Origin of the sequence: Serratia sp. Ag1 (assembly GCF_000743355.1) — a bacterium.
Taxonomy (GTDB): Bacteria; Pseudomonadota; Gammaproteobacteria; order Enterobacterales; family Enterobacteriaceae; genus Chania.
This window is the reverse complement of record NZ_JQEI01000002.1, coordinates 1-115,343: the sequence shown is the minus strand read 5'-3', so window position 1 is coordinate 115,343 and position 115,343 is coordinate 1. Positions and strand designations below refer to the sequence as shown.

Genomic DNA, 115,343 nt, shown 5'->3' with positions numbered 1-115,343 from the left:
GCGGCCTTCACGCTGCAACACCGGCAGCGAAGCGTACGGTACCACCAGTTGCTGTACTGAACCGTCCGATTCACGGATGGTCACTTGCAGGTCACCGCTACCGCCGGTCGGGAACATATCGGTAATTTCAAAGGCCCCAGGAGCCACAAAGGTCTGGTAAATCACATAGCCGTTCTGGCGGATAGTCACCTGAGCATTAGTCCGTGCAATACCACGCACGGCGGGGGCATAACCTTTCAGACTGTCTGGCACCATGTCATCGTCCGACGCCATCTGTGCGCCACGGAACGGCACGCTGTCAAACACATCACTCGGTGAAGTGCTGTCACCCAGCAACAGTTGGCTCCTGAGTGAAACGATGCTGCGTGCTGCATAGGTATACACCGTGTTCCATTGGCTTTCGCTCTGGCTGTCACGGTTCCAGGTAGTGTAGTTGCGCAACCGCCACGGACCTAGGTTGATACCGGGCCGCAGGTTGGCAAACTGGCTGTTACTGTCACTGCTATTATTGTCACGGGCAACGTTGTTGGCTCCGCTCAGGCTGTAATTCAGCAAAAGAGACGGGATACCGTTGTCCCACTGGCTCTCTGGCACGTAGCCCTGTGCCTGTTGCGACAACGCCGCCTGGGGAATGCTCAACAACAGTTGCTGGGTACTGAAGCGCAACTCGGCGCTGGCCTGCGGGATGGCGCTCAAGTTGGCACACTGCCCCTTGGCATTCCCCAAACCAGGAAACAGATCGGTTTTAACACCCATTTCATTCAGTTGGGCGACCGTTAGGCAAGGCTGCAGGCTGTCTTTGCCTGCCGCATCTTTCCCCATTTTGAACTCAACATTACGGGTGTCTTTCTGCTCATTATTAAGGTAGATATCCACCCGGTAAGTGCCAGGCCCTTGCGAAGTCCCCTCTTCAAACACCGAGAGATCGGTTTTGCCCTGCTGTGGATTGTCCGTTTCCAGAAAAGCGGGGTTAAAAAATTCACGCGCCTGTGCGTTAAAGGAAACGCCCCCTAACAGGGTCAGGTGTGCAGCAATAAAATACGCAAGTGGGGTGACACATAGTGAAGACTGACTTTTTTTCGCATTATTAGGCATTATAATTAATCTGTCCTTTGTCATTACTCATCCCTTTTTCTGCGGCCTACAGAAGAATACTTTCTCTCTCTATGCCTTTTACGCTCGAGGTTTTTTCTGAGCTTTGGTGTTTATCCGTACCCTTTATGACTTACAGCGTGCCAATATGCTCTTTGCCTGTCCCGCCAAAATCATTGATGATGGACCAGCTCACGCTCCCGCTACTCACTCCGGCAGGTAAAGCGAAATGGGCGGTCGTACCTGGGGCAACAAACGTTGCCTCTTTCACGTCCTTACCCGCTACCTTCACCTTCTGGAAATTCATGTAGAACGGGGTTGGGTTGGTCACCTGTAGCTCATTCCCCATACGTTGCCAGGTGAGTTTATCGGCCATGTCTTCTGGCATCCCTTTCAGTCCCTCGGGACGATAGATCAGCTTGATGCGTGCCTTGATGGCAATTTGCAGCGTATTGCGATCGCTCTCTTTCTCCGCCGACGGAATGGCTTTGATGTTCATCCAGAACAGCGACTCCTTGTCTGATGGCAGGTTGCCGCCCGCTCGCACCACACGCAGCAGGTTATCTTGCCCACCATCCAGGCGAAACAGTGGTGGAGTCACAACAAAGGGGGGGGGCTCAGTACCATCAATGCTTTCAACCCAGGTTTGGACCAAATAGGCTTTTTTATCCGGGTTACTGACGCTCAGTGAGGATTCTTTCTTATTACCGTCATAAATCAGCCGGGTTCCGCCCACAATAACGCCCGCCTGGGCCACATGGGCAGCAAATAACAGGGCTAACATCAACCCAAGTGAAGATTTCATACTTTAATTCTCCAAATCATAAAAAATAACGGGGTCATAGCCCCGTTATTGATAATTATCGGCTACTAGTTATTCTTAGTTATAAATAATAGAGAAGTTGGCAATTGCGTTAGCCGGGCCAGCGGTTACGGTTGCTGCCGTTGAAATATAACGCGCAACGAAATCAAGGTTAGCGGCACCTGCTGTCAGCGGGTAATTGATTGACGCAGTATTCAACGGCAGTACGTTTTGTGATGCATCAGACAATTGGATACCTACACCAGTTGCTACGCCAGTACCCTGAGTCAGTGCCAAAACGCTGTTGTCACCGGCAACGGTGGTTCCATCAAACTTCACGCCAACGCTGCTTACGCTATCAGGGCAGTTGCTCACCTGCAGAGTGAATTTGGTCGGTGCTGCTTTAGTACCCGCTGCGGTAAACGCACTTTTTGATACCTGACCCAAGACAACATTCAACGAACCACTGGTGGCGTTAGTCACATTACAAGACGCATCGATCACCGAACCGGAAAAATTAACCTGACCATCAGCAGCAAAAGTTGAAGCAGTCGTCATAGCGGCAGCAGCAACCAGGGTAGCAACGATAATATTCTTTTTCATGTAACACTTTCCTTTAAAATGCGGCTAATCCGCATTTATTATTTCAATATGATGCCGAAGCATCGTTCCATGTAATACTATTGAATGTGGTTGAATAACCACCCAGTCAACAGTCGCTGGTAATGCTTTCGTGAAGAAAATATTCACAAAAACATGATCCTTAATAGAAAAAACTAAAGGCGCCCAGAGTTTTTGAATGGTTTTAATATTTCTTGGTTAGCCCAAAAAAATAGGGGATACCTCATGCCCTTTTAAAAAGTACCCAACACCATGCGCGTTAGATATAAAGCTTTCTGACATACCAATGGAAGCAAGTTTACTTCTTAGTACCTTAATTAAATACCAGAGTCGCTGATCGGAAGGGTGAGTCAGACTTTCCTCCCATATGCTATTAATGATATCATTCTTTGATATAACATCACCTGGTTCGCTGCCTAACAAAAGTAGGAGCAAGCGCAGTTGAATATCATTAAGTGTGACAACCTTGAAATACATAGCGTCTTCAGACGTTTCCGCCCTATAACACACCAGCCTTTTATTGGCAATATCAAGTTGGATATCTTCATCAAGTAAAAATCCGAAAAGTTTACTTTCCATAATGTGTCTCGGTTTATTGTTTCGCGTTGAGCAAAAAAACACCAAGCCTCCGTTTATGGGCCTATTATATAATTCACTATCGCTTTGACAATGCGTTGTAAATTAATGTAATAAGGTGCCATAATATAGCTTGACTGGTTTTTTATTCTGTAAAATAAATTAAATTTAGAATATAAATTCAAAATGTAATGGAATTTTGGTATTAGGAAAATTCCTTGGTTATTCTTACATTTAAACTTGATTCATAGTCATATATGTCGAAAATCAACAACATTTAGATAACATCACCATGTTTCACTAATTTTCTTTTATTATCATATGGATATGAAATAGTGGTTGGTGTAATCTTTTTTTATACATAAATGAATCTACTTTATCTGGGGCCGGCCCCCACCGGGATAAGGCTGGACACTGTCTCTTACCGTGCATTCCATCTCGTTGCTGCGGTATGTAAATCGTAAGGTAAGATCGGATTTTTAATTAATTAATTAATTTTATTCATTGATTTAAGCGTGGTTTTTGTGCTAAGTGTTTGTTGTTGCTATGTTACAAGGTGTAAATAAGAGCACTCTTAACGGATGGGTACTGTAGAAATAAGCAATTTTAGATAAAACTGTAACATTATGATTTTATTATTAGCTTTTTTTTTAAGTTAGACTGCTGAGTTATTACTATACTTAATTGATAACTAACAGTAGCTAAGAGTTAACGGTAAGTGGCTGAAAATGATAGAAAAATTTATTATCAATGATACGGTTGCCTATCATCATGAGCAACATCGGTTGACACCCTTAAGCGTAAGGGGAAGAGAGACTGTGTTAAACATTCCCGCCAGTCGATGCCTGCTTTTAATGCTGCAACATCCTGGCATTAACATTAAACGGGAGGATTTTTTCAGTGAGGTCTGGGAAAAACATGGACAATACGTTACCTCTAACACCTTTTACCAGAATATCAGTCTAATAAGAAAAGGGCTCCGCAATGCGGGGCTCAAAACTCAAGTCATCAAAACGGTACCTAGAGTTGGAATATGCTTTACAGGAACTGTGCAAATTATCAGCAGCGAAGATAATGAACATCACCATTCTGTTATCTCGGAAGAAGTTAATGCGGGTGACATGCTCAACGGCATAGAAAAACGTGAAGACACAAAAACTGAGTTATCTGCAAGTAAAAGGCCAATCCGTACTTTCATAAAAAAACTCTGTACTACCAACATCCTTAATTTATTACTTTTTCTTTTTACCAGTTTGATTTTTTTAGCGTTCCTTCAATCCAAAAATAGTTGGTTATCAGAAAAGTCTGTTGAAATTGCAGATATTAATCAATGTTCTGTTTATGTTAGTGTCGATGTATCAAAGGAGAGTTATGATGAGTATATTAGAATTTTAAGAGCCAAGGATGTGTTCTGTGGCCCGGACGAATTTATCCGCATAGTCAATGGATTTCCCAAAAAGGATATACTAGTGCTTTTTTGTAAGAACAATGGTGTAGAGGAGCTACAATGTTCGACACGCTTTAAATTGTCAGGGCTTAAAGAGCACAAGGCGACTTGACCAAGCCTGATGACAAGATTGGAATAGATTTACCGCTAAGCTGTGTCCCTTCATTTGGTAGTCCCCCCAATTAAATGCGGCTTTTTGAGGTTTACTTATGGCCAGCGTCATTGTTCATTGTCCCCGTTGTTGTCAGCCAGCTCTGGTTTATCGGCATGGTCAGAACCCGAGAGGTTCTGACAGGTTTCGCTGTCGTGATTGCCGTCGGGTATTTCAGCTGAAGCCCATAAACCTGGTGTGAAAGAACAGATTGTTGAGATGGCAGCGCTAATCATTGAGAAGTTTTATGAGAGATTAATAGAGGAGAGTGTTCGTATGCTAAATAGCCTGTAATCAGTAACGGAATGCCTGAGCGCACTGCGAAATTTTCAGGGCATCTGGATCTTGTATGGACGTTTTATGGACACTCATTGCTGAGTACACAAAAAGCCACCGTGAAAGGTGGCTTAGTTATATGATTTTAAAGCTAAAATTTGGTGGCCCCTGCTGGGTTTGAACCAGCGACCAAGCGATTATGAGTCGCCTGCTCTAACCACTGAGCTAAGGGGCCAAGCGGCGTGATTATACGGTAATCACGGGACGCAGGTCTACTCTCTTCAAACCATATGTTGCTTTTATGTTCAGTTATAGCCTGTTGTAATTGCAGGTAGATTTTGCGATAACGGCTGTAAATTTCTTCAACGGACTCCAGATACTTATGGAACTCTTGGCACCTAACCTGCAAGTCGTGTTCTGTGGCATCAATCCTGGCCTTTCTTCTGCCCATCAGGGCTATCCTTTCGCCAACGGCAGTAATCGTTTCTGGAAGGTGATTCATCAGGCTGGTTTCACTCAACATCAGCTAGCGCCCGAACAGTGGCTGCAATTGCAAGAGTACGGTTGCGGCATTACTGCTCTTGTGGCACGACCAACGGTCGCGGCCAGTGAGCTGACCCGTGGTGAGTTACGTGCGGGTGGTGATGCACTAAAAGAAAAGATCCTGCAATACCAGCCACAGGCGCTGGCGATCCTTGGCAAACAGGCCTTCAGCTGCGCGTTTGGTATCCGCCAGGTAACTTGGGGGCAGCAGGAGATGACGATTGGCAAAACGGAAATATGGGTGTTGCCTAATCCGAGTGGGCTGAACCGGGCCACGCTGGAGCAGCTAGTGGCGAGTTATCGTGAACTGTTTTTAGCACTGAAATAAAAGCAATAAAAAACCCCGGCAAGCCGGGGTCTCAAGAGTGTCAGCAAACCTTAGTCATCCAAGAAGCTGCGCAACACTTCTGAACGGCTTGGGTGGCGCAGTTTACGCAACGCTTTAGCTTCGATCTGGCGGATACGCTCACGGGTAACGTCGAACTGTTTGCCCACTTCTTCCAGCGTGTGGTCAGTGTTCATATCGATACCGAAACGCATACGCAGCACTTTCGCTTCACGTGCGGTCAGGCCAGCCAGAACGTCGTGCGTTGCAGAACGCAGGCTTTCAGAGGTGGCAGAATCCAGCGGCAGCTCAAGGGTGGTATCCTCGATAAAATCGCCCAGATGTGAATCTTCATCATCACCAATCGGCGTTTCCATGGAGATCGGCTCTTTGGCGATCTTCAGCACTTTGCGGATCTTGTCTTCCGGCATCAGCATACGTTCAGCCAGTTCTTCCGGCGTTGGCTCGCGGCCCATCTCTTGCAGCATCTGGCGCGAAATACGGTTGAGCTTGTTGATGGTCTCAATCATATGCACCGGAATACGGATGGTGCGCGCCTGGTCGGCGATAGAACGGGTGATCGCCTGACGGATCCACCAGGTGGCATAAGTCGAGAACTTATAACCACGACGATATTCAAACTTATCTACCGCTTTCATCAGGCCGATGTTGCCTTCCTGAATCAGATCCAGGAACTGCAGACCACGGTTGGTGTACTTCTTGGCGATCGAGATAACCAGACGCAGGTTGGCTTCAACCATCTCTTTCTTCGCACGGCGGGCTTTCGCTTCACCGATCGACATACGACGGTTGATGTCTTTTACCTGCTCAATGGTCAGGCCGGTTTCTTCTTCGATCTGACGCAGTTTCTGCAGGCTGCGCTGCACATCGTCACTGACTTCTTTCAGCTTTTCTGACCATGGCTTAGCCATTGCCAATGCGGCTTCGAACCAGGTGGTGCTGGTTTCGTTACCGGCGAACAGAGTGACGAAGTTTTTCTTCGGCATTTTGCACTGTTCAACACATAACTTCATGATGAGGCGTTCTTGAGTACGAACGCGATCCATCATGGTACGCATGCTGTTGACCAGGAAGTCGAACTGTTTTGGCACCAGGCGGAACTGCTTGAACACTTCAGACAGCTTCAGGATCTCTTCTGCTGCACTGGCGTGGCTGCGGCCATTCTTTTTGATCATCTGGCGAGTTGCTTCGTACTGATCGCGCAGTTCGGCAAATTTCTGGCGTGCCAGTTCCGGATCGATGCTGTTGTCGTCTTCAGCATCTTCGTCTTCATCTTCGTCTTCGTCGTCGTCATTCTGCTCTTCGGTCGTTAATTCTGAACCGATGTGCGTAGCGGTTGGAGCGATCTCCTCTTCCGCGTTGGGATCAACGAAGCCAGTGATCAAGTCGGACAGGCGAGCTTCACCCGCTTCGACGCGATCGTATTGTTCCAGCAGATAAGTGATGGCCTCCGGATACTCAGCCACGGAGCACTGAACCTGGTTAATACCGTCTTCGATACGCTTGGCGATGTCGATCTCGCCTTCGCGCGTCAGCAGTTCAACGGTACCCATTTCACGCATATACATGCGCACCGGGTCGGTAGTACGGCCAATCTCGGATTCAACGCTGGAGAGCACCTGAGCTGCGGCTTCTTCTGCGTCTTCGTCTGTACTGTTTGAGTTTTCAGCAAGTAATAGGTCATCGGCATCCGGTGCCTCTTCCATCACCTGGATGCCCATGTCATTAATCATCTGGATGATGTCTTCGATCTGGTCGGAGTCGACGATATCTTCCGGCAGATGGTCATTGACCTCAGCATAGGTCAGATAGCCTTGCTCCTTACCACGGGTGACAAGTAGCTTTAGCTGTGACTGCGGGTTTTGCTCCATAAGACGGTATCCACACTTCAGAGTATTTGGGTTGGTGTCGGTCGGCGAAACTGCCAACAATAGCATTTGGGGCGTTTTAGTTGTTGCCGCGGCCCACTATGGCGGCATATTGCAGGGTTGAACCCTCGCATTTATCGGCACTTAAGCCGTTGGTATTCAGTTTTTTTTCGCTAACACCTGATTCAGTGAGCGAACTTCTTCACGCTCTTCAGGACTCAGGCCGTGTGTTCTGGCTTGGGCGATAAGTGTTTCCAGCCGCTGCTCTAGCACTGAGTCATACAGGCTGGCCAGCGTATCCAAAAATGTCTGTTCAACCATATCCTCAACGATCATATGGTTCCAGGTTGCCAAGGTTTCAAGCTGTTGGCTGAATTTGTTGTCGCGATACAACTCCAGCAATTGGCCGGTGGTCAGGCCAGGCTGTGCCAAGCAGGTTTGCACCAGTTCAACAAACAGCGGCAACCCAGCCTGTTTGGTCTGCTCCAACCCTTCCAGTGAGGGTATAAGTGTAGCCAAACGCGGATTTTGTACCAGTAATCCTATCAGTATACGCATGGTTGTGCGTTTTAGCTGCGGCACTTGATAAGTATTCGCATTTTCAGCCTGCTTGGGCATCAGCTTGTCGAGCTGGCTATCGTCCAACAGGCCCAGTTTACTGCCGAGTTGCTGGCGCAGATACAGACGCAGGGTTTCACCCGGCACCTGAGTAATCAGCGGCAGTGCCAGCGTGCTCAGCTTGGCGCGGCCATCCGGGCTGCTCAGATCAACCTGTGGCATCAGGGTTTCGAACAGGAAAGTGGAAAGTGGCTGTGCCAGTTCCATACGCTGTTCAAACGCCTCTTTACCTTCTTTCCGGACCAACGTGTCCGGGTCTTCGCCATCGGGCAAAAACATAAACCGCAATTGCCGCCCGTCGTTGAGGTAGGGCAACGCAGTTTCCAGCGCGCGCCAGGCGGCTTCTCGGCCAGCTCTGTCGCCGTCATAGCAGCAGATAACGTTATCGGTGGCGCGGAACAGTAGCTGAATATGTTCAGCCGTTGTCGAGGTTCCGAGTGAGGCGACGGCATAGTCGATGCCGTATTGCGCAAGCGCCACCACGTCCATGTAGCCTTCTACCACCAGCAAACGTTGCAGGGTAGGGTGGCTCTGCTGTGCTTCATACAGGCCGTACAACTGGCGGCCCTTGTGGAATACTTCGGTTTCCGGCGAGTTCAGGTATTTCGGCATACCATCGCCTAATACACGGCCACCAAAGGCGATCACCCGCCCACGTTTATCGCGGATAGGGAACATGACACGTTCGCGGAAACGATCGTAGGTGCGCCCCTGATCGTTAGTCACCAACATTCCGGCATCGTTCAATGCTGCACGATTATCCGCATCGCGACCAAAGCGTTTTAACGCGTTATCCCAACCGGCAGGTGCAAAACCGATAGCAAAATGCTGGATCACCTGCTCGCTGAGCCCACGCCGCAGCAGGTAATCACGCGCCTGCGCACCGTTGGCTTGATACAATGACTGCTGATAAAACGCGTTAAGCTGTTCCATCAGTTGATAAAGACTTTGGCGCTGATGGCGTTCAATCTGTGTCGGCCCGGTACCTGCCTCATAAGGCACTTCCAGCCCGTTCATGGTGGCCAGTTCCTCAATGGTTTCGACAAACTCAAGCCTGTCGTAATTCATCAGGAAATCAACGGCGTTGCCGTGCGCACCACAACCAAAACAGTGATAAAACTGCTTTTCGCCATTAACGGTAAATGAAGGCGTTTTTTCGTGGTGGAACGGACAGCACGCGTGATAATTCTTGCCTTGCTTCTTGAGCTTTACCCGGGCGTCGATCAGATCGACGATGTCGGTGCGCGCCAGCAAGTCATTGATAAATACACGCGGAATTCGTCCAGCCATAAGCCCTTATTCGATTGCTTATAAACGAGAACAAGCCGCGCATTCCTTACGGAAAGCACGGCCTTCGTATGCAACTACTCAGTCTGCGTGTTCTTGGAAAAGAAAAAATCACGCGGTGGGGTTACCCCCGAAGGATTAATACAGACGAGTGCGGCGTGCGTTTTCGCGAGCCAATTTCTTCGCGTGACGTTTTACAGCAGAAGCTTTAGCGCGTTTACGTTCGGTAGTTGGTTTTTCATAAAACTCACGACGACGAACTTCAGCTAAAACACCCGCTTTTTCGCAAGAGCGTTTGAAACGACGCAGAGCAACGTCAAATGGCTCGTTTTCACGTACTTTAATTACCGGCATGTGCCTCTCACCTCAATAGAATTCGGTTTGCTGCTGGCCAAGCGCCAGCCTTTTCAAAATGGTGCGGAATTTTACTTCAATGGATGCTGCTTTGTAAAGCACCATAGCAAATTGAAACATGCCGCGTTTCGGCAAACTCGCGCAATTATGCATCGGCCACGGATTATAGACTAATCGGGGAGAATTGCTCGTTTTTAATCGCCTTGGCTGCTGCTTTGCGCATCATCAACTTAGCGTACAGTGGCGGTAAATGGCCGTAATTATGCTAGACTGGCGGCCGCATGTGAATGATGGGAAATGTAATGCGAGTACTGGGTATAGAAACCTCCTGCGATGAAACCGGGATTGCAGTGTATGACGAACAAGCCGGTTTATTGGCCAATCAGCTTTACAGCCAGGTGAAACTGCACGCCGATTACGGTGGCGTGGTGCCGGAGTTGGCTTCTCGCGATCACGTGCGTAAAACCGTGCCGCTGATTCAGGCAGCCTTGAAAGAAGCAAACCTGACCGCCGCAGACATCGACGGTGTGGCCTATACCGCCGGCCCAGGCCTGGTAGGGGCTTTGCTGGTGGGGGCCACCATTGGCCGTGCGCTGGCGTTTGCCTGGAACGTGCCAGCGGTGCCGGTGCATCATATGGAAGGCCATTTGTTGGCACCTATGCTGGAAGATAACCCACCGGCATTTCCGTTTGTGGCGCTGCTGGTGTCTGGCGGTCATACCCAGCTCATCAGCGTTACCGGTATTGGTGAATACGAATTATTGGGCGAATCAATCGATGATGCTGCCGGTGAGGCTTTCGATAAAACCGCCAAGCTGCTGGGGTTGGATTATCCCGGTGGCCCGATGTTGTCTAAAATGGCGCAGCAGGGCACCGAAGGGCGGTTTATCTTCCCACGCCCGATGACCGATCGCCCAGGCCTGGACTTCAGCTTTTCCGGCTTGAAGACTTTTGCTGCCAATACTATCCGCTCCAACGGTAACGACGATCAGACGCGTGCCGATATCGCGCGGGCTTTTGAAGACGCGGTGGTGGATACGCTGGCGATCAAATGCAAACGCGCGCTGGAGCAGACCGGGTTTAAGCGCCTGGTGATGGCCGGCGGCGTTAGCGCCAACCGCACATTGCGCGCCAAGCTGGCGGAAATGATGAAAAAACGTGGTGGTGAAGTCTTTTATGCCCGCCCGGAATTCTGTACCGATAACGGGGCAATGATCGCTTACGCAGGGCTGATACGGTTGAAAAGCGCTGCCAATCCAGAGTTGGGCGTGTCTGTGCGCCCACGTTGGCCGCTGGCGGAATTACCTGCGGTATAAAAGCTAAGGGCCGGAATCCCCGGCCCTCGATTATTCTTCTCTATTCTCTTGTTGTTCTGCGGTAGTGGTTGGTTTTTTGCGGGATTTCCCCCAGATTTTATCTTCTTGTCCACGCCACAGACGCTGGATGTTGTCGTGATGGCGCATCAGGATCAGGCACGAAAGCATCGCCACCGGGAAAGTAAACTGAGGCTTAAACCACCAGACGTAGAAGGGAGCTATCAGCGCACTGACAATGGCACCCAATGAGGAATAGCCGCTCAGCAGCACGCTCAGTAGCCAGGTGCCGGTCATCAGGCCGGTGAGATCCCAGCCAATCGGGGCGATCGCACCAAACGCCGTGGCAACGCCTTTGCCGCCGCGAAAGTGAAAGAACACCGGATAAATGTGGCCGAGGCAAGCGGCGATCGCCGTCAGGCCAAGGTAGAGCGGTGGGACATTCAGCGCATAGGCCAGCCAGACCGGTAGCATCCCTTTCAAAATATCAAAGACCAGCACGGTTGCTGCGGCTAGCTTGCCACCAATGCGCAGAACGTTAGTCGCACCGGGGTTTCCCGACCCATGTTGACGCGGATCCGGTAGCCTGGCGATCCGGCAAACCAGGATCGCGCTGGAAATTGAGCCACACAGATACGCGAAGATAATCATGCCAAGCGCGGTAGCACTCATAACGCGGTTCCGTTTAATAATGGTCGTTTTACTCGCAATATCTATGGATAATACGCACATTCCGCTGGAAGTGGTATCCGGCAGGGCCAAAAACTGAGAATGACGTGATGGATATCGTATTTATCGAAGAGCTGACCGTGATCACCACGATTGGCGTTTATGATTGGGAACAGACCATACAGCAGAAACTGGTGTTCGATATCGAAATGGCTTGGGATAACCGCCAGGCAGCGGCCAGTGATGATGTGAACCACTGCCTGAGCTATGCGGATGTCAGCGATGCGATCATTCAGCATGTGCAGCCGCAGCGTTTTGCGCTGGTGGAGCGGGTGGCAGAGGAGGTATCCGAAATTTTACTGCAGCGCTTTAAATCCCCGTGGGTCCGTATTAAGGTCAGCAAGCCGGGAGCGGTTGCACAGGCCAGCCGGGTTGGTGTGATCATTGAGCGTGGCACGCGAGGTGGCTGATTGTCATCTGGGTGCAATTCAGAGACGTTATTCTGAGCGGCAATGTACTGAACACTGCCGCTTTTTACGTTTATACCCTTTATTTTCAACGGTTAGCTGAGCAGTAGGGTATAGAGCCTTAAATTTGACATGGGGTAAAACCGGATCATGGCTGACATGCATTCACTGTTTGTTGCGTTTGTTCTTGGGGTGGTTGAAGGGTTAACCGAATTTTTGCCGGTTTCCTCTACTGGGCATATGATCATCGTGGGTGAGTGGTTGGGGTTTACCGGTGACACGGCTAAAACCTTCGAAGTGATCATCCAACTGGGGTCGATTCTGGCGGTGGTCGTGGTGTTTTGGCGTCGTTTGTTTGGCCTGATTGGCATTCATTTCGGTGGTAAACCGGTTGAGCATGACGGTAAAACGGCGGGGCATCTGAAATTGGGCCATATTTTGCTGGCGATGTTCCCGGCGGTGGTGATAGGGCTGATCTTTCACGACCTGATAAAATCGCTGTTTGAACCGAAGAACGTGATGTACGCGTTGATCGTTGGCGGTGTACTGTTGCTGGTGGCTGAATGGCTGAAACCGAAGAATCCATCGGCTGTCGGGCTGGACGACATCACGTATCGTCAGGCATTTGCTATCGGTTGTTTCCAGTGCTTGGCGCTGTGGCCGGGCTTTTCCCGTTCCGGCTCTACGATTTCTGGCGGTATGCTGGTGGGCGTGAACCGTTATGCGGCGTCCGAATTCTCCTTTATTCTGGCCGTGCCGATGATGATGGGAGCCAGCGCGCTGGATCTCTACAAAAGCCTGCATTTCCTGACGCTGGGCGACTTGCCGATGTTCGCCGTCGGTTTTATCACTGCTTTCATCGTGGCGCTGATCGCCATTAAAACCTTCCTGCAACTCATCAAGCGTATTTCATTTGTGCCGTTTGCCATTTATCGCTTTATTGTCGCGGGTGTGGTGTACATGGTGTTTATGTAACAGCAAGAGATGCCCTCTTCTTGAATAGTGGGTTCTGCCCACTATTCTCAGATTCCCCCCTTATCTTCTCGCCATTTGGTCCTACCAATCAATAAAAAATGTGAATCCTCAACACAGAACGGCAAAAAAGGCGTACAGAGATATTGCATGTCATTAACAACGAATTAACTATTGCATATCAATTATATTACCCGGCATGATTGGTCAGACCAAAATGGTGGGGTAAAGGCGAAAATCGTTGGAGATACCTGCATGCAAGCCTGGCAACAAGTTTATGATCCTATTGGCAATATCTGGCTGTCGAGTCTGATCGCCGCGCTGCCTATTCTGTTTTTCTTTTTTGCCCTGATTAAACTGAAACTTAAGGGACACATTGCCGCAACGCTCACCGTGGGGATTGCTCTGCTGGTGGCGTTATTCCTCTACCAAATGCCCGCTGACCGTGCGATTGCGGCGGTAGTGTATGGCTTTTTCTATGGTTTATGGCCGATTGCGTGGATCATTGTCGCGGCGGTGTTCGTGTATAAAATCTCGGTCAAAACCGGGCAATTTGACATCATCCGCTCTTCGATTCTTTCGATCACTCCCGATCAACGCTTACAGATGCTGATCGTTGGCTTCTGTTTTGGCGCATTTCAGGAAGGGGCCGCCGGGTTTGGCGCGCCAGTGGCGATTACCGCCGCATTGCTGGTTGGGCTGGGGTTTAATCCGCTGTATGCGGCTGGGCTTTGCCTGATTGTTAACACCGCGCCAGTGGCTTTTGGTGCTATGGGGATCCCCATTATCGTCGCTGGCCAAGTCACGGGGCTAGATAGCTTCGAAATCGGCCAGATGGTGGGGCGTCAATTGCCATTCCTGACGATCATCGTGCTGTTCTGGATTATGGCGATTATGGACGGTTGGCGCGGTATTAAGGAAACCTGGCCTGCGGTAGTGGTGGCTGGGGGGAGCTTTGCCCTTGCGCAGTACCTCAGCTCCAACTTTCTTGGGCCAGAACTGCCAGATATCATCTCCTCGCTGGTTTCACTGGTGTGCCTGACGCTGTTTCTGCGAGTCTGGCAGCCTAAACGCATCTTCCGCTTTGAGAACGTTGAAAGCTCAGTTACCGATCAACCACTGGTACAGCATCACTATCGGTTAGGGCAGATTATTCGCGCCTGGATGCCGTTTATTTTCCTGACCGCGACGGTTACCCTGTGGAGCATCCCACCGTTTAAGGCATTGTTTGCTAAAGGTGGGGTATTGCAGGATTGGGTGCTCAACTTCCCTGTCCCCTTCCTGGATAAACTGGTAGCGAAAATGCCGCCAGTTGTGGCAGACATCACGCCTTATGCTGCGGTGTTCAAGCTCGACTGGTTCTCTGCTACCGGTACTGCGATTATGGTGGCGGCGATTGCCTCAGTGATTTATCTGCGGATGAAGCCCAAAGACGCGGTCACTACCTTTGCAGAAACGTTAAAAGCCTTGATGCTGCCTATCTATTCGATCGGCATGGTGCTGGCGTTTGCCTTTATTTCTAACTATTCCGGCCTGTCGGCCACGCTGGCGTTGGCACTGGCACATACTGGCAAAGCCTTCACCTTTTTCTCCCCATTCCTGGGTTGGTTAGGGGTGTTTCTCACCGGTTCAGATACCTCGTCCAACGCGTTGTTCGCCGCCCTGCAGGCGACTACCGCACAGCAGATTGGCGTCTCTGATGTATTGCTGGTGGCGGCAAATACCACTGGTGGGGTCACCGGGAAAATGATTTCGCCGCAGTCTATTGCCATCGCTTGTGCCGCCGTTGGCCTGGTGGGCAAAGAGTCAGACCTGTTCCGCTTTACAGTAAAACACAGCCTGATCTTCACCTGCATGGTGGGCGTTATCACTACGCTGCAGGCGTATTGGCTGACATGGATGATCCCATGACCAGGCTTCATCCTCTGCGTTTGGCCGATCGTTTGGTTGAGCACCTTAAAGCGATGATTCAGGAACGTAAACTGGAAGCGGGCATGCGTTTGCCCGCTGAACGTCAGTTGGCTAGCGAGCTAGGCGTTTCGCGTTCTTCTTTGCGTGAAGCGATTCAAAAGCTGATCAGCGAAAAAGTGCTGATTAGCCGACGCGGCGGTGGAACCTATGTTTATGACGAGCTTTCCCCTTGGTCGGAGCAAAGCATCGTGGAGCCATTAAGAACCTTGGTGGCTGACGATCCTGACTATCGCTACGACATTCTGGAGGCCCGCCACGCTATTGAGGCCAGCACCGCCTGGCATGCGGCGATGCGGGCGACAGCAGCAGATAAAGAGAAGCTGCAGGCTTGCTTCGACGCCACGTTAGAATTTAAGGACAGCGACAACCCTGACTTGGCAGCGCAGGCGGATGTGCGTTTCCACCTGGCGATTGCCGAAGCCTCGCACAACGTGGTTTTACTGCAAACCATGCGCGGTTTCTTCGATTTAATGCAGTCCTCCGTAATGCATAGCCGCCAGCGCATGTATACCGTGCCGAGCATTTTTATGCGGCTGACCGAACAGCATGAGGAAATGCTGCAGGCTATTTTGGCCGGTGACCCCGAGCGCGCTGGCAAGGCGGCGAAATCCCACCTGGGGTTTGTGCATACCACCATTAAAAGCCTGCATGAAGATGAGGCAAGGTTGGCGCGTATTACCCGTTTGCCAGATGAAAATTCACTGTAATAAGGGAGATTGATCCATGATTATCTCAGCAGCCACCGACTATCGCGCTGCGGCGCAACGTAAACTGCCCCCGTTTCTGTTTCACTATATTGATGGTGGTGCTTACGCCGAGCACACCTTGCGGCGCAATGTCGAAGATCTGGCGCAGGTCGCGCTGCGCCAGCGTGTGCTGAACAATATGTCGGCGCTCAGTTTGGAAACCAAGCTCTTCGATGAAATGTTATCCATGCCTGTTGCCCTTGGCCCTGTCGGGCTGTGCGGTATGTACGCCCGGCGCGGTGAGGTGCAGGCTGCGCGGGCCGCAGAGCAAAAAGGTATCCCTTTCACGCTTTCTACCGTCTCGGTGTGCCCGATAGAAGAGGTCACGCCTGCAATCAAGCGCCCGATGTGGTTTCAACTGTATGTGTTAAAAGATCGCGGATTTATGCGCAATGCTTTGGAGCGCGCGAAAGCGGCGGGCTGTACTACCCTGGTATTCACCGTGGATATGCCGACGCCTGGCGCGCGTTACCGCGATGCACATTCGGGCATGAGTGGCCCACATGCGGCGCTGCGGCGTTACTGGCAATCGGTGACCCGCCCCGCTTGGGCATGGGATGTTGGCCTGAACGGGCGCCCGCATGATTTGGGGAATATCTCCGCATACCTCGGTAAGCCTACCGGTTTGGAAGATTACATCGGCTGGCTGGGAGCCAACTTTGATCCTTCTATTTCGTGGAGTGATTTGGAATGGATCCGCGATTTCTGGCAGGGGCCGATGGTGATTAAAGGCATTCTTGATGCTGACGATGCGCGTGATGCCGTGCGTTTTGGTGCAGATGGCATCGTGGTTTCCAACCACGGTGGTCGCCAGCTTGATGGGGTGCTTTCATCGGCTCGGGCATTGCCGATGATTGCCGACGCGGTGAAGGGGGATATCACCATCCTGGCAGACAGCGGAATACGCAGCGGATTAGATGTGGTACGTATGATCGCTCTCGGGGCCGACAGCGTGCTGCTGGGGCGTGCTTATCTTTATGCCTTGGCGACTGCAGGTCAGGCCGGGGTTGAGAACTTGCTCGAACTGATCAAAAAAGAGATGTGCGTAGCGATGACCTTGACCGGGGCGAAAAGTATCGCCGAAATCAGCCGTGACTCATTAGTACGGGAAGGATTTTAAGCCATCTTCCTCTTTCCTGAAGGGGGGAAAGAGGAAGAGTTCAACCAGCTTAAGCCTGCGGTTCCTGCGTTTTCTTCCATTCTGCCAATGCCTGCTGGCGGCGGCGTTTTACCTCATCGCGGATCGCTAACCCTTGCAGACCGCTCTCCACCACCTGTTGGATCGAGACGGTATTGGCAACCTGATACGCCTGGCGCAGATAATCTCCCTGTGGATAGGGGTTGTTTTCAAAACCGGTGCGGCCACGAGCATCCGCTTCGCTGGTGAGGATCATCTGTTCCAGCCGCTGCGGTTTACGCCATACATCAATGGCATCAAACAACTTCAACAGAGTTTCTGGGCGTAGCTTGTTCACCGTGTGGATCAGGTCGTGGTATTCAGCGACCAGTTTGGCCAAATCACGTAACGGATTGGGCACGCGCAGCCGTTTGCACAGCGCTTCAACCAGTTTGACCCCGGCTGGGCCGTGGCCATAGTGATGGGGCCACAGCTCTGGCGGCGTTTTGCCTTTGCCGAGATCGTGGCACAGTGCGGCAAAGCGGATATCCACGTCAGGGCTGAGCTGTGTGGCAATCGCCAGCGTCATCAGGGTATGCACACCGGTATCAATCTCCGGGTGCCACTTTTCTGGTGCGGGTACGCCGAACAGCGCGTCGATCTCAGGGAACAACACCTGCAGCGCGCCACAATCGCGCAGTACCTGAAAATAAACCTGCGGGCTTTGGCTCTGTAACGCTTTCTCGGTTTCTTTCCACACGCGTTCCGCCGTCAGCGCCGCCAGTTCCCCACTTTCTGCCATCTGTTGCATCAGTTCAGCGGTTTCAGCTGCGAGGGTGAAACCCAGATGGGCAAAGCGGGCGGCGAAACGTGCCACGCGCAGCACGCGTAAAGGATCCTCCCCAAAGGCGTTGGAAACGTGGCGTAAGATCCGTGCTTCTAGGTCGGCCTGGCCGTGGTAAGGATCGACCAGTTTACCATCGTCATCTTGTGCGATGGCGTTGATGGTGAGATCGCGCCGGAGTAGATCTTCTTCCAAGGTTACGTCTGGCGCGGCATAGCAGGTAAATCCGGTATAACCCTGGCCGGATTTGCGCTCTGTTCGCGCTAGTGCATATTCCTCATGGGTTTTTGGATTGAGAAATACCGGGAAATCTTTACCCACCTGCTGGTAACCACGGGCCAGCAGATCGTCAGGCGTAGCCCCGACCACCACCCAGTCGCGATCGACCACCGGTATATTGAGCAGATTGTCGCGAACGGCACCGCCGACCAGGTAAATCTTCACGGTTGTACTCCTGAGCGTGTTGTAGCTTGTTTTATCAGATTACATGAATTGGCGAACTGATGCTGAGAGCCATAAAAATGGCGCCCGCAGGCGCCTGATTTGGCTGATAACGCGATCAGTTCATCCAGCGATTATTTTTACGGCGCGGAACCAGGCGTGGAAGCAGCAGCCCAAGCAGCAGGCCAGCCCCCGCAACGCCGCCACCATACAGGAACCATTGCAGAATAATGGTGCGCTGTTTGTCGTCAAGCTGCAGATTAACCGCATTCACCTTTTTCTGGGCAACAACCAGCTGATTTTTCAGATCCTGGTTTTCCTGGCGCAGGCCATCGATGGTGCTATCGCTGGCGGCCACTTTTTGCTGCATTTCGGCGGTGCGCTGATTCCAACTGTTGTCAATATTAGCCAGTTTGTCGGTCAGGGTTTTCACCTGTTGCTCCAGATCGGGCACCTGGGTGCGCAAGCTTGGCGTCTGGCTCAACTGATCCAGTTGGATCCACACGGTGCGCCCTTTAGAGTCACGGACCTGGCCGTAGGTATTGTTTTCATTCACGCTCAGCAGGGTGACTTCTTCACCGGCATTTAACGTTCCTACAATACGGTATTGCGTACCAGGGCCGCTGTGAACGTAAGTATTTAATTCATCGGAGATATAGCGTTTATCTTCGGCATGTGCGCCCCAAGTGATGCTAAAGCTCAGCACGGCAAGGTAAATCAGGCGTAATTTCTGCATGAGTTAATCGTTTCTAGGTGAATTAATGGAACGATAGTAGAGGGTTCAGCCTGTTGGCGCAACGCTAAAACTGGAATGAGGACAGTCTTAGTATCAGGGATTTCGTGCGTTGCGCGGTATTTTACCGCGTAACAGGTTTTTTCTGCACTCAGCAGAGTCAAGCCGTGGGGAATCGCGGTAAGATAATGGCCATTGTGCGCTGTCGGGCCGTTTTGGCTGGCGACTCCGCTGCCGTGAAGCCCCACAGGAATGCCTAACCCATTGGTGTAAAAGAATCATGAGCGTTGAAATAGAACTGAAATTTATCGTTTCTCCTGAAGCGATTGCTGCACTCCCCACCCGGTTGGCTGCCTGGCCGCATCAGCATTTTGCACCGCAGAAACTGACCAATATCTACTTTGAAACCGCCGATAACTTCCTGCGTAATCATGATATGGGTTTGCGTATTCGTGGCTTTGACGACAGTTATGAAATGACTATCAAAACCGCAGGTTCGGTGGTTGGCGGTTTGCATCAGCGGCCAGAATACAACGTTGCCATCAGCAAACCGGCGTTGGCATTGAAAAAATTCCCGGCAGAGATCTGGCCGCAGGATTGCAAGTTGGCACAGTTGCAAAAGGCGCTGCAACCGCTGTTCCGTACCGATTTTGTGCGGGAGAAGTGGGTGATCACTTACGGTGAAAGCGAGATTGAGATTGCGTTCGATCAGGGCGAGGTCTGTGCGGGTGACATGAGCGAAGCACTGTGCGAGGTTGAGCTGGAACTGAAACAGGGCCAGGCGAGCGATCTGCTGGCTTTGGCTACGGCCTTGGCGGAACAAGGTGGTTTACGCCAGGGCAGCTTGAGTAAAGCTGCGCGGGGTTATCATCTGGCGCAAGGCAATGCCGAACGGGAATGCCGCCCGTTGACCGTGCTGCAACCCGCCGCCAAATCCACGGTTGAACAAGGCATGATCGCCGCTTTTGAGCTGGCGCTGAGCCACTGGCAGTATCATGAAGAACTGTGGCTGCGTGGTGACAAACAGGCCCGCCGCGCGGTTATGGAGGCAATTGCCTTGATTCGTCAGGCATTAGTGATTTTTGGTGGCTTGGTGCCACGCAAAGCCAGTGCCGATCTGCGAGCCCGTCTGACGGCGCTGGAACCCTTGTTGCAGGATAAAACCACCAAGCCACAGGTGTTGTGCTATAGCGCGGAGTATCTGCAATGTAAGTTGGCGCTCACATCATGGCTGATTACCGGCGCATGGCGGCCGTTTGTCGATGCCAAAGCGCAGGCAAAACTGGATGGTTCATTCAAGCGCTTTAGCGATATTATGCTGGGGCGCAGTGCTGCCGAGTTGAAAGAGGCTTTCACGCGCTCCTTGAATGAAGATGAATATCAGGAGCAGTTGCCGCGTTTGACGCGTCAGGTGCTGGCTTTCATGTTGCTTTCCGGTGCCTACCCAGACAGCGAAACCGGGCCATACATTGACAGTTGGCGTGAATTGCAACTGGCGATCGCGGAGCGCCGTCAAGGCTGGTATGAAGGCAGCCGCAAGCAAGCTTTATCGCATGCGCCGTTCTGGTTAAATGGTGCAATTCGTTAATTATACTGCTGGCCTGCTTGTTGGCAGGCTGTAGAACAGGTCACTCACTTATGTTGCCACTCTCTGCTGCGTTACAGGTTCAGGCACAGAATATCGTGCAGCGATTTCAGGAAGCTCAAGGCGTGGGGATACTGCCCAACGCTACGGAACAGGGCGTATTGGCGTCGAGCGATTTTGTCAGCGACATGTTGCTCAACCACCCTGAATGGCTGGAAAGGTTGCGCCAGCAGCCACCGGTTCCTGAAGAGTGGCGGCACTATGCCGCTTGGTTGCAGGACGAACTTGAAGAAGTGCATGACGAAACTCACCTGATGCAGATTCTGCGCCTGTTTCGCCGTGAGAGCCTGGTGCGCATTGCCTGGGCGCAGGCCCAGAAGCTCTGTACCACAGAACAAACCTTGCAGCAGTTGAGCGCCTTGGCGGAAACGCTGATCGTCAGCGCCCGCGATTGGCTATACCAGGCCTGTTGCCGTGAATGGGGTACGCCTTGCAACGCTGCTGGGGTGCCGCAGCCGTTGCTGATCCTGGGCATGGGCAAGTTGGGCGGCGGTGAACTGAATTTCTCTTCGGATATCGATCTGATCTTCGTCTACCCGGAAAATGGCCAAACGCAAGGTGGCAGGCGTGAACTGGATAACGCCCAGTTCTTTACCCGTTTAGGGCAGCGGCTGATCAAAGCGCTGGATCAGCAGACTATTGATGGTTTTGTTTACCGGGTCGACATGCGCCTGCGGCCATTTGGCGACAGCGGCCCGCTGGTAATGAGCTTTGCCGCGCTGGAGGATTACTACCAGGAGCAGGGGCGTGATTGGGAACGCTACGCGATGGTGAAAGCGCGCCTGATGGGCGGCTCTGAAGATCCCTACAGTCAGGAACTGCGCAACACCTTGCGGCCTTTTGTGTTCCGCCGCTATATCGATTTCAGCGTCATTCAATCGCTGCGCAATATGAAAGGCATGATTGCCCGCGAAGTGCGGCGGCGCGGGCTGAAAGACAATATCAAACTGGGTGCTGGCGGCATCCGCGAAATCGAATTTATCACTCAGGTATTCCAACTGATTCGTGGCGGGCGTGAGCCCAGCCTGCAGGGGCGCTCATTGTTGCCGACGCTGCAGGCGGTGGGCGAGTTGGGGTTGCTGACCGCGCAACAGGTGGGGGATCTGAGCGCCAGTTACCTGTTTTTGCGGCGGCTGGAGAACCTGCTGCAGGCGATTGCCGACCAGCAAACGCAAACATTGCCGCAGGATGCATTGGATCAGGCCCGCCTGGCTTGGGGGATGGATCAGCCTGACTGGCCATCACTGTTGGTGGCGCTGGAAGCCCATATGCAGCAGGTGCGTGCGGTATTTGATGAACTGATCGGCGACGACAGCCCAGATGTGGGCGAAGATCCCAACTATCAGCACTATTACAGCCTGTGGCAGGACGAACTGGAAGAAAACGAACTCGCTCCGTTGACGCCGCATCTGAGTGAGGACGCTCGTCGCCAAATGTTGCGCACGATCGCTGAATTCCGCCGCGATGTGGATAAACGCACCATCGGCCCGCGTGGCCGCGATGTGTTGGATCAGTTGATGCCACGCCTGCTAGCAGAGGTCTGCCCGCGCAGCGATGCACCCACCGCGCTGGTGCGTTTGACGCAACTGTTGCTGAGTATTGTTACCCGCACCACTTATCTTGAATTGCTGGTGGAATATCACGCTGCGCTCAGCCATTTGATCCGCCTGTGTGCTGCTTCGCCAATGGTTACCAGCCAGTTGGCGCGCTATCCGCTGTTGCTGGACGAACTGCTGGATCCTTCTACTCTTTACCAACCGGTAGCACCTGATGCCTATCGCAGTGAACTGCGCCAGTATCGGCTGCGGGTTCCCGAAGATGATGAAGAGCAGCAGTTGGAAGCGTTGCGGCAGTTCAAGCAGGCGCAGCAACTGCGTATTGCCGCAGCGGATATCGCCGAAGCGCTGCCGGTAATGAAAGTGAGCGATCACTTAACTTACCTGGCTGAAGCGATGATTGATGCGGTGGTGCAACAGGCATGGAAAGACATGGTGGCGCGTTATGGCCAGCCGACCCATCTGCATGAGCGTGAAGGGCGCGGTTTTGCAGTGATTGGCTACGGCAAACTGGGGGGATGGGAGTTGGGTTACAGCTCCGATCTCGATCTGGTGTTCCTGCTTGATTGCCCACCGGAAGTGATGACCGATGGCGCACGCAGTATTGATGGCCGTCAGTTCTATCTGCGCCTGGCCCAGCGAGTGATGCATCTGTTCAGCACCCGTACTTCTTCCGGCATTCTTTATGAAGTGGATGCGCGTCTGCGCCCTTCCGGTGCGGCGGGGATGCTGGTCAGCACCGTTGAGGCTTTCGCCGATTATCAGCGTAACGAAGCCTGGACCTGGGAACATCAGGCGCTGGTGCGCGCGCGCATCGTGTATGGCGATCCGGCGCTGCATCAGCAGTTTGATGCCATTCGCCACGAGATTTTATGCAAAGCGCGTGAAGCAGAAAAACTGCAACAGGAAGTGCGCGAGATGCGTGAGAAAATGCGCAACCATTTAGGTAGCAAACAGCGCGATCTGTTTGATATCAAAGCGGACGAAGATGGTATCACCGATATCGAATTTATCGCCCAATATCTGGTTTTACGCTATGCGAGCGAAGAGCCCCGTTTGACGCGTTGGTCAGATAACGTGCGCATCTTTGAACTGATGGCTAATTACGATCTCATGCCGGAGGAAGAAGCCCGCGCATTGACTCAGGCTTACGTCGCGATGCGCGATGAAATTCACCATCTGGCACTGCAGGAGCATTCCAGCAAGGTCAGTAATGAGCGGTTTATGGCTGAGCGTGAGCAGGTGCGTGCCAGTTGGAAGAAATGGTTAAGTTAACCGGGTTATTACCTGCCGCTATGGTAATATTTGCCGAATTTATTTTTACGACTTGTTTGGAGTTATCGGATGAAAGTTACACTGCCTGATTTTCGCCGCGCCGGTGTGTTGGTGGTTGGTGACGTCATGTTGGATCGCTATTGGTATGGGCCGACCAGCCGTATTTCACCGGAAGCACCGGTGCCGGTGGTCAAGGTGGATACTATCGAAGAGCGTCCCGGTGGTGCGGCTAACGTTGCCATGAATATTGCTTCGCTCGGGGCCAATTCGCGCCTGGTAGGGCTGACCGGTATCGACGATGCGGCGCGTGCGCTGAGCGCCAAGCTGAACGAAGTCAACGTGCGCTGTGATTTTGTTTCGGTGCCGACGCATCCGACTATCACCAAGCTGCGCGTGCTTTCTCGCAACCAGCAGTTGATCCGCCTTGATTTCGAAGAAGGGTTCTCTAACGTCGATCCGCAACCGATGCTGGAGCGCATTCAGCAGGCACTGCCGCAGATTGGCGCACTGGTGCTGTCGGACTACGGTAAAGGCGCATTAAGCAAAGTGCAGGGGATGATCGCCCTGGCACGTGCGGCAAAGGTGCCAGTGCTGATCGATCCGAAAGGCACCGATTTTGAGCGTTACCGTGGCGCGACGCTGCTGACGCCAAACCTGTCCGAATTCGAAGCGGTAGTCGGCCATTGTAAAAATGAAGAGGAGTTGGTTGAGCGTGGCATGAAACTGGTGGCAGATTATGCACTGTCTGCTTTGCTGGTGACCCGTTCCGAGCAAGGGATGACGCTGCTGCAGCCGGGTTGTGCCCCGTTGCATTTGCCGACGCAGGCGCAGGAAGTGTTCGATGTTACCGGTGCCGGTGATACGGTGATTGGCGTGCTGGCCACCGCTCTGGCGGCAGGCAACACGCTGGAAGAGTCGTGCTTCCTGGCCAATGCGGCGGCAGGGGTGGTGGTCGGTAAGCTGGGCACTTCAACCGTTTCCCCCATCGAGCTGGAAAACGCCATTCGTGGACGTGCCGAGACCGGTTTTGGCGTCATGACCGAAGCCGAGCTGAAAAAAGCTGTGGCGCAGGCGCGGCAGCGCGGTGAAAAAGTGGTGATGACTAACGGCATCTTTGACATTCTGCATGCTGGGCACGTTTCTTATCTGGCGAATGCCCGCAAATTGGGCGATCGCCTGATCGTCGCCGTTAACAGCGATGCCTCCACCAAACGCCTGAAAGGGGAAACCCGTCCGATCAACCCGTTGGAAAACCGTATGATCGTGTTGGGAGCATTAGGGGCAGTGGATTGGGTGGTACCGTTTGAAGAGGATACACCGCAGCGCCTGATCGCCGACGTTTTGCCTGATTTACTGGTCAAAGGCGGTGACTACAAACCGCAGGACATTGCTGGCAGTGCCGAAGTCTGGGCCAACGGCGGTGAAGTGAAAGTGCTGAACTTTGAAGATGGGTTATCAACAACCAACATCATCAAGGCCATCAAAGATGGGCGTGATTAACGCTCAATAAGGCTTAGCGTGAGTGGACTGAAACAGGATCTGAGTTTGGCGCAGGGCGTTGGGCTGTTGTCCACTTCGCTGCTGGGAACGGGTGTATTTGCCGTGCCAGCACTGGCAGCGCAGGTCGCAGGCAATGACAGCCTGTGGGCCTGGCCGATATTACTTGCGCTGGTGTTCCCGATTGCTATCGCCTTTGCAGCGTTAGGCCGCCACTTTCCCAGTGCGGGTGGGGCGGCGCATTTTGTCGGCATGGCCTTCGGGCCGCGCATGGCGAAAGTGACCGGCTGGCTGTTTCTCTCGGTGATCCCCGTGGGGTTGCCCGCCGCATTGCAAATTGCGGCAGGTTTCTGGCAATCGGCATTCGGCTGGAGCGCCAACGGTTTGCTGCTGGTGCAGATCGCCACGCTGGTGGTGGTCTGGCTGCTTGGCACGCGTAGCGCGGGTTCTAGCGCCAATATCCAGACGTTGATCGCTATTCTGGTTGTTCTGCTGGTGGTGGCGATCTGGTGGCGAGGTGGCATTACGCCTGCGCAGATCCCTTGGCCTGTGATCAATGAGATTTCCAGGCCCAATATGTTCCACGCTTTGGCCGTGATGTTTTGGTGCTTCGTCGGGCTGGAAGCATTCGCCCACCTTGCTACCGAATTCCGTAATTCTGAGCGAGACTTCCCGCGTGCGCTGCTGATTGGCATGCTGGTAGCCGGTGCGGTTTACTGGGGTTGCACCGTGGCGGTGCTGCACTTTCATGCCTATGGTGCCGATCGCGCCGCTGCGGCTTCGTTGCCCGGCGTGGTGGTACAACTGTTTGGTGAAAGTGCGTTGTGGATTGCCTGCATCATCGGTTATCTGGCCTGTTTTGCCAGCGTGAATATCTATACCCAAAGTTTTGCCCGCCTGGTGTGGTCGCAGGCCAGGCCATCAAGCGCGCTGGCTAAGCTTTCTGCAGGCCAGGTGCCGGTGAATGCCCTGAGTGCAGTCGTCGGTTGCTGCCTGGCTTTCACCCTGCTGATTTATACCCTGAATCTGCCGCTTGATACTCTGCTGGTGTATGCCAATGGGATCTTTGTGCTGATTTACCTGCTGTGTATGCTGGCCGGTTGCCGGATCCTGCAGGGCCGTGCGCGGCTGATGGCGGTGATGGGTTCAATACTGTGCCTGTTGCTGCTGGTGATCATCGGCTGGAAAAGCCTGTATGCATTAGTGATGCTGGTGCTGATCTGGCTGGTGTTGCCACGCCGGGTGCAGGTGGTTGTCAGGAAGGAGTAAGGGCGCGCTGCGGCGCCCTTGGTCAGGCTTATTCGTCTTCTGGCTTGGCAGTGGGTGCGGTATTCAGTTTGCCTTCCAGCTCGGACAAACGCTGTTCCAGCAACGCCAGCTTCTCACGGGTACGCAAGAGCACTTGGGTCTGCACGTCGAATTCTTCGCGGTTAACCAGATCCAAACGGGTCAGTTGCGATTGCAGTACCTGACGGACTTTTTTCTCAACGTCTTCCCCGAATTCCCGTACGCCTTTAGGCAGAGATTCTTGTACTTGGCGTGCGATCTGTTCAATTTTTTTCGGGTCAATCATGGCATTTCCCTTTCTGATATTGGGTGGCTGGAGCCTAGTGTAATGCGAGTTGCCCGCCGGATAAACCCATACTCTTCATCTAGCAGCCGTGGCTTGAAAGACAAGGGTGATGGCGCTATAGTCGAGAGGCTTATTCTCAGGGCGGGGTGAAAGTCCCCACCGGCGGTAAATCATCTTCTACGGTGAAAGCCCGCGAGCGCTCAACTTCTCTCTTGAGGGAGGTTAGAGGTCAGCAGATCCGGTGTAATTCCGGGGCCGACGGTTATAGTCCGGATGGGAGAGAGTAACGACACCTGTCGGGCTTATGCCCGCTTGCGTTATTTTTTCGGCTATTGTGATAGTCACTCCTCAAGCTAGCCCTGGTTCTGGTAATCCATAATATTAATGAGGTTTTTTTACCATGAATCAGACCCTACTTTCAGATTTCGGCACGCCAGCAGAACGCGTTGAACGCGCGCTCGATGCACTGCGCAATGGGCGCGGTGTGATGGTGTTGGATGATGAAAACCGTGAAAACGAAGGTGATATGATCTTCGCCGCAGAAACCATGACCGTTGAGCAGATGGCGCTGACCATTCGCCACGGCAGCGGTATTGTGTGCCTGTGCATCACCGAAGATCGCCGCCAGCAGCTTGAGCTGCCGATGATGGTCACCAACAACTCCAGCCAGTTTCAGACGGCGTTCACCGTAACCATCGAAGCGGCAAAGGGCGTGACGACCGGTGTGTCAGCTTCCGATCGCCTGACGACCATTCGTGCCGCTATTGCCGATAACGCCAAACCAAGCGACCTAAGCCGCCCAGGCCATGTGTTCCCACTACGTGCCCAGCCGGGTGGTGTGCTGAGCCGCCGGGGCCATACCGAAGCAACGATCGATCTGGTCTCAATGGCCGGTTTCAAACCTGCCGGTGTGTTGTGTGAACTGACCAACGATGATGGCAGCATGGCACATGCGCCGGAAGTGATTGTGTTTGCCAGACAACACGACATGGTGGTCTTGACCATCGAAGATCTGGTGGCCTACCGCCAGGCGCAGGAAAGAAAAGCCAGCTGATTTGCTGAAAAGAGCTAAAAAGCCGCGCGTGTCGCGGCTTTTTCTGGTTAACCTATTCCGCCGTTTTGCAGCAGCGTCAGGCTGAATCCCATCACTGCCATACCGCATAGCACGCCATAGCTTGGGTTATTGTGCGGATCAATCTCTTTTGCCAGCGGCATTAGCTCATCCACCGACAGTGCCACCATAATCCCTGCTACCGCTGCCATAATCGATGCCATGACTACCGGTGAAATCATCGGGCCCAACAAGAGGAAGGCCATAACGCCCCCCAGAATCTCCGCCAGGCCAGAGATCCCAGACCACAGCAACGCCTTGGTCTTGGAGCCGGTGGCTGCATATACTGGCCCGGCAACAGCCAACCCTTCGGGAATATTGTGAATCGCGACGGCCAACGCAATCCCCATGCCAAGCTCCAGATCGGCGCTGGCAGTGACAAAAGTAGCGATGCCTTCAGGGAAGTTGTGCAGGCTGATCCCCAGAGTCAACAACACCGCCGTGCGCTTCAGGTTGTGCGGTTTGATCGGTTTTTGTACCAGATCCTGTGGGTGTTGGTGTGGCAGCAGGCGATCGAGCGTAAAGTAACCCAGTAGCCCGAGCATGAACATGCCGTAGCCGAGCATCGGTGACATCCCCGGGGTATGCAATGCGGCAGGTAGCATTTCCATCAGAGAAATCAGCAACATAATACCTGCGGCAAAACCGAGGGAAAACGCCAGCAGACGGTTGGAAGGTTTCTGCCCAATAATACCGAACAGGGCACCAACAAAGGTTGCGCCACCGGCCAGCAGGGTCAGAATCAGCGGTACTGACAAGATAATTTCCTTTACGCTAATGATTATTGTTTATGTTCTGATACTAACAGAGTAAAGGTATAAATCGAGCTGATTTGGCCGATTACTTCTATACCCGTCATACTTCAAGTTGCTTGGGTGTTGGCTTCCTTCATTCATCCCAGTCACTTACTTGAGTAAGCTCCTGGGGCTTATGAGCCTCATAAATGAGGCTCACCCTACGGGCCAGCGCAAGCGCTGTTCAAACCGGTCTTTGACCGGTTTGTCATTCAGTTGCCGCCTACAAGCAACCTGAATTATTTTGGGTATATTGTTCTAGCCATTCAAATTTATTGAAGATCATCATCATGGTTATCCGGCTGTTTCCCGAAAATAAAGGGCGTAATGTAGTCAGCATCAAGAGTATTACGCTAACCAAAGGATAACTTATGAACATCTCTCGTATGCCTGCACTTTTTCTTGGTCACGGTAGCCCGATGAACGTGCTGGAAGAGAACCGTTATACCCAGGCATGGCGTGCGTTGGGTGAACAGTTGCCACGCCCGAAAGCGATCGTTGTGGTTTCTGCCCACTGGTATACCCGGGGGACTGCCGTGACGGCGATGGTACATCCAAAAACTATTCACGACTTTGGCGGTTTTCCTCAGGCGTTGTTTGATACCCAGTATCCGGCCCCAGGATCACCTGAATTAGCGGCGCAATTGCAGGCCTTGCTGGCCCCGATCGAAGTGGGTGCAGATACCGGTGAATGGGGATTGGATCACGGCACGTGGGGCGTGTTAATAAAAATGTACCCGCAAGCGGATATTCCAGTGGTGCAGCTCAGTATTGATGGGACTCAGCCCGCCCAGTACCACTATGAACTGGGGCGCAAGCTGGCGGCATTACGTGATCAGGGCATCATGATCGTTGCCAGCGGCAACGTGGTGCATAACCTGCGGATGGTGAAGTGGCAGGGGAATGCCAGCCCGTACCCGTGGGCGGAATCATTTAACCAGTACGTGCGCGAGAACCTGAATTATCAGGGGGAACATCATCCATTAGTGAACTTTATGCAGCATGAAGGTGCGGCGCTGTCGAATCCGACACCGGAACATTATCTGCCATTGCTGTATGTACTGGGGGGGTGGAACGGCAAAGAACCCATCTCAATCCCGGTCGATGGCATTGAAATGGGGGCATTGAGCATGCTTTCGGTGCAGGTAGGGTAATATGATTGGGCGTAATCGAGTGTTACGCCCAATTTATTGCAACGCACGATCAGCCAAGGATGATATGCGGGTAGAAGCGTGACAGATCCTGGGTGATCAACTCGCGATCTTCCCGTATGCCGATACCGCAGGGTTGATCGTTAACCAGCCAGCTACCGATCAGCGTATAGCTACCTTCAAACTGTGGCAGTGGATGGAATTGCTGCACAATCATGCCTTCTTCGCCGTATGGCCCTTCGACGCGCGCGACTTCCTGGCCGTTTTGCACGATCTGGATATTTGCCCCTTCGCGTGAGAACAGCGGTTTGGTGACGTAGTGATCCAATGGTGGATGATCGTCTTGCGCAAAGTAAGCCGGTAACAGGTTTGGATGATTAGGGAACATTTCCCACAGCAATGGCAACAGTGCCTTGTTGGAGATGATGCTTTTCCATGCTGGTTCTAACCAGCGCACGCCAGCGTCTTCCAGCTTGGTGGAAAACATTTCGCGCAGCATGAATTCCCACGGATAGAGCTTGAACAGGTTACCGATGACCTGGTTTTGCAGATCGGTAAACTGGCCTTTCTCGCCGAGGCCGATCTCTTCCATAAACAGGAATTCGGTCGGCAGCCCAGCTTCCAGCGCACAATCCTGCAGATATTGCACCGTGCCGCGATCTTCTTCGCTATCTTGGCAGCAGGCCAGATGCAGCAGGTTAAAGCCGTGATGGGCTTGCAGCTCGCCAAAGCGCTCGATCAGTTTTTCTTGCAGGCTGTTGTACTGATCGGACTCTGGATCCAGCTTGCCAGCGTTGATCTGGTCTTCCAGCCACAGCCATTGGAAAAAGGCTGCTTCATAGAGCGAAGTGGGCGTGTCGGCGTTGTTTTCTAACAGCTTGGGCGGATTGATGCCGTCATAAGCCAGATCGAGGCGTGAATACAGCGAAGGCTGATTGGTACGCCAAGCGCTGCGGACGAAATCCCAAGTATGCTTGGGAATACAGAACTTGGTCATCAACTCGTCGCTGTTGACCACTTTTTCTACCACTTGCAGGCACATTTGATGCAGCTCTGCGGTGGCGTTTTCGAGTTCTTCAATCTGTGCCAGAGTGAACTGATAGTAAGCGTCTTCACACCAGTACGGCTCGCCGTACATGGTGTGGAACTGAAAACCAAATTCAGTGGCTTTTTCGCGCCAGTCCGGGCGCTCGGTAATCGCAACGCGTTTCATGCCTTAACCGCCCATGCTGCGAGAGCTGGAGCTGGAAGTGGCGCTGCTGCGCTGCATGCTGGTTTGCTTGGCAACGCTTTCACCGAAACCACCACGGGTGATGGTGTTGGTGACGGCGGGTTTCGGGGCCATGGCGGTTTTCGGTACGGTCATGGTGCGGCCACCTGCGGTTGCCGGGCCATAGCTCTTGCCAGTAGCATCAACAAACTTGCCGCTTGCCGGGCTGGCACCGTTTTTAGAGGTGAACAACGGTTGCTGGGCGAAGCCTGAACCGCCCATCATACGGCCCATCATGTAGCCTGCCATCAAAGGCATCCACATGCTGCCGCTGCTTTGCGATTCTGCGGCCATACCTGCCTGTGCAGGAGCCTGAGATTGTGCACATTGCGTTTCGCCGAATTCGGCAACGCAATCTTCACGGGTGGCATACTTCGGCGCAGTTTTTTCTGCTTCTTTCAGCGCATTGTTATACGCAGTGGTGCATTGCTCGCTCATTGAAGGGTTAGCGCGCGAACAATCGTCGGCATTCTGATAAAGAGAAACCGTTTCATCCGCCTGTTCGCAGCCGGCCAGCATAAAGACTGCGCTGATCGCCAAAGCCACGGGCGCAACGCGCCAGGATTTGCGGAATGTATCTCGGTTGATGTTTTTTGTCCGTTTCATCGTTAGTAATCCCATCATTTGGGCTGTATTCGCCCTTACCCAGTAGTAGGCCGTAAGGATAGGGGAAAGATGGTCACAATTAAAGCGAAAACACCTATAGAATCCACTCTTTACGCAGTTATACGTTGCGATGTGCGTCAGTTCGCTTTACGGCAGGAGAAAGCTTGATATAAGCACCATGATGCAACTTGTAATGCTTAAACTTTCTACAGTTCGCCAACGGTGTTCGGTGAGCCTAGACGCAATGACTGGTGCGTAAACGGGTTACAGGGTAAGCAATGGGGGATAGCATGGATGTTCATCTGGTTGATAAAAAAGCATTTACGATTATTGGTATTCGCAAAGTGGTTCCCGATGGCGGTGGTGTTTGGGATCTGATCAAATCAGACGGCAGTAAACAGAAGCTGGAAGCATTGGCAGGCAAAGATTGTGACATTGGGCTTTGTTTTGGTTTTAGCCCCAGCGGGTGGAACGATTACATGGCTGGCGTTGAAAGCCCGAGCGTTGATGGATTTGAGAGCTATGAATATCCCGCTACCCGTTTTTTACTGCTCGAGGTAAAGGGTAAAATCTCTGAGGAACTGTTGAGAAAAACCTGGGAAATGCTCAAGGAACGGGGCCTGCCAACTGGGTACACACAGAGTGATTTACCAACGCTAGAACGCTATAAAATATGGCATCAGGCATCAGACCAATGCCATGTGGAGCTCATGATACCGCTCAAATAGCAAGCTAGAGCATAAAAAAACGGGCCCGGCATTGCCGAGCCCTGAGCTGATAATGCTAGCGACGCCAATCAGTTACGCAATGTGCTGCCGCTAGCAGATTTTGGCGTACTCTCTGGTGCAACCAGGTCTGGAGACGTCGAGACAGGCTTATCTAACACGCCATTCATCACCATCAGATCGTTTTCATTCAGCGTGCCGAGTGCAGACTTGATGTTCAACTGATTGATCAGATAGGAATAGCGCGCGCTGGAAAGCTGCTGCTTGGCGTTATACAACGTGGTGGTAGCATTCAGCACGTCGACGATGGTACGGGTGCCCACCTCGTAACCCGCTTCAGTCGCATCCAGTGAGCTCTGAGCAGAAACGACCGCCTGTTTGTAGGCGTTGATGCTGCTGACAGAGGCCGAGACGTTGTTGAAAGAAGAACGCACGGTCTGTACTACGCTGCGGTGCACGCTTTCCAACTGCTCGCTGGCACCGACGAAGTTGTATTGCGCCTGTTGCACCCGTGAGTTGGTAACCCCACCGTTATACAGCGGCAGATTTAAACTGACACCGACCTGATTTTGACCATTATCCCTAGTGCCTGGATTGGGATTGTTGGAACCGCTGTTTCTGGTATTGGTAATACCGGTAGACGCGTTAACGTCAATGGTTGGCATATAGCCGGTTTGGGCTGATTTGATCTGTTCACGGGCCAGGTCTTGGCTTAAGCGGGCAGACAGCAGGCTCAGGTTGCGTTTCTCGGCGTCTTTCAGCAGGTTATTCACCGCATCCGGGCGCTGGGTGCTGAATTTGTTCGTATTCAGCGAAGCCAGTTCCGGGTAGAAAGTACCGGTGATCTGGCGCAGGCTTTCTGCTGCATTATCCAGATTGTTACGCGCGGTCACTTCATTGGCCAACACGGTGTCGTAGTTGGAGCGGGCGTTCTGCACGTCGGTAATCGCCACCAGCCCGACGTTAAAGCGCTGGGTGGTCTGATCCAGAGTACGGTAAACCGCCAGTTTGTTGGCCTGAACATAAGACAGCGAATCTATCGCCTGCAGCACGTTAAAGTAGGCGGTTGCGGTATCAAGGATTAATTTTTGCGATGCGGTCTGGTAAGTGACATCTGAAATACCGGCGGTTTTTTCCTGCAGTGTCAGCGTGCGCCATTTAGACATATCAAAAATGGTCTGGGTCAGCCCCAGGGAGCCGTTGGTGGCATTGCTGTTGACGCCGTTTGCATCACGAAAACCGTTGGTATGGGTGTAACCGGCAGATAATCCAAGCTGTGGCAGTAATGGGCTGCGTGCTTCACTGATCTTTTCAAACGCCGCATCACGGTCAGCCGCCGTTTTACGCAGATCAGGATTACTTTCCCTTGCCTGTTTGTAAACCTGTAACAGATTTTCTGCTTGGCTCATTGCACTGAAGCCACTCAGGCTCAGTCCGATAAGAAGGGGGAGCAGTTTCTTCATTTGCATTCCTTGTTGTGCAGCAATATTGCTATGTTAGCGCTGACGATAGACGAAATAATTGCCGATTCTAGCAGAGTGCGTTGATGGCTTAAGTTGGCTTAATGTGCCATCTCACAGAACTTTTACCTTTCAGGGCGCTACGTTGACTGTTTGCACACATATCACCTGATATCATGGTTAACAATCTATCACAAAGCCGGAGAAGATGACCCTGCCGTTTCTGTCATCAAAACAGTTTATTTTACCGGCATACTTACACAGGAGAATTTGCTTGATGAACCGTTTGCAGCCTTCACCCGTTACTTTTGATGAAAACGATGTAGAAATTATTGCACGTGAGACGCTATATCGTGGTTTTTTTTCACTTAATTTATATCGGTTTCGCCATCGTTTGTTCAATGGTGAGATGAGCGGTGAGGTAAAACGTGAGATTTTTGAGCGCGGCCATGCGGCAGTGCTGCTACCCTATGACCCAGTAAGGGATGAAGTGGTCTTGATTGAACAGTTGCGCATTGCGGCGATCGACACTGCTGCTTCGCCTTGGTTGCTGGAAATGGTGGCAGGGATTATCGAACCTGATGAAAGTGTTGAAGAGGTTTGCCGCCGTGAAGCGTTGGAGGAAGCGGGCGTTGTGGTTGGGCGTTGCAAGCCGGTGCTGAGTTATCTGGCAAGCCCGGGCGGCACCAGTGAACGCTTATCGATCATGGTGGGGGAGGTTAATGCTCTGACGGCAGAAGGGATCCATGGATTGGAGGAAGAGAATGAGGATATCCGTGTCCATGTGGTCAGTCGTGAACAGGCTTACCGCTGGGTTGAAGAGGGTGTGATTGACAATGCTGCCTCAGTGATTGCACTGCAATGGCTGGAGTTGCACCATGAATCGCTCAAAGTAGAGTGGGTCGACTAAATGCAAAAGCGCTATCCCCCTGATTTTCCGGAAATGATGAGATTGTGTGAAACCAATTTCGCACAATTGCGCCGTTTGCTGCCACGCAACGACGAAGTAGGTGAAACTGTGACTTATCAGGTGAGCGGCGCCAGTTATCGTCTGACGATTGTTGAATCGACGCGTTATACCGCGCTGGTTGAGATTGAACAGATTGCGCCTGCGGTCAGCTACTGGAGCCTGCCTGCCATGACGGTGCGGTTATATTTTGACGCGATGGTTGCGGAAGTGTGTTCCAGTCAGCAGATCTACCGCTTTAAAGCGCGTTATGATTATCCGAATAAAAAGTTGCATCAACGTGACGAAAAGCATCAAATTAACCAGTTTCTTGCTGATTGGTTGCGCTATTGTTTGGCGCATGGAGCGGTGGCGGTTCCGGTTATGTAATACCCTTGGATTTCAAGTTGCAACCAGGCGGCAAGCTCGTGAGTCCTCGGGAGCTTCGATGGCTAAGTGACTGCGGTGAACGAGCGCAGTCAACAACGTTACAGCTTGAAAGACGACGGGTAAAGACAGACTGCAATAACAAAGGACACCATTTGGAAAGCCTGTTGAAACTGCCCGTGGCGAGTGGGGAAGCGGTCAGGATCCTGCAAATTACAGATACCCACCTTTTTGCCGGCGAAAGTGAAACTTTGCTGGGCATCAATACCTATTCCAGCTATCACGCCGTGCTGGATGCCATTATCGCCCAACAGCGGGCGTGTGATTTGATCGTGGCAACCGGCGATCTGGCACAGGATCATTCCCAAGCGGCCTACCGTCATTTTGCTGAAGGGATTGTTCGCTTGCCTGCTCCTTGTGCATGGTTGCCGGGCAATCACGATTTCCAACCGGCGATGGTCGATGCGCTGGCGGCTGCCAGAATTGCGCCTTCCAAGCATATTCTGCTGGGGGATAACTGGCAGGTGCTGCTGTTGGACAGCCAGGTTTTCGGGGTGCCCTACGGCGAACTGAGCGACTACCAGTTGGAATGGCTGGAGCGTGGCCTGATGGCTCACCCGGATCGCTATACGCTGCTGTTGCTGCATCATCATCCATTGCCTTCTGGCTGCACCTGGCTCGATCAACACAGCCTGCGCAACCCGCACATGCTGGCTGCGGTACTGGCGCGTTATCCTAAAGTGAATACCCTGCTGTGCGGCCATATTCACCAGGAGCTGGATCTTGACTGGCAAGGGCGTCGCCTGCTGGCATCCCCTTCAACCTGTGTGCAATTCAAACCACACTGTACCAATTTTACTATTGACGAAGTCTCTCCAGGCTGGCGCTACCTTGATCTGCTGCCCGATGGGCGTGTAGAAACTCAGGTATTCCGGCTGGAAAACGATGACTTCCGCCCCGACATGGATTCGGACGGCTACTGATGCCTTCAACATTGCTCTATCTGCATGGTTTTAACAGCTCGCCGCTCTCGGCTAAAGCGACCTCTTTCAAAGCGTGGCTGGCTGTACATCATCCCGAGATCGTTATGCTGGTGCCACAGTTGCCGCCTTACCCGGAAGAGGCCGCTGAAATGCTTGAGAATCTGGTCATGGAACGTGCAGGCCGGATGCTGGGCGTAGTGGGTTCTTCGCTGGGGGGTTATTACGCGACCTGGTTGTCGCAGTGTTTTGCTTTGCCCGCCGTGGTGGTGAACCCGGCAGTGAAGCCGTTTGAACTGCTGCTCGATTACCTCGGGCCAAACGAGAACCCCTACACCGGCCAGCAATATGTGTTAGAGTCACGCCACGTTTACGATCTGAAAGTGATGCAGATCGATCCCTTGGAGTCGCCGGATTTAATCTGGTTGCTACAGCAAACGGGCGATGAAGTCCTCGATTACGGGCAGGCCGTGGCTTATTACAGCGCCTGTCGGCAAACGGTGGAGTCAGGTGGAAACCACGCCTTCGTCGGTTTCGAACACTACTTCCCCCAGATTGTGGATTTTTTAGGGCTATAACACCGCTGCAACTTCAAGTATGGCGGGTATATACTGAAGAGACAGACGGTTCCGGCACCTCCCCTTAACCACGAAAAATAATCAACGATGACTCAATCCAGCTATAACGCTGATGCCATTGAAGTACTCAGCGGTCTAGAACCAGTGCGCCGTCGTCCCGGCATGTATACCGACACGACGCGCCCGAACCACCTCGGCCAAGAGGTGATTGATAACAGCGTCGATGAAGCATTGGCAGGCCATGCCAAGCGTATCGACGTGATCCTGCACGCCGATCAGTCGCTGGAAGTGATTGATGATGGTCGTGGCATGCCGGTGGATATCCACCCGGAAGAAGGCGTGCCCGCAGTGGAACTGATCCTGTGCCGCCTGCATGCGGGCGGCAAGTTCTCTAACAAAAACTACCAGTTTTCCGGCGGCCTGCACGGCGTAGGGATCTCGGTGGTGAACGCTTTGTCAAAGCGCGTAGAAGTCAGCGTGCGCCGTGACGGCAACGTGTACAGCATCGCCTTTGAAAATGGCGACAAAGTGCAGGATCTGACGATTACTGGCACCTGCGGCAAACGCAATACCGGCACCAGCGTGCATTTTTGGCCAGACGAGCAGTTTTTCGACAGCCCACGCTTCTCGGTCTCACGCCTTTCTCACTTGCTGAAAGCCAAAGCAGTACTGTGCCCCGGCGTTGAAATCTACTTTATCGACAAGGTGAACAACACCGAACAACGCTGGTGCTATCAGGATGGCCTCACTGATTATCTGATGGAAGCGGTAAATGGCTTGGTCACCCTGCCGGAAAAAGCCTTCGTCGGTAACTTTGCCGGTGATGTTGAGGCGGTGGACTGGGCGCTGCTGTGGCTGCCGGAAGGCGGCGAACTGCTGACGGAAAGCTACGTCAACCTGATCCCGACCATGCAGGGCGGTACGCACGTTAACGGTTTGCGTCAGGGGTTGCTGGATGCGATGCGTGAATTCTGCGAATTCCGCAATATTCTGCCGCGCGGCGTGAAGCTTTCTGCCGAAGATATCTGGGATCGCTGTGCTTATGTCTTGTCGGTGAAAATGCAGGATCCGCAATTCGCCGGGCAAACCAAGGAGCGCCTGTCTTCACGCCAGTGCGCGGCGTTTGTTTCAGGCGTGGTGAAAGACGCCTTTAGCCTGTGGCTGAACCAGAACGTACAGGCGGCTGAACAACTGGCCGAGCTGGCGATCTCCAGCGCCCAGCGCCGCCTGCGTGCGGCGAAGAAGGTGGTGCGCAAAAAGCTGACCAGCGGGCCTGCATTGCCGGGCAAGTTAGCGGATTGCACCTCGCAGGATCTGAGCATGACCGAACTGTTCCTGGTGGAAGGGGATTCGGCGGGCGGCTCGGCCAAACAGGCGCGCGATCGTGAATATCAGGCGATCATGCCGCTGAAAGGCAAGATCCTGAACACGTGGGAAGTATCTTCTGACGAAGTGCTGGCCTCGCAGGAAGTGCATGATATCTCGGTGGCGATCGGCATCGATCCCGACAGTGAAGATCTCAGCCAACTGCGCTACGGCAAAATCTGTATCCTGGCGGATGCGGACTCCGACGGCCTGCATATTGCCACGCTGCTGTGCGCGCTGTTTGTGCGCCACTTCCGCGCGTTGGTCAAAGGTGGGCATGTGTACGTGGCAATGCCACCGTTGTACCGCATCGACTTGGGTAAAGAAGTCTATTATGCCCTCGACGAAGAAGAAAAAGCCGGTGTGCTGGAGCAGCTGAAGCGCAAGAAAGGCAAGCCAAACGTTCAGCGTTTCAAAGGGCTGGGTGAGATGAACCCGCTACAGCTGCGTGAAACTACCTTGGATCCCAATACGCGTCGTCTGGTGCAGTTGACCATAGATGAGGAGAATACGGACCAAACTATGGCGCTGATGGATATGCTGCTGGCCAAAAAGCGCTCGGAAGATCGTCGCAATTGGCTGCAGGACAAAGGTGACACCGCCGAGCTGACGGTCTGAGGCGTTGGGGCCGGTGTCCCACGGCCCCAACATCGGCTCCAGAGAGGCGCTGTGATATTCAGGGCGGAAAGGATGAAGATTACCCTCGAAGAATTACAGGCGTTCATCGCGGTGGTTGACAGTGGTTCCATAACCTCAGCCGCCGAACACCTCGGCCAGACCACCTCTGGTATCAGTCGCGCGCTCAGCCGCCTGGAAAAAAAGCTCGATACTACCTTATTACGCCGTACTACCCGCCGCCTGGAACTGACCGAAGAAGGGCTGAGTTTTCTCGCGCATGCACGCGAGATTATCCATTCGGTCGAGAACGCTGAAGAGCAGATGGCGCTGCGCCGCCAGCTCCCGGCTGGCAGGTTGCGCGTCAACGCTGCAGCCCCCTTTATGGAACACGTTATCGTGCCGTTGGTGGCCGGTTTTCGCCAACATTTTCCGCAGATTGAGCTGGAACTGCATACTGATAACCAGATTATCGATCTGTTGGAGAAACGTACCGATATTGCCATCCGCATCGGCGCGCTGCGCGACTCAACCATCCATGCGCGCCTGCTGGGTGCCAGCCGGTTACGCATTCTCGCCAGCCCGGAATATATTGCCCGTTTCGGTGCTCCATGCAGCGTTGACGCATTGAGTCAGCATTGCCTGCTCGGGTTCACCCAGCCAGAATCCCTGAATCAGTGGCCGTTGCGTAACCCGCAGGCGGAACATTTCGCCATTACCCCGACATTATCAGCTTCCAGCGGCGAAACGCTGCGGCAGTTGGCGTTGCACGGGGTAGGGATTGTGCAGTTGGCGGATTTTATGACCCGTGAAGATCGGCGTGCAGGGCGGTTAGTGACGCTGTTAGAAGAAGAAACGCTGGATGTGCGCCAACCAATCAATGCGGTGTATTACCGCAATACGCAACTGGCGGCGCGTATCACCTGTTTTCTGGACTATGTTAGCGCGCATATTGATGGGCAGACCTTATAATTACTCTGCTGCCATAGAAATGATCATGGCAGCGGCATAACAGACAACGTGATACTTTTATCCGCATGTGTTGACGCAAGATAAGAGAGGGTGAGTCGTTTTATTCTTATAAGTTTTTGCCGTAAAACTGATCCAGTTTCCCCACGGCCTGATTCACATATTCCGGCTTCCAATAGGTTTCAATATGGGTTGCACCGTCAATCAGGAACAGTTCCTTATCTTTCGCGTTGCTCGCGCCTTTAAACGCTTTTTCACTCATATACAGAGAGTCAGCTTTACTGCCTGCTATCATCAATAGCGGCTTATTAATTAAATCCATATTGCTTGCCGCATCGAATCTCATTAAATCGAGCAGACTGCTGGCGGTGTATCTGAAGGTCGAGTTGGGATGGGCGTGAGTCTTGCCGTAGTACTCAAAACCTTGCCGATAAAGGTCAAACGGCAGTTTGGCAATTTGTTCATCCGTCAGCTTGGCATCCCCCAGATAAATAACCTCACCGCCAGCGGCCTCCTGTGCTCGCGCATCAGAGGCTTGCTTTAGACGTTCTTGTATCGTGGCGAGTTGTGAATCTTGATAACCGTTGCGTCTGACCAGGCCAGAGTCAAACATGCTCAACGTAGCAATGGCGTTAAATCGTTTGTCGGTTTGCCCTGCCTTCAAGGAGTAGCCTCCCCCTCCGCAGATGCCCAGCAGGCCTAAACGGACGGTGTCTACGCCAGGATACTGGGTGATGAAATCTGCCATGCCGTGAATGTCTTCAATCCGGTACGCCGGTTTGTCGACATTACGGGGCAAACCACCGCTCGCGCCCTGATACGCCGCATCAGCAGTAATGGTAATGTAGCCCTGTTCTGCCAGACGCTGGGCATATAAGCCAGCAACCTGCTCTTTCACGCCGCCATTGGGGTGAGCTACAACGACTGCCGGGTATTTTTTAGCGGGCTCATAATTCGCCGGGGTATACACGTTGGCGGCAATGTCCAGCCCATTCAATTTGTAAGTGACCGGATGAATATTGACTTTTCCTTTCACGTTTTCAGTAATCGCACCGTCATAGGTCAACGTAAACGGATTTAATTTATAATCTGCTGCCATTGCGCCCCCAGATGAAAGAGTGATCGCTGCCGCTAATAATGTTGTTTTAAAAACGTTGTATTTCATTTAAAGAATCCTCCAGATATCTAAAATAAACAACGTATTACCCCGACACTCCTTTTGGTCTTTTTGGCGAGGGGTAAGTTTACAGGTAGTCTACGGGGGGCATGCTGACATCAGCATGACGGCCAGATAACATTTCTGTCAGTTAGAAAAATACTTTTCTGACAAGAATGTCAGGAAAATGTCAGCTTGGTGTTGGTCATCAACCGATAAGATAAGTGAAATAAGGCGTTTATTGTCCTGATGGGTAAGGGAGACACGAATATGCGGTTACTCTTGGTAGAAGATGAGGAGAAGACGTCTTCCTATATCAATCGCGCACTCAGCGAACTGGGTTTTACCGTAGATGTGGCAGCCAACGGTACGGACGGATTGTACCTGGCCCTTGAGTATGATTACGATACGATTGTGCTGGATGTCATGTTACCTGGCATGGATGGTTATAGTGTTCTGGAAGGTCTGCGCGCCAACAAGCAAACCCCGGTGCTGATGTTATCTGCTCGCGGTTCGGTTGATGAACGTGTCAAGGGTCTGCGTCAGGGTGCAGACGACTATCTGCCTAAACCTTTTTCGCTGATTGAACTGGTTGCCCGTATCCAGGCGTTGTTGCGGCGGCGTCCGAGTGATGGCGTAGATGTCACTCAATTGCACATTAACGATCTGCATCTGGACCTGCTGGCAAGGCGTGTAACAAGAGCCGGTGAACGTCTTGAACTGACCGCAAAAGAGTTCGCTCTGTTAAGCCTGTTAGCCAGACATCAAGGAGAGATCCTTTCAAAAATGATGATTGCAGAGCAGGTCTGGGACATGAATTTTGACAGTGATGCCAATGTGGTTGAGGTCGGGATAAAACGCCTGAGGGCGAAAATTGATGCACCCTACCCGGTCAAACTGCTACATACGGTGCGCGGCATGGGGTATGTCCTTGAAACCCGCCCCGAACGCCAGGTTAAATAGAGAGAATTATCATGATTAAGCGTTCTATCTCTGGACGATTGGCGCTGATGTTTGCCTTGGCCTCCATACTGATCGTGTTAGTTCTGGGTATTGTGCTGCGAAGCTCCCTGCATGATTCATTGCAAAAGCAGATGCATAACGAATTGCAGTTCAGGGAGTCGCTGATGGCTCCCTGGATCCTCTCCCGCACCACGCTGGACGGCTGGCAAACGCTGACGACCAAATTTACCGATTTGGCCACGGCTGAGGGTGGCCGCGTACAGTATTGGATCCTCAGTGAAGATCCCCGGCTTCAGGTGGGTGGCCCGCCACCTAGCGGGGTAACCTGGGCTTCGCTGAGCAAAGGATTCAGCAAAGTTCCCGGTGCCACAGAAGAGTCATGCTCTCTGTTTTTATTGATGTCGGAAATTCCTGCCCAAGGGGAGCGCCCCGCTCTGCGCTATGTAGTGGCTATCGACTCCACACCGTATATGGGTACCCTGAATGAATTTACCCGTACACTGATCTTCATCAGCGCAATCGGTGTTTTATTAGTGGCCCAGTTAGGGTTTGTGATTGCCAGAATAGGCATGCGCCCTGTCAACAAACTCAGCGCTCAGGCCCATCACCTCGCACCGGGAAATTACGGGCAGCGCCTGGATACCTCAACGCTGCCGGAGGAACTGCAAAAGCTGGCCGTGGCATTCAATGGCGTACTCGAACGGCAGGAAATCGCCTGGCGACAACTTGAAAGTTTTAACGCCGATGTGGCTCATGAACTGAGAACCCCGCTGACCAATCTGCTGGGGCAAACACAGCTCGGCTTGTCACGGCAACGCGAAACACATGAACTCGAGGAGTTACTGGAGTCCAATCTGGAAGAACTCGAGAGAATGACCTCTATCGTCAACGATATGCTGTTCCTCTCCCATGCTCAGGCTGGGGAACATGCAACCCAGTTAACCGACGTGTCTCTGAGTGAAGAGACCTACAAGACTACGGAGTATGTGGAGCCGTCCTTTGCTGAAAAAAACCTGTCTATTCATGTCGAGGGAGATCTCACGGCACGCATTGATCGGCGACTTTTCCACCGCGCTCTAGCGAATTTACTGGAAAACAGTGCCCGGCATGCTGTTCCTGGTACCACCGTGAAGGTGACGATCGGCAGAGAGAATAATCTGGCCTCCATCGCGGTCGCCAATATGGGGGCAGCCATCTCAGATGAGCACCTGAAACGTTTGTTTGAACGTTTTTATCGTGCTGATCCTTCCCGTACACGCAGTGATACACACCATGGACTCGGACTTTCCATCGTCAGGGCGGTGGCGATAATGCATCGTGGCGATGTGTTTGCCAGTAGCCAGAATGGGATCAATACCTTCGGGCTGACTCTCGCCATAAACAGTGAACTCGCTGAAAAAGAGGCACATCGTTATGTGAGGTTTGGCATCGCAGCGCAGGTTAAAAATTAAGAACGTCTAATTATGGCTTAACTCGCTTTGCTTAAGGGGTAATCAATCACCGCATAACCTGTATTCACTCGATATTCGCGTTGTCACAAGCCTTCGCTTATCACAAAAACCTCCCTTTCCTTTGGTGAAAATAGCTTCAGCACCGATTCTGACAAACTTGTCAGGCAGCGGTCAGCCTGGTGACATGAAGCATTCTGTAAACTCACGTTATCGTCACCGACCTAACCCTCCCATCTTTAATCGTGCCGATAACAAAGGAAATGGATGATGAAAAACAAGATTCAGCAGTACCTGCTCTGCACCGCTCTTACCTTTGCCGGTTCAATGGCCACCTTTGCTCACGCGCAGGATGCGGCGAAAAATAAAACAGAAAAACCGTCTCGGGCGCAACAATTGATGGGGGATATCGCCCCCAAGATGGCGCAACTCACTGACGATGTCCTGTATGCCGATATCTGGGAACGGCCACAGCTCTCAAAACGTGATCGGAGCCTGGTGACCGTCAGTGCTCTGGTGGCAATGGATCGTCCTGACCAGTTGCGTTCTCATCTGCGTCTGGCGCGCCAGAACGGTGTCACTGAGGAAGAGTTGGTCGAAACCATCACCCAGCTTGCTTTCTATTCAGGGTGGCCAACGGCAGTAACAGCGATATCCATTGCAAAAGAAGTGTTTAAAGAAGGGAAATAGTTTTTTTCTGCAATGGATTAATGGGTATTTCTCTCGTTAACGGATTGAATAGATATGAAAATCTTCCTTATCACACTGGCGGCGCTTTTACTGCCCGGTACGCAGGCTATTGCCGCAACGCAGGAGGCAGTGACCGTCAGCCCTGCGGGCTCACAACCCACAACACAGGGGGCTCCTGAGTACTTTACCGGCACGGCCAAGGTTGACTCACGGTTTAAAGGCTCTGCCCCGGCCCGAATTTCTGGGGGAACCGTCTCATTTGAAGCCGGAGCACGAACAGCCTGGCACACGCATCCCCTTGGACAGACACTCATCGTCTCTTCCGGCACGGGTTGGGTACAGGAATGGGAGAGATCGGCCCAGCCAATCAAAACCGGCGATGTGGTCTGGATCCCACCGGGTGTCAAACACTGGCATGGCGCATCCGCAACAGAGCCGATGGCGCATATTGCTGTTTCAGAATCACAGGACGGTAACACCGTGACGTGGATGGAAAAAGTTACGGACGACCAGTATCCACAATAATGAAATACGGTTTTTGCATTTTCGCTGAAACAGGACTGCACTGAGATATTCATGAACGGCAGACCAGTGAAATACACTGAGCTCAAAAATATTATTGATATCAGATGCAAAAAGCCTATCCATTAATTAGCCCTGCTTATTAACTCATTCGTTTTAACAGCATAGTCATTTGTGAAAATCTCTCTATGATTCAGTTATCCGCGATGACATGAGGAAAATATATTGAAAACCTTACTGAAAATACTCGCCGCCTGTATGTTGGTTGGCGGATTGGCTTCTCAATTTGCCTTTGCTGCCCCTACAAACCCCTTGGTAATCCTGTCTCAGGGAAGTTTTGCCGCAGGTGGTACTGTCGTTACGACACCAGGGCAGTTTGATGCGAAAAAACCGCTGGATCCGACAGGCCAGACCTATCATGGCGATCACGCCTCTGTGTTTTATCAAATCCCAGAGAACCCAAACAAATATCCGATTGTGATGTTGCACGGTGCTGGACAGTCCGCCAGAACATGGGAAAGCACACCGGACGGCCGCGAGGGTTTTCAGAACATCTTCTTACGCCGTGGTTTCTCGACCTATCTGGTTGATCAACCACGTCGGGGGAACGCTGGGCGCAGTATGGTGGAGGGAACCGTCAAACCGATTGCCGATGAGCAACTCTGGTTTAATCAGTTTCGTCTGGGGGTCTGGCCTGATTTCTTCGAGGGCGTACAGTTCTCCCACGATAAAGAGACATTAAACCAGTACTATCGTCAGATGACCCCCAACACCGGTCCCTTTGATATCAATGTGATTGCAGATGCCATGTCAGCCGTCGTGGGTAGATCCGGCCCGGCCATTCTGTTTACCCACTCTCAGGGGGGTGGCCCCGGCTGGTTTACGGCGATGAAGAACGCCAACGTAAAAGGGATAGTCGCGTTTGAACCTGGCAGCAGCTTTGTCTTTCCACAAGGCGAAGTCCCGCCGCCAATGAAGAACGCCTTTGATACCGTAAAAGGGGAATCGGTGCCCCTGGATCAGTTTATGGCACTGACTAAAATCCCTGTGCTGATTATCTACGGCGACAATATCCCGGATAAACCGACGGCCTTGCCTGCACAGGATAGCTGGCGCGCCCGGTTGGCTGTGGCGCGTCAATGGCGGGATGTAGTGAATAAATATGGCGGAGACGTGACGGTTATCCATCTGCCGGAAATCGGTATTAAAGGAAATACTCATTTCCCCTTCTCTGATTTGAATAACGTTGAAATCGCCGATCTGGTCTCAAAATTCCTGAAAGATAAAAATCTTCAGTGATAAATAAATAGTGGAGTCGTTGGTGACTCCACTATTGCTGATAGCGGAGCGCATTCCGCATCAATGTAAAAGCAGGCAAACCGCATGAATTTTTTCACACAATTAAACCGAAAAGAGACGCTCCAAACGGGAGGGAAATGCTCCGGAACCTAATGACTAAGCAAACACTTCACCCAGATGCTCGCGGAAGCGTGCAATATCACCCGCAATATCCGGTTGTTTAATTACATCATTACAGATAAAGGTCGGCAGGGCTTCCATTCCCAGGAACTGGTTGGCCTTGTGGAAGTGCAGGTAAACCCCGTCAACGCCCACACCTTCAAAGAACTGCTCCGGATCGGTAAAGGCTTGCAGCGGAGCGTTCCAGGTCAGGCTCAGCATATATTTCTTACCTTGAATCAGGCCGCCGGAACCGTATTTTTTCGCCGCATCGGCGCGAGTGCGGCCATCGCTGGCATACAGGCTGCCGTGGCCAGCGGTGAACACTTCATCGATGTATTTTTTCAGGATCCAAGGCTCGCCCATCCACCAGCCTGGCATCTGATAGATCACCGCATCGGCCCACAGGTATTTTTGGACTTCGGCTTCAATGTCGTAGCCATCATCAACCACGGTAACCTGTACATCGTGCTTGGCATCGCGCAGAAAACTTTCCGCTACGTCGCTCAGGGTTTGGTTCAGTTCGCCATTGGAATGGCCGAATTGTTTCTTGGCGTTAATAATCAGGATATTGCTCATCGCTACGCTGCCCTTGTTAGAATCGGTAAATAGCCGCCGCCGGAATGCCGCAGCCATATTGCTGAAACGGAGTGTAATCCTTTATGTGCAAGGGAAAAATGCGAACTGGCGCACAACAGTGTTGACTATGAGTCAAGAATGAAAGCCATTGATGGCAAGGTTTTGCATAGAATAGAGAAATTATTGAGGTCAACGCGCCATCTGTGACAGCCACCCTGCAGATGAGTTACTATCGCGACCAGAATCGACAACCCATAAATTGTGGGCGCTGTTTTTGTGAACGATAGCGGCGCCCCATTGTCAGGCATAGCCAAGCCACGGTCTGAGGATATTTGAGTAATGAGTGAACTGACTCATGACGGTGTTGAGCGTTTACCGCTACACACCTTCACTGAAAAAGCCTATCTGGACTACTCCATGTACGTCATCATGGATCGGGCGCTACCTTATATTGGCGATGGTTTAAAGCCGGTACAGCGCCGCATCATCTATGCGATGTCGGAACTGGGGCTGAACAACAGCGCTAAATTCAAAAAATCGGCCCGTACCGTGGGCGATGTGCTGGGTAAATACCATCCGCACGGCGACAGTGCCTGCTATGAAGCGATGGTGCTGATGGCGCAGCCATTCTCTTACCGCTACCCATTGGTAGACGGCCAAGGGAACTGGGGGGCACCGGACGACCCGAAATCTTTCGCAGCTATGCGTTATACCGAATCGCGCCTGTCGAAATACGCTGAAGTCTTGCTGGGTGAACTGGGCCAAGGCACGGTCAACTGGGTGCCGAACTTCGATGGCACCATGCAGGAACCGAAGATGTTACCGGCGCGTCTGCCGAATATCCTGCTCAATGGCACCACGGGTATTGCCGTCGGCATGGCGACCGACATCCCGCCACATAACGTGCGTGAAGTGGCCGCCGCCGCCGTGGCGCTGCTGGATAAACCAGAGGCCTCGCTTGAAGACCTGCTGGAACTCGTTCAGGGGCCGGACTTCCCGACGGAAGCTGAAATCATCACCCCGCGTGATGAAATCCGCAAAATTTACCAGAATGGCCGTGGTTCGGTGCGTATGCGCGCTATCTGGAAGAAAGAAGACGGTAGCGCGGTGATCACCGCACTGCCACACCAGGTTTCTGGTGCCAAGGTGCTGGAACAGATCGCCAGCCAGATGCGTGCCAAAAAGCTACCGATGGTGGAGGATTTGCGTGATGAGTCGGATCACGAGAACCCGACCCGCCTGGTGATCGTGCCGCGCTCCAACCGGATCGACCTGGATCAGGTGATGAACCACCTGTTTGCCACCACCGATCTGGAGCGTAGCTACCGCATCAACATGAACATGATCGGCCTGGATAACCGCCCACAGGTGAAAGGGCTGTTAGAGATCCTCACCGAATGGTTGGCTTTCCGCCGCGATACCGTGCGTCGTCGCCTCAACTACCGCCTGGAAAAAGTGCTGAAACGTCTGCACATTCTGGAAGGTTTGCTGGTGGCGTTCCTCAATATCGACGAAGTGATCCACATCATTCGCAGTGAAGATGAGCCAAAGCCGGTATTGATGCAGCGTTTTGGCATTTCTGATACCCAGGCTGAAGCGATTCTCGAACTGAAGCTGCGCCACTTGGCCAAGCTGGAAGAAGTGAAGATCCGTGGTGAACAGGACGAGTTGGCGAAAGAGCGCGATCACCTGCAAGCGCTGCTGGCGTCTGAACGCAAGCTGAACACGCTGATCAAGAAAGAGATTCAGGCTGATGCCCAGGCCTATGGTGACGATCGCCGTTCGCCGTTGACCGAGCGTGAAGAAGCCAAAGCGATGAGCGAGCATGATTTTGTGCCTTCTGAGCCGGTGACGATTGTCCTGTCTGAAATGGGCTGGGTGCGCAGTGCCAAGGGCCATGATATTGATCCTGCCGGGCTGAGCTACAAAGCCGGTGACAGCTTCCGGGCCGCCGCGCGTGGCAAGAGCAATCAACCGGTGGTGTTTATCGACTCCACCGGGCGCAGTTATGCACTCGATCCGCTGACGCTGCCGTCTGCTCGTGGGCAGGGTGAACCGCTGACCGGCAAATTGACGCCACCGCCGGGTGCGGTCATTGAACAGGTGTTGATGGCGGCTGATGAGCAGAAACTGCTGATGGCTTCCGATGCCGGTTACGGTTTTGTTTGTACCTTCAGCGATCTGGTGGCGCGCAACCGTGCGGGTAAAGTAATGATTACCCTGCCGGATAACGCTAAGGCACTGCCGCCACTCGAGATCCACGGTGCTGACGACATGCTGCTGTCGATTACCGCTGCAGGCCGTATGCTGATGTTCCCGGTAGCCGATCTGCCGCAGCTGTCGAAAGGTAAGGGCAACAAGATTGTCTCAATACCGTCGGCGCAGGCGGCTTCGGGCGAAGACAAACTGAGCTGGCTGTTTGTATTGCCGCCGCATACGTCGATTACTCTGCACGTTGGCAAACGCAAACTGACGCTAAGGCCGGAAGACCTGCAGAAGTTCCGCGCGGAGCGTGGCCGTAAAGGCACCTTGTTGCCGCGCGGCCTGCAACGCATCGATCGGGTTGAGCTGGATATGCCGGAGCGTGCGTTGCCGGGTGATAGCGAAGAATAAACCCGTATCAGGTAGCCATGCGGGCGTAACAGGTTGCGCCCGTTTTCTACCCCAAAAACCCCGAATTGTGGGGTTCCGCTGTATAAATGTATTGTGCCGTTCGTCTGCTGGCGGGAAAATAGCGAAAACAGCAAGGACGTAAAGTGCTGCGTCAGCAGTGTGCTAATGAGGTGGTCATGTTATTGATATTGCGTGTGATTATTGTCACGATATATTGCATTTTAGTCTGTATTTTTGGCTCGATCTACTGTCTGTTCAGCCCACGTAACCCCCGTCATGTGGCGACTTTTGGCCACCTGTTTGGCCGTCTGTCAAAGGTCTTTGGTATCAAGGTGGCGATGCGTAAACCCGCCGGAGCAGCCAATAACGGCAAATGTATCTATATTGCCAACCACCAGAATAACTACGACATGGTGACGGTTTCCAATGTTGTACAGCCGCGCACCGTGACGGTCGGCAAGAAAAGCCTGGTGTGGATCCCATTTTTCGGCCCGCTTTACTGGTTGACCGGTAACCTGCTGATCGATCGGGATAACCGTGCCAAGGCACACGGCACCATCGCTCAGGTGGTGGAGGCTTTTGCGGAAAAAGACATTTCCATCTGGATGTTCCCAGAAGGTACCCGCAGCCGTGGCCGTGGATTATTGCCATTCAAAACCGGTGCGTTCCACGCGGCGATCGCTGCCGGAGTACCGATCGTGCCAATTTGTGTTTCCAACACTAACGGCAAGATCAACTTGAATCGCTGGAATAACGGTCATGTGCTCATTGAGATGCTGGAGCCGGTCGATGTCAGTTCTTACGGTAAAGAGCAGGTGCGTGAACTGGCAGCCCATTGTCGCGATCTGATGAAAGCGAAAATTGAACAGCTGGATGCAGAAGTTGCCCAGTTAGAGGCCGCTCAGAAGTAAAGTCGTTCAGCAGGCTAATGCCCCGGTTAGCCGGGGTTTTTTCATACAGTTTGGTTTTCATGGAGAAGATATGTCACTCAGTCGACGTCAGTTTATTCAGGCATCGGGTTTGGCGCTGTGCGCTGGAGCCGTGCCGCTGAGGGCTGAGGCGAGCGGAAAGCAGACCCCGTTACCGATTCCCCCCCTGTTGGAATCGCGCCGTGGGCAGCCGTTGTTTTTAACCCTGCAACGCGCCCACTGGGCTTTTATGGATAACCGTAAAGCCTCGGTGTGGGGCATTAATGGCACCTATCTGGGGCCGACGGTGCGGGTATACAGCGGTGATGACGTCAAACTGATCTACAGCAACCGCCTGACTGAGCCGGTATCGATGACCATCAGCGGGCTGCAGGTGCCGGGGACGTTGATGGGCGGTGCGCCACGGATGATGGCGCCGAACGTTGATTGGTCACCAGTCATACCTATCCGCCAACCGGCGGCTACCTGCTGGTATCACGCCAACACCCCGAATCGGATGGCACCGCACGTATACAACGGTCTGGCCGGTCTATGGCTGGTTGAAGATGAGATCGGCAAAAATCTCCCGTTGCCAAACCATTATGGCGTCGATGATTTCCCGCTGATCATTCAGGACAAGCGTTTGGATAATTTCGGCACGCCTGAATACAACCCGCCAGCCCATGGGGGCTTTATGGGGGATACGCTGCTGGTGAATGGCGTGCAAAACCCTTATGTCGAAGTCTCTCGTGGCTGGGTGCGGCTGCGTTTGCTGAATGCTTCCAACTCCCGGCGCTATCAGTTGCAACTGAGCGATGGGCGCCCAATCAACGTGATTGCCAGCGATCAGGGGTTCCTGCCAGCGCCGGTAGCGGTGCAACAGCTTTCTTTGGCTCCGGGTGAGCGCCGCGAAGTGCTGATTGACATGTCGAAAGGTGACGAGGTGACCATTACGGCGGGTGACGCGGCGAGCCTGATGGATCGCCTGCGCGGTCTGTTCGAGCCTTCCAACCTGCTGGTCTCTACTCAGGTGCTGACTTTGAAACCTACTGGCCTGTTGCCGTTAGCCACTGATAGCCTGCCAACGCGCCTGTTGCCGGATCAGTTGTTGGACGGTAGCGCCAGCCGTTCCCGTGAGTTCACTCTGGGCGACAAGATGCCTGGAATTAATGGCACGATCTGGGATATGAACCGTATTGACGTGCAAACACAGCAGGGGGCTTGGGAGCGCTGGACGATCCGCGCCGACACTCCGCAGGCCTTCCACATTCAAGGTGTGCAGTTCCTGGTGAAACGTGTCAACGGAGCCTCGCCGATGGCAGAAGATCGCGGCTGGAAAGATACCGTCTGGGTGGATGGTGAGGTTGAGTTATTGGTGTATTTCAACCAGGTATCCTCGGAGCATTTCCCGTTCCTGTTCTATAGCCAAACGCTGGAGATGGCCGATCGCGGTTCTACCGGCCAGTTGGTGGCGCAGGGGGCATCTTAAGCCATTGGGGGCGTGCGTAGCATTTTCAGGAACGCGCGCACTACCGGTGTGGCACTTTCGGCATGATAGATCGCATACAGATCGGCTGAGGGTGCCGCCAGCAGCGGGCAAAAACGCACGCCGGGCCATGGAATGCGCCCGTAGCTGTCTGGTAGCAGCGTAATACCATATTCTTCAGCGACCAGCGCCATCAGCGTTTGCGGTTCATTGACCTGCTGGGCAATTTCTGGCGCAAAACCCTGTTGCAGACACAGATTGTGCAGATATAGCCCCAGACTGGCTTCGTGCGGCGGCAGCACGATGAATTTATCATGCTGCAATGCGTGCAGCGGGATCTCCGTGCCGTCCGCCAGTGGATGTGATACCGGCAGCACCACCGCAATTCTCTCCCGGGCCAACAGTTGGCAGGATAGCCCCGGCAGTGCCTGTTGCCTGGCTTCGCGCCAGACGCCAATATCAATATGCCGTTTTTGTAATGAAATGATCTGCTGGCTTGGCGTCTGTTCGTTCAACACCCACGTCACGTTGTTGGCTTGTGTAGTAAAACGTTTCAGCGCCGGGATCAGGCCACCCCACACCGACGTGCCCACCATACCAATCACCATATGCCCGGCTTCACCGCGCCCCAATTGCTGTACCTGATTCAGTGCATTACCCGCCTGATCCAGCAGCGTCTCGACATTATGAAACAGCGTACGGCCTGCCAACGTCAGCGTCATGGAACGGGTGGTGCGTTGGAACAGCTCCACGCCCAACTGACTTTCTAGCTCTTTGATATGTTTGCTGAGCGGCGGTTGGGAGATGTTCAGCCGCCGTGCCGCCTGCGTGAAATTCATCTCCTCGGCGACGACGCGGAAATAATGCAGCAGGCGGAAATTAATCCGACTTGGATCGGGCAGTGGCTGTTTCATTGGTTAGGCCTTCCGGTGTCGGTCATTTATAGGTAAATGGAATAAATCAGCAGGCAACAATGTATTAGTCGCTGCCCGCCATCGCTCTCTACTATGGGGAATACTCCACCCTTTCACAGAAGAGAATACTATGTTTAATCAAGATGATGCTTTTTCCTGTGCGGATATTCTGCGTACCCGAGTGCCGGGCTTTCAGCCACGCGCAGCTTTGATTCTGGGCTCCGGGCTGGGGGCGTTAGCCGAAGTGATGCAAGATACCGTCACCATTGACTATACCGAACTACCAGGCTTCCCGGTAAGCAGCGTGGTGGGGCACGCCGGGCAACTGGTGGCCGGTTGGCTGGAGGGCGTACCGGTACTGTGCATGAAAGGGCGTGGGCATTTCTATGAAGGGCGTGGCATGCAGGTAATGACCACGGCCATTCGTACCTTCAAACTGCTGGGCTGTGAGTTCCTGCTGGCGACCAATGCTGCGGGTTCATTGCGTAAGTCGGTGGCACCGGGCAGCCTGGTGGCGCTGACCGACCACATCAACTTTATGCCAGAATCACCGTTGGTGGGCAGCAATGACGAGCGCTTTGGCCCACGCTTCTTCAGCCTGGCCAATGCTTACGATCGTGACCTGCGCGCGCAGTTGGCGCAGGTGGCAGAAAAAGCCGGGATCCCGCTGGCTGAAGGGGTATTCGCTGCTTATACCGGCCCGAACTTCGAAACACCGGCTGAAATCCGCATGATGCAAACGCTGGGCTGCGATGTGGTGGGGATGTCGATCGTGCCGGAGGTGCTTTCTGCTCGCCATTGCGGCCTGAAGGTATTGGTAGTGTCGGCGATGACCAACTACGCCGAAGGGCTGTCGGATACTCCTCTCTCTCACGAACAGACGCTGAGTTGCGCGGCAATGGCGGCAGACGATTTTATGCGCCTGATCCGTGAGTTCTTCAAAACGCTGTAAGTATTATTTCCATCAGATACCCCGCGGCAAATCCTACTTTGCCGCGTAAATCATCGTTTAAATCAGAATAACAAGGTGATGGTAATGGCAATAAAAACCAGATTGAAAGTGATGATCTTCCTCCAGTTTTTTATCTGGGGCGCGTGGTTGGTCACTTTAGGCTCTTATATGATCAACACCTTGCATTTCAGCGGAGTGCAGGTAGGGATGGTTTACAGTTCGAAAGGCATTGCGGCGCTGATTATGCCGAGTTTGGCAGGCATCATTGCCGATCGCTGGATCAAGGCCAATTACCTCTACGGCCTGTGTCATTTACTTGGTGCGGTGGCACTGTACTGTGCGGCACAGGTCGATCAACCGATAGTGATGTTTTGGGTGATGCTGTTCAACGCCATGGTGTATATGCCCACTATCGCACTTTCCAACGCGATTTCTTACTTCTGCCTGGAAAAGCACGGTTGCGATACGGTGAAAGATTTCCCGCCGGTACGAGTCTATGGAACCGTGGGGTTTATTCTGGCGATGTGGTTGATCAGCTTTGGCAAAATTGAGCTGAGTAACATGCAACTTTACCTGGCTTCGGCAGTATCGCTGGTGTTGGCGGCGTATTCGCTGACTTTGCCTCATTGCCCGACCAGTAACGTGAAGCGTTCGCAAAGCTGGGTCAGTCTGCTGGGGTTGGATGCCTTTGTGTTGTTTAAACAAAAGCGTATGGCGATCTTCTTCCTGTTTGCCATGTTGCTGGGCGCAGCACTGCAAATCACCAACACTTTTGGTAACCCATTCCTGCACGATTTCTCGCTCAACCCGCTGTACCAGGACAGCTTTAGCGTGCGCTATCCTTCCGTGTTGCTTTCTCTGTCGCAAATCTCCGAGGTGTTTTTCATCCTCACGATCCCGTTCTTCCTGCGTAAATACGGTATCAAACAGGTGATGTTGATCAGCATGGCGGCCTGGACATTGCGTTTCCTGTTCCTGGCCTATGGCACCCCAGCCGGGTTCGGTTTTATCCTGCTGCTGTTGTCGATGATCGTTTATGGCTGTGCGTTTGATTTCTTCAATATTTCTGGCGCCATTTTCGTTGAGAAAGAAGCCGACCACCGCATTCGGGCCAGCGCACAAGGCTTGTTTATGAGCATGGTTAACGGTGCTGGTGCTTACGTTGGGGCGATCGCCAGTGGCAAGGTGGTGGACTTCTTTACCCAAGACGGGGTGAAAGACTGGCAAAGCATCTGGCTGGTGTTTGCGGGCTATACGCTGGTGCTGGGGATTGTCTTTGCGCTGACGTTCAACTACCAGCATCAGCCGGAGGAAGCTGCCGGAGAGATGCAAAAAGCACATTAAGTGGAGCTAGGGCCCGTAAGAACGCGGGCCCTGAAGGGATCAGGCAGGAAAGCGCTGTTGTAGTTGTTGCCAGTCAGGTGCGCCAGCGGCTCCGCGACTAGCGACCACGCAGGCCGCAACGCGGTTGGCGAGATCGACCGCCTGTGGCAGTGGCCAACCGGCAGAAAGCCCGGCCAGCAAGCCAGCGCAGTGGGCATCCCCCGCCCCGATGGTATCAACCACCTCAACCGGATAGATTGGAACATGCAGTGGTGGCTGCTGGCCATCGCAAATCCAGGCACCGTCACGATCCAACCGGCAGATCAGCGTAATGTTATGTGCGCTGGCGAAGCGTTGAGCGGCGCTGACTGTGTCGCCTTCACCGCATAAAAGTGCGACTTCGTCACGGTTCAGGGTCAACAGAGTATGGCTGTCGCTGAGCATGGCAAAGAATTCAGCACCCAGCTGGCCAATGCGTGGCCCGGGATCGATCAACCGCCACTGGTCGAACGGCAGGCGAGTCAGCCAGTCACGCAACGCTTCACCGGGTTCACCCACCAGTTCATAACCGTTGGCATAAACCACGGTTTCCGGCTCCAACGGCAGAGTGGCTAGCTGTGCTTTATTCCAGTGGGCCTCACAGCCGGTGATGGTGATAAACGTGCGTTCACCATTAGGTTCCACCAGTGCCAAACACCAGCCGTTATCCATCTGGCCGTGGCGCAGTAACACCGGCATATCCAGTTCCTGCATTGTGTTTTCAATGGTGGCACCCCAATCCCCATTGCCAACCGGCATACCGTTGATAACAGGGACATTCAGGCGGCGCAGCGCCCGCGCGACGTTAAAGGCACAACCACCAATTTGCCGATCCTGCGGCACGGCTTCAACATCCTCACCGCTGCTGGGCAAGCGTGGCAGCGTGAGCACCACATCACCCACCGCTCCCCCGACCACCAGAACCGGTTTTACGGCCAGGAATTCGCTCATCGGCGTGCTCCGCACTTGGCCAGATACAGGCTATAACCCACCAGGCTGACCAGGAAAGAAACGAACAGCCCGAGGCTGGAGTCGGCAAACAGGCCTTTGGCCAGTGGGCCATCAATGAAGCCGGTTTTGGTCACCATCAGCCCACAGAAAGCGCCAAGGAACCAGCAGAGCAGCGGGACTTTACGCACACCGCGATTCTGCCCATTCAGGCCATACAGTGCGTTGGCATCGTAACCATGATGGCGGCGCAGTTTGGCGTAATCGAGGATAAAAATTGCCGCCCACGCTGCCAGAAACACGCCACAGAACACCAGGAACGAGATAAATGGCCCCAGGAAGTCTTCAGAAACAAATAACACATAGATGGCAATGCCGAGCACCAGCACCGCATCGATAGAGACTGCCAGCGATTGCTTCACCTTTACACCCAGCGTCAGCAAGTTCAGGCTGGCAGAGTAAAGGCTGAGCACGGCGATGGTGACGATCCCGGCGGTAGCGGCCAGCAGATAGGGGATAGCCATCCATTTCGGCAGCACTGAGCCAATCAGCGCGATAGGGTTGGCAGAACTGGCCAGATCCGGCAGTTGAACCGAAAGCAGGATCCCGGTGAACATCAGTAGCATCAGCGGCAGGCAAGCGCCCCCCATGACGGCAGCAAAAATGCTTTTATCGGAAGACTGTGGGCTTTGATAGCGGCTGTAATCCGCCCCGGCGATGGCCCAACTGATACCGGTACCGGCAGCGATCACTGAAACCGCAGGCAGGAAGCCGGTCAACCAACTGCCGGAAGGCAATGACAGCACCTTGCCCCATTCGGTGGTGAAAACAATATACAGCACCACAATCAAGGTCATGGTACCGAAAATCCGGCTGAACCAGCTCTGCATCCAGACCACGGTGTTCTGGCCGAGCAGGCTGACGACGATGGTCAGGCCGCCAAACAGCAACAGGCTGATGGCGGTCAGGGTATGGCTGGCACCGATACCTGCGGCCTGGAACAGGGCCGCCAGCGTCAGCGTACCGGTAATCACGTTCACGGCTTCCCAGCCCATCAGGTTAATCCAACTGAAGGTGGTGGGAGCCATATTGCCTTTCAGACCAAAAATCACCCGCGATAAGGTCAGGGTAGAGGTACGGCCACGCTTGCCAGCAAAGCTGGTGTAACCCACCAAGATAAAGCTGGCGACGCCAGCCAGAGCGGCCAGGATCGACTGAATGAACGATAGGCCAAAGGCAACAATGATTGCCCCATACACTACGCCAAGAATGCCGATGTTGGCGGCTGACCATACCCAGAACAGCTCGATGGGTTTACCGGTCTGCTCAGCATCAGGCACGCGGTCAATCCCCGTACTTTCTACTTTCCATGTCTCATTGCGGTTGATTTCACTCATATTATGATTTATCCCGAGTTGCGCAGCCGGGTGAGAGCCGCTGCGTAAGGCTGAAAATCAATCTGATTGGCACGGTTTATGGTGTCAATCCATTCCGTTGGGAAGGCGTCAATTCCGTGCAGTGCCCCGCAAATTGCCGTTGCCATGGCACCGATGGTATCGGTATCACCCCCCAGATTGGCAGCCAGCACCGCGCAACGCTGCGGATCGGTTCCAGCCAATTCAACCAACGCCAGCGACATCGGGATAGACTCGATATTATCCATCCCGGCGCCGATGGTATGGTAAAGCTCTGATAGCGCCTCTGTATCCGGCAGTGTGCTGGCTTTAGCCGCACACTCCAATGCCCAAACCAGACGGCGGCTGAGCGATGGGCTGAAAGTCGTGATCTGTTGCTGTTGTACCTGTTCGACTCGTTCGGGCAATTCCTGTTTGATGGTGGCCCAGTCTGCACCCTCAATCGCCCGGCTAACTGCCCAGGCGATGGCGAAAGCGCCCGCTACGGCGATGTCTGCTTTATGGGTTGGGCTGCATGATAGCCGCACCGCATCGATAAATTTGGCCAGATCGGTGCTTGGCATCAGGCATCCGATGGGGGCAATCCGCATTGCCGCGCCGTTGGTGACACCGTTGGCACTGATCTCCATGAGCGGCGTACCGGCACGTACTGCCAGCAGCGCGGTTTTGGAGGTCGGGCCAAGAATGTTTTTATCAAAAGCGCGCACTCGTTCCGCCCACAACATAATGTGGTGGGCGATGAGCTCCGGTTCAACGCGGCCATCGGTGGCCAGTAAAGCATCCATCAGTGCGACAGCCTGCTGAGTATCGTCGGTATATTCTCCGGCGATAAACTCATTGGCTGCTATGTTCTCTTTTGGACCTGGTAGAAATTGGCTGATCCAACCAAAATAATCACGAACCTGCTGCAAGGGCCACAGTTCAGACGGCATACCCATTGCATCACCTACGGCCTGCCCATACAGTGCTCCGAGAATGGCTTGGTAGGTGTCTTTCTTATTTGTCATTTAATTATGTAATTCCCTGGTGTTGGTACACATTGATGTTAGACATCAATGTGATAACCTTATCGCGTAAATAAATCCAATTAAAGTCCAATAAATAAAAAATGTGATACCAATCCGACTCCAATTGTAAACTCCAGCCGGGTTGTTATCTTGAATGCGACAATATGATAAAAATAGGGTTTAGTGAGGCGTGAGATAGCGGAGGTCAATCCCATGGGTGATTTTATTATCTGGTTGCGCCAACATTTTTTGCAGGCTGCGGCGGCACCGCGTTATATCCAATTAGCCACCACGATTGAAACCGCGATTAAGCAACATGTGCTGGCGGTCGGGGATTTTCTACCGCCGGAGCGCCTGATCGCAGAATCGTTGGATGTCTCCCGCGTGACCGTCAGTAACGCGATGAAATTGCTGGACGAAAAAGCGCTGATCTCACGCCAGCAAGGCATCGGCACGCGCGTGGCTATGCATATCGGTTATTCACTCAATCAAGATCACGGCTTTACCGCCCAGGTGTTGCGCAATGGCGGCAGCGTTAGCAACCAATGGCTGTTGCGTACCCGTATGGTGGCTCCTGCCGATGTTGCCAAAGCGCTGGAATTGGCAAGCCATAGCGAGGTAGTTAAACTGCGCCGCCTGCGTTTGGTGGACGGCAACCCGGTATCGCTGGAAACCACCTATATCCCGCCGCATTTTCTACCCGATCCGGAAGTGCTTGAGCATTCACTCTATGCGCTGTGGCAATCGCGTGGCATTGTGCCAGAAGGGCGGCATTTCCGCCTGAAGGCCGTTGCCAGCACCGACGATATCGCCGAGTTGCTCAACGTGCAGAGCGGTATGCCACTGTTGCGGATTGTGCAGACCAGCCGCAATGCTCAGGGGGAAGTGCTGGAGTTCAGTGAAACCCTGTGCCGCAGTGATGTGTACGAGTTTGAGGTCAATAGTTGATCAAACTGTGAAATTACCATGCTCTTTTGGTTACGAGTGCGTATAATCGCCGCCCGGCGATAAATTAACCTGCACAAGAGTATCCGTGATGAGCACCACCAGCCTGATCCAACCCGAACGTGAACTGTTCTCCTATAAGCCTTATTGGGCTGAATGTTTTGGCCCTGCGCCGTTTTTACCGATGTCGCGAGAAGAAATGGACCAACTGGGTTGGGACAGTTGTGATGTGATCATCATCAGTGGTGATGCTTATGTCGATCACCCCAGTTTTGGCATGGCGATCATTGGCCGCATGCTGGAAGCGCAGGGATTCCGTGTGGGGATCATTGCTCAGCCGGACTGGAGCAATAAAGACGATTTTATGCGTTTGGGCAAACCGAACCTGTTCTTCGGGATTACCGCAGGCAACATGGATTCGATGATCAACCGCTACACCGCCGATCGCAAACTGCGCCATGATGATGCTTATACGGCAGGTAACGAAGGGGGCAAACGCCCGGATCGTGCCACGCTGGTGTACAGCCAGCGCTGTAAAGAAGCTTATAAAGATGTGCCGATCGTGTTGGGTGGGATTGAAGCCAGCCTGCGACGTATCGCACACTACGATTACTGGTCAGACACCGTGCGCCGCTCGGTGCTGGTGGATTCCAAAGCCGATATTCTGATTTACGGCAACGGTGAGCGCCCGCTGGTGGAACTGGCGCACCGTTTGGCGGCGGGTGAGAATATTCAGGATATTCACGATATCCGCAACACCGCCGTGATGCGCAAGCAGCCGCTGCCGGGCTGGAGTGGGGTGGATTCCACTCGCCTGGATAAACCGGGCCGCATTGAGCCAATCCCCAATCCTTACGGTGAAGATTTGCCCTGTGCCGACGGCAGCGTGCCAGCAGAACCGGAGGCCAAGCCGGTTACCGTGCGTGCCGCTAAGCCCAAACCCTGGGAAAAAACCTACGTGCTGCTGCCTTCCTTTGAAAAGGTGAAGGGGGATAAAGTGCTGTACGCCCACGCTTCGCGTATTCTGCACCACGAAACCAACCCTGGCTGCGCCCGCGCCTTGATGCAAAAGCATGGCGATCGCTATGTGTGGATCAACCCACCAGCGATCCCACTCACCACGCCGGAAATGGACAGCGTTTTTGCCCTGCCTTACCAGCGTGTACCGCATCCGGCGTATGGCGAAGCGCGGATCCCAGCTTATGACATGATCCGTTTCTCGGTGAACATTATGCGCGGTTGCTACGGCGGTTGTTCATTCTGCTCGATCACCGAGCATGAAGGGCGCATCATCCAGAGCCGTTCTGAAGATTCCATCGTGCGTGAAATCGAAGAGATCCGCGATAAAGTACCGGGCTTTACCGGGGTGATTTCCGATCTCGGCGGCCCGACCGCTAACATGTATATGTTGCGCTGTACCAATCCGCGTGCGGAGCAGACCTGCCGCCGGGCGTCGTGCGTCTATCCAGAAATCTGTACCTATATGGATACCAACCACGAGCCGACCATCAAGCTCTATCGCCGTGCCCGTGAATTAACCGGCATCAAAAAGATCCTGATTGCCTCTGGTGTGCGTTACGATCTGGCCGTGGAAGATCCACGCTATATCAAGGAATTGGCTACCCATCACGTAGGTGGCTACCTGAAGATCGCACCGGAACATACCGAAGAAGGGCCATTGTCGAAGATGATGAAGCCGGGTATGGGCAGTTACGATCGTTTCAAACAACTGTTCGATCAGTATTCCAAACAGGCAGGTAAAGAGCAGTATCTGATCCCTTATTTCATCTCTGCACATCCAGGCACCAGCGATGAGGATATGGTGAATATGGCGCTGTGGCTGAAGAAAAACCGTTTCCGCCTCGATCAGGTGCAGAACTTCTATCCTTCACCGATGGCTAACTCCACGACCATGTATTACAGCGGCAAAAACCCGTTGGGCAAAGTAGGGTATAAGAGCGAAGACGTCTATATCCCGCGTGGTGACCGCCAACGCCGCCTGCATAAGGCGCTGCTGCGTTATCACGATTCTGCCAACTGGCCGATGATTCGTAGCGCGTTGGAAGAAATGGGCCTGAAACACCTGATCGGTAGCCGCCGTGAATGCCTGGTGCCAGCCCCAACGCTGGATGAACAGCGCGAAGCCAGACGCCTGCAGCGTAATACACGCCCGGCGTTGACCAAGCATACTGATATCACCCGCCAGCGCACGCCATCAAACAAACCGCCGATGCGTAAACCCACGCGTAGCGGCAAGGCGTAAGATTCAAAAGGGGGTTGCTGTCCAACCCCCTTATGTTTCTGGATATCGCGGAAAAATTACCTCGTAAAACTCGTCGCCAGCGTCCTGATTGGTGTCTGAAATCATGCTTTATCCCTTATAGGGGATAAAGCATGGATTATCCTTTAGTGAGGATAAGATGCGTTCATTCCTACAGCATATTCTGATGGCTTGCCTTGGAATCTCACGGGATTAGCTACTGCTCTGTTACAAACTTTTATACGCAGCTTCTACCTTGGCCATATAGCGTGGAGCCTGCGGTGAAGGGTGGTGCTGGCGCACATGCCAGTGAAAAGCCTCTGGGGACAGAGTGTTAATGATGCTGACGGCTTTCTGGCGATCGCTGGAGAAAGTACGCAGCAGGGCGCCCGCGCCGTTGACGTAGGCCACTTCGGTGGCATAGCGCAAGGTGACCGGATTATCGATGCCGCCGAGCTGACGCTGCAGCGAGGCCAGATAGGCGGTGCCAAGATCGATATTGATTTGCGGATCGCGCAGATCATCGTCATCCGGGCAGCCGCGTTTGCCTTTGTAACGGTAAGCATCACAACCTGCGGTGCTGGCCTTGAGCTGCATCAGGCCGATGGCGTTGGATTGGCTTACTGCACCGGGGTTGAAGCCCGATTCCACTTGAATCATTGCGGTAATAAGCTTCTCGTCGACACCGTATTGAGCTGCCGCTTCTTCAATCGCATTTTGGTAGGAATAGGGTTGGTAGCCGCCGCTGGGTTTCTTGCCAGCACAGCCTGCCAGAAGCAGCGCCAAGCCAATCATCATCAAGGCTAAGAATGGGTGTTTCATGGTGCTCCGTGCGATTGTGGGCCATGTGACATGGCCCTGAGGTTGAGATTACATTGATTCTGGATCCGGCCCCAGGCGGTTGCCGATATCCAGTGTGGCGATCTCGCTAAGCTCGTCTTTATCCAGCTTGAAATCAAATACCTCAAAGTTCTCGCGAATACGTGCGGGAGTGATCGATTTCGGGATCACTACCAGACCGTTGTCCAGATGCCAACGCACCACAATCTGCGCCGGAGTCTTGCCGTACTTCTCTGCCAATTTTTTGATAATAGGCTGATCGAAGACACCTTCACCGCCCTGGGCCAATGGGCTCCAGGATTCTGTGGCAATGTGGTGCGTAGCATTCCAGGCGTGCAGTTGCCGCTGTTGCAGCATCGGGTGCAATTCGATCTGGTTGATGACCGGTGCGGTATTGGTTTCATCCAACAGACGTTGCAGGTGTGGTACGTGGAAGTTACATACCCCAATGCTTTTTGCCAGCCCCTGTTCGCGCAGTTTGATCAAACCACGCCAAGCCTCGACATACTGATCCTGGGTTGGTTTCGGCCAGTGGATCAGATACAGATCGACATAATCCAGTTTCAGTTTCTCCAGGCTGGTTTCCAACGCTGCTTGCGGATTGCCCTGATCGTCGTTCCACAGCTTGGTGGTGATAAACAGTTCGCGGCGCGGGATTGTGCTGGATTGCAGCGCGTGGCCGACGCCTTCCTCGTTTTTGTAGATTGCCGCAGTATCAATAGAGCGGTAACCCACTTCCAGCGCTTTGGTGACCGCATGGCTGGCTTCTGCAATACTTGCTTGCCAAACGCCGAGGCCCAACTGCGGCATCAGGTTGCCATCGTGGAGTTTGATAATGGGTTGCATGCGTTGTCTCCTTAAAGAACAGCTTTCAAGACAGGATGTATTTTAGCTCTCAACGTCAAGCTTTGTTGAACTTGGTGACAAAGTTGTCTTTATGCCCGGCTATCTGACTTTGTCAGCAGTTTGAATCATGTGCCTTGTTGAAAGCCAGGTGAAACACAAAACTGTGCCTGGCGCTCGGCCAGGCACAGAGAGGAGCTAGAAACTAAAGCCTAGCAGGAAACGGTGATAGTGTTTTTAGCGTGCAGCCTGATAAATCCGTTGGCTGACTTCCAGCGTGATGTCCTGGTGCTCGCCCAGCGCGGTCATACCGTGCTGATGCAGTTTGTCGATCAGTGCTGGGATCGAGCTGCCATCAAGTTGGTAATCAGACAGTCGGGTCGGTACGCCCATTTGTTCAAAGAACCGGCGGGTGGCAGCGATGGCGGCGTCGATACGGCTCTCTTCTGACCCGTCACGCAGCCCCCAGACGCGCTCGGCGTATTGCAGCAGTTTGGCGCGTTTCTGCGCCTTCTTTTCTACCAGCAGCGCAGGCAGCACGATAGCCAGGGTTTGTGCGTGATCCAGGCCATGCATGGCGGTCAGTTCGTGGCCGAGCATATGGGTTGCCCAATCCTGTGGCACACCGGCACCGATCAGGCCATTCAGCGCCATGGTGGCGCTCCACATCACATTGGCACGCACCGCGTAGTTCTCTGGTTCTGCCAGCGCGCGTGGGCCATCTTCCAGCAGCGTCAGCAGCAGGCCTTCGGCGAAACGATCCTGCACTTTGGCATCGACCGGGTAAGTCAGATACTGCTCAAGGGTATGCACAAAGGCATCCACCACGCCGTTGGCGATCTGGCGCGGTGGCAGCGAATAGGTCACTACCGGATCCAGCACGGCGAATAGCGGCTGCACATGTGGTGAGAAAAAGTGTTGCTTATCACCGCTGCTCTGGCGGGTGATCACGGCACCGCTGTTAGATTCAGAACCGGTGGCGGGCAGAGTCAGCACACAGCCCATTGGCACCGCGCTGGTGACTTCGCTACCGACCGTTTTCAGGATATGCCAGGGATCGCGATCGGCGGCGTAATGGGCTGCTGCGGCAATAAATTTAGTGCCATCCACCACCGAACCGCCGCCTACGGCCAGCAGGAAGTCGATGTTTTGCGCACGGACTATCTCCACCGCTTTCATCAGCGTTTCGTAGGTTGGGTTTGGTTCAATGCCAGAGAACTCTTGCACGTTGCGGCCCGCCAAGGCGGCATAAACCTGATCCAGCACGCCATTCTTCTTCACGCTGCCACCGCCATAGGTGAGCAGGATGCGGGCCTCTGCCGGGATCTGTTTAGCCAATTCGGCGATCTGGTTTTTACCGAACAGGATTTTGGTTGGAGTGTGGAGAATAAAGTTTTGCATGGTCTATTTCTCTCAGGTATCAGGAACGCGCCAGCGGCGCAAACAGTAACTGGGGCTTATTGTCAGCAAGTTAGCGCTGTCAGACAATGCACATTCCTATCAATCTTTTGCCTATTTCTACTTGATGCTGTAGAAAATGTCGGTTTTTTACTATTATCTGTGCTGGATTGTTCTAGGTGTAGGAGAGGTCTTTCATGACCGACATTGATCAACTGCGTAGCCGCATGGCGCGTCAGGCAATGCGTTTTGCCAGCGTGAAAGGTTACAGCCCGTCGCCAGTGCCAAAGGTGAATATCCTGTACGTCAACGAGTATTGCCCGCGCCAGCCGGTGATGTACGAACCCGGTATTGTGGTTATTTTTCAGGGGCATAAGGTGGGCTACTGTGGTGACAAAGTGTTCCAGTACGATCCGCGCAATTATCTGCTGATGACGGTGCCGCTGCCGTTTGAATGTGAAACCTTTGCCAGCCCGCAACAGCCGCTGGTGGGGCTGGCGGTGAATATTGATACCCAAATGCTGCAGGATCTGCTGATTGACATCGGTGACGACGATTATCTGATGAAGCCGCGCGTTGAGAGCAGTGGCGTTAACCTGGCACCGCTGACGGATGAAATGCTGTGTGCCACCGAGCGCCTGCTGGATGTGATGGAAAAACCGCTCGATGCGCGCGTGTTGGGGCCGCAGATTGTGCGCGAACTGCTTTATTACGTGCTGCGCGGCAATTGCGGCGCGTCGTTGCGGGAATTGGTCAACCGCCATACGCATTTCAGCCAGATCGCCAAAGCGCTGCGACGGATCGAAAGCCAATACGCTGAAAACCTCAACGTTGAGCAGTTAGCCAACGAAGTGAATATGAGCGTTTCGGCGTTCCACCATAATTTTAAGGCGGTGACCAATACTTCGCCGTTGCAGTATGTGAAATCCTATCGCCTGCACAAAGCGCGGTTGCTGATGGCACATGATGGGCTCAAAGCCAGCACGGCGGCTATCCGCGTGGGTTATGAAAGCGTTTCCCAGTTCAGCCGCGAGTTTAAACGCCTGTTTGGTATTACGCCGAGCGATGAGCTCGCCCGGCTACGGGACGGTAACATGGTGATGCAGGCTATAAGGTAAGGACGATCTTACCGAACGCACCGCGATCGAGATGGTCCAGCGCTTCTGGCAACTGATCAAAACGATAGCGTTGGTCGATGACCGGTTTGATCCCATTAGCGTCGACGGCGCGTACCAGATCTTCCAGCGCGCGGCGATGGCCGACGCCAATACCCTGTATTGTCGGTGATTTCATCAGGAGCGGGCCTGCGGGCAAGACAATATCAAAACCCTCCAACACCCCGATGACCGCAATGTGTCCGTGTACTGCCACGGCCTGGAGTGAATGGGCCAGGTTGGTGCCGCCAACCGTCTCGATAATATGGTCGATACCGCGATCCTGCGTCAGCCCATAAATCTCTTCTACCCAGTTACTTTGCAGACGATTAATTGCATAATCAGCGCCCAGCGCTGTGGCACGTTGCAGTTTCTCTGCGCTGCTGGAAGTGACAAATACCTGCGCTCCTTGCGCTTTGGCAATCTGTAACGCGAACAGTGAGACACCGCCAGTGCCTTGCACCAGCACCGATTCTCCAGCCCGTAAATGGCCGCGTTCCACCAGGGCGAACCAGGCGGTGAGTCCGGCACAGGGCAGCGTACTGGCTTGAGCGTCGTCCAGCGTCGTCGGTGCAGCACTCAGCCAGGCTTCATCAACCACGATATACTCCGCCAAGACTCCCTGATAAAAGCCCCCGAGCGCGCGATAAGGAGGATGGCGAGCGTCCCCTTTGGGGATGCCGTCGATCCAGTCTGGGCTGAAAGTGGAGATCACCCGATCGCCAGGGCGAAAGCGCGTGCTGCCAGCGCCAACGGCATCCACCACGCCGGCCATGTCTGAGGCTGGGGCAAACGGCAGCGGTAGATCCTGGGGCATCGTGCCTTCGATGATCATTTTGTCGCGATAGTTCAGTGCTATCGCATTTACTTTTACTCGTACCTGATGTGGGCCGGGTTGCGGGATGGCCGTTTCCGTCAGTTGCAGATGCTCGCGTCCGAGTGTGTTCATCGTCCAGTGTTGCATGGTGTCAGTCATCGTATTCTCCAGATTGATTGGGGTAGAGCCAGAAATCATATCGTTGATTAAATATCACCAGTAGCGATAATATTTCTATTCATTGTTTCCTTTTTGGCTACAAAAGATGACCGATCGATTAAGCGGAGTTTCGGTGTTTGTCACCGTGGTGGAGGCGGGCAGTTTTGCACTGGCGGCGAGCCGTTTGCATCTTTCACGCTCGGCAGTGGGGAAAGCTATCGCCCGGCTGGAACAACGGCTTGGGGTACGTTTGTTTCGTCGTACCACACGCAGTCAGAGCCTGACCGACGATGGTGCGTTGTTCTATGAACATAGCCTGCGGGCACTGGAGGAACTCCGTACTGCCGAAACGCTGCTGGAAAGTGGTAAGCAGCAGGTTAGTGGCAGGCTGAGAGTTTCCATGCCCGTGTTGTTTGGTCGAATGTGCATCGCCCCCATTTTGACCGCGTTGGCGCGTGAACACCCTGGATTGGATCTCGACTTATCGTTTAGCGATCGGATAGTGAATCTGGTCGATGAAGGGTTTGATCTGGCGATCCGTAATGGTGACTTACCCGACAGCGCCGGACTGGTGGCCAGACGGTTGGGAGATAATCGCATGACGCTATGTGCTGCGCCGGATTACCTTACCCGCTGTGGTGTTCCTGAAAGCGTTGAAGCACTGGCAAAACATGATGCTGTGACCTATCTACGTGCTGGAGTAATACGCAGTTGGTTGATCCCTTTGGCCGATGGCACTACGCGGGAAGTGATGCCGAAAACACGCTTATTGATGGATGACTTGCAGGCAATTGCTGATGCTGCCGTAGCCGGATTTGGCATCGCTTGGCTGCCTTGTTGGTTGATTCGTGAGTCATTGCTTAAAGGGGAACTACGGCGGGTATTGAGTGAAGTACCTGGTGTGGATTTCAATGTCCATGCGGTGTGGCAGCAAACTCCGTATCTGCCGCTAAAGGTACGGGTGGCGGTGGATTCGTTGGTCAGCCAGTTGCCAAGCAGAATGGTGTTTTAGTGGCGCTGCGTGCAGCGCCTGCGGGGGGTCAGGAAGCGGTCTTCTTGCGCCAGATTACCAATATTGCCCCGAGTAAACCAAACACCAGCAGCACGATAGGCAGAATCATCAACCCGGCCATGACCTGATCTTCATGGCGCTTTACCAGTGGGATCTGGCTGAAGGCGTAACCCAAGCTGACCACTGAGCCGACCCAGAGCAGGCCACTCAGCCAGTTGAAGAGCTGAAAGCGCGTGCTGCTCAGGCCAGAGATCCCGGCCATGGTCGGCAACAGCGTGCGCACAAACGCCAGAAAACGGCCAATCAGCAGGGCCATCAGGCCGTGGCGGTTAAACAGGACATGAGCGCGTTGATGATATTGAACCGGCAACTGTAGCAACCAGCCCTTCACCAGTGAGGTATGGCCCAGCCATCGCCCTTGCAGATAACTCAGCCAGCAACCTAAGCTGGCACCGATGGTCAGGATAAGCAAGGTCGGTAGAAAACCCATCACACCTTTGGCGATCAGCGCCCCTGCCAATAACAGCAGGCTGTCACCCGGCAGGAAGGACGCGGGCAGTAATCCATTCTCTAAAAACAGGGTGGTGAAAAGCACCAGGTAAACCACCCAAACTACGCCAGGCTCAGCAAGGGCGGCAAAGTCGTGCGCCCAAAGCGCGTGAACAATTTCTTTTAATACATCCATTTTTTGTCCTGTAGTGCCTGCTTTCACTCTGGCGGGCGACTGTACTCTTCTAACCATGCTTAATTGAGTGTTGAGTGTACCGCTATTAGCTTAAGTGAACATTAAACAGAACGCAGAAATGTGCAGAGAAGAGGAAAATGCCTAAAAAGGCGGCAGACTGCCGCCTGCTAACGCTATGAGGCAATACGTTTAAAACCGGCGGCCAGATCGTCAATCAGATCCTGCACGTTTTCCAGCCCGATGTGTACCCGCACCAGCGTACCGGAAAAATCGACGCCTCCCGCAGGGCGAATGGCGGCCAACTCTTCTGGTTGATTAGCGAGGATCAGCGACTCATAGCCCCCCCAGGAGTAGGCCATGCTGAAATGGTTGAAGTTATCGAGATAGTCAGCCAGCTGTGTGTCACTCAGCCGCTGCTTCAGTACAAACGAGAACAGGCCATTACAGCCGCTGAAATCACGGCGATAGAATTCATGGCCTTTACAGCTTGGTAAAGCCGGGTGATTGACCACTGCCACTTCTGGCCGTTGCGCCAGCCATTCAGCGATGGTGATGCTGCTCTGCTCATGCTGTTTTAGCCGCACGCCTAAGGTGCGTAGGCCACGGCTGGCCATATAAGCGGTATCGGCGTCGACCATCTGGCCCATCAGGTAGGAGTATTCACGGAGCTGATCCCAGCAGCGGGCATTGGCCACCGCAGTGCCTAGCATGTAGTCGGAATGGCCAATGATGTACTTGGTACCCGCCTGAATCGAAATATCGATATCGAACTCCAACGCCTTGAACAGCACACCCGCCGCCCAGGTATTGTCGATCATAATGACAATTTCCGGGTTTACGCTGCGGATAGCGCTGATGATTGCCGGGATGTCCTGCACTTCCATGGTGATGGAGCCGGGGGACTCAAGAAATACCACCTTGGTATTGCTTTGGATCAGATCGGCGATCCCGCTACCTATCAGCGGATCAAAATAGGAGGTGGCCACATTCATACGGCCCAGAATATGGGTGCAAAAGTCCTGTGTGGGTTCATAGGCCGAACCGGTCACCAGCACATGGTCGCCCGCGCTGACGAAAGACAGAATGGCATTCGATACGGCTGCAGCGCCGCAGGGGTACAACACACAGCCAGCTCCGCCTTCCAGCTCGGTCATGGCATCCTGCAACGCAAAATGGGTAAGTGTACCGCGCCGCCCGTAGAACAGCTCACCCTGTGCGCGTTTGGCGGTGGCGTGCTTTTTAGCCGCGACCGATTCAAACACCAGTGAGGACGCGCGTTGGGTCACTGGATTCACAGAACCTTGTGTATAGCGTTTGCTGCGCCCGGCTACGATCAGCGCGGTTTCAATATTTTTTGACGTCATGCTTGTTTCCCTTTGCCTTACTCCCCTGCGGATAGCCCCCACGTTAACATGCGGATTAATAGCCATCCAGACGTTTTAACCGCTATGAAGCGCGCTGTATGTACGGTTAGCATGTATCTGATGAGCTCATTGAGTAAATAGTAATGATAACCACTATCAATTGAAGATTGAAGTTTGCTATGATCGCACACTGAATTCTTCCGTGAATGTTGAGATTGGTGGAGGCACAGCGTGAAAACGGCTGTCAGAATGATGAATCAAGAAGCCCATGGCGCTGGCCGTGGGCAAGGGAACGTACTGTGGCACCAACTGATTGCTTCGCTGGTGCTGCTGGCTGGGGTGATTGGCAGCGTACAGGCCGCCCCTGCCAATGCATCAGCCGTCGCGACTGCAGTGACTCCGGCTCCGACGATCCAACCCCCGGCAACCCTCGCGATGGATCTTTCCGTGTGGGGGATGTATCAGCATGCGGACGTCGTGGTCAAAGCCGTGATGATCGGCCTGGTGCTCGCCTCCATTGTTACCTGGACAATCCTGTTTGCCAAAGGCGGCGAACTGATGCGCTCCAAACGTCGCCTGCGCCGTGAGCAACAAACGCTGGCCGAAGTCCGTTCTCTGGATGAGGCGGCTGACTTGGCGCAACATTTTTCTGCAGACAGCATCAGTGCGCAACTGCTGAATGATGCGCAGAACGAGCTGGATCTTTCGGCGGCTTCCAACGACAACAACGGTATTAAAGAACGTACTGGTTTTCGCCTTGAGCGCCGTGTTGCGGCTTATGGCCGTCAACTGGGGCGTGGCAATGGTTTCTTGGCAACCATCGGGGCGATTTCGCCCTTTGTTGGTCTGTTCGGCACCGTTTGGGGCATTATGAACAGTTTTATTGGTATCGCCCACTCGCAAACCACCAATCTGGCGGTGGTGGCACCGGGGATTGCGGAAGCGCTGCTGGCTACCGCCCTTGGCCTGGTGGCTGCGATTCCTGCGGTGGTGATTTACAATATTTTTGCCCGGGTGATCGGCAGCCATCGGGCCGAAGTGGGCGATATGGCGGCGCAGGTATTGTTACTGCTTGGGCGCGATCTGGATCTGGCGGCTACGCTTGCGGCTAAACGCTCGCAGCATCAACACCAACTGCGGGTGGGGTGATGCATGGCGATGCGCCTGAATGACGATCTGGACGACAGCGGCGAACTGCATGAAATCAACGTAACGCCGTTTATCGACGTCATGTTGGTGTTGTTGATTATCTTTATGGTGGCAGCGCCGCTGGCCACGGTGGATATCCGCGTCGATCTGCCCGCTTCTACCGCTACACCGCAACCGCGCCCGGAAAAACCGGTATTTCTGTCGGTGAAGGCCGATAAACAGCTGTATGTGGGCGATGAACCGGTGGTACCCGAGCAACTGACTGCGGTGCTGGATCAGCGTACGCAAGCAAATAAGGAAACCACCATCTTCTTCCAGGCGGATAAAAGTGTCGATTATGAAACACTGATGAGCGTGATGGATACGCTGCGTAAATCCGGCTACTTGAAAGTCGGGCTGGTGGGGATGGAAGGCGCGCGATAGCCACCGTTCCAGTCAGGTAACATCATAAATGTTACCTGACTTTTGCTTAACCTAGGTCTGTTAATACAACAAGCCCAACCCGAAGCTATCGTCGGTGATAACCGACAGAATGCCGCCGTTGGTGGTATAGCTGCCGCTGATGGCCCCTGTTGCCGTGATCACGCCCAATACCGGCTGGTTGTAGGTCAGTTCACCATAGCTGTTGGCCTGAAAAACCGTAGTGCCGCTTAATTCGGTATCAAACTGGCTGCCATCGCTGCTGCTGACACGATAGTTGCCATCCGCCGCACCGGTTGCCAGCGGCAAAGCGGAAGGCTGTTGCGCATAGAAAGCCATACCGTAGGTTGCCGCCGAACGGGTCAGCACCAAGGGAACCGGCTTGCCATTGACTACGCCGCTAATCAGCGAACCGCTCAGCGTGCCATTATTTTTATCGGGGCTACCGCCGACAAAATAGTCAAAGGCATTACGATCGTTGTTCCAGGCGATATAGCCTTTGCTACTGAGCGTACAGTTTGCATCGTAAGTGATAAAACCCTGCGTACCGGGGTCTTGGCAGGTTTGCCAGGTGGCGGCGGATGAACGCAGCCGCGCTGATCCGCTCAGCGCAGTGGCACTGTCGTTGCTGAGGCTGTGCTGAATACCGGTGACATTGTAAATATCCGCCACCGCCTTGTAATCGCTGCTGATATTCTGGAACGCGACCAGCGGCAGAAACTCTGCACCTGATACTTTGGCTATGCCCCCCGCCAGCACGCCGCCACCGGTAAAGGTAAACTGTGCGCCATTTTCGTCACTGCTGAAAGTACAGCCGTTATGTACTTGCAGAGTTCCGTTGCGTACCGTACCTGCCGGGCGCTGCAAACTGGCATCCACCGTGATGCTGTAGTTCATGGTGCTGGGATCAAACTGCACGGTCAGCTCTTCACCAAAAGTATCCCCGCCTTTATAGGTTGTGGTGGCGGCAGGCAGATGGGCACAGGCTTGTGGAATGGCGCTACCGCTGTCGGTGCAACTGTAGTTGATAGCGGCATCCAGGCTGCCCGCACCTTTAAATTTCGGCCAAGAGGGATATTGGCACAATGGTCTGGTGCGCCCATAGGTTTGCGCATTGGTATCCATCACCCAGCGATTGCCCGGTGCCACGCCGCGTTCGACCCAGTTTTCCAGCGCTGTTAATGAGTTCCAGGCGGGTAAAAAGCTGCCGGTGCCATGCCCCATACCGGGCACGGTATAAAAGCGCACTCCTTGGTTGACCGCGTCCTGCCCGACTTTATCCGTCATGGCCTGATACCAGGCAATGGTAGAGTTTGGGCTAATCACTTCGTCAGCCAGCCCGTGCAGCAGAATCAGACGATGGCCGTGGTCAAGAAACTCTGAGAGGTCGGGATTGGTGGCATCGGTGATCGCAGAAACCTGCTGCACCCGCTGCGTATAAACACCAGGATCAACCGGATTAAAGGTCAGAGCATCGAACGCGGGCTCGCGAGTGACAAAATATTTGACCCACTGATCGCCGGTCACATACATATTGGCATCCGCCTTGACGGCGGGATTGCCGGGAACCGGGCGCGTCCCCAGATTACGGGTGGTAAAGGGGCCTGCAACCAGCGCGCCTTCCAGCAGATTATATCCCCCTGCCACGCTCACGCCGTTAGCCAGCGGATAGTTCAGTTGTAAAGGCGATTCGATCACCTTGACGGTGGCAATCTGGGCATCGGAAAGACAGCTATCGCCGCTGTCGCTGCCGCCGGGGCAGCGCAGATTAGCCAGCACCTGCGTGCTCCCCGCGCGGCACCCTTCCACATTACTGATCACATTGTCTATCGCGCCGTCCAGCCGATCGCAGGCATCCATTGCCGCCTGCTGCACCAGCAGGGTTTTATTGATATTCAGCCAGCCTGCGCCGTTATTCTGATAAAGCGCGTGGCCCACCGCCACGTTCGACAGGCGCGTACCGGTGTAATTCAGGGCCGGTTCATTGGCAATCACGCCATCATAGTCAAGCGGCCAGCGCTGGATGTAGCCCAACGCATCGCGCCCGCCGGTCGAGGTGCCGAGAAAATAGCTGTATTGCGGCAGGTTGCCGTAACGCTGTTGGAGCAGCACTAATGCGACGTCATGGGTTTTTTTCAGCGTGTCGCCACCGTAATTGGCCAATGCCTCATCATCCATGGCAAAACTGCCATCGGTAATGCTGCCACTCTGGTGGCCGGAATCATCGCCCCAGGTGGCATATCCTTGCGCCAGCGGAGCGGGGTTATTCGGCAGCGCAAAACGTACCGTTTCCGTGCCATCGATCAGCCTGCCGTTAAAACCACCGCCGCCAAAGTGAATGGCTTTATTGTTCCATTGCGTGGGGAGGTTAACGGCAAAATTGATTTCAGGCGCGCTACTGCTGAAGGGGAGAATCTTGCCGCGTACCTGACAATATTCCCCCAAGGTATTACCGCTGGCGTCTGCGAGGATCAGTGTGGCGGTTACCACCTGCGCCCCTGCACTCGGCAAAGAGATGGCGGAGGCTGGTAGCGTGACGCCGTTGAGCCGCTCGCAAGCCTGTTGTGCGGTTAGCGCAGGGATCGCGGGTTCAACAGGGCTTTCTGGCGTCACCGGCTCGGGTGAAGGTGTAGGGGCTAGCGGATCCGTAGGCGTGGTCGGATCACCCGAATCGTTCGCCGCAGACGGCGTATCTTGTGTCGAGCTGGGGTTACAACCGGCCAGTAAGGTGCAGATAAGACCAGCGAGCAGTGGAGAGGTTATTTTTTTACGCCAAAGCGCAGGTGGGGTTCTCATAGGCTAAAAGTCCTTGGGCAGTCTTGAGCAATGTGGCGAAATTGAAACGTTATTTTAACATTTGAAACTCGCTAACGATTTGAACTCATCCACGAAATTAATGTATTCCCTGTGGAGTAAAGAGGCTCATAGAGGAAATGAGAATATTCTAAATTCGCCAATAATCGCTATAAATCAAAGCAAATACTCCCTGTTTGACGGCATCTGTCTTTAGTCTCAATACAGTTGATGTGCTAATGATAATTTGGCTGTGGATTCAGGGGCGAGACACGCCAATCTTTTTATACTTTCCCGTTGCCATCTTTTTGTCACACATCCTCTCTAGTTTGTATGTCTAGACATTTTTATATGTTGCCAACTACTACAAAAAATGACGTTTACCTGAAGCTTTAATAGGGAGGTTAGATGAAACGCAATATGCTCAGCCTGATGATGCTCAGCCTGGTTTTTGCTGCAACGGGCTGTAATGACAGCGATTCTGTTAGCAGTGCCAACAGCGGAACGCCTGCGCCTGTGCCAGCACCCACCAAGAACGTACTGTTCTTTTTGGGGGATGGTATGGGGATTGCCACCTTGACTGCAGCGCGTATTTACAGCGTTGGGGAAGAGGGCGAGTTAACGATTGATACCTTGCCGGAAACAGCATTTGTTCACACTTATTCGAATGATGCGCAGGTCACCGACAGCGCGCCTTCCATGTCGGCCTATATGACGGGGATTAAGACCAATAATGAAGTGATCTCGATGTCCCCCGATACCAAGGCCACCAATCCACAGGGCCAGCCTTATCAGGTCAACTTCGACAGCACCTGCCCGCCAGACAATGGCCATGCGGTTGAAACACTGCTGGAAAAAATGAAAGCGGCCAACTACGGCACCGGGATAGTGACCACCACGCGGATCACCCATGCCACACCAGCAGCCACCTACGCTCACATCTGCCATCGCGATGCGGAAAACACCATTGCTGCCGCGTTGGTGCCGGGTGGCCAAGGGTTCAACGCCAAACTGGGGGACGGTATCGACGTGATCCTCGGTGGTGGAACCAGTTACTTCACCCCTGCAACGGCGGGCGGGACCCGTGGCGATCAGCGCAACCTGATTGCTGAACTGCAGGCGGCGAATTATCACTACGCGGCAAACAAGCAGCAGTTCGAGCAACTGCCCATTGACGGCAGCAAATTGGCCGCCCTGTTCACCCCGAATCATATGTCCTATGACCTGGATCGCGATCCGGCACAGGAGCCCAGCCTGGCAGAAATGACCGAAAAAGCTATAGATGCACTGGCCGCTAAACAGAAAGGTTTCTTCCTGATGGTGGAAGGGGGCCGTATCGATCATGCCCTGCATGCCACCAACGCCCGCCGGGCATTGCAGGATACGGTCGCGTTTGATGATGCGATTAAAGTGGCATTGGAAAAGATGCAGCAGCTTGATCCCGGTTTGCAAAATACCCTGATTGTGGTGACGGCAGATCACGATCACACGCTACAAATGAACGGCTATGCACAACGTACCGGCAAAACACAAGAGGGCAACCCCGGCGTGCTGGGGGTAGTGAAAAACTACGTTAGCGGGGCCAATTCAACGGACGTGGACGGTAACCCTTATACCATCATTGGTTTCGGCAATGGCCCGGCTCATCAGGCCACTCGCGGGCCGATCGACGAGAATGCTCTGGAAAGTGCTGATTTCTTGCAAGAGTCGGTGATCCCGCTGAAAAGCGAAACTCACGGCGGTGGCGATGTTTTCCTGGCGGCGCAAGGGCTGGGGGCTGAGCAGTTCAGCGGAACGCTCAACAACGACCAGGTGTTGAACCTGATTAAACAAGCCATTGAGTTGCCGTGAGCGCCAACACGCTAAACCTAACTCCCTCTTTCCAGAATGAGTAATATCATGAAAACAAAACAATCTGTGGGCAAATTCAATAGCGTTACGCTGTTCCTGTTGGGCCTGTTATCGCTGACCAGTAGCCATGCCCAAGCGGCAAACGAAGCCAAGAATGTGATCTTTTTCCTGGGTGACGGCATGGGGCCGGTCACCGTGACGGCAGCCCGCATCTACAAAGGTGAAAAACAGCTGGCGGCGGAACCGGGTTCGCTGATCAGCAGTGAGCGCGCCGAACTGACCATGCAGTCGCTGCACCATGCGGCACGTATTAAAACTTTCTCCAATGATGCTCAGACCACCGACAGCGCACCATCGATGGCCGCTTACATGACCGGTGTGAAGGCGAATAATGAGGTGATCTCCATGTCCGCCGATACCCAGGCCTACACCGCGACCGGCGAGCAATATATCTCGGGTGAAGACAGCACTTGCCCGCCAGATAATGGCCAGCGTGCCAGAACCTTGCTGGAGCTTTCGAAAGCCGCAGGGCGTTCGGTCGGCGCGGTGTCTACCACCCGGGTTGGCCACGCTACGCCTGCGGCCACCTATGCCCATATCTGTAACCGTAATGGTTACAACACCATTGCGGAGCAATCAGTGCCGGGTAACCCTAACTACAACAGTGAGTTAGGTGATGGCGTCGATGTTTTGATGGGCGGCGGGCAACGCAATTACCTGCCGAAGTCAGTCAACCCCAGCAGCAAGCGCAGCGATAACCAGAACCTGGTGAGCGCGATGGAAAGTGCGGGCTACACCTACGTCGACAGCGGTGCGCAATTACGCAACTTGAATACCGGTTCGGTCAATAAACTGCTTGGCCTGTTCGCTCAAAGTGAAATGGCTTACGAACTGGATCGGGTGAATCAGAATCTGGATCAGCCGAGCCTGGCGGAGATGGCCGAGAAAGCGCTTGAAGTGCTCAGCCGTAACGACAAAGGGTTTTTCCTGATGGTGGAAGGGGGGCGTATCGACCATGCTCTGCACGGCAGCAATGCCAAACGTGCGCTGGAAGATACCTTGGCGATGGACGAAGCGATCAAAACCGCGCTGGCGTTTATGGAAGCCAAAGATCCGGGGCTGAAGAATACGCTGATTGTCGTCACTGCCGATCACGATCATTCCATCGCCTTCAACGGTTACGGCAAGATCGGTAACCCGATTCTGGGCAAGGTGTACGATTACCAGAACGGTGAGCTGGCTAAAGCTGCTGATGGCAAACCTTACACGACGCTGGTGTTTGGCAACGGTGGCCGCCCTAACGCCAGCGCCAGCAGCCAGATCAACGTGGAAGATGGCAAAGCGCCTTGGGTGGCCCCGGCACGTGGCGCGGAACGTGAAGATTTGACCGATGTCGATACCACGCAGGATAACTTCTTGCAGGAAGTGGGCATCAATCTGGGGGCTCCAGGGGCAGAAACCCATGCGGGTGGTGATGTGATGTTGTACGCAGGCGGTGCGGGCTCCCAGATCTTTAAAGGCACTATGGACAACACCAAAGTCTTCTTCAAGGTGAAAGAGGTAGCAGGTTTATGATCCAGTTGCAGAAAATAGTCAGCCTGGCGTTGCTGATGATGGCTGCTCTGCCTGTGCAGGCCCAGAGCGCGGCGCAGCCCACCGAGGCACCAGCGGTTAATCTGCGTTTGAACTATGAAAACCGCTCAATCGGGCATGATGGCATCACACGTGACAGCCGCTATACCGACTTGATGTATCGCCGCGCAGGCCTGGTGTGGATCGAGCGCGAACTGCCGGAAAGCGTGCGCGAAAGTGCAGCTCATGGACATGAAGATAACGCTTCTCCTCATGCGGGCCATGCACACAGCGAAGCACAGGGTGCGCCATTGCTGGTACGCCGCGATGCGGCAATCGGGAAGGTGAGCGTACAGGCGGTATTGCATAATCTGCATCGGGTGATTGACGTGGAATTGGCGCACTACGGCAACGTAGGGTACGGCGGTTCATGGGCTGCGGCCTATTGGCTGATCGAGCCAGCGGCCTTGAGCCGCATGGAAAAACAGGGCCCGGAGCAGCAGGGGATCCAGCACTATCTGCTGCAGAAAGGGGAGCGTACCGTCAAGGTGGCCTGGGACGTGGCTGGCCAGTACGCGCGCAGCATTGAGCAACGCGACAACCATGGGACATCTGTGCAACGCATGACGGCGACGCCGTTTGCCGAGCCGCAGAGTTTACCTTGGCAACAACTGGCGGATTATCAACGAGGTGATTACTCCGATCTGCTGGATTAGCCTCGACATCGTTTAACCAAGGTTCGATAATGAAGCGCCTCTTCGGAGGCGTTTTCATTATAAAAACACGGGGAAAAGGAGGCTACTTTGCAGGGAAAATGGATAAAAATGAAAAAGCTTGTGCAAGCGGTAACGGCAGCGGCTATTTATTGTGTCAGCCCGTTTGCGGTGGCCTCTTTTGATGATATGAGCTGCCGTTGGGACAGCGGCTGCGCACTAGGCGGTTCACCTTACCTGGACCCGGACAACGATACTCGTGCCAACCTGTTGATGTTGCTGGCGGAACAGCGCGGCTTCCCCATCGCATTACCTGCGTTACCGCAGGAAGTGAGCCGCAGTAGAAGCTACGCCTTTGGCGTTTTTAAAGGTTCGCAGCAGCCAGTTGCAGATGACCAGAGCGCGCAGACCCCGGCCTTGACGCCAAGCGAGATCGCACTCAATGCCATGGCTGCAAAAGTGGGCATTGCTCCCAGCGTACTCTCCGAGGTGAGTGTCGAAAATGAGGGCCGTTGGGTTTCCAACAATAAAGATTCATTGGGCCAATTTTTTAGCGCATTGCTGGCGGATCAACAATTGGATCAACCCGATCGCGACTTATTGGCGTTGCGGCGGGTTGCCATCTACCGTGGTGAACAGGATACCGATCGATTTTTGCCGCTGATGCAGCATTTTGTTGCCGGTTCCCACGCGGCTGCCTTTCGCGATTATCTCAGCAACGCAGAGCGGTTTTATCAGGGTAAATTCCCTGAGGCCGAAGCGGGTTTCTTGGATCTGAAAGAGTCCGATCAGCCGTGGGTTGCAGAAACGGCTACCTACATGCTGTTCCGTGTTGCCCTAAACCAGGCTACCGAACATGCGGTGGATGAGTATGGCATGTTCGAGATCGACAAGGTCAACAAACAGGCCGCTGAGTTGGCACTGCAACGGGCAGAAGGTTATCTGACCGCCCATCCTGGCGGTGCGTATGTGGATTCTGTGCGCGGTTTGTATCGCCGGGTGTATTGGTATCTGGCGGATTGGCAGAATCTGGCACAACTCTATGAAAGCCAGCTCGCGAGTGCGAAAAATATCGACTCGCTCAGTGCGTTGATTGATGAGAACGACCAGATCCTGTTAAGCCGTCTCATTCCCTACAAAAGTGCTGAACAGCCGTTTACCAGCGTGGCCGATACACCCTTGCAGACCTTTACTCAAACCATGAAATGGTTGAGGAAATATAGCATTGAGAATAAAGACTCGCCCAAAGTCACGGCGGAGGTCTTACAAAGCTATAAGCCGATGTTTGAAAAAGCCAATATGCTGCCGGTTTGGCAATATATGCATAATGCCTGGCTGTTCTATCAGCAAAAGGATTACCCGGCTGTATTGGCGACCATCAAACCTGCCGATCAATTAGCGGCTAATGATATTGTGGCGTTCAGCCAGCAGGTGATGTATGGCAACGCTCTGAGCATACTGAACAAATTGCCGGAAGCCGAAGCCCATTGGCGCCACTTGCTGACGTTAAAGCTCTCACCTTATCAGCAACAGTATTTACAGTTGATGCTGGCAACGAATTTAGTGCAGAACAACAACGCTGCAGCGATTTTTGCCCCAGAAAGTCCGATTAATAATCTGCGCTATCGCGCATTAGTGCTCAAGACCTTGGCAAACAAGGCATTGCTGCAGCAACAGGCCGCTTCAGCGCCAACGGATGAAGAGAAAACCATCGCCCTCCATACCTTGTTAATCCGCGATCTGATGGCGGGTGATTATCAGGGGTATCTGGAGGACAAATTGCTGAAAAAGCCTATCCGCTCCACCCTCGATCCCGAAGCATTTGGCGACGTCGATCTGGCGACGTTTGACTGGAACGGCAGCGATACTGAGCAAGGGTATTTTTGTGCTCCGTTAGAACAAACCGCAGCCGTGTTGGCGAAGAATAAAACCGATGCGCATGCTTTAAATTGCTTGGGCGAGTTTTTCCGTACCACCGCTCTGGCACAAATCAATACCGAACCGGAACTGGAAGGTAATGAAGCACTGGAGGTTCTGGCTAGGCTGGCCATGGCCCAACATAATGAGCAGGGGCGGTTAGCTTATTATCAATGGGTTATTGCCGACCCCAAAGCGGAACCGGAAGATAAAACCTATGCTCTTTACCGCGCGGTGATGTGCTTCTCTCCTTCTGGTTATAACGGCTGTGACAGACAAGAGATCCCGAAAGAGATGCGCCAGCGTTGGTTTAATCAGTTGAAAAAGAACTATAAAGGCAACCAATGGGAAAAACGGCTCAAATACTACTGGTGAGGCGTTTATGGTTGGCACTGTTGCTGATACCGGTACTTATCACCGCATCAGCAGCGGGTAAAACCGATGCAGGCTATGTGGATACGCGCGACTATCGCGCGTTCTGGCTGTGGTCTGGCGTGTGGTCACAACCGGTGCTGAAGCAGGCCGAGACCTTGTATCTGCACCAGGCCGAGGTGGTGAATAGTCGCCAAGGGGCGCGCTTTCTCAAGCTGGGATTGCCGCTGGGTAAACTGCAAGCTCCAGCCCTGTGGATTACCGTGCGCGTTGTCACGCTGGAGATCCCCGACGAGGTGTTGGCTGCGGTTTTACGTCTGCCTGCACGCTGGGCCGCTGCCGGTAACCCGGTGGTGGGGTTGCAGATTGATTTTGATGCGGCAACTTATCAACTCGACAAGTACGCGGAATTCCTCAACCGCGTGCGCAGCCAACTGCCCGCCGAGTATGCGTTGGGGGTGACCGGGTTGCTCGATTGGGCAAAAACCGGCAATGCCGGGCAACTGAATGCGTTACCGATCGACGAACTGGTGATCCAAACCTATCAGGGCAAGCAAACGGTCACGCAGTATGAGCAGTATCTGCCAGCCTTATTGAAGCTACGTTTGCCCTTCAAGATTGGGCTGGTGCAGCACGGAGTGTGGAATACCCAATGGCAGCAGCGGTTGGCGAAGTCGCCTTATTATCGGGGAGAGGTGGTTTTTCTGGTAAATAACGCTCGTTAATAAAAAAGCCCGTTTTCAACAAAACGGGCCAGGTGTTACCAAGTAAAGGCAATCGTTATCCGGTATGAACGCCAAACAGCTTCGGCAGGAACAGCGAGATCGCCGGAATGTAAGTCACCAGCATCAGTACGCTAAGCAGGGCGATGTAGAATGGGATCATGGCTTTCACCACCTGTTCTATCTTCTGCTTACTGACCGCACTGGCGACGAACAGCACTGAGCCCACTGGCGGCGTAATCAGGCCGATACCCAGGTTGACCAGCATGATCATCCCGAAGTGCACCGGATCGATACCCAGGTTGATCGCCACCGGCAGCAGTACCGGCGTCAGGATCAGGATCAGCGGCGCCATATCCATCAGGGTGCCGATCAGCAGCAACATAATGTTAATCCACATCAGGATCACATACTTGTTGTCGGAGATAGAGGTAAAGAACTCGGTGATCCGCGTCGGCAGTTGCATGTAAGTCATAATGGCCCCGAAGCTGGCGGCAAAGCCAATCAGGATCATCACGATAGTCACGGTTTTCACCGTGCGGAACATCAGCTTGGGCAGTTCAGACCATTTGTAGTCACGGTAAATAAACATGGTGACGAAGAATGACCACAGGCAGGCAATGGCCGCCGACTCGGTAGCGGTGAAGATGCCGGAAAGAATTCCGCCCATGATGATGACTACCGTCATTAATCCCCACAGGGTATCAACGAAGATCTTCAGCGCCTGGCGGAACGGCACGCGCTCACCCTTCGGGTAGCCACGCTTGTGGGCGAAGCAGACACACATCACCATCAGCGTCAGGCTCAGCAGCAGGCCCGGCAGGATCCCGGCGATAAACAGCGAAGCAATGGAGACGGTGCCGCCGGTTGCCAGCGAATAGATCACCGAGTTATGGCTTGGTGGTGTCAGAATCGCTTGCACCGAACCGCTGGCGGTGACTGCTGCGGCGAAATCGCGTGGGTAGCCCTTTTTATCCATTTCCGGGATCATCACTGAACCAATCGAGGCGGTATCCGCCACCGATGAACCGGAGATGGCACCAAAGAAGGTCGAAGCCACGATATTGACCAGTGACAGGCCACCGCGAATAAAACCGACGAAGATATAAGCGAAGTTAACCAAGCGGCGGGCAATGCCGCCTTCCGCCATAATGGCCCCCGCCAGAATAAAGAACGGAATGGCCAACAGCGAAAATTTGTTCACGCCGTTGGTGATCTGAATCATCACGGCTTCGAGCGGCAGATCAATCCAGAATGCCCCAGCGACGGCGCTGATGCCAACGGCATAGGCCACGGGGACACCAATGGCAAGCATCACGCCAAGGGTTAACAAGAGAATCAATGCGTCCATAATTTACAGGCTCCTGGTTGCCGCTTAGGAATTACCCAGCATGACCACCGGGCGGTGATTTTGCGGGCCAAAAAAGATGCGCTCAATAATGAACAGTAGAGTGATAAATGATCCGATTGGCAGCGGCAGGTAGGTTTCCCCTGCGGTTAACACCGGGAATTCAGCCACGGGTTGCTCCCACAGTTCCAGGCACAGGTTATAGCCGTAATAGAGAATAAACAGGGTGATTGCCAGCATCATCAGATCGGTAAGCACTGAGCAGACCTTTTTCATTGGTTCTGACAGGCGGTCAGTCATCATGCTGACTGCGATATGCGAGCAGGAACGGTAACTGACGGCGGCACCGATAAAGGTAAAGGTCACCATACAGATGATAGCCACCGGCTCCGGCCACGACAGACCGGCGTTCAATACATAGCGGGCAAAAATACCGACGGGGATCACGGCGGTCATAACAAGCAGAGCAAGGCCGGAAAGCCAGATAGACACACGGTAAAGGAAATCCATCACCGATATATAAGACTGAGACATGATAATCCCCTACATCCTGGTCAGGAAAAAGGGGGTGGATGTTGGCTGTTCCACCCCTAGGCCATTATTTGACGGCTTCGATACGTTGAATGAGGTCTTGGTAATCTTTACCGAACTGATCGCGTACCGATTGGGTGGCTTTGTAGAAATAATCACGATCGATGCTCTGAATATTCACGTTGCCCGCTTTCATCTTATCCAGAGATTCCTGATTATATTTGGCCCACAGTTCGCGCTGCTCGGTTTGGGCCTCTTTCGCCAGTTTGAGGATTAACTGCTGATCTTCTGCAGACAGCTTGTTCCATTTGGTTTTGGAGTAAAGGAACACTTCAGGGATGATCATGTGGCCGGTGAGGGTGTAGTTTTTCGCTACCGGCATGTAGTTGTGCGCAACATAGGTTGGTGGGTTGTTCTCAGCGCCGTCGATAACGCCGGTCTGCATACCGCTGAACACTTCACTGACGCCCATGCTGACCGCATTCGCCCCCATGGCTTTCAGCGTGGCAAGCGCTACCGGATTACCCTGAACGCGAATTTTCATGCCTTGCAGGTCTTCCGGCTTGTTGATTGGATTCTTGGTGATCATGTTGCGCGTGCCGCCGTCCATCCAACCGAGGAAGACCATTTTTGACTTGGCGTTATCGGTAATTTTCTGACCGATTTCCTGGCCGATTTGACCGTCGAGCACTTTGTGCATGTGGTCTTCATCACGGAAGATGTAGGGCAGGGTAAAGGCATCTACCTCTGGCAGAATGGCGGCCACTGGTGACATGGACACGCGGATGATATCAATCGCGCCAATCTGCGCCTGCTCAATTTCCTGTTTTTCATCACCTAACACACCCCCTGGGAAAGTTTTAACTTCCAAGCGGCCATCAGTGGCCTGTTTTAATTTCTCGCCCATATGCTCAACGGCGACGACGTTCGGGTAACCCGCTGGGTGAACGTCTGCGGCCTTGATCTGCTGTGCAGCAATGGCAGAGTGGCTCATGAGCAGCGTTGCTGAGGTGAGGCAAAGGCTGAGTAGCGTCTTGGACAATTTCATTGGGTAATCTCCAGAGGTGAACGAAGAAACCTGGGGGATTCAGTGAATCAAAAGCCTGATGAAAAGCGGCCCAGGTAGCATTTTTAATCTGATATTGAACCGGCATTATTTCGCCATCTTCAATAAGCCTGTTTTTAGGCGTGAGCTGACCGTCAGACCATCAATGTCTATACAAATCAGTAACTTTTTTAATGTGTTGCCAACGATGTCACAGGGTAATCAGATACCACACAAGGTAACTTATTATACAACTTTGTAAATTGCGTGATATCACAAAAGGGAAAAGTGTATTTTAACCGTCACTTAGTCAGCCAGCATAAAATAGAAACGCCGTTTTGTTTTGTAATCATTTGATATTAATTGATTATTTAAAAATAAGTGTGTTTTTATACCTCAAGTGTGGGCGAATAACTTGGTAAAAATGGTGTGATAACTTTGTGAGGCATCCGGTTTGTTGCAGTGAATGAGTGGTTCTGAACCTGACGTTGCCGCTCGGTAGAACGATGTGGAATGACCGCAACAGAGGGTACCTCATCATGCAACCATGATGGGCTCAACAAGGCGTATGTTGCTCATTGACGGGATAATCAAGGGCTTCAATAAGCATGAATGTATATAAGAAATATCTGCAACCACTATTATTGATTTTATCTTTATATAAAAATATCTCACGGGTTAATTGGGTTTAATACCCATAAAAAAACAAGAAACATCCCTGCTTAATAGTATAAATATTAACTCAATCCCTTGTTATTAATACGATAATTTTATTGATTAATTTTATTTGTCTCGTTACCCTAAGGCTAATCTGTATAGCGTTGGGTTATTATTTTGCGCTTTAATAAAGGCATAACTTTCTGTGCCTTTATAGTGAGCGTGAAACACCACAATATACAGTGGTGGGAATGCTTGTTTTTTTGTTTCAATTTTATATAAGGACAATGTTGTGAAAAAGATCAATTTCTCTGAGGCTAGCGTAATTGTTGGTGGTACTGATGCTCCTACTTGTACTGTGAGCTTTGAGAAGACCTCACCTACAGTTTGCATGGAAGTAAATACTTGTGTAGACAAAAATGGCAATGTTGTAAGCACCACCAGTGAATCAACTCTGTTGGCTAACTGCGCATAATGCTTTGGGTTAAAAAGCGATACTCCAAATAATTCAAGTTGTGTGTAGGCGGCAAGTCTGGGGCAAGTTGACCACAGATCTATTTGAAGGCTGCTTGCAGTCGCCCGTCAGGGTGAGAATTAGACCTGCCAATACCTATATGGCTTGAAATATGCTGAGTAGACACTTTTTTAGCATAGCTTCAGTGCTGATGTGGGCGTTATTTCCGCATCAGCCTGTTCGGGTATTTTACTTACTTTAAGCATAGTTGTAGTTAATATTATTATTAACTTGTTAAAATATAATATACCCAAGGGTATACCCGTCATACTTCAAGTTGCTAGGGTGTTGGCTGCCCTCGCTCACTGCGATAAGAGCTCACTCATCGGCCTTTTAGGGCGTAATCTGCTGCTCACAACAAACCTGTTCCTTATCACTCCCCTGTTTTTGTTATTGCAATATCCTCCCTGAGAACAGCCGTCATTTATACCAACCTTATTTCAAGTGACTGGGGAACGGGCTGGAATCGATCTTGAGTTAAAGAGTACGGATTTGTGAACCGAGTCACCTATCTCGGTAAGCGGGTTGAATAGTTTCTGCTGATTTTGGAGAGCAACGGAATGTAGTCTCGTAGATGGCTGGAAAACACTGTGCTAGGATGATTTGCCGCCACTTTGGGCACTGACTATAACTCTAAAAGGATGTCCTTATGCTTTTAAATAATCGAAAGATTTTCGCCACACTTGCAGCAACCTTATTCGCAGTAAGCAGCTATGCGGCTACGCCGAAATCGGTGGCTATTGTATCGATCGTTGACCATCCGGCGCTGGATGCTACGCGTGACGGGGTCATTGATGAATTAAAAGCCGCTGGCTATGACAAAGATAAGGTCAAGATTCAGTTCCAGAGTGCGCAGGGGAATATGGCGACTGCTGGGCAGATCGCGCGTAAATTTATTGGTGACAAGCCCGATGCCATCGTGGCGATCTCAACTCCGGCAGCTCAGTCGGTGATTGCGGCAACCAAAACTATCCCGGTCGTGTTTACTACGGTGACGGATCCGGTAGCCGCCAAGCTGGTCAAAAGCTGGGAACCGAGTGGCACTAACGTTACCGGCGTTTCTGACAGTGTCGCCATCGGCCCGCAGGTGGATCTGATCTTAAAGGTTAAGCCAGATGCCAAACGGGTTGGGATGGTGTTCAGTCCTGGTGAGGTCAACTCGACGGTGGTGGTTAAAGAGCTGAAAGATGAGTTAACCAAGCGTGGTATGACGCTGGTTGAGGCCCCGGCGGCGCGTACCGTTGACGTGAGCCCGGCGGCGAAAAGCCTGGTGGGTAAAGTTGACGTGATTTATACCAATACCGATAACAACGTGATCTCTACTTACGAGTCGCTGGTTGGCGTCGCCAATCAGGCTAAAATTCCGTTGATCGCTGGTGACAACAGCGTTGCCAAACGCGGTGCCGCGGCTGCGCTGGGGATGAGCTATTACGATCTTGGGCGGCAAACGGGCAAAGTCGTGGTGCGCCTGTTAGAAGGTGAAAAGCCCGGCACTATTGCACCCGAGGTGGGCAACAAGCTCAGCCTGAGTGTGAATCCCGCCGCTGCCGAGAAGCAAGGCGTGACACTGCCTGCCGATCTGGTGCAGTCAGCGCAGGAAGTGATCAAGTAATGTTCTGTATTGCATAGTTGTTTATACCCGAATTATGCAGGGTATATTCTAGGGAATGGCCCGCCAGTTCTGGTGGGCCAAGGTTTTTTATGAGGTTTGCATGTCGTTAATTTCCCTTATGGGGGCTTTGGAGATCGGTTTAATCTTTGCGCTGGTGGCGCTTGGGGTACTGATTTCCTTTCGTTTACTCAACTTTCCCGATCTGACGGCTGACGGCAGTTTCCCGTTAGGTGGTGCCGTTGCTGCGGTCATGATCGTCAGCGGTTATAACCCCTGGCTGGCGTGCGGGTTGGCGGCTATCGCCGGAGCAGGCGCGGGTTGCTTGACGGCTTGGCTGCACGTGCGGCTCGGTATCTTGCAACTGTTGGCCAGTATTCTGGTGATGATTGCGCTGTATTCCATCAATCTGCGCATTATGGGAGCACCTAATCTGGCTCTGATTGGGCTGCCCAGTGTGTTCACACCGTTCATCAGCCAGATTGAAGATAATTCCTGGCTGATCCAGCCTTTATTGCTGCTGGTGATCGTCGTGCTGGTTAAGCTGGCGCTGGATGCGTTCCTGACATCCGAAGTTGGTCTGGCGCTGCGTGCGACCGGGGCGAATCCTCGTATGGCCCGCGCCCAAGGTATTGCCACCAGTCGGCTGACGGTGATTGGTATGGCACTTTCCAATGCGTTGATTGCGCTGGCTGGTGCGTTGTACGTCCAAACCCAGGGTGGTGCCGATATTTCTATGGGGATCGGGACTATCGTCGTCGGGTTGGCGGCGGTGATCATCGGTGAAACGCTGTTACCTGCTCGCAGTCTTTACCTGATCACCTTGGCGACGTTATTGGGGGCATTGCTGTATCGCCTGATGATCGCGCTGGCCCTGAATGCCGACTTTATTGGCCTACAGGCGCAGGATCTGAATCTGATCACCGCCGTATTGGTTACGCTGGCCCTGATTCTGCCGAAATTGAAACAAAAACTGAAAAGTAAGCAAGGAAAGCAGCCATCATGATGCGTGCCGAGCAATTGTTTAAGACCTTTAATCCCGGCACTCCGCTGGAAAACCCAGTATTGCGTGGCCTGTCTCTGAGTATTGAAGCCGGTCAGTTTGTTACGGTGATCGGCAGCAATGGGGCTGGGAAGTCCACGCTGCTTAATGCGATCAGCGGTGATGTGACGCCCGATCGCGGCCAGCTGTTCATCGATGACCAGGACGTGACTGCCATGCCCGCCTGGCGTCGTGCGGGTATGGTTGCTCGAGTATTTCAGGATCCGCTGGCCGGGACCTGTGAAGGGCTGAGCATTGAAGAGAATCTGGCTTTGGCGCTACAGCGCGGTCAATCACGGGGATTTCAGCGCGCGGTTAAAAGCCAGCAGCGGGAGCTATTCCGCGACAAGCTGGCAACGCTGGAACTGGGGTTAGAGAACCGTTTAGGCGATCATATGGGGCTGCTCTCCGGTGGCCAACGTCAGGCTGTCAGTCTGTTGATGGCTTCTTTGCAGCCGTCTCGTTTACTCCTGCTGGATGAACATACGGCAGCGCTCGATCCTAAAACTGCCGCCTTTGTACTGGCATTAACCGATCGCATTGTTGCCGAGCAGAACCTGACGGTGCTGATGGTGACGCACTCAATGCGCCAGGCGTTGGATCACGGGCATCGGACGGTGATGCTGCACCAAGGGCGCGTGGTGCTGGATGTCAGCGGTAAGCAGCGTACCAACATGCAGGTGACTGACTTGCTGGAGATGTTTGAAAAAACACGCGGCGAAAAGCTGGATGATGATGCGCTGTTGCTGAGTTAAACCGGTCTGTATAGCCAAAATAATTTGAGTGGCTTGTAGGCGGCAAGCGCTGCTGGCCCCAGGAGCATAGTTAACTGTGTGACTGGGGCGCAGCTTGAGGTATGGCGGGGATAACCCTGCTTTTTTAGTGCACAACATGGAAAAAATGGAACCGTGATATATAGTTATAACGGTTACCAAGACGATCTAGTCTGTGCTATAGGGTTGATTTTTAATTAAATAAACGGGCTTAATATTTCAGTTTGATTATTTTGCAAACACATTCTAGATCAAAGATCTTTATTATGTTTTATTTGATTTTAAGGAATGCTAATGACCGCACATTTACTCACTCTTTGGGATATTTTAGCGACGACGTTCTCGCTATTCTTTTTTATCGCCTATCTGTTTATTTTATTCCAGGTTGTCTCCGATCTGTTTCGGGATCATGAGTTGAGTGGTTTTTATAAGGCTGTCTGGATCATCTTCCTGCTGTTTATCCCACTCTTAACGTCACTGATTTATCTGATTACGCGTGGTAAAGGTATGGCGGAGCGGCACCGTGCGCTGGTGCAGAAAAATGTCTCTGCGACCAATGAGTATATCCGCGAGGTAGCTGGGAAATCACCTGCTGAACAGATTTCAGATGCTAAAAAACTGTGGGACGAAGGAGTTATTACGGAAAGTGAATATTTGCAGCTTAAGGCTAAAGCATTAGCTTAACCTTATGGTTTTTTCAGCGGAGTACCGAGCAACTGAGTTTTGTTAAGGCTCCTGTCTGAAATTAAAAGAAATTTACTCTAGCAATAAGCAGTATGAACAGCCTCCATCACGAGGCTGTTCATTGAGTAGCTGTTATTCGCCATGCTGGCAAGCAGTGGCAGTGGCGAATTTAAAAATATCTTTTTGACCGTTAAGTCAGTAATGATACCAGGTTGTCCACCGCAGTTTCTGCCTGCTGAATTGAAGCTGCCAGACGATGATCCGCGAATTCATCGTATTCTATTGCTGCTTCATAAACATCGGTTATACCAATATAGGCAAATGCTGCACGGACCGAGGCCTCTACGTGATTACGCGTTGCAATACGGCCACCCGGTTGATAGCCGTAATCCCCGCGTGAAGAGAGAATGACCAGACGTTTGCCAGCATCTGCAAGCATGGGCCAATAAGGTTCCCCTGCTCGGCTGCGATCAAATCCAAAGGTACGCCCCACCCGGACAATGTTGTCGATGTATGCTTTGAACTGCGCGGGAGGCCCGAAGTTATACATAGGGACGCCAGCAACGATCAGATCGGCTTGAAGCAGGTCATCGACCAACGTATCACTCATTCGCAACTCGTCCTTCATCCAGGCCTCACGCCTGTTTACAGGCGTAAAAGCCGCATGTATCCATTGTGCAGTGACGGGAGCAGGGGGGTCTTGGCCGACGTCGCGATAGATTACTTTTGTCTCGGGGTGCTGTGCCATCCACTGCTGTACGAAACGTGCCGTTAAGCGACGAGTGTGCGAGCCGTGACTAATCTCGCCAGAGCGCCCGGAGCGGGCACTGGAATCAATATGTAATAATGTGGTCATACGAATCTGAATCCTTAAAGATGATATTAATTCAAGTGCGGACAGTTTCTACTTAATATTGGCGGTCAACAAACGATATAATTTCAGTCAATAGATGATATGAGGTCACTTATTTATGGCAATAAAACTCCCATCGTTGACTTCTCTCCGCGCTTTTGAGGCCGCAGCGCGTTTGGGCAGTTTCAAGAAGGCTGCTGAAGAATTAGCGGTTACGGCTACGGCGATCAGCCACCGTATCCGAGTCTTGGAGGAGTATCTCGAACACCCTCTGTTTCTGCGTAAAGTGCGGGCGGTTGAACTGACGGCAAATGGGGTGGCGTTGTTTACTGCCGTACACAGCAGCTTCGAAACGATCGGCCTCGCCATTGAACATATACGCAAGCCGCGCCGCTCATCGGTGACCTTATCCACTACGCCCGCATTCGCAACCAAATGGCTGGTTCCACGATTGGCGAGTTTTCAAGAAGCTTATCCCGATATTGACCTGCATATTCATGCCTCTAATACACCGGTTGATCTCAATGCGGGTACTGCAGATTTGGCGATCCGATACGGCCAGGGCCGGCCAGTATGGGGGAATGAACGTCACGCTACTTTTGGATGATCATTTCGCACCTGTTGCCAATAAGATGCTGTTGACAACGATGGGCCAGGACGCATTGCAATGGCCGTTAATCCATTTTGATTGGCACCGGCCCCTGCCTGTCGAACTGACATGGGGTGTTTGGGCGCTGGCAACAGGGCGCAAGCCAGCTGATATGTCTACAGGTATACGATATTCCGAGGAAAGCCACGCGATTCAGGCGGTTATCGCAGGGCAGGGAGTGGCACTTTTGAGTCTGTTATTGATAGAAGAAGAACTGCGTCTGGGGGTACTGCAGATTGTCAGCAAACCGGTACTGAAAGGGATGTCTTACTATCTTGTTAAAAGTCAAAAGTATGCGTCGCCTGAGGCTGTCACGATCGTTGAGGAATGGCTTCTGCGAGTCGCTCATCAATCGGGGTAAATCGCAACAGCTTGAGGCTTCTGCCATTGATACCGTCACTCTCTACAATTGCGCACTCACTACTTTACATTGATGACGAATTTCATCTGCCAACAGTTTAGCAACCGGTGTCATCGCCGTTTTTTTGCTATATATCAGGCTAAAAGTCCCATCGGGAAGTTTTTCTTTTACTGGCACTTTGCAGAAAGCTTTCTCGTTGCGGGGTTGAATCAACATCATCTCTGGCCCGATAAAAAGGTAGTCTGAGTCTATAATAAGATATTCACCTATCGTTATTGAATCACTGAATAAAATAGATATACCGCTATTCCTTCCTTTAGGGAAGAGTTGTGTTTCAAGGTCGGTATAATACCCAGCCTCAGACATGGGGAGATACCATTTTGCATCACGCAGAGCAGATAATGAGGAACAGTTTGCCAGGGGATGCCCTTTGCGAGCGATGACGCAGAATTCTGTTGTTAACAGCGGTTCTACAATAAACTCATTCAGATAAAGCTCTGGGGTTAGCACACCGATGAAAAAATCAAGTCGTCCTAGACGTAATGAGGGCAGCAAATCAGAAAGTTGCCCTTCGGTCATAATAATTTTGGCATTTCTATTCAGTACTTCGTGGAACCTTTCTATTACCGTTGGCAGGATGCTGCAACTTGGCAACAGTGAGCAACCAAAAGAGACTGTGCCATCTGTGGCTTGAGTCACCTGACCAATTTCATCAACTGCACGCCTCAACTCACTTAAAGCCAACCTCATGCGAGGTTCGAAAAGTTTGCCCATTTCCGTCAGGACAATGCCGTTCACGCCGCGCACAATTAGCGGCGTGCCGAGTCTTTGTTCCAGTTCTTTCAAACTGCGTGTTACGGCTGGCTGTGTTTGATTCAACATCCTGGCCGCTGCGTGCATGCTACCGCATGTTATAATTGCGTCAAAAACTTCCAGTTGATTTAATTTTGGCATGTATGGCATAGGTTCACCCTTGGTGTTATGAGCTGCTATCGTCGGAGAGGCACAAACCATGGTTATCTTAGTGCTTTCCAATGGCAATTTCGGGTTCTACTCAAAGCTGCTGCTATTATTATAGTTGTTTTTTTGCCAAAACCATGGCAGAGAAATAAAAAATATGAAGTTAAAATTTCTTTACATACTCTAGATGAGAAAACAATTCCGATGAGTTATATCTAACGTAAATTCATTTAAAACAAATGGTTATGGTTTTTTTAATAATTAATTTTTTGTTAAAATTGTATATTACCTTTCTACCATGAAAATTTTTTTATCATTGATAAAAAAATAGAGTCTTCACAAAATTCTGGAAGAATCTTATAGTACACACACTAACAGCGAGGCATTAAAGTGCATATTTATTTGCTCACCCCGTACCAGGCTGAAATAGAGTGTTAATCTTCTTTATACTTCAAGTTGCTTGGGCGTTGGTTATATTAATTTTGCCATGTATCGAATTAAAGGGAAATCTTTCTGTATTTTAGGGGGAATGGTCGTTTGTATTCGGCTCACTATTAAGACGTTATCTGAAGGGGGCCCAACAAAGCTCAGGAATGCAAAACTACGGTGGGGATTTTTACCCTGGTGGAAGTTAATTCAGCGTAGACGTTTGACCAATAGAGAGGAGTGTCAAGTATCTACGAGAAGGGGGCTTTATTGGTTATAACATTAACCGAGGTGACTCATTGGGATGTGCGCAAACGATTACGTTGGTCTTAAAGCGGTATTTAAGTTCAATGAGGCGCATACCAGAGGGCGCTAACGGGGGGGATTGTTGGGCAAGGCACGACACTAAGATAGTCATAATAACAACCAATTAGAGTTACGTGATGTGTGGTGTTATCTGCCATAGGACAGGATGCTATCTCATGCCAGCTAAGGGTGACAGATATATCTTAATCGGTTTTTTTGTTGTATCTTATTGATATTAATAAGTAAAAATTTTTTAATGGATTTAAAATCCAAAAATACCAAAAATTAAGGTTTTTTGACTGATGGACTATTTCTAGTAACAGTATCATTAATCAATGTCAGAAATTAAATTTTTAATTAAAAACATGGCATACAATAATTTTGGTAGCATTTAATTCTGGCAAGGCTTTCTTTATATGAGATAACCTTATTGTTTTAGATAAGTTGCCATAAATAGAAGGGATTATATAATGGTTCACATTCTAAAAGTGGGTTGTTATTTTTTTATCTAAAGTGAAATAATAAACCGAGATTTATGTACAAATGGACAATAGACTTTATGGATTTTTGCTTGATGACGTTATTTTATTTAGCATTTCTAACAGAAAGTTGTTCTATTACATTGATGAGCCGTCTGAACACTCCATGTTTTTCAAGGCTGTCTCTTTAAATGAAACCCAATCTCGGCTGTTGATCTTTTTGCTGATAAATAGTCAGAATGTTGTCATTGATAAAAATGACATTATGAAGAATGTATGGGATGAATTTAGTTTGTCGTCATCCAATCAAAGGCTTTGGCAAACAATAAATGAATTAAGGAAAAAACTTTCTTCTATTGGACTTCCCGATGATTTTATTGGGAATGTTCATGGCGTTGGTTATTCTATTGGTAGTTCTAAAGTCAATTTTTTACATATTATTTAAATCTCGCTCTATTAATACCAGGGCAAACTCAACATACCTATATATATAGGTATAAAACATGCCATTTTAATGGATATTAAAGTGGTTTAATAAGATAGATAAGGTAAGTAGGAATATATATGAAAAAGTTAGCAATCGTTGCATCACTGGCTGCGGTATTCGGTTCTGTAAGCCTGGCTCAGGCAGCTTCTACCGGCACCATCACCTTTAACGGCAAATTGACGGCAAACACCTGTGACGTGGTGGTTGATGGTCAAGCTGCCGATGCTACGGTTACCCTGCCAACGGTGAGTATTAACCAACTGAATGCGGCAACTAAAACGGCGGGCCAGACTGGTTTTGTTATGGCACTGAAAAACTGTGCGGGTACCCTGAAAACTGCTTCAGCTTTCTTCGAAGCAGGTACTTCAGTGGATAGCGTAACGGGTCGTCTGAAAAACCTGACTGGTGACGCTACTGGTGTCAGCCTGCAACTGTTAGACGCATCGAGCCCGACTCAGGCAGTCATCCAGGCCGGTAACCAGAATCAAGTCACTAGCACCACCTATAAAGATGTTTCTGCTGGCAGCGCTACTCTGCCATACGCCGTACGTTACTACGCTGAAGCAGCAACCGAAGCAGGTACCGTGGTCAGCAACGTTGTTTATTCTATTCAGTACCAGTAATGGGCTGTGGGAGGGGGGTTCCCCTCCCAATCTGGCGGTTCATCAGGAGTTTATTATGCAGTCTCTTTCTCTCAATATACGTCGGGTGTGTGCATTTGCTACTGCCGCACTGTTCAGCGCACACAGCCTGGCCAGCGTGGTGATTAGCGGTACGCGAGTGATTTACCCTTCAGACGCCCAAGAGGTCAGTGTCAAAGTCAGCAACGTTGGCCCCTCCCCCGTGCTGTTACAAAGCTGGATTGACAACGGTGATCCCAATGCCAAACCGACAGCCATAAAAGTGCCTTTTGTACTGACCCCACCGATGAACCGTGTTGAGGCCAGCAAGGGCCAGACGCTGCGTATCAGCTACACGGGGGGGACGCTGCCGATGGATAAAGAATCGGTGTTCTGGCTGAATGTGCTGGAAGTTCCCGCCAAAAGCCAGGCGCAAAGCAGCGAAAACCGTCTGCAGATGGCGTTCCGTACTCGGATCAAGCTGTTCTATCGCCCAGTGGGTTTGGAAGGTAATGCCAACGATGCAGCCAAAGCGGTAACCTGGAATAGCAAGGGTCACGCCGTGCAGGCCACTAATCCGACTCCGTATTATGTTTCTCTGGTGGATCTGTCGCTCAACGGTAAAAAGCTTGATAACGCCATGATTACACCGCGCTCTACCGTGGTACTGAATTTGCCAGGCCAACCAGGAAGTAAAGTAACCGGTAGTTTTGTTAACGATTATGGTGCAGTGAATGCCTTCGATGCTGTCGTGAAATAAATTATTAGACAAGCGTAAATATATTTAATTTCGATGCCCATCATTATTCAGGAAATAAACCCTTAAAGGGATTCTTTATGTTAAAACCTTTGCAATATTCCCTCCGTGGTCGAGTGTCCCCTTTGACTGTGGCCATTTTATCTACTTTGTTTATGGGAAATGTTAACGCTGAAACGGCTGTTTCTGCTCCGCAGGAAGGGAGCGCAAAGAATCTGGAGTTCGATGCTTCTTTCCTGAATATTGATGATCAAAAATCGGTTGATCTCAGCCGTTTTGCCAATGGTTCTTCCGGGCTGCCTGGCGTGTATAAAACTGCTTTATATATTAATGATCAACTTGTCAGTAATACCGATGTTGAGTTTAAAACCCGAGCAGATAAATCAGTTTATCCTTGCTTGAATAGTGACCTTGTTAAAAATATTGCTTTTAATTACGATAAACTGCCTAGCGATTTTTTAAGCCAACAGAATAGCGGTGAATTATGTATTGATTTACAACACAAGTTACCTGAAGCACGGGTTAATTACGACAGTAATGAACAACGTCTGGATATCGTTATTCCTCAGATCTATATGTTGAATACCGCCAGGGGCAGCGTGAGCCCAGAATTATGGGATCGTGGGGTACCAGCGATTTTGTTCGGTTATAACGTCAATGGTTACACCAGCGAGTCGAACGGCAATACTTTCAACTCGGTGTTTGCCGGGGTGAATGCCGGGCTGAATGTGGGTGCCTGGTATCTGCGGCACAACGGTTCTTATACCCGTATGGACAATGGGCCGAACCAGTACAGCAACATCAATACCTACCTGCAGCGAGATATTCTGGCACTCAAGGCTCGAGTGTTGATGGGGCAGTCAAATACTACCGGGCAGCTTTTTGATACCTTGCCGTTTTTTGGTATTCAGCTAGCCACCGACGAACGGATGCTGCCGGAATCCCTGCGTGGCTACGCGCCGGAAATCCGTGGTATTGCCCGGACCAACGCCCGCGTTACCGTGCGCCAGAGTGGCCAGGTGTTGTATGAAACCACGGTCACGCCGGGGGAGTTCCTGATCAACGATCTGTATCCGACTGGCTACGGTGGCGATCTGGATGTCAGCGTGCGTGAGTCAGACGGCACCGAACAGACTTTCAGCGTGCCTTATGCTTCGGTGGCCCAGTTGTTGCGGCCAGGAGCGTCGCGCTATGCCGTTACGGCAGGTGAAGTACGCAGCGAGAATCTGCGTGGTAAACCGGCGCTGTATCAGGCTACTTATCAGTATGGGCTGACTAACCGCATCACCGGTTATGGCGGCTTACAGGTGAGCCAGGATTACTATGCGTTGCAACTGGGTACCGCGATCGGTGTGCCGATCGGGGCACTGGCTTTTGATGTGACTCAAGCCCGCACGCATCTGGGGAAAGGCCCAGTGTCGGACGATAGCCAATATCAAGCGGATAACAGCCTCAGCGGCCAGAGTTATCAGGTGAGTTACAGCAAACTCATCAGCGAAACCAACAGCAACCTGTCACTGGCAGCCTATCGTTTCTCAACCAATGGCTACATGGACTTTATGACCGCGATGCTGACCCGTGATACGGTAGCTAAAGGGTATTCACCGGATGCGATTTCTCGCGCTAAAAACCGCATGACGCTGACGGCCGGGCAGGGCTTACCGGATGGCTGGGGGCAGTTGTATGTCAGTGGTTCACTGCAGAACTATTGGAACAAAGACGGCAGCGAGAAGCAGTACCAGATGGGGTATAACAACCGTTATCAGCGCCTTTCTTACGGCCTTAGTATTAACCGCAGTTTTTCCAGTTTGGGTACGGCACAAACCAGCTATCTGCTGAGCTTCAGTCTGCCGCTGGGCCGGAACGATCAGACGCATACTCCTCAGTTGCGTATGGACTTATCGCATGACAGCAGTGGCCGCTATGGCCAGCAAGCTAGCGTGTCTGGCATTGCCGGGGTGGAAAATCAGTTCAGCTATGGTGTTACGGCCATGAATGCCAATCAGGGGGGCGGCTCCAGTGGATCGCTAAGCGGCAACTACCGCAGCCCGGTAGCCGCACTCAGTGGCACTTACAGCACCGGCAAAAGTTACCAGAGCGCCTCTGCCGGGATAAACGGCACAATGATTGGGCATGCTGGCGGCGTAAGTTTTACACCTTATACCTCAGACACTTTCGCCTTGGTGGAAGCCAAAGGTGCGGAAGGTGCCAGCGTATCTTCGTATCCAGGTGTGCGTATTGATCCGTGGGGATATGCAGTTGTGCCTTATCTGAGCCCCTATCAGATGAATGAAGTCAGCATCGATCCGAAGGGGACGGCAAGCAGCGTGGAACTGGACAATACCAGCCAGAAAGTGGCGCCTTATTCTGGCGCGGTGGTGAAGGTGAAATACAATACCAAGCAGGGCACACCTATTCTGGTGAATGCGACTTATCAGGGTGAACCCGTGCCGTTTGGTGCCGATATCTTTGACAGTAAAGGCAACAGCGTGGGCTCGGTGGGCCAAGGTGGGCAACTGTATGCTCGAGTGACCGAAAATAAAGGCCAGCTACGCGTTAAATGGGGTGAAGATAGCCAGATGCAGTGCATGGTGGGATATGTGCTGATGCCACAGGCAAAAAACCACAGCAACTCGGTAATACAAAGCTTCAACGGCCGGTGTGAGACTAAAGGATAAACCCACAACCACCACTTTACGCTGTGTAGATGGCATCAAGAATAGCGAATATGGTATGTCATTGTACCAGAGATGAGAGAATGAAAAAAATAATACAGGGAACTACGGGGCTCATTTTGCTTATCACTTCGAGCAATGCTTGGGCTGCGGTGGTTTGTTCACCAATGAATGGCTTCCCCCTTACTGATCCTGTACAACTGACACCAGCCAATATTTCAGCTGGTGTCGACATCCCCGTAGGAACGGTAATTTATCAAGGCCGTTGGGTGAGTGGTACAACCGACCTCAGTGTCATGTCATGCGACTCAAGTGTGGATACGTCAATGTGGCTTAACGTTGCCTGGGGTATTGCTCAGGCACCTCCGCCTCTTGCCGACTGGACAGGTGGCCCGTTTGGCGGTGCAGTTTATCAGACCTCGATTCCAGATGTAGGCATTGCTATCTCTCGTAGCAACAATGCCAATACGACCATACTGGGTAAACCTAGCTATCAGTTTCCTGGCGACGTGAACAGCTTGGTAACAGGGGGGGCCTATCAGCCTTTTCCACTGTCTGCCCGTTATATTCAAACGGCTACCAAAAGCAGTGACGTCTTGCCAGGTCAGGCGAGTGGCAAAGTGGTATTTACAATCAATTATTATTGATAGATTAATGACGATGCCTGCAATATAACTGCCATACTTCAAATTGCTTGTAAGGGGTAATTTGAATTGTTGGATGAGGGGCGTCATTATCTATGCACTAAATACTTAGAGATTCAGGTTCAATTAATAATTTAATTGAGCTAATTAAACGGATTTTTATTTTATCATTAAGATGGATAATGATTATGTTTTTGAATGTAAACATAGTGACTGAAAATAATTATTTTTTTATTGGTGCACAAGAGCACTTACGCAGTGAAAGGGTAAGCACTAGAAAAATAAACCCTTCTGAGTTAAAGAATATCCCCGCAAGTTATTTTAAAAAGAATGATGTGGTAATATTCCATGCATCTCATTATATCGATGAGTTTTTATTTTTGATTTCCCTTCCTTTGTTTTTAGGTAAGGTGATATTTATTCCTCTGAACAACAGGGTGAAGTTTGACTTGGGTTTTAAGCAGTATGTTTTTTTAGATGCCCGAGTGGATATTAATATTATTTTTAATGAAATAACTAAAGTTACGACGAATGAGACTTCTAAAAAAACCTCAACCAGAAAAAGTTTAACCAAAAGAGAAGAGGCAGTAATTTTTCATACCATTAGCGGCATGGATGTACAATCTATCAGCCGTTCGTTGAGCATTTCCAGGAAAACCGTTTATGCACACAGACGGAACGCACTGCATAAATTGGGGGGACGGAATTTTTTTGAGATCTGGCCGATGAAAGAAAAAATTCTCAGATCAGAATTTTTTGATCATAACGATAACATCGGTTCATTGAGCTGTAATGTGACGCCCTAAGTAACTCGAGTTGCAGGTAGGTGGTCAGTTTGCGTAGCCCCAAGATCGTCGAACACGCCGAGGTGAGTGCAGCCAATATACCTGCAACTTTTTCTCATGCTCGATTGAGTTGTAAGAAAAAATTATTAATTTTTTATGTGGAGTATATTCTTTAACTAATTTGAGTTACTGGTAAGGTGTAATAAAGATACTCAACGATTTAATGTCGTGGGAAAAATCCCAGAGACGATTAATAGAGTTTTTTGTGAAGTTTTTTTGAATATTTCTACTGGTAATGCGATTAACCCATTCATTTATTGTGTCTTTATTTTTTTAAAAATATACATAAAAAACAATGTGTTAAATTACTATTTTAATTTTTTTAAAATTGCCCAGCAATGCTCGATCTCCCCAAAAAAGACATTTTATTTATCATCGATAAAAAAATAGAGTCTTCACAGACTAAATGAAAACTCTTATAGTGTCTGCATTGGTAATGAAGCTGTTGAGAAGATAGTTCCACTTCACTATTCTACGCCAACTCATTAAATATTTAATTTCTTCTTATTGAGTTAATGTGAAATAATCCTATTTTTATTGGCTATTTTTCATTCTATTCAATATTGAGGATTAAACCCCAGGAACGTTTCTTAATGATTAAGAGCGTTGTATTAATCGAAAGGAAAGTAATAATGAAAAAGATTCTTCTGTCTGTTGTCGCTGCCGCTGTTTTGTCTACTGGTATGGCTCATGCTGCTCAAGGCGTGAAAAAAGAGATCACCATCGTAGCCAACATTAACGATGCTATCTTTGTCTCCAAGCCAGACGGCAGCACCTGGTATGATAAAGAAGAATTGTTCGCCAAGGACTACACCCAGACTGAGTTTGCTTCTAACGACCTGCCAGTACGTGTTTACACCACTGACAACGAAGTCAACGTGTCTCTGGTTCAACCGCTGACCGTTAGCCGTGCTGATGGTGCTGAACTCTCTAACGTCGCTATCAATTTCGCGGGCAAGCCAGTCGTTCAAGGTACAGCGCTGAATGTGAAGCAGACTACGCCAATGAATGGCGGGTATGATAATACTTATACTTTGAAAATCAGCGCCAAAGCACCAACCAATGCAACCGGTTCCACCAATGGTGCATACCAGGGTGATCTGGTGATGTTATTTGAGCCAAAACTCTAATACCTGTCTTGAAATACGTTAACTAACGACTTTCATGTGGTAAAGAATAGGGCTATTTAAAATAGCCCTATTCTTGGTTTTATTTTTCCTGAGTGAAGGTAACTCTATTTTTTATTGTGGCAGGCCATCTTTTTAAAAGTAACTGATTAATTATTAAATGCGTTAAAAAAATTAATAATTAATCAGTTCTCTATTTTCTTAACATGCGGAACAAGTTTGAGATGGGCAGAATTATCTATGGATGGACAACAGGTTTGTTATTACTGACACCCTCGGCAGTTGTCTATGCTGAGGGGACTCAGATTGAATATCAGGTACCCGCCGGGTTTTCCGAGATAGAGCAGGATACGTCCATGCAATTTCTGGCGACTCTGGACAATAAACCATTACCAGGGCCCATCAGTTGGTCTGCGCAGAAAAACCGTCTGGCTTTTGATGAGGCGTTGTATCGCCAGAACGGTATTTCAGCTGAACAGGTCACACTACTGAATAAAATATTGTCGCAAATTCCTTATGCGGTCTGTCCGAACGGTTGCGACTACACCATCAATGGTCAGACGGTCTCACTGGACAAGGTGAAGCAATCGCTGACCATCACCGATGGCAACCAGCGTTATGTGCAACCCCAGACCATGATGGGTTTTGTTCACAACCAGGCATTGGATGTGCGAACCGCCTCCAATGAATACCGGGCCGTGTCGGCCTTCGGTCAGGGGTATCTTGGCCTGCCTGCGCAGAGCTACGGCTACCTGAACTGGTATTACAACGACAGCCAGAACTTTGATACCCATACGACTGACCAAGGGGTCAGTACCTGGTATCTGCAGAAGAACTTTGCCACCACGTATTTGCGCAGCGGAAGGCAGGACAGCCGCGACTTTGCCGCAGGCAGTGTCAGCACCTCGCTCAGTCCAAGCTTTGATCAGTTTGTCACTCTGGGCAGCCAGGACAACCTGAAGCGAGATAACCAGTCTGCCGGCAAAATGGTGTTGTTTGCCACCGCCGACGGTGATTACGAGTTCTATCGCGATGGGCGGCTGATCCGCCGCGTGCCTGCGGTGATTGGCCGTAACGAGATTGACTACAATCAGTTGCCTGGCGGTTTCTACAGCGTGGAAGTTCGTCTGGTCAACCGCAGTGGGCAGACCGTGAGTACCGAGAGCCAGCAGATTGCCAATATTAACTACGGTGAGGGTACCGGTTGGTACCTGACGCTGGGTAAAGCGCAAGACAGCTTGCAGAACCTCCTCAGTGCGGGAGCCAGTTTCCAGACCAACTGGTTTGCCGTCAGCAGTGCATTGCTCAAAGGTAGCGGTAATACCTGGGCGATGGAGCATAACCTCACCCGGCCCATGCAGGTTGCCGAGGTGGATGTGACGCCGACCGTGGGAGTCATGGCGGGGGAGAAGCGCGTCGGGGGATATGCCAGCCTGAGCGCGAGTCACCAGCAACTGGGTAGCCTGACGGTTTCGCAGTACCAGAATACCTCGGTGTCTGAATTTAACCAGGCCGCTAATAGCACCTCGCTGGGTTACAGCCGCCAGTTTGGTCCCACCCGCTTGGGTTACAACTACAGCAACTACGGCAACAGCGAGCGTCACCAGTTACAAAGCAACTGGAACTGGCGTGGGAACGGCGTCTGGGCGGTGATCTCTACCGGGGTACAAAAAGGCGGGTATAACAACAGCAGCAATAACTACGGGCTGTATCTGAATACCACCATCATGCTGGATCGCAACACTGGCACACTGAACGCCGCCTATAACAACGGCAAACTGCACACCGGCGGCAGCTATACCCGCGAGTTTGAAGACAGCACCGGTACTAGCTATGCGGGCGTGGACTTCAGTGAAATTGGCCGCAGCAATGCGGTGGGGCTGAATGCCCGCCGCAGCGGCACCCGTGGGGATGCTTCTGTACGCGTCGGGATCGACAACCATATCACCAGCGGCAGCTTCAACTACAACGGCATGCTGGCGGCGAGTAAAGACGGGATTGCGTTGGGGCGCACCAGCCCGAGCGGTGCCGCGATGCTGGTTACTACACCAAAACTGGGCGAGGCCAAATACGGTTTCAAGGTGGAAGGCAACCCGGTGGGCAGCGGTAGCACCTATGCCGTACCGTTGGCCAGCTATCAGGACCTGACCTTTGCTCGTGCCCAGACGGTAGACGCTAGCATGGACATGAATATCCGCCTGCCGGCCAACGTGGTGCGCGCCCATCCGGGACAGGTGTACCCGGTGAAAGCCGAGGTGGCCATGAACCTGTTGTACAACGGCTTTATGGTGGATCGCCAGGGTAATCCGGTCAGCGGAACGCTGAAAGACACGGGTGATATTGTCTACCCGAACGGTCTGTTCTCAGTGGCATCCTCCACTATCTTGAAAGAGGTGATGCTCGAAAGCAAACAGGGGCGCTATCGCTGTGACCTGAGTCAGCCAAACGGCAATTACTACACATGCGTGGCAGGTTGAGAACAGCGTCACGTTATTCCCCACTTATTGAATATGGGCAAAATGATGAAAAAAATGAGCACAATCACTCAATTCATCCTGACGGCAGGCCTGATGGCGTTGAGCCAGTTGGCACAGGCCGATGGTCAACTGATGGTGATGCCAGCACGCAGCACCGTCGAAGGTCAGCAACCGCGTACCGTGCAGGTGAGCAACCTGGGCGATAAACCGCTGTATCTGAAAGTAGATCTGGTGCGTATTGAAAACCCGGGTGAAACCCCGGAGCGCAAAACTGCGATTGGCGATATTGCCCAACCGGAGATGATGGCCAACCCGGCCAAACTGACACTGGGGCCAGGGCAGAAGCGGGATATCAATCTGGTGGCGTTGAAAGCCCCGGTCAAAGAGACAATCTATCGGCTGTATATTGTCCCGGTGTCCAGTATCAAGGTGGTGGGGGAGGACAGCAAAGATAAAATCAATGCGCCGATCACCTTTGGTGTGGCCTATGGTGTGGTGGTTCATCATCTGCCCCCGAGTGGTGCGCAAACCCACGGTTGGACTCACCAGTGCACCCCTGGCGGGTTGCAACTGACCGCGACGGGCAACGTGAGCAGCCTGTTCCGCGATTTGCAGGTTACCCCGGCGGGCAGCATGCCTGCCGAGCAAAAAGTGTTTCCGGGGACTGCGCGCGTGTTCCCGGTGAAAGCCCTGAAAGGAAACGCCGATGGCCAGCCGTTTGATGTGCGTTGCGAATAAAGTCCGCCTTGGGGGGGTGCTGTGTGCCCTGCCTTGGGGAGCCACCCAGGCGCTGATTGACATCAGCCCGAAAGTGATGGTGATGCAGGATGAACAGGCGGTGGTTCGGGTTAGCAATACCGGTGATACCCCGCAGTTTGTCAACATTCAGTTATCGCAGATAACCAACCCAGGTGTAGCACCGGAGGATGAGCAAACGATTCCGTCAGGCCTGATTAAAGACCCTTATCTGTATGCCACACCATTTAAGTTGTCACTGGGACCACGTCAGGAAAAGCCAGTGCAGTTGAAAGCGCTAAAGCAACCTGAGAGGGAAAAGGTGTATCGCTTATCGGTGCTCCCGCAACAGAGGGCCAGTCTCAGCGGCACCCATGACAGCGTGATGCTGGTTAATCTGGGGTTCAATGGATTGGTACGACAGTTGCCCATCAAGCAGATTGCCAGCTGGCAGCATCGCTGTGAAGCGGCGGGCATCCGACTGGAGGCGACCGGCACGGTACGGGTGGAATTCAGCGAACTGAAACTGAATGGTGGCAGTGTGGAAGACTTCAATGTGTATCCAGACACGCCTCGCCAGACGGCGGCACGAAGCCTGAGCGGTAAGGCACAAGGCAAGGCTTTCAGCCTGCAGTGCGGACCAGGCAGAAAATGATGACAGGAGTGAACAGATGAGGATGTGGCAACAGGTAGCAGGCACGGTGTTGCTGCTGTGGGGAGGCATTGCCAGTGCGGCAGATACCGCATTGGGGGGCGTGCCGGTCAGTATTACCCTGACCAGTCAACCGCAACTGACGGTGGAGAAACCCGGCGGGGGCTGGTACGACCAATTGATACTGAGCAACAGTGCAGGCAGTGACATCACCCGCTATCAGGCTCAGGTGCCGGTACAGGTGAGTATCCGCAACGAACGAAATTTTAGGGTGTCGCTGGTTGACCCACTGGTGCTGACCCATGAGAACGATGCCTCACTGACATTTACCACTGAACAGGTGGGGTTTGGCAGCAGTGCCACCACGCTGCAATCACTGGGTGTCACGCCAGTGGATTTCAGCAACCCGGCGCTGGTGGGTGACACCTCAACGGGCAGCTATCTGCTATCGGTGTCGGCACGCCAGCCGATGGGCGTACTGGGCAAGATATCCGGTAACTACGTCGGCAAACTGGTGTTGTTGTTCGAAGTGAAGATCTGAAATAAACCATCGGCAAGGAGCTTATTCAACCCCTTGCCAAGCAGAATTAATGGAAAATTTACGTGTAATGCGTGAAAGGAACGTATGAAGATAATATCCCATTTTACCCGTTGGTTGGCAGGGGTTTTGCTGGCGTTTGCCACCCCTGTACTGGCCTATCAGTATGACCCATCTATAACGGGGTGTAGTATTAGCAATATAGGTCCCAATCAATGGCGGGCAACCTTCATCTATGTAATAACACCATGTTCTGGGTGCTCCTCTAATACAGCGGACAACAGGTTCAGGGGGGTAATTCCGTTGATAGATGCCAATAACAAAGCAAAGCGACCCAATCAATTTGCAGGTGGTTTCCTTCAGCCAGGTACTTACGCCGATGTTGAATTCAGTAATGTAAAATCGAGTATCCCAAGCTCTATTACAGTTGATAACCTTGCATCAAACATAGTTGGAAAAAATCCCAATGCGGCTACTCCTAATGTTATTAAAGGTTCCTCAATGATTAGCGTTGATTTCAAAGTACTATGGGACAATGCCTATCCGGCGTTGTTTATATCATATGCCAATATAAAGCAGGAGCAAGCTAATGAGTCATATTGGTATGTATGGGTAACCAAAGATAGGTGTATTAATGATACTGGCGACAATACTCCTGTTCCGTTACCTCCGGTTGACGAAGTCTTCCCGACAGAACCGTCATTTACTCTTAAATCTGCCGTATGGGATTTAGGAACGGTAGATGTGGCGAGTGTACCTGACGTTGCTGTTGCCGGGCCAGGTCATGCGGCCTCGATTAACAATATTAGCAACAACAACCTGTGTATCAGCTATGCGACAGCTGGGGTGAAGAACAACACCTATGCCTTGGGCGTCACCAACAGTAGCAGCACTCAAGGGGGACGGAATCTATACACGGTGCAGGGGGCGAACAACAGTTCCTTATTCTATAACCTGCAACTGGTGAGCAATGATGGTGTGACGGGCAATAATTTTGACTTCCCGGCGGGCACCACCAAATATATCGCCTTGTCGCAAGCGGCAAGTGGTGTGGATAAACGTAGCGAAATGTGCTGGACTCCAAAAATAAACTTGTTCAGGAATGCATCGACCCGCGCAGGTGTACATAGCGACACGGTGAGTTTTATTATTACTCCGAAAGCATAAATATCATACTTGATAGAGTTCAGGTGATGAGTTGCAGCCAGTAATCACCTATTTGCATCTTAAAGTTTGTTGGATTTCTCCATCTGAACATGGAGCGAATGAGCGTGTTTTATAAGTTATCATGAAGAAAAAAGTCGTATTGCAATGCCCTTGTTATTTCACTTCGACAGGGTTGGAGGTGTTGCTGGAAAACACATCATTACATGAACCATTTGATATTATTATCAATGTGGGGGATGTAAGGGATTGTGAGGGTTGTTTTGGTTTCTTGCTGGCGGCTGATATTATTTTCTTAACATTGAGTCATAATGAATATAATCCTGTGCCACTTATTAAATTAATAAAAAACTTATCCAAGATACATCACAAAGCTAAAGTGTTACTCATGATGGATAAAAGTGACCCTCTGATGGAGTACTTCTCCGGAATCAATGAAATCAACGCTATTCTGGATGCTTCAGCTCCCTTAGATGAGTTTCAAGAGCGCTTAAAGGCATTTTTAGCAACCGAAAAGAAAAATGAATTTAATAATAAAACTAGCGTATTGCTCTCAACGCGTGAGTTGATGGTGTTAAATATGCTGTTGAGCGGAAAAACGCCGACTGCAATAGCAAATCATTTGAAGCTAAATTATAAAACAGTGAGTCACCATAAACGCTCAGCCCTCAAAAAAATGGGGGTTAGAACATGGCATTCACTATTTATATAGTTAGGCATGATAACCATCTCAACGTCAACTTAGTACGGTTACAAGATGAATTATAGGGGGGTATCTCTTTATTGATTTTTTTAAAAATTTTTGTAAATTATTTTTATTAAAATGAATAAATTAGCACGCTTATAATTCAAAGTTAATTGCAAATCAAACACTTATTTAAAAAGGGTGTTGGAATAAACAGGTCAAGTAATAAGATTTATCTTGTTTAACCTGGAAAAGTAAAAACTTTAATGGAATAATCTTTTAGATAAATAATTCACTCATGAAAAACTTACCAAAATCGAGTCACCTGCAAGTATTCCAGTCAATTATACAATATGGCAGTTTTCGTGCGGCCGCGAAAGTCTTGAATCAAACCCAACCTGCCTTGACACGTTCAATCAATGAGCTTGAAAGGGCGATGGGAACGTCACTCATGGTGCGCGGCCCTGGTGGGGTTGTGCTTACTGAAGCTGGCAAATTGTTAGAACCCCGTATTCATTTAATATTGGGTGAACTGGAGCGTGCGGTAGATGCAGTCGCACACATAAGCTATTCATCGAAAGGGAAGGTTGTATTAGGGAGTTCTGCCTTACCATTTTTCACTATGTTACCCTTGGCAATAAAACGGTTTCAGAAAAAGTTCCCACTGGTTAACATTCATCTTGCCGAGGGGCAATATCTTGAATTGTTGTCTGGAGTGCGCTCAGGTAAACTGGACTTTGCTATTGGTATCATCTCCGATAATATTTCAGTGAGTGAGTTTATTGAAGAACCGTTTTTCAGCACTGCATTCTGTATATTAGCTCGGCGAGGACATCCGTTGAGGAGTTCTCGTTCAATAAAACAGCTTGGAGGCGCAGGCTGGTATTTGCCTGCTTCAAATCAAGGCCACTACAGTAAGTTAGAAAAGGTCTTGTTTCCTGATGGTGAGGGGCAGCAGACTATTATTCGAGGTGACTCTCTCACCGCAGGATTACAAATGATACTGGAAGCTGACTTCTTGACGGTCGCCTCCAAAGAAATGCTTAAGGTGCCTTATTTGAGTGAACACTTGTGTATGATACCAATTAATGAGGTTCTGCCAGAGGCAACCTACAGTTTTATCTACTCCCAGCGTCTACCACTAACGCTGGTCGCCAGGAATTTTATAGATCAACTTCACTGGGAGTGTAGGAGTTACACTTGGGGTTGATTATATTGAAATAATAAGATTGTATGTTATAGCTAAATAAGTGCGTATTGCTGGCGTGGTATTTGACCTGTCCCACTTCTGATTCGGTCCATTGGCGGTAAAGTCCTGCTTCAGCAAGTTTTCAGACACCGGTAGGCCATGTCTGCGGTAACTGACCGAGCTGAACCAGCGCGAAGCCTTTACGTGCAACCCTTGACGCCTGCGATGGTTTTGACGTTGTACGCCAGAAGCTCATCAGTAAGACGCGGCTTACCATACCGCTGTTTTGCATCACTGAATGTTTTTCGAACGGCATTGCAGATAAGACGGAACTGCTGGCATGGGGTTATCTGATGTTGATGTAAACGCTAGGCATACCGGCCGTTGCGGGCGACAGGCGCTATCATGATGAGTCAGTTTCTGAGCGATAAGTGGCACGGCTGATGTAGGTTTCGAAAACAGCGAAGATTATAAAACTATTTTTTGATTATTTATTTTTTCTGACACTATGATATAGATATGCAAAAAAGTAGAGAGAAGCTCATTAAATATATAAAAAACAGTTGGTTAAGCATTTTTGGTGAAACTCTTTTTATTTTTCCTTCACAAAGGATATTTATCAAAAAGCGTTTTTTTTATCGTTGATAAAAAAATATAATCTTCACAAGTCAATAGAAAAATCTTATAGTAATCGCATGAGTAACGAAGAGTTATTGTATGTATATACTGCTCACAATATTCCGCTATATATAGTAGAAAGATAGTTTTCATTACATTAAGTATAGCAAGGTTTTTTTGGATTTTAGGGAAAGTAACTCTACGTTTCATTATATAACCACAAAAAATTCAAGTTAATAGCCATGTCGGTAGTGCTGCACATGCTAATTATACATATTGAACAGGTTAGATTAATTTACTGGCGATTTAATAGTCGCATGATTTGCACGCTCAATTTTTCGGGGTGTTGCAAGAAATAAATAAATTTTGCAAGGCAAATTAATGAGTGAATTTGTCGATAAAATCATTCGGTATTTTGGTGTCAAGATAATACCAGAAAACCTGAATAAGTACCCTTAGGGGTCTGAAACAGCATTGCCGTAGATTATAGACTTCAATAAGAAGCCCTCGACGGTAATGTAAAAACTATAGATGTAATAAAGGTAAGTATAAATGTTGAATCACCTGCAAAAAACCGTTTGTGCACTGGCTGTATTGGCTACCACTTCTCTGCCTGTATTGGCTGGAAGCATCGATGTGCGTGTTATCGGTACCATCGACCCAGCAGCTTGCACCCCAACCCTCTCCGGTGGAGGCACTGTCGACTACGGCACTATCAAACCTACTGCCCTGACTACCGATGCTTTTACCGTATTGCCAGAAAAGCAGTTGGATTTCGCCATCAACTGTGATGCCCCGGCTAAAGTGGCCATTACTGCACACTCACAACGTGGGGCGAGTGCAGTCAAAACTGATGGCACACTGACAGAGATAGCTAGTATTCCTGGAATCTTCGGTAGTACTGGAAGCACTGCTACTGTCGGCCTGGGTCTGGATGGGACAAAAGGCATCGGCGGTTATGCTATCCGACTGGCTGCAGGTACCATGACCGCTGATGGCGTTGCAGTAGATTCTATTATATCAAATAGCAATACCACTTCGTGGGGAAGTACTCTTTTTGGCAACCTGTTTACTAGCATAGAAAACAAACGTTATTCCTCTTGGGCCAAAACAGGCACCACTACTCCAATCGCTTTCACCACTCTGGCGGGCAAACTGGGCGTTCAGGCATATATCAACAAGGCCTCTGAGCTGGACCTGACCAAACCGGTTGTTCTGGATGGCCTGACCACACTTGAGCTGGTGTACCTATAATTTATCTATCAAGCTGCGGACCCTCCCCAGCTTTTGATCAGTGTTCCGATCCAGTCTGTAAATCAGGGGTTACCTTAACCCCTGATTTTACTCTTCCCCTACGATTAAGCTGAAAGGTGAAAAATCATGACTTCTGTCTCTCTTTTCAAAACCAGTGTTATTGCCCTGCTGTTGGCATCGGTGGGTGCCCATGCTACCGGCATGGTACCGGAATCCTCGGTGGTGATTGTTGATCAGGGTGATGGTGAAAGTGCTATCAATGTCAAAAATACCGATACCTTCCCAGTGTTGCTAGTCACCACGCTGGAAAATACCAAAGATGACACCGAAATCCTGTTAACCGTCACGCCACCGGCGGCACGTGTCGAACCAGGCAAGAGCCAGCGCGTGCGCTTTATCATGACCAGCAAGACGCCGTTGAAAACCGAACGTTTGAAACGCGTCATCTTTGAAGGCGTTCCGCCACAGCAGAAAGGCAAGAGCGAATTGCGTATGACCGTGCGCCAGAATCTGCCGGTGATTATCCGCCCTGCCGGGCTGGAAAAAGACTTGGCGCCCTGGAAACGCCTGACCTGGAAATTGAACGGCAACAGCATGGTGGTTAACAATCCGTCACCTTATGTGGTGCGCCTGGGTCAGAGTGTTCAGACTCTGCCGGATAACACCAATTGGACTCTGCCAAATACTTACGTCTTGCCGGGCCAGACTCTGACACTCACTCCAGACGGGAATAAAAAAGCTGGTGTGGCCCAACAAGTACGCATCTCTCCGGCCACTACCTGGGGCTATACCGTCAACAGCTACGATGCTCCACTGAGCAAATAACAGGATATTACTGGTGCAATACAAACTTCATCATACGTCTAGCCGCCACCCTGCTCGCTCAGCACTCTCGTTAGCACTGCTTAGCGCACTGGCTATTCCTCCGCTGGCTTTGGCCGATACGGACGCCAAGCCTATGGATGATGTTGAATTCGACGTGCAAGCTATGAAGAGCAGCGGAATAGACCCCAAAGTGGCCGAGCTGTTCCGTAATGCACCACGCTTTATGCCCGGTGAAACCACGGTCACTCTGAGCGTAAACGGCAGCAGTCGCGGTAAAGTACAGGCTCGCTTTGACAGTGAAGGCCATTTGTGTGCCGATCAGGCTTTTCAGAAACAGGCAGGGATCCTGGTTCCACCCGGCTTTACTGAAAGCGCCCCCTGTTTCGATTTGAAAAGCGCCTGGCCGCAGACTGAACTGAATCTCAATCCGGGTGAAGAACGTGTTGCTCTGGTACTACCGCCACAGGCGGTTGCGGCTCCGGGCAGCGAGAGTGGTAACTGGAATCACGGTGGCTTTGCCGGCATGCTCAATTACCAGGCACAATATATGGATTCTGCCGGTTCTACGGCAGGCATCAATTTTATGCAACTCGGTACTGAAGCCGGGTTTAATTTCAGTGACTGGATCATACGCAGCCGCCAGACCTTCACCCGCTTTAACAGCAAAAACAGCGTGCAGCATCAGGGTGCCTACGCGCAACGCAGCTTCACCGATATCAAAAAAGTGCTGCAGGCCGGGCAGGTTAGCCTCTCCAACTCGCTGTTCGGTACGGGTCAAGTGCTGGGTTTCCAGATGTTCCCTGAAGCAGCATTGGTCGGTAACCGCGGCGGTGCTGGGCTGGTTGAAGGCATTGCCGACAGCCAGTCGGTAGTAGAAGTTCGTCAGTCGGGCGCGTTGATTTACAGTACCACAGTGCCTGCCGGGCCTTTCCGCCTGCAAGGGTTCTCGTTACTCAATACCCGTACCGATCTTGACGTCGCCATTACCGGCAGTTCGGGTGAAAAACGCCAGTTTACTGTGCCAGCCTCAGCCTTCCTGCTCAATGGGACAGCCGTCGCACCGGGTCTCTCCTTCGGTGCCGGTAAGCTGGACCAGCAAGGCAGTAGTGAATCCCCCCTATTGGCCACCGCCGCCACCGGCTGGCAACTGACACCGCATACGGCGCTGAATGCCGGTGTGCTAGGTTCATCCCCCTACCGTGCTGGCGCGCTCAGGCTAGATACGCAGCCTTTTGATGAAACGCAGTTGTCATTACAGACCACGTTGGCGCAGGATGAAAAACACAGTAAAAACGGTGCCTCAATTGTTGCGTCATTTAACCGTAGCATCACCGAACGGGTGTCGGTGAATGCCAATGCCAGCCAGCAAACGAGTGGCTACCGCGAACTGAGTGACGCCTTGCAGGCTGAATCGCAGGATAACTCGGCAAGAAACCGCAATCAGTTTGGTGGTGGTTTGAGTTGGGCGCAGGAATCAATCGGCAGCCTGTCACTCTCTTGGGTACGGACCAACACCTTTGATAGCGACCACACCGATTACGTACGTAGCGGATGGAGCAAACAGATCGCTAGCGTCTTTGTTGGTGCCAGCTTGGAGCACAGTACCGGTAGCCGTACAACCGAGGCTGAAAACCGTGCCTACCTGACGGTCAATATACCATTTGGCAGCCGCAGCATCAGCAGCTATGTCAACAGTGCCAGCAACGGCAGCCGGGCCGGGATACGCTATAGCGATCGTTCCAGCCAGGACCGTGGCTGGAGCCTGATGAGTGAGCGCGACTTCAGCAACCAGAGTACGTCAACTGGTGCCACTCTCGACATGGTCACACCCATTAGCCAGTTCAGCGGCGGTCTTACCCACCGTTCTGACAACATCACCACCTGGTCGGCACGTGCCACGGGCGGAATAGTTGCGCACCATGGCGGCGTCACGCTGTCGCCTTACAACGTTGGCGATACCTTTGGCATTGCCAAAATTGGTGATGAAGCGGGTGTACGCATAGAGACTCCTGCTGGCCCGACCTGGACCGACCGCCGTGGCTACGCGGTAATACCCACACTGAATGGCTTCAAGCGTTCCGCCGTGCAGGTGGATACCCGTAGCCTAGGTAAAAATGTCGATATTGATAACGCCTTGCAGGAAACCGAAGCCGCTCGCGGTTCGGTCAGTTACTTCAATTTTGATGTGGTGCGTACCCGCCGGGTACTGGTTGAGGCGCAAGATACACAGGGGCGACCGTTACCGTACGGTGCCAGCGTATTTGATAGCGCAGGTAATTTTGTCACCGTCGTGGGTGAAAAAGGCAGCCTGTTTATTCCTGATGCAGCCAACGACATGACGCTTGAGGTACAGAACTCAGGTAAGACTATTTGCCGCCTGAAGCTCACGCTGCCAGAAAAGAGCCAGCAAAATGAATTGTATGAAACTGCAACCGTCAAATGCCGCTAATCACAGGAGTTTTATGATGAAAATAGGTTATATCGTCCTGTTAATGGGGGTGTTGCTCAGCCAGGCCGTGTGTGCCACTTCCCCCGTAGTGAGCGATCCCTCACTTCAGCCACCAACGTTGCCAATGGACAGCAGTTGTAACCTGTCTGTCGGCAACAGCGTGATTGACTATGGCAGTCAATCACGCTGGCAGATGCAAAGCGCTACCACTGGGGTCAATACAGTGACCCCCGGCAAACGTATCTTGATGCTGAACGTGGTGTGCCCCTACACCCAGACTATGCGCCTGGCACTGCGCGGAGATTTGCGTTATGGCGAACGCGGTAGCACGGTGGCTCGCCTGTTTGATGTGCAAATGGACGGCCACAGTGTGCAGGTGGCCAACACCACGCCCAGCGGGATAATAACCGGTACCCCGACCGACGCCCAGGTGTTACAGGCAGGACAAACGGTGGCTGCCGTCCTGAATGGGCAGTTGGCCAAAGGTAAAGCCCTCTCAGCACGTTTGGAAATAGAGCCAACACTACCGGAGGCCGAAGCCAGAGTCTCTGCCAGAAAGATGAATGAGTCCACGTTGACATTGGAATTGGTGAAGTGATGTGAGGTCTGCGAGTTTTCGCCATTGTAGCTCGTGTAATAAATAAGTTTCATGTGAGTCACCAAAAGACATCTAGACATCTTTATGTTTGGATGTCTTTTGGTGTTATTAGTAGTACTGCCTGCCTCTGTCAGTGTTGTGTGAAAGATCGGGTTTCTTTGCGATAGCCCGGATGCTCATTCCCCGTTTGTGCAGTATTTTAATTTCCATACGAATCTCAAAATTGATCATAAGCTCCCTGTATTCAGAGAATTAGATTAACCCTTGGATCAATTTTCAACCGTTGGGATGGGTCAGTTTTGCACCGTTGGAAAAGCTGGCTTAGCAAAAAGAAGGGAGGATTTACTAATGAAATGGACACCTCCCCACATTCGGCTTCAATGAGCCATGCTGTCAGTGTATGCCAACAGCAAAATGAAAGAGGTGTCCAATGGAGCAAATTATCGGAATTGATCTGGCAAAGCGAATTTTTCAGGTGAATATCGTGTCTGTGCAGGGCGAGAAGAAAGCAAACAAAATGATCACCCGTGAAAAACTGATGGCGTTTATTGCTCAGCAGCCTCCATCCCGTATTGTGATGGAAGCGTGCGGCAGTGCGAATTACTGGTCCCGTCAGTTCAGGCAATACGGGCATGACGTCAGACAAATCAGTCCACAGTATGTCGCTCCTTTCAGGATGGGCAGTAAAAACGATAAAAATGATGCTGTGGCAATTGTAGAAGCTGACAGTCGCCCGGGTATGCGCTACGTGCCGGAGAAATCTATCGAACAACAGGATATTCAGTGTCTGCACCGGGTTCGCCAGCGGCTGATGAAAAACAAAACCGCGCTGATTAACCAGATACGGGGACTGGGCCTAGAATATGGTATCGCCATACCGGAAGGAGCCCATAAAATTATGGCCTGTCTGCCAGATTACCTGGAGGATGCGGAAAATGAGCTCACCACACTCAGTCGGCAGCTGTTCCATGAAATGTTGCAGGAGCTGCAGGACTGTAAGCAGCGGCTAAAAGAGCTGGATATCCGTCTGGCGCTTATTAGCCAGCAAAATGAGGATACTCTCCGGCTGGAAAGCATACCCGGTATCGGGCCACTGGGCGCTTCAGCCCTGACGGTGGCCCTGGGTGGCAGCACTGATTTTCAGAATGGCCGGCATTTTGCCAGCTATCTGGGCCTGGTTCCGAAAGAGTACAGCAGCGGCGGCAAAGTAAGGCTACTCGGGATAACAAAACGTGGAGATAGTTATCTGCGTGGACTACTTATCCATGGAGCCCGCTCAGTAGTTTACCGGGCCATCAACCTCCCGGAAGAGCGGTGTGGCAGTCTCCAACGGTGGCTGAAAGGTATTATTGCCCGGAGCGGCGTCAACAAAGCCGTAGTGGCGCTGGCCAACAAAAATGCCCGAATAGCCTGGGCGCTTATAAACCAGAAAGCAGCGTACATGGCTAAGTAACTAACTGATTTTAATAAGTCCAACGAGTTGATGTACTGACAGGTAGAACCGACTCTCTGTGAACCTGGCAAATAGCAGGGCTGTAATAAGCCATGGCACTAATGAGGTCAGAGAGTACGGATGTTCATCATGTCAACAACACCGCCTAAT

At 51.8% G+C, this 115,343-nt stretch carries 101 protein-coding genes, 1 tRNA gene, 3 pseudogenes and 1 riboswitch (1 of these 106 running past the window's edge); of the genes and pseudogenes, 68 read left to right on the top strand and 37 right to left on the bottom strand.

Features of this window, described 5'->3' with window-relative positions; all coding sequences use genetic code 11:
* From IV04_RS00885 to IV04_RS00870, 4 genes are all read right to left on the bottom strand, one after another.
* On the bottom strand, nucleotides 1-1,095 hold the 5' portion of the coding sequence (locus IV04_RS00885; RefSeq protein ID WP_081893137.1) for a fimbria/pilus outer membrane usher protein. 1,479 nt of this gene lie to the left of the window's left edge; 1,095 of the gene's 2,574 nt are visible here — the first part of the coding sequence; its start codon is at nucleotides 1,093-1,095; the stop codon falls past the left edge of the window.
* 130 nt (nucleotides 1,096-1,225) lie between these two features.
* A complete protein-coding gene (locus tag IV04_RS00880) occupies nucleotides 1,226-1,897 on the bottom strand; it encodes a molecular chaperone (protein WP_037400507.1) in 672 nt (223 codons plus the stop codon).
* A gap of 75 nt (nucleotides 1,898-1,972) precedes the next feature.
* Nucleotides 1,973-2,497 carry a fimbrial protein gene (locus IV04_RS00875; protein ID WP_037400510.1) on the bottom strand — a complete coding sequence of 175 codons (525 nt, stop codon included), beginning with the start codon at nucleotides 2,495-2,497 and terminating at the stop codon, nucleotides 1,973-1,975.
* Between the two features lie 216 nt (nucleotides 2,498-2,713).
* Complete coding sequence (locus tag IV04_RS00870) at nucleotides 2,714-3,094, bottom strand: helix-turn-helix domain-containing protein (RefSeq protein ID WP_152562776.1); 381 nt, start codon at nucleotides 3,092-3,094, stop codon at nucleotides 2,714-2,716.
* Between the two features lie 725 nt (nucleotides 3,095-3,819).
* Between IV04_RS00870 and IV04_RS24595 the strand changes: the two genes are divergently transcribed.
* Nucleotides 3,820-4,650 carry a winged helix-turn-helix domain-containing protein gene (locus IV04_RS24595; RefSeq protein ID WP_051916512.1) on the top strand — a complete coding sequence of 277 codons (831 nt, stop codon included), beginning with the start codon at nucleotides 3,820-3,822 and terminating at the stop codon, nucleotides 4,648-4,650.
* Nucleotides 4,651-4,747: 97 nt separating this feature from the next.
* Nucleotides 4,748-4,914: pseudogene (locus IV04_RS24915) on the top strand (IS1 family transposase); the annotation flags it as partial.
* Nucleotides 4,915-5,124: 210 nt separating this feature from the next.
* Here IV04_RS24915 and IV04_RS00860 read toward each other — a convergent pair.
* A tRNA-Ile gene (locus IV04_RS00860) sits at nucleotides 5,125-5,200 on the bottom strand.
* 147 nt (nucleotides 5,201-5,347) lie between these two features.
* Here IV04_RS00860 and mug point away from each other — a divergent pair.
* Complete coding sequence (gene mug, locus IV04_RS00855; protein ID WP_037400513.1) at nucleotides 5,348-5,836, top strand: G/U mismatch-specific DNA glycosylase; 489 nt, start codon at nucleotides 5,348-5,350, stop codon at nucleotides 5,834-5,836.
* 50 nt (nucleotides 5,837-5,886) lie between these two features.
* On the opposite strand, the gene rpoD is transcribed toward mug, so the two are convergent.
* The 3 genes from rpoD to rpsU form a co-directional block, all read right to left on the bottom strand.
* On the bottom strand, nucleotides 5,887-7,725 hold the full coding sequence (gene rpoD / locus IV04_RS00850; protein WP_037400515.1) for an RNA polymerase sigma factor RpoD: 1,839 nt from the start codon (nucleotides 7,723-7,725) through the stop codon (nucleotides 5,887-5,889).
* A 156-nt stretch (nucleotides 7,726-7,881) separates the two neighbouring features.
* A complete protein-coding gene (gene dnaG / locus IV04_RS00845; protein WP_037400517.1) occupies nucleotides 7,882-9,630 on the bottom strand; it encodes a DNA primase in 1,749 nt (582 codons plus the stop codon).
* 135 nt (nucleotides 9,631-9,765) lie between these two features.
* On the bottom strand, nucleotides 9,766-9,981 hold the full coding sequence (gene rpsU / locus IV04_RS00840) for a 30S ribosomal protein S21 (protein WP_001144069.1): 216 nt from the start codon (nucleotides 9,979-9,981) through the stop codon (nucleotides 9,766-9,768).
* Nucleotides 9,982-10,283: 302 nt separating this feature from the next.
* Between rpsU and tsaD the strand changes: the two genes are divergently transcribed.
* The gene (gene tsaD / locus IV04_RS00835) at nucleotides 10,284-11,297 is read left to right on the top strand and encodes a tRNA (adenosine(37)-N6)-threonylcarbamoyltransferase complex transferase subunit TsaD (RefSeq protein WP_037400519.1); all 1,014 of its coding nucleotides are present in this window, start codon (nucleotides 10,284-10,286) and stop codon (nucleotides 11,295-11,297) included.
* 30 nt (nucleotides 11,298-11,327) lie between these two features.
* Here tsaD and plsY read toward each other — a convergent pair whose 3' ends face one another.
* On the bottom strand, nucleotides 11,328-11,966 hold the full coding sequence (gene plsY / locus IV04_RS00830; RefSeq protein WP_037400520.1) for a glycerol-3-phosphate 1-O-acyltransferase PlsY: 639 nt from the start codon (nucleotides 11,964-11,966) through the stop codon (nucleotides 11,328-11,330).
* 107 nt (nucleotides 11,967-12,073) lie between these two features.
* On the opposite strand from plsY, the gene folB reads away from it, so the two are divergent.
* The 5 genes from folB to lldD all read left to right on the top strand — a co-directional run bounded on the left by folB (nucleotide 12,074) and on the right by lldD (nucleotide 17,239).
* Nucleotides 12,074-12,433, top strand: coding sequence for a bifunctional dihydroneopterin aldolase/7,8-dihydroneopterin epimerase (gene folB, locus IV04_RS00825; RefSeq protein ID WP_037400521.1), 360 nt, complete (start codon nucleotides 12,074-12,076; stop codon nucleotides 12,431-12,433).
* A 147-nt stretch (nucleotides 12,434-12,580) separates the two neighbouring features.
* Nucleotides 12,581-13,405, top strand: coding sequence for an undecaprenyl-diphosphate phosphatase (gene bacA, locus IV04_RS00820; RefSeq protein ID WP_037400522.1), 825 nt, complete (start codon nucleotides 12,581-12,583; stop codon nucleotides 13,403-13,405).
* A gap of 252 nt (nucleotides 13,406-13,657) precedes the next feature.
* A complete protein-coding gene (gene lldP / locus IV04_RS00815) occupies nucleotides 13,658-15,313 on the top strand; it encodes an L-lactate permease (protein ID WP_037400524.1) in 1,656 nt (551 codons plus the stop codon).
* Nucleotides 15,310-16,080, top strand: a complete 771-nt coding sequence (gene lldR / locus IV04_RS00810; RefSeq protein WP_037400526.1) for a transcriptional regulator LldR — start codon at nucleotides 15,310-15,312, stop codon at nucleotides 16,078-16,080. The genes lldP and lldR overlap by 4 nt, the downstream gene beginning before the upstream one ends.
* A 16-nt stretch (nucleotides 16,081-16,096) precedes the next feature.
* Nucleotides 16,097-17,239: an FMN-dependent L-lactate dehydrogenase LldD gene (lldD, locus tag IV04_RS00805; RefSeq protein WP_037400528.1), complete on the top strand. Its 1,143-nt coding sequence runs from the start codon at nucleotides 16,097-16,099 to the stop codon at nucleotides 17,237-17,239.
* Between the two features lie 49 nt (nucleotides 17,240-17,288).
* On the opposite strand, the gene IV04_RS00800 is transcribed toward lldD, so the two are convergent.
* Both IV04_RS00800 and IV04_RS00795 read right to left on the bottom strand, forming a co-directional pair.
* A complete protein-coding gene (locus IV04_RS00800; protein WP_037400530.1) occupies nucleotides 17,289-18,524 on the bottom strand; it encodes a multifunctional CCA addition/repair protein in 1,236 nt (411 codons plus the stop codon).
* Between the two features lie 115 nt (nucleotides 18,525-18,639).
* Nucleotides 18,640-19,257, bottom strand: coding sequence for a TIGR04211 family SH3 domain-containing protein (locus IV04_RS00795; RefSeq protein ID WP_037400532.1), 618 nt, complete (start codon nucleotides 19,255-19,257; stop codon nucleotides 18,640-18,642).
* A gap of 277 nt (nucleotides 19,258-19,534) precedes the next feature.
* Here IV04_RS00795 and IV04_RS00790 point away from each other — a divergent pair, with 277 nt between their 5' ends.
* The 4 genes from IV04_RS00790 to yjeH all read left to right on the top strand — a co-directional run bounded on the left by IV04_RS00790 (nucleotide 19,535) and on the right by yjeH (nucleotide 26,496).
* Nucleotides 19,535-20,842 carry an inorganic triphosphatase gene (locus IV04_RS00790; protein ID WP_037400534.1) on the top strand — a complete coding sequence of 436 codons (1,308 nt, stop codon included), beginning with the start codon at nucleotides 19,535-19,537 and terminating at the stop codon, nucleotides 20,840-20,842.
* A 50-nt stretch (nucleotides 20,843-20,892) separates the two neighbouring features.
* A complete protein-coding gene (glnE, locus tag IV04_RS00785) occupies nucleotides 20,893-23,730 on the top strand; it encodes a bifunctional [glutamate--ammonia ligase]-adenylyl-L-tyrosine phosphorylase/[glutamate--ammonia-ligase] adenylyltransferase (protein WP_037400536.1) in 2,838 nt (945 codons plus the stop codon).
* A 69-nt stretch (nucleotides 23,731-23,799) separates the two neighbouring features.
* Nucleotides 23,800-25,230, top strand: a complete 1,431-nt coding sequence (gene hldE / locus IV04_RS00780; protein WP_037400538.1) for a bifunctional D-glycero-beta-D-manno-heptose-7-phosphate kinase/D-glycero-beta-D-manno-heptose 1-phosphate adenylyltransferase HldE — start codon at nucleotides 23,800-23,802, stop codon at nucleotides 25,228-25,230.
* Nucleotides 25,231-25,248: 18 nt separating this feature from the next.
* Nucleotides 25,249-26,496, top strand: a complete 1,248-nt coding sequence (yjeH, locus tag IV04_RS00775) for an L-methionine/branched-chain amino acid transporter (protein WP_037400540.1) — start codon at nucleotides 25,249-25,251, stop codon at nucleotides 26,494-26,496.
* 28 nt (nucleotides 26,497-26,524) lie between these two features.
* Here yjeH and IV04_RS00770 read toward each other — a convergent pair whose 3' ends face one another.
* Nucleotides 26,525-26,800: an accessory factor UbiK family protein gene (locus tag IV04_RS00770; RefSeq protein WP_037400542.1), complete on the bottom strand. Its 276-nt coding sequence runs from the start codon at nucleotides 26,798-26,800 to the stop codon at nucleotides 26,525-26,527.
* A 128-nt stretch (nucleotides 26,801-26,928) separates the two neighbouring features.
* Nucleotides 26,929-27,089: riboswitch (FMN riboswitch) on the top strand.
* A gap of 111 nt (nucleotides 27,090-27,200) precedes the next feature.
* On the opposite strand from IV04_RS00770, the gene ribB reads away from it, so the two are divergent.
* A complete protein-coding gene (ribB, locus tag IV04_RS00765; protein ID WP_037400544.1) occupies nucleotides 27,201-27,854 on the top strand; it encodes a 3,4-dihydroxy-2-butanone-4-phosphate synthase in 654 nt (217 codons plus the stop codon).
* A gap of 47 nt (nucleotides 27,855-27,901) precedes the next feature.
* Here the strand turns inward: ribB and zupT are convergent, their stop codons facing one another.
* Complete coding sequence (zupT, locus tag IV04_RS00760; RefSeq protein WP_037400546.1) at nucleotides 27,902-28,669, bottom strand: zinc transporter ZupT; 768 nt, start codon at nucleotides 28,667-28,669, stop codon at nucleotides 27,902-27,904.
* A 407-nt stretch (nucleotides 28,670-29,076) separates the two neighbouring features.
* Here zupT and ygiD point away from each other — a divergent pair, with 407 nt between their 5' ends.
* Nucleotides 29,077-29,859 (top strand): 4,5-DOPA dioxygenase extradiol, encoded by a 783-nt coding sequence (ygiD, locus tag IV04_RS00755; protein ID WP_037400548.1) that lies wholly within the window; start codon nucleotides 29,077-29,079, stop codon nucleotides 29,857-29,859.
* Between the two features lie 49 nt (nucleotides 29,860-29,908).
* Here ygiD and IV04_RS00750 read toward each other — a convergent pair whose 3' ends face one another.
* On the bottom strand, nucleotides 29,909-31,069 hold the full coding sequence (locus IV04_RS00750; protein ID WP_037403251.1) for a glutathionylspermidine synthase family protein: 1,161 nt from the start codon (nucleotides 31,067-31,069) through the stop codon (nucleotides 29,909-29,911).
* Nucleotides 31,070-31,072: 3 nt separating this feature from the next.
* On the bottom strand, nucleotides 31,073-31,732 hold the full coding sequence (locus tag IV04_RS00745; protein WP_037403252.1) for a DUF1190 family protein: 660 nt from the start codon (nucleotides 31,730-31,732) through the stop codon (nucleotides 31,073-31,075).
* 290 nt (nucleotides 31,733-32,022) lie between these two features.
* Between IV04_RS00745 and IV04_RS00740 the strand changes: the two genes are divergently transcribed.
* On the top strand, nucleotides 32,023-32,460 hold the full coding sequence (locus tag IV04_RS00740) for a GyrI-like domain-containing protein (RefSeq protein ID WP_051916510.1): 438 nt from the start codon (nucleotides 32,023-32,025) through the stop codon (nucleotides 32,458-32,460).
* Nucleotides 32,461-32,528: 68 nt separating this feature from the next.
* On the opposite strand, the gene tolC is transcribed toward IV04_RS00740, so the two are convergent.
* Entirely contained in the window at nucleotides 32,529-33,920 is a 1,392-nt protein-coding gene (gene tolC / locus IV04_RS00735) for an outer membrane channel protein TolC (RefSeq protein WP_051916507.1), read from the bottom strand.
* A 274-nt stretch (nucleotides 33,921-34,194) separates the two neighbouring features.
* Here tolC and nudF point away from each other — a divergent pair, with 274 nt between their 5' ends.
* From nudF to IV04_RS00705, 6 genes are all read left to right on the top strand, one after another.
* A complete protein-coding gene (gene nudF, locus IV04_RS00730) occupies nucleotides 34,195-34,827 on the top strand; it encodes an ADP-ribose diphosphatase (protein ID WP_037403254.1) in 633 nt (210 codons plus the stop codon).
* Nucleotides 34,828-35,253 carry a DUF1249 family protein gene (locus IV04_RS00725; protein ID WP_037403255.1) on the top strand — a complete coding sequence of 142 codons (426 nt, stop codon included), beginning with the start codon at nucleotides 34,828-34,830 and terminating at the stop codon, nucleotides 35,251-35,253.
* 152 nt (nucleotides 35,254-35,405) lie between these two features.
* Nucleotides 35,406-36,233, top strand: a complete 828-nt coding sequence (cpdA, locus tag IV04_RS00720) for a 3',5'-cyclic-AMP phosphodiesterase (RefSeq protein ID WP_037403257.1) — start codon at nucleotides 35,406-35,408, stop codon at nucleotides 36,231-36,233.
* Nucleotides 36,233-36,808 carry an esterase YqiA gene (gene yqiA / locus IV04_RS00715; protein ID WP_037403258.1) on the top strand — a complete coding sequence of 192 codons (576 nt, stop codon included), beginning with the start codon at nucleotides 36,233-36,235 and terminating at the stop codon, nucleotides 36,806-36,808. The genes cpdA and yqiA overlap by 1 nt, the downstream gene beginning before the upstream one ends.
* An 87-nt stretch (nucleotides 36,809-36,895) precedes the next feature.
* Entirely contained in the window at nucleotides 36,896-38,791 is a 1,896-nt protein-coding gene (gene parE / locus IV04_RS00710) for a DNA topoisomerase IV subunit B (RefSeq protein ID WP_037403259.1), read from the top strand.
* A gap of 72 nt (nucleotides 38,792-38,863) precedes the next feature.
* Nucleotides 38,864-39,760, top strand: a complete 897-nt coding sequence (locus IV04_RS00705) for a LysR substrate-binding domain-containing protein (protein ID WP_037403261.1) — start codon at nucleotides 38,864-38,866, stop codon at nucleotides 39,758-39,760.
* A gap of 106 nt (nucleotides 39,761-39,866) precedes the next feature.
* On the opposite strand, the gene IV04_RS00700 is transcribed toward IV04_RS00705, so the two are convergent.
* On the bottom strand, nucleotides 39,867-40,922 hold the full coding sequence (locus IV04_RS00700; protein WP_037403262.1) for an alpha/beta hydrolase: 1,056 nt from the start codon (nucleotides 40,920-40,922) through the stop codon (nucleotides 39,867-39,869).
* A gap of 261 nt (nucleotides 40,923-41,183) precedes the next feature.
* Here IV04_RS00700 and IV04_RS00695 point away from each other — a divergent pair, with 261 nt between their 5' ends.
* From IV04_RS00695 to IV04_RS00675, 5 genes are all read left to right on the top strand, one after another.
* Nucleotides 41,184-41,876 (top strand): heavy metal response regulator transcription factor, encoded by a 693-nt coding sequence (locus IV04_RS00695; RefSeq protein ID WP_037403265.1) that lies wholly within the window; start codon nucleotides 41,184-41,186, stop codon nucleotides 41,874-41,876.
* An 11-nt stretch (nucleotides 41,877-41,887) separates the two neighbouring features.
* Nucleotides 41,888-43,327: a heavy metal sensor histidine kinase gene (locus IV04_RS00690; protein WP_051916505.1), complete on the top strand. Its 1,440-nt coding sequence runs from the start codon at nucleotides 41,888-41,890 to the stop codon at nucleotides 43,325-43,327.
* A 264-nt stretch (nucleotides 43,328-43,591) separates the two neighbouring features.
* A complete protein-coding gene (locus tag IV04_RS00685; protein WP_037401574.1) occupies nucleotides 43,592-44,014 on the top strand; it encodes a carboxymuconolactone decarboxylase family protein in 423 nt (140 codons plus the stop codon).
* Between the two features lie 54 nt (nucleotides 44,015-44,068).
* Complete coding sequence (locus IV04_RS00680; RefSeq protein ID WP_037401577.1) at nucleotides 44,069-44,539, top strand: cupin domain-containing protein; 471 nt, start codon at nucleotides 44,069-44,071, stop codon at nucleotides 44,537-44,539.
* A gap of 222 nt (nucleotides 44,540-44,761) precedes the next feature.
* Entirely contained in the window at nucleotides 44,762-45,835 is a 1,074-nt protein-coding gene (locus IV04_RS00675) for an alpha/beta fold hydrolase (protein WP_037401580.1), read from the top strand.
* Nucleotides 45,836-45,991: 156 nt separating this feature from the next.
* On the opposite strand, the gene IV04_RS00670 is transcribed toward IV04_RS00675, so the two are convergent.
* Nucleotides 45,992-46,573, bottom strand: coding sequence for an NAD(P)H-dependent oxidoreductase (locus IV04_RS00670; RefSeq protein ID WP_037401711.1), 582 nt, complete (start codon nucleotides 46,571-46,573; stop codon nucleotides 45,992-45,994).
* Between the two features lie 339 nt (nucleotides 46,574-46,912).
* Between IV04_RS00670 and parC the strand changes: the two genes are divergently transcribed.
* The 3 genes from parC (at nucleotide 46,913) to ftsP (ending at nucleotide 51,583) form a co-directional block, all read left to right on the top strand.
* The gene (gene parC, locus IV04_RS00665) at nucleotides 46,913-49,186 is read left to right on the top strand and encodes a DNA topoisomerase IV subunit A (RefSeq protein ID WP_037401583.1); all 2,274 of its coding nucleotides are present in this window, start codon (nucleotides 46,913-46,915) and stop codon (nucleotides 49,184-49,186) included.
* A 176-nt stretch (nucleotides 49,187-49,362) separates the two neighbouring features.
* Entirely contained in the window at nucleotides 49,363-50,097 is a 735-nt protein-coding gene (locus tag IV04_RS00660) for a 1-acylglycerol-3-phosphate O-acyltransferase (RefSeq protein WP_037401586.1), read from the top strand.
* A 70-nt stretch (nucleotides 50,098-50,167) separates the two neighbouring features.
* Nucleotides 50,168-51,583, top strand: coding sequence for a cell division protein FtsP (ftsP, locus tag IV04_RS00655; RefSeq protein ID WP_037401588.1), 1,416 nt, complete (start codon nucleotides 50,168-50,170; stop codon nucleotides 51,581-51,583).
* Here ftsP and IV04_RS00650 read toward each other — a convergent pair.
* Entirely contained in the window at nucleotides 51,580-52,494 is a 915-nt protein-coding gene (locus IV04_RS00650) for a LysR family transcriptional regulator (protein ID WP_037401590.1), read from the bottom strand. The genes ftsP and IV04_RS00650 overlap by 4 nt on opposite strands.
* 130 nt (nucleotides 52,495-52,624) lie before the next feature.
* Here IV04_RS00650 and xapA point away from each other — a divergent pair, with 130 nt between their 5' ends.
* Together xapA and IV04_RS00640 are read left to right on the top strand one after the other, a co-directional pair.
* Entirely contained in the window at nucleotides 52,625-53,446 is an 822-nt protein-coding gene (xapA, locus tag IV04_RS00645) for a xanthosine phosphorylase (protein WP_037401592.1), read from the top strand.
* 84 nt (nucleotides 53,447-53,530) lie between these two features.
* On the top strand, nucleotides 53,531-54,790 hold the full coding sequence (locus IV04_RS00640) for a nucleoside permease (protein WP_037401595.1): 1,260 nt from the start codon (nucleotides 53,531-53,533) through the stop codon (nucleotides 54,788-54,790).
* Between the two features lie 39 nt (nucleotides 54,791-54,829).
* Here IV04_RS00640 and IV04_RS00635 read toward each other — a convergent pair whose 3' ends face one another.
* From IV04_RS00635 to IV04_RS00625, 3 genes are read right to left on the bottom strand one after another with little or no spacing between them, the layout of a single operon-like run.
* Nucleotides 54,830-55,759 carry a PfkB family carbohydrate kinase gene (locus tag IV04_RS00635; protein WP_037401597.1) on the bottom strand — a complete coding sequence of 310 codons (930 nt, stop codon included), beginning with the start codon at nucleotides 55,757-55,759 and terminating at the stop codon, nucleotides 54,830-54,832.
* Complete coding sequence (locus IV04_RS00630; protein WP_037401600.1) at nucleotides 55,756-57,153, bottom strand: cytosine permease; 1,398 nt, start codon at nucleotides 57,151-57,153, stop codon at nucleotides 55,756-55,758. The genes IV04_RS00635 and IV04_RS00630 overlap by 4 nt, the downstream gene beginning before the upstream one ends.
* An 8-nt stretch (nucleotides 57,154-57,161) precedes the next feature.
* Nucleotides 57,162-58,178 (bottom strand): ADP-ribosylglycohydrolase family protein, encoded by a 1,017-nt coding sequence (locus IV04_RS00625; protein WP_037401603.1) that lies wholly within the window; start codon nucleotides 58,176-58,178, stop codon nucleotides 57,162-57,164.
* A 213-nt stretch (nucleotides 58,179-58,391) separates the two neighbouring features.
* On the opposite strand from IV04_RS00625, the gene IV04_RS00620 reads away from it, so the two are divergent.
* On the top strand, nucleotides 58,392-59,126 hold the full coding sequence (locus IV04_RS00620) for a GntR family transcriptional regulator (protein ID WP_037401606.1): 735 nt from the start codon (nucleotides 58,392-58,394) through the stop codon (nucleotides 59,124-59,126).
* A gap of 88 nt (nucleotides 59,127-59,214) precedes the next feature.
* Nucleotides 59,215-61,386 carry a YgiQ family radical SAM protein gene (locus IV04_RS00615; protein WP_037401609.1) on the top strand — a complete coding sequence of 724 codons (2,172 nt, stop codon included), beginning with the start codon at nucleotides 59,215-59,217 and terminating at the stop codon, nucleotides 61,384-61,386.
* Nucleotides 61,387-61,611: 225 nt separating this feature from the next.
* Here the strand turns inward: IV04_RS00615 and IV04_RS00610 are convergent, their stop codons facing one another.
* From IV04_RS00610 to yqhD, 3 genes are all read right to left on the bottom strand, one after another.
* The gene (locus IV04_RS00610) at nucleotides 61,612-62,205 is read right to left on the bottom strand and encodes a transglycosylase SLT domain-containing protein (protein WP_037401612.1); all 594 of its coding nucleotides are present in this window, start codon (nucleotides 62,203-62,205) and stop codon (nucleotides 61,612-61,614) included.
* Between the two features lie 48 nt (nucleotides 62,206-62,253).
* Nucleotides 62,254-63,069, bottom strand: a complete 816-nt coding sequence (gene dkgA / locus IV04_RS00605; protein WP_037401615.1) for a 2,5-didehydrogluconate reductase DkgA — start codon at nucleotides 63,067-63,069, stop codon at nucleotides 62,254-62,256.
* A gap of 234 nt (nucleotides 63,070-63,303) precedes the next feature.
* Nucleotides 63,304-64,467: an alcohol dehydrogenase gene (yqhD, locus tag IV04_RS00600; protein WP_037401618.1), complete on the bottom strand. Its 1,164-nt coding sequence runs from the start codon at nucleotides 64,465-64,467 to the stop codon at nucleotides 63,304-63,306.
* Between the two features lie 194 nt (nucleotides 64,468-64,661).
* Here yqhD and IV04_RS00595 point away from each other — a divergent pair, with 194 nt between their 5' ends.
* Nucleotides 64,662-65,582 (top strand): AraC family transcriptional regulator, encoded by a 921-nt coding sequence (locus IV04_RS00595; protein ID WP_037401621.1) that lies wholly within the window; start codon nucleotides 64,662-64,664, stop codon nucleotides 65,580-65,582.
* Here IV04_RS00595 and IV04_RS00590 read toward each other — a convergent pair.
* Entirely contained in the window at nucleotides 65,572-66,594 is a 1,023-nt protein-coding gene (locus IV04_RS00590; protein ID WP_037401624.1) for an NAD(P)-dependent alcohol dehydrogenase, read from the bottom strand. The two genes, IV04_RS00595 and IV04_RS00590, sit on opposite strands and share 11 nt — an antisense overlap.
* 106 nt (nucleotides 66,595-66,700) lie before the next feature.
* On the opposite strand from IV04_RS00590, the gene IV04_RS00585 reads away from it, so the two are divergent.
* Nucleotides 66,701-67,606: a LysR family transcriptional regulator gene (locus tag IV04_RS00585; RefSeq protein ID WP_037401627.1), complete on the top strand. Its 906-nt coding sequence runs from the start codon at nucleotides 66,701-66,703 to the stop codon at nucleotides 67,604-67,606.
* Between the two features lie 28 nt (nucleotides 67,607-67,634).
* On the opposite strand, the gene IV04_RS00580 is transcribed toward IV04_RS00585, so the two are convergent.
* Nucleotides 67,635-68,291 carry a DedA family protein gene (locus IV04_RS00580; protein ID WP_037401630.1) on the bottom strand — a complete coding sequence of 219 codons (657 nt, stop codon included), beginning with the start codon at nucleotides 68,289-68,291 and terminating at the stop codon, nucleotides 67,635-67,637.
* A 173-nt stretch (nucleotides 68,292-68,464) separates the two neighbouring features.
* Nucleotides 68,465-69,655, bottom strand: coding sequence for a cystathionine beta-lyase (gene metC / locus IV04_RS00575; protein ID WP_037401634.1), 1,191 nt, complete (start codon nucleotides 69,653-69,655; stop codon nucleotides 68,465-68,467).
* Between the two features lie 231 nt (nucleotides 69,656-69,886).
* Between metC and exbB the strand changes: the two genes are divergently transcribed.
* Entirely contained in the window at nucleotides 69,887-70,804 is a 918-nt protein-coding gene (gene exbB, locus IV04_RS00570) for a tol-pal system-associated acyl-CoA thioesterase (protein WP_231566294.1), read from the top strand.
* 3 nt (nucleotides 70,805-70,807) lie between these two features.
* Nucleotides 70,808-71,227 (top strand): TonB system transport protein ExbD, encoded by a 420-nt coding sequence (exbD, locus tag IV04_RS00565; RefSeq protein WP_037401637.1) that lies wholly within the window; start codon nucleotides 70,808-70,810, stop codon nucleotides 71,225-71,227.
* Between the two features lie 60 nt (nucleotides 71,228-71,287).
* On the opposite strand, the gene IV04_RS24590 is transcribed toward exbD, so the two are convergent.
* Nucleotides 71,288-74,020 (bottom strand): tannase/feruloyl esterase family alpha/beta hydrolase, encoded by a 2,733-nt coding sequence (locus tag IV04_RS24590; RefSeq protein ID WP_072010799.1) that lies wholly within the window; start codon nucleotides 74,018-74,020, stop codon nucleotides 71,288-71,290.
* Between the two features lie 405 nt (nucleotides 74,021-74,425).
* Here IV04_RS24590 and IV04_RS00555 point away from each other — a divergent pair, with 405 nt between their 5' ends.
* From IV04_RS00555 to IV04_RS00535, 5 genes are all read left to right on the top strand, one after another.
* Nucleotides 74,426-75,868 (top strand): alkaline phosphatase, encoded by a 1,443-nt coding sequence (locus IV04_RS00555; RefSeq protein ID WP_037401639.1) that lies wholly within the window; start codon nucleotides 74,426-74,428, stop codon nucleotides 75,866-75,868.
* A 48-nt stretch (nucleotides 75,869-75,916) separates the two neighbouring features.
* The gene (locus IV04_RS00550; protein WP_037401641.1) at nucleotides 75,917-77,443 is read left to right on the top strand and encodes an alkaline phosphatase; all 1,527 of its coding nucleotides are present in this window, start codon (nucleotides 75,917-75,919) and stop codon (nucleotides 77,441-77,443) included.
* Nucleotides 77,440-78,156 carry a hypothetical protein gene (locus IV04_RS00545; protein WP_072010798.1) on the top strand — a complete coding sequence of 239 codons (717 nt, stop codon included), beginning with the start codon at nucleotides 77,440-77,442 and terminating at the stop codon, nucleotides 78,154-78,156. The genes IV04_RS00550 and IV04_RS00545 overlap by 4 nt, the downstream gene beginning before the upstream one ends.
* A gap of 108 nt (nucleotides 78,157-78,264) precedes the next feature.
* On the top strand, nucleotides 78,265-80,445 hold the full coding sequence (locus IV04_RS00540) for a hypothetical protein (RefSeq protein ID WP_051916503.1): 2,181 nt from the start codon (nucleotides 78,265-78,267) through the stop codon (nucleotides 80,443-80,445).
* Nucleotides 80,415-81,167 carry a DUF3142 domain-containing protein gene (locus tag IV04_RS00535; RefSeq protein ID WP_037401644.1) on the top strand — a complete coding sequence of 251 codons (753 nt, stop codon included), beginning with the start codon at nucleotides 80,415-80,417 and terminating at the stop codon, nucleotides 81,165-81,167. Before IV04_RS00540 ends, IV04_RS00535 begins: the two co-directional genes overlap by 31 nt.
* Nucleotides 81,168-81,222: 55 nt before the next feature.
* Here IV04_RS00535 and IV04_RS00530 read toward each other — a convergent pair whose 3' ends face one another.
* The 4 genes from IV04_RS00530 to IV04_RS26685 form a co-directional block, all read right to left on the bottom strand.
* Nucleotides 81,223-82,515 (bottom strand): TRAP transporter large permease, encoded by a 1,293-nt coding sequence (locus tag IV04_RS00530; protein WP_037401645.1) that lies wholly within the window; start codon nucleotides 82,513-82,515, stop codon nucleotides 81,223-81,225.
* Nucleotides 82,516-82,539: 24 nt separating this feature from the next.
* The gene (locus tag IV04_RS00525) at nucleotides 82,540-83,046 is read right to left on the bottom strand and encodes a TRAP transporter small permease (protein WP_037401647.1); all 507 of its coding nucleotides are present in this window, start codon (nucleotides 83,044-83,046) and stop codon (nucleotides 82,540-82,542) included.
* Nucleotides 83,047-83,110: 64 nt separating this feature from the next.
* Nucleotides 83,111-84,091: a TRAP transporter substrate-binding protein gene (locus IV04_RS00520; protein ID WP_037401650.1), complete on the bottom strand. Its 981-nt coding sequence runs from the start codon at nucleotides 84,089-84,091 to the stop codon at nucleotides 83,111-83,113.
* A gap of 792 nt (nucleotides 84,092-84,883) precedes the next feature.
* Nucleotides 84,884-85,138, bottom strand: a complete 255-nt coding sequence (locus tag IV04_RS26685; RefSeq protein ID WP_152562775.1) for a hypothetical protein — start codon at nucleotides 85,136-85,138, stop codon at nucleotides 84,884-84,886.
* 770 nt (nucleotides 85,139-85,908) lie between these two features.
* Between IV04_RS26685 and IV04_RS00515 the strand changes: the two genes are divergently transcribed.
* The 4 genes from IV04_RS00515 to IV04_RS00500 all read left to right on the top strand — a co-directional run bounded on the left by IV04_RS00515 (nucleotide 85,909) and on the right by IV04_RS00500 (nucleotide 89,367).
* On the top strand, nucleotides 85,909-86,871 hold the full coding sequence (locus IV04_RS00515) for an ABC transporter substrate-binding protein (RefSeq protein WP_037401654.1): 963 nt from the start codon (nucleotides 85,909-85,911) through the stop codon (nucleotides 86,869-86,871).
* Between the two features lie 100 nt (nucleotides 86,872-86,971).
* Nucleotides 86,972-87,874 (top strand): ABC transporter permease, encoded by a 903-nt coding sequence (locus IV04_RS00510; protein ID WP_037401725.1) that lies wholly within the window; start codon nucleotides 86,972-86,974, stop codon nucleotides 87,872-87,874.
* Entirely contained in the window at nucleotides 87,871-88,665 is a 795-nt protein-coding gene (locus IV04_RS00505) for an ABC transporter ATP-binding protein (protein ID WP_037401657.1), read from the top strand. The genes IV04_RS00510 and IV04_RS00505 overlap by 4 nt, the downstream gene beginning before the upstream one ends.
* A gap of 312 nt (nucleotides 88,666-88,977) precedes the next feature.
* The gene (locus IV04_RS00500) at nucleotides 88,978-89,367 is read left to right on the top strand and encodes a PLDc N-terminal domain-containing protein (RefSeq protein WP_037401660.1); all 390 of its coding nucleotides are present in this window, start codon (nucleotides 88,978-88,980) and stop codon (nucleotides 89,365-89,367) included.
* 190 nt (nucleotides 89,368-89,557) lie between these two features.
* Here IV04_RS00500 and IV04_RS00495 read toward each other — a convergent pair whose 3' ends face one another.
* Nucleotides 89,558-90,223 (bottom strand): FMN-dependent NADH-azoreductase, encoded by a 666-nt coding sequence (locus tag IV04_RS00495; RefSeq protein ID WP_037401662.1) that lies wholly within the window; start codon nucleotides 90,221-90,223, stop codon nucleotides 89,558-89,560.
* Between the two features lie 115 nt (nucleotides 90,224-90,338).
* Between IV04_RS00495 and IV04_RS27005 the strand changes: the two genes are divergently transcribed.
* On the top strand, nucleotides 90,339-90,827 hold the full coding sequence (locus IV04_RS27005; RefSeq protein ID WP_197062183.1) for a LysR family transcriptional regulator: 489 nt from the start codon (nucleotides 90,339-90,341) through the stop codon (nucleotides 90,825-90,827).
* Nucleotides 90,802-91,230, top strand: a complete 429-nt coding sequence (locus IV04_RS27000) for a LysR substrate-binding domain-containing protein (protein WP_197062184.1) — start codon at nucleotides 90,802-90,804, stop codon at nucleotides 91,228-91,230. Before IV04_RS27005 ends, IV04_RS27000 begins: the two co-directional genes overlap by 26 nt.
* Nucleotides 91,231-91,272: 42 nt before the next feature.
* Here the strand turns inward: IV04_RS27000 and IV04_RS00485 are convergent, their stop codons facing one another.
* Complete coding sequence (locus tag IV04_RS00485; protein ID WP_037401665.1) at nucleotides 91,273-92,193, bottom strand: LysR substrate-binding domain-containing protein; 921 nt, start codon at nucleotides 92,191-92,193, stop codon at nucleotides 91,273-91,275.
* A gap of 1,272 nt (nucleotides 92,194-93,465) precedes the next feature.
* Here IV04_RS00485 and IV04_RS00480 point away from each other — a divergent pair.
* The 14 genes from IV04_RS00480 to IV04_RS00415 all read left to right on the top strand — a co-directional run bounded on the left by IV04_RS00480 (nucleotide 93,466) and on the right by IV04_RS00415 (nucleotide 108,017).
* Entirely contained in the window at nucleotides 93,466-93,846 is a 381-nt protein-coding gene (locus IV04_RS00480) for a helix-turn-helix domain-containing protein (protein WP_051916501.1), read from the top strand.
* Nucleotides 93,847-93,965: 119 nt separating this feature from the next.
* A complete protein-coding gene (locus tag IV04_RS00475) occupies nucleotides 93,966-94,511 on the top strand; it encodes a fimbrial protein (protein ID WP_037401668.1) in 546 nt (181 codons plus the stop codon).
* A gap of 55 nt (nucleotides 94,512-94,566) precedes the next feature.
* The gene (locus IV04_RS00470; RefSeq protein ID WP_037401671.1) at nucleotides 94,567-95,268 is read left to right on the top strand and encodes a fimbria/pilus periplasmic chaperone; all 702 of its coding nucleotides are present in this window, start codon (nucleotides 94,567-94,569) and stop codon (nucleotides 95,266-95,268) included.
* Nucleotides 95,269-95,420: 152 nt separating this feature from the next.
* Nucleotides 95,421-97,943, top strand: coding sequence for a fimbria/pilus outer membrane usher protein (locus IV04_RS00465; protein ID WP_231566296.1), 2,523 nt, complete (start codon nucleotides 95,421-95,423; stop codon nucleotides 97,941-97,943).
* An 80-nt stretch (nucleotides 97,944-98,023) separates the two neighbouring features.
* Nucleotides 98,024-98,587 carry a type 1 fimbrial protein gene (locus tag IV04_RS25945; RefSeq protein ID WP_152562774.1) on the top strand — a complete coding sequence of 188 codons (564 nt, stop codon included), beginning with the start codon at nucleotides 98,024-98,026 and terminating at the stop codon, nucleotides 98,585-98,587.
* Nucleotides 98,588-98,772: 185 nt separating this feature from the next.
* Nucleotides 98,773-99,390: a LuxR C-terminal-related transcriptional regulator gene (locus IV04_RS00455; RefSeq protein WP_037401674.1), complete on the top strand. Its 618-nt coding sequence runs from the start codon at nucleotides 98,773-98,775 to the stop codon at nucleotides 99,388-99,390.
* A 671-nt stretch (nucleotides 99,391-100,061) separates the two neighbouring features.
* A complete protein-coding gene (locus IV04_RS00450; protein ID WP_037401677.1) occupies nucleotides 100,062-100,559 on the top strand; it encodes a CS1 type fimbrial major subunit in 498 nt (165 codons plus the stop codon).
* Between the two features lie 353 nt (nucleotides 100,560-100,912).
* On the top strand, nucleotides 100,913-103,033 hold the full coding sequence (locus IV04_RS00445) for a TcfC E-set like domain-containing protein (protein ID WP_051916496.1): 2,121 nt from the start codon (nucleotides 100,913-100,915) through the stop codon (nucleotides 103,031-103,033).
* A gap of 54 nt (nucleotides 103,034-103,087) precedes the next feature.
* The gene (locus tag IV04_RS00440; protein WP_051916541.1) at nucleotides 103,088-103,771 is read left to right on the top strand and encodes a hypothetical protein; all 684 of its coding nucleotides are present in this window, start codon (nucleotides 103,088-103,090) and stop codon (nucleotides 103,769-103,771) included.
* The gene (locus IV04_RS00435) at nucleotides 103,740-104,423 is read left to right on the top strand and encodes a hypothetical protein (protein WP_051916494.1); all 684 of its coding nucleotides are present in this window, start codon (nucleotides 103,740-103,742) and stop codon (nucleotides 104,421-104,423) included. The genes IV04_RS00440 and IV04_RS00435 overlap by 32 nt, the downstream gene beginning before the upstream one ends.
* Before the next feature lie 16 nt (nucleotides 104,424-104,439).
* The gene (locus IV04_RS00430) at nucleotides 104,440-104,961 is read left to right on the top strand and encodes a hypothetical protein (RefSeq protein WP_152562772.1); all 522 of its coding nucleotides are present in this window, start codon (nucleotides 104,440-104,442) and stop codon (nucleotides 104,959-104,961) included.
* A 300-nt stretch (nucleotides 104,962-105,261) separates the two neighbouring features.
* Entirely contained in the window at nucleotides 105,262-106,125 is an 864-nt protein-coding gene (locus IV04_RS00425; RefSeq protein WP_152562771.1) for a hypothetical protein, read from the top strand.
* A gap of 121 nt (nucleotides 106,126-106,246) precedes the next feature.
* The gene (locus IV04_RS00420; RefSeq protein WP_037401699.1) at nucleotides 106,247-106,834 is read left to right on the top strand and encodes a LuxR C-terminal-related transcriptional regulator; all 588 of its coding nucleotides are present in this window, start codon (nucleotides 106,247-106,249) and stop codon (nucleotides 106,832-106,834) included.
* 271 nt (nucleotides 106,835-107,105) lie between these two features.
* Complete coding sequence (locus IV04_RS00415) at nucleotides 107,106-108,017, top strand: LysR substrate-binding domain-containing protein (protein WP_037401702.1); 912 nt, start codon at nucleotides 107,106-107,108, stop codon at nucleotides 108,015-108,017.
* Between the two features lie 15 nt (nucleotides 108,018-108,032).
* Here the strand turns inward: IV04_RS00415 and IV04_RS25940 are convergent.
* Nucleotides 108,033-108,355 (bottom strand): annotated as a pseudogene (locus tag IV04_RS25940) (IS3 family transposase); the annotation flags it as partial.
* A gap of 811 nt (nucleotides 108,356-109,166) precedes the next feature.
* On the opposite strand from IV04_RS25940, the gene IV04_RS00410 reads away from it, so the two are divergent.
* The 4 genes from IV04_RS00410 (at nucleotide 109,167) to IV04_RS00395 (ending at nucleotide 113,740) form a co-directional block, all read left to right on the top strand.
* A complete protein-coding gene (locus IV04_RS00410; RefSeq protein WP_037401705.1) occupies nucleotides 109,167-109,868 on the top strand; it encodes a DUF1120 domain-containing protein in 702 nt (233 codons plus the stop codon).
* 126 nt (nucleotides 109,869-109,994) lie between these two features.
* Nucleotides 109,995-110,693, top strand: a complete 699-nt coding sequence (locus IV04_RS00405; RefSeq protein WP_072010795.1) for a fimbria/pilus chaperone family protein — start codon at nucleotides 109,995-109,997, stop codon at nucleotides 110,691-110,693.
* 13 nt (nucleotides 110,694-110,706) lie between these two features.
* The gene (locus IV04_RS00400) at nucleotides 110,707-113,142 is read left to right on the top strand and encodes a fimbria/pilus outer membrane usher protein (RefSeq protein ID WP_231566295.1); all 2,436 of its coding nucleotides are present in this window, start codon (nucleotides 110,707-110,709) and stop codon (nucleotides 113,140-113,142) included.
* Nucleotides 113,143-113,155: 13 nt separating this feature from the next.
* A complete protein-coding gene (locus tag IV04_RS00395) occupies nucleotides 113,156-113,740 on the top strand; it encodes a fimbrial protein (protein WP_197062185.1) in 585 nt (194 codons plus the stop codon).
* Between the two features lie 126 nt (nucleotides 113,741-113,866).
* Here IV04_RS00395 and IV04_RS25935 read toward each other — a convergent pair.
* Nucleotides 113,867-113,971, bottom strand: a pseudogene (locus tag IV04_RS25935) (helix-turn-helix domain-containing protein); the annotation flags it as partial.
* 199 nt (nucleotides 113,972-114,170) lie between these two features.
* Here IV04_RS25935 and IV04_RS00390 point away from each other — a divergent pair.
* Nucleotides 114,171-115,193: an IS110 family transposase gene (locus IV04_RS00390; protein WP_037401708.1), complete on the top strand. Its 1,023-nt coding sequence runs from the start codon at nucleotides 114,171-114,173 to the stop codon at nucleotides 115,191-115,193.
* Nucleotides 115,194-115,343: the final 150 nt, after the last annotated feature.

Coding starts and splice junctions, on each gene's coding strand:
- IV04_RS00880 (WP_037400507.1), bottom strand. CDS start 1,897: ATGAAATCTTCACTTGGGTTGATGTTAGCCCTGTTATTTGCTGCCCAT.
- IV04_RS00875 (WP_037400510.1), bottom strand. CDS start 2,497: ATGAAAAAGAATATTATCGTTGCTACCCTGGTTGCTGCTGCCGCTATG.
- IV04_RS00870 (WP_152562776.1), bottom strand. CDS start 3,094: ATGGAAAGTAAACTTTTCGGATTTTTACTTGATGAAGATATCCAACTT.
- IV04_RS24595 (WP_051916512.1), top strand. CDS start 3,820: ATGATAGAAAAATTTATTATCAATGATACGGTTGCCTATCATCATGAG.
- mug (WP_037400513.1), top strand. CDS start 5,348: ATGGAACTCTTGGCACCTAACCTGCAAGTCGTGTTCTGTGGCATCAAT.
- rpoD (WP_037400515.1), bottom strand. CDS start 7,725: ATGGAGCAAAACCCGCAGTCACAGCTAAAGCTACTTGTCACCCGTGGT.
- dnaG (WP_037400517.1), bottom strand. CDS start 9,630: ATGGCTGGACGAATTCCGCGTGTATTTATCAATGACTTGCTGGCGCGC.
- rpsU (WP_001144069.1), bottom strand. CDS start 9,981: ATGCCGGTAATTAAAGTACGTGAAAACGAGCCATTTGACGTTGCTCTG.
- tsaD (WP_037400519.1), top strand. CDS start 10,284: ATGCGAGTACTGGGTATAGAAACCTCCTGCGATGAAACCGGGATTGCA.
- plsY (WP_037400520.1), bottom strand. CDS start 11,966: ATGAGTGCTACCGCGCTTGGCATGATTATCTTCGCGTATCTGTGTGGC.
- folB (WP_037400521.1), top strand. CDS start 12,074: ATGGATATCGTATTTATCGAAGAGCTGACCGTGATCACCACGATTGGC.
- bacA (WP_037400522.1), top strand. CDS start 12,581: ATGGCTGACATGCATTCACTGTTTGTTGCGTTTGTTCTTGGGGTGGTT.
- lldP (WP_037400524.1), top strand. CDS start 13,658: ATGCAAGCCTGGCAACAAGTTTATGATCCTATTGGCAATATCTGGCTG.
- lldR (WP_037400526.1), top strand. CDS start 15,310: ATGACCAGGCTTCATCCTCTGCGTTTGGCCGATCGTTTGGTTGAGCAC.
- lldD (WP_037400528.1), top strand. CDS start 16,097: ATGATTATCTCAGCAGCCACCGACTATCGCGCTGCGGCGCAACGTAAA.
- IV04_RS00795 (WP_037400532.1), bottom strand. CDS start 19,257: ATGCAGAAATTACGCCTGATTTACCTTGCCGTGCTGAGCTTTAGCATC.
- IV04_RS00790 (WP_037400534.1), top strand. CDS start 19,535: ATGAGCGTTGAAATAGAACTGAAATTTATCGTTTCTCCTGAAGCGATT.
- glnE (WP_037400536.1), top strand. CDS start 20,893: ATGTTGCCACTCTCTGCTGCGTTACAGGTTCAGGCACAGAATATCGTG.
- hldE (WP_037400538.1), top strand. CDS start 23,800: ATGAAAGTTACACTGCCTGATTTTCGCCGCGCCGGTGTGTTGGTGGTT.
- IV04_RS00770 (WP_037400542.1), bottom strand. CDS start 26,800: ATGATTGACCCGAAAAAAATTGAACAGATCGCACGCCAAGTACAAGAA.
- ribB (WP_037400544.1), top strand. CDS start 27,201: ATGAATCAGACCCTACTTTCAGATTTCGGCACGCCAGCAGAACGCGTT.
- ygiD (WP_037400548.1), top strand. CDS start 29,077: ATGAACATCTCTCGTATGCCTGCACTTTTTCTTGGTCACGGTAGCCCG.
- IV04_RS00750 (WP_037403251.1), bottom strand. CDS start 31,069: ATGAAACGCGTTGCGATTACCGAGCGCCCGGACTGGCGCGAAAAAGCC.
- IV04_RS00745 (WP_037403252.1), bottom strand. CDS start 31,732: ATGAAACGGACAAAAAACATCAACCGAGATACATTCCGCAAATCCTGG.
- IV04_RS00740 (WP_051916510.1), top strand. CDS start 32,023: ATGGATGTTCATCTGGTTGATAAAAAAGCATTTACGATTATTGGTATT.
- tolC (WP_051916507.1), bottom strand. CDS start 33,920: ATGAAGAAACTGCTCCCCCTTCTTATCGGACTGAGCCTGAGTGGCTTC.
- nudF (WP_037403254.1), top strand. CDS start 34,195: ATGAACCGTTTGCAGCCTTCACCCGTTACTTTTGATGAAAACGATGTA.
- IV04_RS00725 (WP_037403255.1), top strand. CDS start 34,828: ATGCAAAAGCGCTATCCCCCTGATTTTCCGGAAATGATGAGATTGTGT.
- yqiA (WP_037403258.1), top strand. CDS start 36,233: ATGCCTTCAACATTGCTCTATCTGCATGGTTTTAACAGCTCGCCGCTC.
- parE (WP_037403259.1), top strand. CDS start 36,896: ATGACTCAATCCAGCTATAACGCTGATGCCATTGAAGTACTCAGCGGT.
- IV04_RS00705 (WP_037403261.1), top strand. CDS start 38,864: ATGAAGATTACCCTCGAAGAATTACAGGCGTTCATCGCGGTGGTTGAC.
- IV04_RS00700 (WP_037403262.1), bottom strand. CDS start 40,922: ATGAAATACAACGTTTTTAAAACAACATTATTAGCGGCAGCGATCACT.
- IV04_RS00695 (WP_037403265.1), top strand. CDS start 41,184: ATGCGGTTACTCTTGGTAGAAGATGAGGAGAAGACGTCTTCCTATATC.
- IV04_RS00690 (WP_051916505.1), top strand. CDS start 41,888: ATGATTAAGCGTTCTATCTCTGGACGATTGGCGCTGATGTTTGCCTTG.
- IV04_RS00685 (WP_037401574.1), top strand. CDS start 43,592: ATGATGAAAAACAAGATTCAGCAGTACCTGCTCTGCACCGCTCTTACC.
- IV04_RS00680 (WP_037401577.1), top strand. CDS start 44,069: ATGAAAATCTTCCTTATCACACTGGCGGCGCTTTTACTGCCCGGTACG.
- IV04_RS00670 (WP_037401711.1), bottom strand. CDS start 46,573: ATGAGCAATATCCTGATTATTAACGCCAAGAAACAATTCGGCCATTCC.
- parC (WP_037401583.1), top strand. CDS start 46,913: ATGAGTGAACTGACTCATGACGGTGTTGAGCGTTTACCGCTACACACC.
- IV04_RS00660 (WP_037401586.1), top strand. CDS start 49,363: ATGTTATTGATATTGCGTGTGATTATTGTCACGATATATTGCATTTTA.
- ftsP (WP_037401588.1), top strand. CDS start 50,168: ATGTCACTCAGTCGACGTCAGTTTATTCAGGCATCGGGTTTGGCGCTG.
- IV04_RS00650 (WP_037401590.1), bottom strand. CDS start 52,494: ATGAAACAGCCACTGCCCGATCCAAGTCGGATTAATTTCCGCCTGCTG.
- xapA (WP_037401592.1), top strand. CDS start 52,625: ATGTTTAATCAAGATGATGCTTTTTCCTGTGCGGATATTCTGCGTACC.
- IV04_RS00640 (WP_037401595.1), top strand. CDS start 53,531: ATGGCAATAAAAACCAGATTGAAAGTGATGATCTTCCTCCAGTTTTTT.
- IV04_RS00635 (WP_037401597.1), bottom strand. CDS start 55,759: ATGAGCGAATTCCTGGCCGTAAAACCGGTTCTGGTGGTCGGGGGAGCG.
- IV04_RS00630 (WP_037401600.1), bottom strand. CDS start 57,153: ATGAGTGAAATCAACCGCAATGAGACATGGAAAGTAGAAAGTACGGGG.
- IV04_RS00625 (WP_037401603.1), bottom strand. CDS start 58,178: ATGACAAATAAGAAAGACACCTACCAAGCCATTCTCGGAGCACTGTAT.
- IV04_RS00620 (WP_037401606.1), top strand. CDS start 58,392: ATGGGTGATTTTATTATCTGGTTGCGCCAACATTTTTTGCAGGCTGCG.
- IV04_RS00615 (WP_037401609.1), top strand. CDS start 59,215: ATGAGCACCACCAGCCTGATCCAACCCGAACGTGAACTGTTCTCCTAT.
- IV04_RS00610 (WP_037401612.1), bottom strand. CDS start 62,205: ATGAAACACCCATTCTTAGCCTTGATGATGATTGGCTTGGCGCTGCTT.
- dkgA (WP_037401615.1), bottom strand. CDS start 63,069: ATGCAACCCATTATCAAACTCCACGATGGCAACCTGATGCCGCAGTTG.
- yqhD (WP_037401618.1), bottom strand. CDS start 64,467: ATGCAAAACTTTATTCTCCACACTCCAACCAAAATCCTGTTCGGTAAA.
- IV04_RS00595 (WP_037401621.1), top strand. CDS start 64,662: ATGACCGACATTGATCAACTGCGTAGCCGCATGGCGCGTCAGGCAATG.
- IV04_RS00590 (WP_037401624.1), bottom strand. CDS start 66,594: ATGACTGACACCATGCAACACTGGACGATGAACACACTCGGACGCGAG.
- IV04_RS00585 (WP_037401627.1), top strand. CDS start 66,701: ATGACCGATCGATTAAGCGGAGTTTCGGTGTTTGTCACCGTGGTGGAG.
- IV04_RS00580 (WP_037401630.1), bottom strand. CDS start 68,291: ATGGATGTATTAAAAGAAATTGTTCACGCGCTTTGGGCGCACGACTTT.
- metC (WP_037401634.1), bottom strand. CDS start 69,655: ATGACGTCAAAAAATATTGAAACCGCGCTGATCGTAGCCGGGCGCAGC.
- exbD (WP_037401637.1), top strand. CDS start 70,808: ATGGCGATGCGCCTGAATGACGATCTGGACGACAGCGGCGAACTGCAT.
- IV04_RS24590 (WP_072010799.1), bottom strand. CDS start 74,020: ATGAGAACCCCACCTGCGCTTTGGCGTAAAAAAATAACCTCTCCACTG.
- IV04_RS00555 (WP_037401639.1), top strand. CDS start 74,426: ATGAAACGCAATATGCTCAGCCTGATGATGCTCAGCCTGGTTTTTGCT.
- IV04_RS00550 (WP_037401641.1), top strand. CDS start 75,917: ATGAAAACAAAACAATCTGTGGGCAAATTCAATAGCGTTACGCTGTTC.
- IV04_RS00545 (WP_072010798.1), top strand. CDS start 77,440: ATGATCCAGTTGCAGAAAATAGTCAGCCTGGCGTTGCTGATGATGGCT.
- IV04_RS00540 (WP_051916503.1), top strand. CDS start 78,265: ATGAAAAAGCTTGTGCAAGCGGTAACGGCAGCGGCTATTTATTGTGTC.
- IV04_RS00535 (WP_037401644.1), top strand. CDS start 80,415: ATGGGAAAAACGGCTCAAATACTACTGGTGAGGCGTTTATGGTTGGCA.
- IV04_RS00530 (WP_037401645.1), bottom strand. CDS start 82,515: ATGGACGCATTGATTCTCTTGTTAACCCTTGGCGTGATGCTTGCCATT.
- IV04_RS00525 (WP_037401647.1), bottom strand. CDS start 83,046: ATGTCTCAGTCTTATATATCGGTGATGGATTTCCTTTACCGTGTGTCT.
- IV04_RS00520 (WP_037401650.1), bottom strand. CDS start 84,091: ATGAAATTGTCCAAGACGCTACTCAGCCTTTGCCTCACCTCAGCAACG.
- IV04_RS26685 (WP_152562775.1), bottom strand. CDS start 85,138: ATGCAAACTGTAGGTGAGGTCTTCTCAAAGCTCACAGTACAAGTAGGA.
- IV04_RS00515 (WP_037401654.1), top strand. CDS start 85,909: ATGCTTTTAAATAATCGAAAGATTTTCGCCACACTTGCAGCAACCTTA.
- IV04_RS00510 (WP_037401725.1), top strand. CDS start 86,972: ATGTCGTTAATTTCCCTTATGGGGGCTTTGGAGATCGGTTTAATCTTT.
- IV04_RS00505 (WP_037401657.1), top strand. CDS start 87,871: ATGATGCGTGCCGAGCAATTGTTTAAGACCTTTAATCCCGGCACTCCG.
- IV04_RS00500 (WP_037401660.1), top strand. CDS start 88,978: ATGACCGCACATTTACTCACTCTTTGGGATATTTTAGCGACGACGTTC.
- IV04_RS00495 (WP_037401662.1), bottom strand. CDS start 90,223: ATGACCACATTATTACATATTGATTCCAGTGCCCGCTCCGGGCGCTCT.
- IV04_RS27005 (WP_197062183.1), top strand. CDS start 90,339: ATGGCAATAAAACTCCCATCGTTGACTTCTCTCCGCGCTTTTGAGGCC.
- IV04_RS27000 (WP_197062184.1), top strand. CDS start 90,802: ATGAACGTCACGCTACTTTTGGATGATCATTTCGCACCTGTTGCCAAT.
- IV04_RS00485 (WP_037401665.1), bottom strand. CDS start 92,193: ATGCCATACATGCCAAAATTAAATCAACTGGAAGTTTTTGACGCAATT.
- IV04_RS00480 (WP_051916501.1), top strand. CDS start 93,466: ATGGACAATAGACTTTATGGATTTTTGCTTGATGACGTTATTTTATTT.
- IV04_RS00475 (WP_037401668.1), top strand. CDS start 93,966: ATGAAAAAGTTAGCAATCGTTGCATCACTGGCTGCGGTATTCGGTTCT.
- IV04_RS00470 (WP_037401671.1), top strand. CDS start 94,567: ATGCAGTCTCTTTCTCTCAATATACGTCGGGTGTGTGCATTTGCTACT.
- IV04_RS00465 (WP_231566296.1), top strand. CDS start 95,421: ATGGGAAATGTTAACGCTGAAACGGCTGTTTCTGCTCCGCAGGAAGGG.
- IV04_RS25945 (WP_152562774.1), top strand. CDS start 98,024: ATGAAAAAAATAATACAGGGAACTACGGGGCTCATTTTGCTTATCACT.
- IV04_RS00455 (WP_037401674.1), top strand. CDS start 98,773: ATGTTTTTGAATGTAAACATAGTGACTGAAAATAATTATTTTTTTATT.
- IV04_RS00450 (WP_037401677.1), top strand. CDS start 100,062: ATGAAAAAGATTCTTCTGTCTGTTGTCGCTGCCGCTGTTTTGTCTACT.
- IV04_RS00445 (WP_051916496.1), top strand. CDS start 100,913: ATGCAATTTCTGGCGACTCTGGACAATAAACCATTACCAGGGCCCATC.
- IV04_RS00440 (WP_051916541.1), top strand. CDS start 103,088: ATGAGCACAATCACTCAATTCATCCTGACGGCAGGCCTGATGGCGTTG.
- IV04_RS00435 (WP_051916494.1), top strand. CDS start 103,740: ATGGCCAGCCGTTTGATGTGCGTTGCGAATAAAGTCCGCCTTGGGGGG.
- IV04_RS00430 (WP_152562772.1), top strand. CDS start 104,440: ATGAGGATGTGGCAACAGGTAGCAGGCACGGTGTTGCTGCTGTGGGGA.
- IV04_RS00420 (WP_037401699.1), top strand. CDS start 106,247: ATGAAGAAAAAAGTCGTATTGCAATGCCCTTGTTATTTCACTTCGACA.
- IV04_RS00415 (WP_037401702.1), top strand. CDS start 107,106: ATGAAAAACTTACCAAAATCGAGTCACCTGCAAGTATTCCAGTCAATT.
- IV04_RS00410 (WP_037401705.1), top strand. CDS start 109,167: ATGTTGAATCACCTGCAAAAAACCGTTTGTGCACTGGCTGTATTGGCT.
- IV04_RS00405 (WP_072010795.1), top strand. CDS start 109,995: ATGACTTCTGTCTCTCTTTTCAAAACCAGTGTTATTGCCCTGCTGTTG.
- IV04_RS00395 (WP_197062185.1), top strand. CDS start 113,156: ATGATGAAAATAGGTTATATCGTCCTGTTAATGGGGGTGTTGCTCAGC.
- IV04_RS00390 (WP_037401708.1), top strand. CDS start 114,171: ATGGAGCAAATTATCGGAATTGATCTGGCAAAGCGAATTTTTCAGGTG.